Source organism: Pseudomonas aylmerensis (assembly GCF_001702265.1).
Lineage (GTDB): Bacteria > Pseudomonadota > Gammaproteobacteria > Pseudomonadales > Pseudomonadaceae > Aquipseudomonas > Aquipseudomonas aylmerensis.
In genome coordinates this window covers 1-115343 of sequence record NZ_MAUE01000026.1, presented here as the reverse complement: position 1 = coordinate 115343, position 115343 = coordinate 1, and the positions used below count along the sequence as shown (strand labels likewise).

Annotated in this window: 100 protein-coding genes, 1 tRNA gene and 1 pseudogene (1 of these 102 running past the window's edge); 42 read left to right on the top strand and 60 right to left on the bottom strand. The window is 61.9% G+C overall.

Annotated features, from left to right (window positions below; translation table 11 throughout):
- Together pstC and pstS are read right to left on the bottom strand one after the other, a co-directional pair.
- On the bottom strand, window positions 1-282 hold the 5' portion of the coding sequence (pstC, locus tag BBG20_RS18175) for a phosphate ABC transporter permease subunit PstC (protein ID WP_065905630.1). The gene continues 684 nt to the left of window position 1, outside the view; the window shows 282 of its 966 coding nt (coding positions 1-282); the start codon lies at window positions 280-282; its stop codon lies off the left edge, out of view.
- Window positions 283-356: 74 nt separating this feature from the next.
- Window positions 357-1385 carry a phosphate ABC transporter substrate-binding protein PstS gene (gene pstS / locus BBG20_RS18170; RefSeq protein WP_065905629.1) on the bottom strand — a complete coding sequence of 343 codons (1029 nt, stop codon included), beginning with the start codon at window positions 1383-1385 and terminating at the stop codon, window positions 357-359.
- A 305-nt stretch (window positions 1386-1690) separates the two neighbouring features.
- On the opposite strand from pstS, the gene BBG20_RS18165 reads away from it, so the two are divergent.
- Together BBG20_RS18165 and BBG20_RS18160 are read left to right on the top strand one after the other, a co-directional pair.
- Window positions 1691-3916 (top strand): ATP-binding protein, encoded by a 2226-nt coding sequence (locus tag BBG20_RS18165; protein ID WP_065905628.1) that lies wholly within the window; start codon window positions 1691-1693, stop codon window positions 3914-3916.
- Between the two features lie 198 nt (window positions 3917-4114).
- Window positions 4115-5101 carry a zinc-binding dehydrogenase gene (locus BBG20_RS18160; protein WP_065906100.1) on the top strand — a complete coding sequence of 329 codons (987 nt, stop codon included), beginning with the start codon at window positions 4115-4117 and terminating at the stop codon, window positions 5099-5101.
- On the opposite strand, the gene BBG20_RS18155 is transcribed toward BBG20_RS18160, so the two are convergent.
- From BBG20_RS18155 to BBG20_RS18120, 8 genes are all read right to left on the bottom strand, one after another.
- The gene (locus BBG20_RS18155) at window positions 5098-5772 is read right to left on the bottom strand and encodes a GntR family transcriptional regulator (RefSeq protein ID WP_226940005.1); all 675 of its coding nucleotides are present in this window, start codon (window positions 5770-5772) and stop codon (window positions 5098-5100) included. The two genes, BBG20_RS18160 and BBG20_RS18155, sit on opposite strands and share 4 nt — an antisense overlap.
- 126 nt (window positions 5773-5898) lie before the next feature.
- Window positions 5899-6954 carry an ABC transporter permease gene (locus tag BBG20_RS18150; RefSeq protein WP_065905626.1) on the bottom strand — a complete coding sequence of 352 codons (1056 nt, stop codon included), beginning with the start codon at window positions 6952-6954 and terminating at the stop codon, window positions 5899-5901.
- Window positions 6947-8458, bottom strand: coding sequence for a sugar ABC transporter ATP-binding protein (locus BBG20_RS18145; RefSeq protein ID WP_083221425.1), 1512 nt, complete (start codon window positions 8456-8458; stop codon window positions 6947-6949). The genes BBG20_RS18150 and BBG20_RS18145 overlap by 8 nt, the downstream gene beginning before the upstream one ends.
- A 67-nt stretch (window positions 8459-8525) precedes the next feature.
- Window positions 8526-9761 carry a sugar ABC transporter substrate-binding protein gene (locus BBG20_RS18140; RefSeq protein WP_107339022.1) on the bottom strand — a complete coding sequence of 412 codons (1236 nt, stop codon included), beginning with the start codon at window positions 9759-9761 and terminating at the stop codon, window positions 8526-8528.
- 69 nt (window positions 9762-9830) lie between these two features.
- Window positions 9831-11336, bottom strand: a complete 1506-nt coding sequence (locus BBG20_RS18135; protein WP_065905625.1) for an aldehyde dehydrogenase — start codon at window positions 11334-11336, stop codon at window positions 9831-9833.
- A gap of 30 nt (window positions 11337-11366) precedes the next feature.
- Window positions 11367-12644 carry a carbohydrate porin gene (locus BBG20_RS18130; RefSeq protein ID WP_065905624.1) on the bottom strand — a complete coding sequence of 426 codons (1278 nt, stop codon included), beginning with the start codon at window positions 12642-12644 and terminating at the stop codon, window positions 11367-11369.
- A 124-nt stretch (window positions 12645-12768) separates the two neighbouring features.
- Window positions 12769-13941 carry an iron-containing alcohol dehydrogenase gene (locus BBG20_RS18125; RefSeq protein WP_065906094.1) on the bottom strand — a complete coding sequence of 391 codons (1173 nt, stop codon included), beginning with the start codon at window positions 13939-13941 and terminating at the stop codon, window positions 12769-12771.
- A gap of 43 nt (window positions 13942-13984) precedes the next feature.
- Window positions 13985-15130, bottom strand: a complete 1146-nt coding sequence (locus tag BBG20_RS18120) for a glycerol dehydrogenase (protein WP_065906092.1) — start codon at window positions 15128-15130, stop codon at window positions 13985-13987.
- Between the two features lie 222 nt (window positions 15131-15352).
- Between BBG20_RS18120 and BBG20_RS18115 the strand changes: the two genes are divergently transcribed.
- From BBG20_RS18115 to BBG20_RS18085, 7 genes are all read left to right on the top strand, one after another.
- The gene (locus tag BBG20_RS18115) at window positions 15353-16951 is read left to right on the top strand and encodes a GMC family oxidoreductase (RefSeq protein ID WP_065905623.1); all 1599 of its coding nucleotides are present in this window, start codon (window positions 15353-15355) and stop codon (window positions 16949-16951) included.
- Between the two features lie 17 nt (window positions 16952-16968).
- Window positions 16969-17769 carry a shikimate dehydrogenase family protein gene (locus BBG20_RS18110; protein WP_065905622.1) on the top strand — a complete coding sequence of 267 codons (801 nt, stop codon included), beginning with the start codon at window positions 16969-16971 and terminating at the stop codon, window positions 17767-17769.
- 30 nt (window positions 17770-17799) lie between these two features.
- On the top strand, window positions 17800-18492 hold the full coding sequence (locus BBG20_RS18105) for an SDR family NAD(P)-dependent oxidoreductase (RefSeq protein WP_065905621.1): 693 nt from the start codon (window positions 17800-17802) through the stop codon (window positions 18490-18492).
- A gap of 130 nt (window positions 18493-18622) precedes the next feature.
- Window positions 18623-19714, top strand: coding sequence for a glycerol dehydrogenase (locus tag BBG20_RS18100; RefSeq protein WP_065905620.1), 1092 nt, complete (start codon window positions 18623-18625; stop codon window positions 19712-19714).
- Window positions 19715-19811: 97 nt separating this feature from the next.
- Entirely contained in the window at window positions 19812-20699 is an 888-nt protein-coding gene (locus BBG20_RS18095; RefSeq protein ID WP_065905619.1) for a transketolase, read from the top strand.
- A 2-nt stretch (window positions 20700-20701) separates the two neighbouring features.
- Window positions 20702-21682, top strand: coding sequence for a transketolase family protein (locus BBG20_RS18090; RefSeq protein WP_065905618.1), 981 nt, complete (start codon window positions 20702-20704; stop codon window positions 21680-21682).
- Window positions 21683-21744: 62 nt separating this feature from the next.
- The gene (locus BBG20_RS18085; RefSeq protein WP_065905617.1) at window positions 21745-23052 is read left to right on the top strand and encodes an MFS transporter; all 1308 of its coding nucleotides are present in this window, start codon (window positions 21745-21747) and stop codon (window positions 23050-23052) included.
- A 39-nt stretch (window positions 23053-23091) separates the two neighbouring features.
- On the opposite strand, the gene BBG20_RS18080 is transcribed toward BBG20_RS18085, so the two are convergent.
- The 4 genes from BBG20_RS18080 to BBG20_RS18065 all read right to left on the bottom strand — a co-directional run bounded on the left by BBG20_RS18080 (window position 23092) and on the right by BBG20_RS18065 (window position 30145).
- Window positions 23092-24474, bottom strand: coding sequence for an efflux transporter outer membrane subunit (locus tag BBG20_RS18080; protein ID WP_065905616.1), 1383 nt, complete (start codon window positions 24472-24474; stop codon window positions 23092-23094).
- Window positions 24467-27622 carry an efflux RND transporter permease subunit gene (locus BBG20_RS18075; RefSeq protein ID WP_065905615.1) on the bottom strand — a complete coding sequence of 1052 codons (3156 nt, stop codon included), beginning with the start codon at window positions 27620-27622 and terminating at the stop codon, window positions 24467-24469. The genes BBG20_RS18080 and BBG20_RS18075 overlap by 8 nt, the downstream gene beginning before the upstream one ends.
- Entirely contained in the window at window positions 27619-28764 is a 1146-nt protein-coding gene (locus BBG20_RS18070; RefSeq protein WP_065905614.1) for an efflux RND transporter periplasmic adaptor subunit, read from the bottom strand. Before BBG20_RS18070 ends, BBG20_RS18075 begins: the two co-directional genes overlap by 4 nt.
- Before the next feature lie 256 nt (window positions 28765-29020).
- The gene (locus BBG20_RS18065) at window positions 29021-30145 is read right to left on the bottom strand and encodes a zinc-dependent alcohol dehydrogenase family protein (RefSeq protein WP_065905613.1); all 1125 of its coding nucleotides are present in this window, start codon (window positions 30143-30145) and stop codon (window positions 29021-29023) included.
- Between the two features lie 247 nt (window positions 30146-30392).
- On the opposite strand from BBG20_RS18065, the gene BBG20_RS18060 reads away from it, so the two are divergent.
- The 3 genes from BBG20_RS18060 to BBG20_RS18050 are packed head-to-tail and all read left to right on the top strand — an operon-like array spanning window position 30393 to window position 32307.
- Window positions 30393-30836, top strand: a complete 444-nt coding sequence (locus BBG20_RS18060; RefSeq protein ID WP_226940006.1) for a cupin domain-containing protein — start codon at window positions 30393-30395, stop codon at window positions 30834-30836.
- Window positions 30833-31891 (top strand): L-dopachrome tautomerase-related protein, encoded by a 1059-nt coding sequence (locus BBG20_RS18055; protein ID WP_065905612.1) that lies wholly within the window; start codon window positions 30833-30835, stop codon window positions 31889-31891. Before BBG20_RS18060 ends, BBG20_RS18055 begins: the two co-directional genes overlap by 4 nt.
- Window positions 31888-32307 carry an SRPBCC family protein gene (locus BBG20_RS18050; protein WP_065905611.1) on the top strand — a complete coding sequence of 140 codons (420 nt, stop codon included), beginning with the start codon at window positions 31888-31890 and terminating at the stop codon, window positions 32305-32307. Before BBG20_RS18055 ends, BBG20_RS18050 begins: the two co-directional genes overlap by 4 nt.
- Here the strand turns inward: BBG20_RS18050 and BBG20_RS18045 are convergent.
- Window positions 32304-33206 carry a LysR family transcriptional regulator gene (locus BBG20_RS18045; protein ID WP_065905610.1) on the bottom strand — a complete coding sequence of 301 codons (903 nt, stop codon included), beginning with the start codon at window positions 33204-33206 and terminating at the stop codon, window positions 32304-32306. The genes BBG20_RS18050 and BBG20_RS18045 overlap by 4 nt on opposite strands.
- Before the next feature lie 75 nt (window positions 33207-33281).
- Window positions 33282-34205: a LysR family transcriptional regulator gene (locus BBG20_RS18040; RefSeq protein WP_065905609.1), complete on the bottom strand. Its 924-nt coding sequence runs from the start codon at window positions 34203-34205 to the stop codon at window positions 33282-33284.
- 110 nt (window positions 34206-34315) lie between these two features.
- Between BBG20_RS18040 and BBG20_RS18035 the strand changes: the two genes are divergently transcribed.
- Together BBG20_RS18035 and BBG20_RS18030 are read left to right on the top strand one after the other, a co-directional pair.
- Window positions 34316-35164 carry a type 1 glutamine amidotransferase domain-containing protein gene (locus BBG20_RS18035; RefSeq protein ID WP_065905608.1) on the top strand — a complete coding sequence of 283 codons (849 nt, stop codon included), beginning with the start codon at window positions 34316-34318 and terminating at the stop codon, window positions 35162-35164.
- Window positions 35165-35293: 129 nt separating this feature from the next.
- Window positions 35294-36226 carry a TIGR03571 family LLM class oxidoreductase gene (locus tag BBG20_RS18030; protein WP_065905607.1) on the top strand — a complete coding sequence of 311 codons (933 nt, stop codon included), beginning with the start codon at window positions 35294-35296 and terminating at the stop codon, window positions 36224-36226.
- A gap of 33 nt (window positions 36227-36259) precedes the next feature.
- On the opposite strand, the gene BBG20_RS18025 is transcribed toward BBG20_RS18030, so the two are convergent.
- Together BBG20_RS18025 and BBG20_RS18020 are read right to left on the bottom strand one after the other, a co-directional pair.
- Entirely contained in the window at window positions 36260-37042 is a 783-nt protein-coding gene (locus BBG20_RS18025) for an SDR family NAD(P)-dependent oxidoreductase (RefSeq protein ID WP_065905606.1), read from the bottom strand.
- Between the two features lie 105 nt (window positions 37043-37147).
- Entirely contained in the window at window positions 37148-38077 is a 930-nt protein-coding gene (locus tag BBG20_RS18020; RefSeq protein WP_065905605.1) for a LysR family transcriptional regulator, read from the bottom strand.
- A 143-nt stretch (window positions 38078-38220) separates the two neighbouring features.
- Here BBG20_RS18020 and BBG20_RS18015 point away from each other — a divergent pair, with 143 nt between their 5' ends.
- On the top strand, window positions 38221-39126 hold the full coding sequence (locus tag BBG20_RS18015; RefSeq protein ID WP_065905604.1) for an NAD-dependent epimerase/dehydratase family protein: 906 nt from the start codon (window positions 38221-38223) through the stop codon (window positions 39124-39126).
- Window positions 39127-39301: 175 nt separating this feature from the next.
- Here BBG20_RS18015 and BBG20_RS18010 read toward each other — a convergent pair whose 3' ends face one another.
- The 8 genes from BBG20_RS18010 to BBG20_RS17975 all read right to left on the bottom strand — a co-directional run bounded on the left by BBG20_RS18010 (window position 39302) and on the right by BBG20_RS17975 (window position 47325).
- Window positions 39302-40282, bottom strand: coding sequence for a transketolase family protein (locus tag BBG20_RS18010; protein WP_065905603.1), 981 nt, complete (start codon window positions 40280-40282; stop codon window positions 39302-39304).
- A gap of 3 nt (window positions 40283-40285) precedes the next feature.
- A complete protein-coding gene (locus BBG20_RS18005) occupies window positions 40286-41161 on the bottom strand; it encodes a transketolase (protein ID WP_065905602.1) in 876 nt (291 codons plus the stop codon).
- A complete protein-coding gene (locus tag BBG20_RS18000) occupies window positions 41154-42272 on the bottom strand; it encodes an LLM class flavin-dependent oxidoreductase (protein ID WP_065905601.1) in 1119 nt (372 codons plus the stop codon). The genes BBG20_RS18005 and BBG20_RS18000 overlap by 8 nt, the downstream gene beginning before the upstream one ends.
- Before the next feature lie 166 nt (window positions 42273-42438).
- Complete coding sequence (locus tag BBG20_RS17995) at window positions 42439-43236, bottom strand: SDR family NAD(P)-dependent oxidoreductase (RefSeq protein WP_083221424.1); 798 nt, start codon at window positions 43234-43236, stop codon at window positions 42439-42441.
- Between the two features lie 29 nt (window positions 43237-43265).
- On the bottom strand, window positions 43266-44765 hold the full coding sequence (locus BBG20_RS17990) for a sugar ABC transporter ATP-binding protein (RefSeq protein ID WP_065905600.1): 1500 nt from the start codon (window positions 44763-44765) through the stop codon (window positions 43266-43268).
- A gap of 22 nt (window positions 44766-44787) precedes the next feature.
- Window positions 44788-45735, bottom strand: coding sequence for a sugar ABC transporter substrate-binding protein (locus BBG20_RS17985; RefSeq protein ID WP_065905599.1), 948 nt, complete (start codon window positions 45733-45735; stop codon window positions 44788-44790).
- Between the two features lie 30 nt (window positions 45736-45765).
- Window positions 45766-46752 (bottom strand): ABC transporter permease, encoded by a 987-nt coding sequence (locus BBG20_RS17980; RefSeq protein ID WP_065905598.1) that lies wholly within the window; start codon window positions 46750-46752, stop codon window positions 45766-45768.
- Between the two features lie 57 nt (window positions 46753-46809).
- Window positions 46810-47325, bottom strand: coding sequence for a flavin reductase family protein (locus BBG20_RS17975; RefSeq protein ID WP_065905597.1), 516 nt, complete (start codon window positions 47323-47325; stop codon window positions 46810-46812).
- Between the two features lie 286 nt (window positions 47326-47611).
- Here BBG20_RS17975 and BBG20_RS17970 point away from each other — a divergent pair, with 286 nt between their 5' ends.
- Window positions 47612-48574: a LysR family transcriptional regulator gene (locus BBG20_RS17970; RefSeq protein ID WP_177343950.1), complete on the top strand. Its 963-nt coding sequence runs from the start codon at window positions 47612-47614 to the stop codon at window positions 48572-48574.
- On the opposite strand, the gene BBG20_RS17965 is transcribed toward BBG20_RS17970, so the two are convergent.
- Together BBG20_RS17965 and BBG20_RS17960 are read right to left on the bottom strand one after the other, a co-directional pair.
- The gene (locus tag BBG20_RS17965; RefSeq protein WP_226940007.1) at window positions 48531-50042 is read right to left on the bottom strand and encodes a xylulokinase; all 1512 of its coding nucleotides are present in this window, start codon (window positions 50040-50042) and stop codon (window positions 48531-48533) included. The two genes, BBG20_RS17970 and BBG20_RS17965, sit on opposite strands and share 44 nt — an antisense overlap.
- A gap of 109 nt (window positions 50043-50151) precedes the next feature.
- Window positions 50152-52101, bottom strand: a complete 1950-nt coding sequence (locus BBG20_RS17960) for a hybrid sensor histidine kinase/response regulator (protein WP_065905595.1) — start codon at window positions 52099-52101, stop codon at window positions 50152-50154.
- 219 nt (window positions 52102-52320) lie between these two features.
- Between BBG20_RS17960 and BBG20_RS17955 the strand changes: the two genes are divergently transcribed.
- Window positions 52321-54090, top strand: a complete 1770-nt coding sequence (locus tag BBG20_RS17955; protein WP_065905594.1) for a sensor domain-containing phosphodiesterase — start codon at window positions 52321-52323, stop codon at window positions 54088-54090.
- Between the two features lie 122 nt (window positions 54091-54212).
- Here the strand turns inward: BBG20_RS17955 and BBG20_RS17950 are convergent.
- The 5 genes from BBG20_RS17950 to BBG20_RS17930 all read right to left on the bottom strand — a co-directional run bounded on the left by BBG20_RS17950 (window position 54213) and on the right by BBG20_RS17930 (window position 57928).
- A tRNA-Gly gene (locus tag BBG20_RS17950) sits at window positions 54213-54288 on the bottom strand.
- Window positions 54289-54351: 63 nt separating this feature from the next.
- A complete protein-coding gene (gene pgsA / locus BBG20_RS17945; RefSeq protein ID WP_016968866.1) occupies window positions 54352-54912 on the bottom strand; it encodes a CDP-diacylglycerol--glycerol-3-phosphate 3-phosphatidyltransferase in 561 nt (186 codons plus the stop codon).
- Window positions 54913-54944: 32 nt separating this feature from the next.
- Window positions 54945-56768 (bottom strand): excinuclease ABC subunit UvrC, encoded by a 1824-nt coding sequence (gene uvrC / locus BBG20_RS17940; RefSeq protein ID WP_065905593.1) that lies wholly within the window; start codon window positions 56766-56768, stop codon window positions 54945-54947.
- 1 nt (window position 56769) lies between these two features.
- The gene (gene gacA / locus BBG20_RS17935; protein WP_003190387.1) at window positions 56770-57411 is read right to left on the bottom strand and encodes a response regulator transcription factor GacA; all 642 of its coding nucleotides are present in this window, start codon (window positions 57409-57411) and stop codon (window positions 56770-56772) included.
- A 151-nt stretch (window positions 57412-57562) separates the two neighbouring features.
- Window positions 57563-57928: a helix-turn-helix domain-containing protein gene (locus tag BBG20_RS17930; protein WP_065905592.1), complete on the bottom strand. Its 366-nt coding sequence runs from the start codon at window positions 57926-57928 to the stop codon at window positions 57563-57565.
- An 83-nt stretch (window positions 57929-58011) separates the two neighbouring features.
- Between BBG20_RS17930 and BBG20_RS17925 the strand changes: the two genes are divergently transcribed.
- Window positions 58012-58251, top strand: a complete 240-nt coding sequence (locus BBG20_RS17925; RefSeq protein WP_065905591.1) for a DNA-binding protein — start codon at window positions 58012-58014, stop codon at window positions 58249-58251.
- Between the two features lie 51 nt (window positions 58252-58302).
- Here the strand turns inward: BBG20_RS17925 and BBG20_RS17920 are convergent, their stop codons facing one another.
- Together BBG20_RS17920 and BBG20_RS17915 are read right to left on the bottom strand one after the other, a co-directional pair.
- Window positions 58303-58752 carry a GNAT family N-acetyltransferase gene (locus BBG20_RS17920; protein ID WP_065905590.1) on the bottom strand — a complete coding sequence of 150 codons (450 nt, stop codon included), beginning with the start codon at window positions 58750-58752 and terminating at the stop codon, window positions 58303-58305.
- Window positions 58753-59502: a carbon-nitrogen hydrolase family protein gene (locus BBG20_RS17915; RefSeq protein ID WP_065905589.1), complete on the bottom strand. Its 750-nt coding sequence runs from the start codon at window positions 59500-59502 to the stop codon at window positions 58753-58755.
- Between the two features lie 620 nt (window positions 59503-60122).
- Here BBG20_RS17915 and BBG20_RS17910 point away from each other — a divergent pair.
- Complete coding sequence (locus BBG20_RS17910; protein ID WP_065905588.1) at window positions 60123-61205, top strand: 3-deoxy-7-phosphoheptulonate synthase; 1083 nt, start codon at window positions 60123-60125, stop codon at window positions 61203-61205.
- Between the two features lie 118 nt (window positions 61206-61323).
- Here BBG20_RS17910 and BBG20_RS17905 read toward each other — a convergent pair whose 3' ends face one another.
- From BBG20_RS17905 to BBG20_RS17855, 11 genes are all read right to left on the bottom strand, one after another.
- Complete coding sequence (locus tag BBG20_RS17905) at window positions 61324-62025, bottom strand: NAD(P)H-dependent oxidoreductase (RefSeq protein ID WP_065905587.1); 702 nt, start codon at window positions 62023-62025, stop codon at window positions 61324-61326.
- 9 nt (window positions 62026-62034) lie between these two features.
- On the bottom strand, window positions 62035-63654 hold the full coding sequence (locus BBG20_RS17900; RefSeq protein WP_065905586.1) for an ABC transporter ATP-binding protein: 1620 nt from the start codon (window positions 63652-63654) through the stop codon (window positions 62035-62037).
- A 2-nt stretch (window positions 63655-63656) separates the two neighbouring features.
- Complete coding sequence (locus BBG20_RS17895; protein ID WP_065905585.1) at window positions 63657-64484, bottom strand: ABC transporter permease; 828 nt, start codon at window positions 64482-64484, stop codon at window positions 63657-63659.
- Window positions 64485-64487: 3 nt separating this feature from the next.
- Complete coding sequence (locus tag BBG20_RS17890; protein ID WP_065905584.1) at window positions 64488-65447, bottom strand: ABC transporter permease; 960 nt, start codon at window positions 65445-65447, stop codon at window positions 64488-64490.
- Between the two features lie 165 nt (window positions 65448-65612).
- Complete coding sequence (locus BBG20_RS17885; RefSeq protein ID WP_065905583.1) at window positions 65613-67199, bottom strand: ABC transporter substrate-binding protein; 1587 nt, start codon at window positions 67197-67199, stop codon at window positions 65613-65615.
- A 19-nt stretch (window positions 67200-67218) separates the two neighbouring features.
- Complete coding sequence (locus BBG20_RS17880) at window positions 67219-68826, bottom strand: 5-guanidino-2-oxopentanoate decarboxylase (RefSeq protein WP_065905582.1); 1608 nt, start codon at window positions 68824-68826, stop codon at window positions 67219-67221.
- A complete protein-coding gene (locus BBG20_RS17875; RefSeq protein ID WP_065905581.1) occupies window positions 68816-70924 on the bottom strand; it encodes an acetate--CoA ligase family protein in 2109 nt (702 codons plus the stop codon). Before BBG20_RS17875 ends, BBG20_RS17880 begins: the two co-directional genes overlap by 11 nt.
- An 18-nt stretch (window positions 70925-70942) precedes the next feature.
- A complete protein-coding gene (locus BBG20_RS17870) occupies window positions 70943-72103 on the bottom strand; it encodes an acyl-CoA dehydrogenase family protein (protein WP_065905580.1) in 1161 nt (386 codons plus the stop codon).
- Between the two features lie 30 nt (window positions 72104-72133).
- Window positions 72134-72925 carry an enoyl-CoA hydratase/isomerase family protein gene (locus BBG20_RS17865; protein ID WP_065905579.1) on the bottom strand — a complete coding sequence of 264 codons (792 nt, stop codon included), beginning with the start codon at window positions 72923-72925 and terminating at the stop codon, window positions 72134-72136.
- Window positions 72926-73075: 150 nt separating this feature from the next.
- Complete coding sequence (locus BBG20_RS17860; RefSeq protein WP_065905578.1) at window positions 73076-73714, bottom strand: TetR family transcriptional regulator C-terminal domain-containing protein; 639 nt, start codon at window positions 73712-73714, stop codon at window positions 73076-73078.
- Between the two features lie 41 nt (window positions 73715-73755).
- Window positions 73756-74514, bottom strand: a complete 759-nt coding sequence (locus tag BBG20_RS17855; RefSeq protein ID WP_065905577.1) for a class II aldolase/adducin family protein — start codon at window positions 74512-74514, stop codon at window positions 73756-73758.
- Window positions 74515-74645: 131 nt separating this feature from the next.
- Here BBG20_RS17855 and BBG20_RS17850 point away from each other — a divergent pair, with 131 nt between their 5' ends.
- The 3 genes from BBG20_RS17850 (at window position 74646) to dkgB (ending at window position 78100) form a co-directional block, all read left to right on the top strand.
- Window positions 74646-76601 carry an oxidoreductase gene (locus BBG20_RS17850; protein WP_065905576.1) on the top strand — a complete coding sequence of 652 codons (1956 nt, stop codon included), beginning with the start codon at window positions 74646-74648 and terminating at the stop codon, window positions 76599-76601.
- Window positions 76589-77167: a cupin domain-containing protein gene (locus BBG20_RS17845; RefSeq protein WP_065905575.1), complete on the top strand. Its 579-nt coding sequence runs from the start codon at window positions 76589-76591 to the stop codon at window positions 77165-77167. The genes BBG20_RS17850 and BBG20_RS17845 overlap by 13 nt, the downstream gene beginning before the upstream one ends.
- A gap of 114 nt (window positions 77168-77281) precedes the next feature.
- On the top strand, window positions 77282-78100 hold the full coding sequence (gene dkgB, locus BBG20_RS17840; protein ID WP_065905574.1) for a 2,5-didehydrogluconate reductase DkgB: 819 nt from the start codon (window positions 77282-77284) through the stop codon (window positions 78098-78100).
- On the opposite strand, the gene BBG20_RS17835 is transcribed toward dkgB, so the two are convergent.
- The 7 genes from BBG20_RS17835 to BBG20_RS17810 form a co-directional block, all read right to left on the bottom strand.
- Window positions 78097-78519, bottom strand: a complete 423-nt coding sequence (locus BBG20_RS17835) for an ANTAR domain-containing protein (RefSeq protein ID WP_065905573.1) — start codon at window positions 78517-78519, stop codon at window positions 78097-78099. The two genes, dkgB and BBG20_RS17835, sit on opposite strands and share 4 nt — an antisense overlap.
- Window positions 78520-78653: 134 nt before the next feature.
- Window positions 78654-82265, bottom strand: coding sequence for a transporter substrate-binding domain-containing protein (locus BBG20_RS17830; RefSeq protein WP_065905572.1), 3612 nt, complete (start codon window positions 82263-82265; stop codon window positions 78654-78656).
- Between the two features lies 1 nt (window position 82266).
- Window positions 82267-82896, bottom strand: coding sequence for a response regulator transcription factor (locus tag BBG20_RS17825; RefSeq protein WP_065905571.1), 630 nt, complete (start codon window positions 82894-82896; stop codon window positions 82267-82269).
- Between the two features lie 302 nt (window positions 82897-83198).
- Window positions 83199-83915: an MgtC/SapB family protein gene (locus BBG20_RS17820; protein WP_065905570.1), complete on the bottom strand. Its 717-nt coding sequence runs from the start codon at window positions 83913-83915 to the stop codon at window positions 83199-83201.
- Between the two features lie 57 nt (window positions 83916-83972).
- A complete protein-coding gene (locus BBG20_RS32955) occupies window positions 83973-84128 on the bottom strand; it encodes a hypothetical protein (RefSeq protein ID WP_158267396.1) in 156 nt (51 codons plus the stop codon).
- Window positions 84129-84615: 487 nt separating this feature from the next.
- A complete protein-coding gene (locus tag BBG20_RS17815; protein WP_065905569.1) occupies window positions 84616-85053 on the bottom strand; it encodes a T6SS immunity protein Tdi1 domain-containing protein in 438 nt (145 codons plus the stop codon).
- 24 nt (window positions 85054-85077) lie between these two features.
- The gene (locus BBG20_RS17810; protein WP_065905568.1) at window positions 85078-85422 is read right to left on the bottom strand and encodes an FKBP-type peptidyl-prolyl cis-trans isomerase; all 345 of its coding nucleotides are present in this window, start codon (window positions 85420-85422) and stop codon (window positions 85078-85080) included.
- A 205-nt stretch (window positions 85423-85627) separates the two neighbouring features.
- Here BBG20_RS17810 and BBG20_RS17805 point away from each other — a divergent pair, with 205 nt between their 5' ends.
- Window positions 85628-86515, top strand: coding sequence for a nitrilase family protein (locus BBG20_RS17805; RefSeq protein ID WP_065905567.1), 888 nt, complete (start codon window positions 85628-85630; stop codon window positions 86513-86515).
- Between the two features lie 139 nt (window positions 86516-86654).
- Here the strand turns inward: BBG20_RS17805 and BBG20_RS17800 are convergent, their stop codons facing one another.
- Window positions 86655-87623 carry a hypothetical protein gene (locus BBG20_RS17800; RefSeq protein WP_065905566.1) on the bottom strand — a complete coding sequence of 323 codons (969 nt, stop codon included), beginning with the start codon at window positions 87621-87623 and terminating at the stop codon, window positions 86655-86657.
- A 174-nt stretch (window positions 87624-87797) separates the two neighbouring features.
- On the opposite strand from BBG20_RS17800, the gene BBG20_RS17795 reads away from it, so the two are divergent.
- The gene (locus tag BBG20_RS17795) at window positions 87798-89294 is read left to right on the top strand and encodes a PAS domain S-box protein (RefSeq protein WP_065905565.1); all 1497 of its coding nucleotides are present in this window, start codon (window positions 87798-87800) and stop codon (window positions 89292-89294) included.
- A gap of 131 nt (window positions 89295-89425) precedes the next feature.
- The gene (locus tag BBG20_RS17790; protein WP_065905564.1) at window positions 89426-89698 is read left to right on the top strand and encodes a DUF1652 domain-containing protein; all 273 of its coding nucleotides are present in this window, start codon (window positions 89426-89428) and stop codon (window positions 89696-89698) included.
- Here the strand turns inward: BBG20_RS17790 and BBG20_RS17785 are convergent.
- Both BBG20_RS17785 and BBG20_RS17780 read right to left on the bottom strand, forming a co-directional pair.
- Window positions 89661-90854 carry an MFS transporter gene (locus BBG20_RS17785; RefSeq protein ID WP_065905563.1) on the bottom strand — a complete coding sequence of 398 codons (1194 nt, stop codon included), beginning with the start codon at window positions 90852-90854 and terminating at the stop codon, window positions 89661-89663. The two genes, BBG20_RS17790 and BBG20_RS17785, sit on opposite strands and share 38 nt — an antisense overlap.
- A gap of 77 nt (window positions 90855-90931) precedes the next feature.
- On the bottom strand, window positions 90932-91240 hold the full coding sequence (locus BBG20_RS17780) for an RcnB family protein (protein WP_065905562.1): 309 nt from the start codon (window positions 91238-91240) through the stop codon (window positions 90932-90934).
- A 132-nt stretch (window positions 91241-91372) separates the two neighbouring features.
- Between BBG20_RS17780 and BBG20_RS17775 the strand changes: the two genes are divergently transcribed.
- From BBG20_RS17775 to BBG20_RS17755, 5 genes are read left to right on the top strand one after another with little or no spacing between them, the layout of a single operon-like run.
- A complete protein-coding gene (locus BBG20_RS17775; RefSeq protein WP_065905561.1) occupies window positions 91373-91978 on the top strand; it encodes a LemA family protein in 606 nt (201 codons plus the stop codon).
- A 20-nt stretch (window positions 91979-91998) separates the two neighbouring features.
- Window positions 91999-93816 (top strand): M48 family metalloprotease, encoded by a 1818-nt coding sequence (locus BBG20_RS17770; protein WP_065905560.1) that lies wholly within the window; start codon window positions 91999-92001, stop codon window positions 93814-93816.
- Window positions 93817-93860: 44 nt separating this feature from the next.
- Entirely contained in the window at window positions 93861-94418 is a 558-nt protein-coding gene (locus BBG20_RS17765) for a helix-turn-helix domain-containing protein (RefSeq protein WP_065905559.1), read from the top strand.
- A gap of 11 nt (window positions 94419-94429) precedes the next feature.
- Window positions 94430-95776, top strand: a complete 1347-nt coding sequence (locus BBG20_RS17760) for a glutamine synthetase family protein (protein WP_065905558.1) — start codon at window positions 94430-94432, stop codon at window positions 95774-95776.
- A 15-nt stretch (window positions 95777-95791) separates the two neighbouring features.
- Window positions 95792-96889, top strand: a complete 1098-nt coding sequence (locus tag BBG20_RS17755; protein WP_065905557.1) for a DNA alkylation repair protein — start codon at window positions 95792-95794, stop codon at window positions 96887-96889.
- Between the two features lie 584 nt (window positions 96890-97473).
- On the opposite strand, the gene BBG20_RS17750 is transcribed toward BBG20_RS17755, so the two are convergent.
- A complete protein-coding gene (locus BBG20_RS17750; protein ID WP_065905556.1) occupies window positions 97474-98367 on the bottom strand; it encodes a LysR family transcriptional regulator in 894 nt (297 codons plus the stop codon).
- 196 nt (window positions 98368-98563) lie between these two features.
- Between BBG20_RS17750 and BBG20_RS17745 the strand changes: the two genes are divergently transcribed.
- The 6 genes from BBG20_RS17745 to BBG20_RS17720 all read left to right on the top strand — a co-directional run bounded on the left by BBG20_RS17745 (window position 98564) and on the right by BBG20_RS17720 (window position 106341).
- The gene (locus BBG20_RS17745; RefSeq protein WP_065905555.1) at window positions 98564-100210 is read left to right on the top strand and encodes a GMC family oxidoreductase; all 1647 of its coding nucleotides are present in this window, start codon (window positions 98564-98566) and stop codon (window positions 100208-100210) included.
- A gap of 151 nt (window positions 100211-100361) precedes the next feature.
- A complete protein-coding gene (locus tag BBG20_RS17740) occupies window positions 100362-101984 on the top strand; it encodes an MFS transporter (RefSeq protein ID WP_065905554.1) in 1623 nt (540 codons plus the stop codon).
- Between the two features lie 134 nt (window positions 101985-102118).
- Window positions 102119-104068 (top strand): DNA topoisomerase III, encoded by a 1950-nt coding sequence (locus BBG20_RS17735; RefSeq protein ID WP_065905553.1) that lies wholly within the window; start codon window positions 102119-102121, stop codon window positions 104066-104068.
- Between the two features lie 132 nt (window positions 104069-104200).
- Complete coding sequence (locus BBG20_RS17730) at window positions 104201-104641, top strand: CBS domain-containing protein (protein WP_065905552.1); 441 nt, start codon at window positions 104201-104203, stop codon at window positions 104639-104641.
- 8 nt (window positions 104642-104649) lie between these two features.
- Window positions 104650-105495 carry an NAD-dependent protein deacetylase gene (locus BBG20_RS17725; protein WP_065905551.1) on the top strand — a complete coding sequence of 282 codons (846 nt, stop codon included), beginning with the start codon at window positions 104650-104652 and terminating at the stop codon, window positions 105493-105495.
- A gap of 516 nt (window positions 105496-106011) precedes the next feature.
- The gene (locus BBG20_RS17720; protein WP_065905550.1) at window positions 106012-106341 is read left to right on the top strand and encodes a hypothetical protein; all 330 of its coding nucleotides are present in this window, start codon (window positions 106012-106014) and stop codon (window positions 106339-106341) included.
- Window positions 106342-106483: 142 nt separating this feature from the next.
- Here the strand turns inward: BBG20_RS17720 and BBG20_RS17715 are convergent, their stop codons facing one another.
- Complete coding sequence (locus BBG20_RS17715; RefSeq protein WP_065905549.1) at window positions 106484-107383, bottom strand: LysR family transcriptional regulator; 900 nt, start codon at window positions 107381-107383, stop codon at window positions 106484-106486.
- 189 nt (window positions 107384-107572) lie between these two features.
- On the opposite strand from BBG20_RS17715, the gene BBG20_RS17710 reads away from it, so the two are divergent.
- Genes BBG20_RS17710 through BBG20_RS17700 form a run of 3 tightly spaced genes read left to right on the top strand, consistent with a single transcriptional unit; the run spans window position 107573 to window position 110159 of the window.
- Window positions 107573-108271, top strand: a complete 699-nt coding sequence (locus BBG20_RS17710; RefSeq protein WP_065905548.1) for a CoA transferase subunit A — start codon at window positions 107573-107575, stop codon at window positions 108269-108271.
- 35 nt (window positions 108272-108306) lie between these two features.
- The gene (locus tag BBG20_RS17705) at window positions 108307-108966 is read left to right on the top strand and encodes a CoA transferase subunit B (RefSeq protein ID WP_003211625.1); all 660 of its coding nucleotides are present in this window, start codon (window positions 108307-108309) and stop codon (window positions 108964-108966) included.
- Between the two features lie 11 nt (window positions 108967-108977).
- Window positions 108978-110159, top strand: coding sequence for an acetyl-CoA C-acetyltransferase (locus BBG20_RS17700; protein WP_065905547.1), 1182 nt, complete (start codon window positions 108978-108980; stop codon window positions 110157-110159).
- Between the two features lie 181 nt (window positions 110160-110340).
- Here the strand turns inward: BBG20_RS17700 and BBG20_RS17695 are convergent, their stop codons facing one another.
- Window positions 110341-110757, bottom strand: coding sequence for a PaaI family thioesterase (locus tag BBG20_RS17695; protein ID WP_065905546.1), 417 nt, complete (start codon window positions 110755-110757; stop codon window positions 110341-110343).
- Between the two features lie 156 nt (window positions 110758-110913).
- Here BBG20_RS17695 and BBG20_RS17690 point away from each other — a divergent pair, with 156 nt between their 5' ends.
- On the top strand, window positions 110914-111732 hold the full coding sequence (locus tag BBG20_RS17690) for a DUF4349 domain-containing protein (protein WP_065905545.1): 819 nt from the start codon (window positions 110914-110916) through the stop codon (window positions 111730-111732).
- Between the two features lie 349 nt (window positions 111733-112081).
- On the opposite strand, the gene BBG20_RS17685 is transcribed toward BBG20_RS17690, so the two are convergent.
- The gene (locus tag BBG20_RS17685) at window positions 112082-113167 is read right to left on the bottom strand and encodes a DUF1615 domain-containing protein (RefSeq protein ID WP_065905544.1); all 1086 of its coding nucleotides are present in this window, start codon (window positions 113165-113167) and stop codon (window positions 112082-112084) included.
- 146 nt (window positions 113168-113313) lie between these two features.
- On the opposite strand from BBG20_RS17685, the gene BBG20_RS17680 reads away from it, so the two are divergent.
- Window positions 113314-113928: a LysE family translocator gene (locus tag BBG20_RS17680; RefSeq protein WP_065905543.1), complete on the top strand. Its 615-nt coding sequence runs from the start codon at window positions 113314-113316 to the stop codon at window positions 113926-113928.
- A gap of 222 nt (window positions 113929-114150) precedes the next feature.
- Window positions 114151-115343, top strand: a pseudogene (locus tag BBG20_RS17675) (type IV secretion protein Rhs); the annotation flags it as partial.

The window sequence follows — 115343 nt, the reverse complement described above, 5'->3', positions numbered from 1 at the left end:
AATCAGGGCGCTGTACAGCGTGCCCCAAATGGCCGGCAGAATGCCGTACTTGCCTTGGTTAACGTCCCAGACACTGCCGAAAAGCACATCGAAACCGTGCTTTTCCATGCCCGGAAGGGCCTTGCGTCCCACCTCGAATACCAAGGCGAAGACCAACGCCAGAATCAGCACCACCCCAATTCGCGCAAGGGCACGGAAGGTGCGGTCAACCAGGAAATCCTTCGTGGAAGGCGGCTGGCAGGCAGAATCCGGGTTAACCGGTACGACAAAAGGTGTGTTCATTGGCTAATTCCGGAACAGGGGGGAAACTCCCTCGGCGCGGCTGGACGCACACACCGAGAGAGACCACACGGGTGTTACTGGATGTTGGCGGAAGCCTTGCGAACCTGATCGACAACCGATTGCGGCAGCGGGATGTAGCCCATCGAATCAGCGATCTTCTGCCCTTCGGTCAGGCTGTACTCGACCATTTCACGCATGGCCTTGGCCTTGGCCGGGTTGCCGTTGTCCTTGCGGAAGATCATCCAGGTGTAGGAGGTGATCGGGTAGGACTTGGCGCCATCCGGGTCCGGCAGCCAGGCCACCAGGCTTTCCGGCATTTTCACCGCGGCCAGAGCCTCGGCACCGCTTTCGGCGTTTGGCACGACGTAATGGCCGGCCTTGTTCTGCAACTGGGCGAAGTCAACCTTGGCCAGTTTGGCGAAGCCGTACTCGATGTAGCCGATGGCGCCCGGGGTCTGGCGTACAGTGGCGGTCACACCATCGTTCTTCGGCGACTTGATGAATTTGTCGCTGGCTGGCCAGTTGACGGTGTTGCCTTCACCCAGGTCCTTCTGGAACTGCGGGTTGATCGCCGCCAAGTGCTTGGTGAAGACGGCGGTGGTACCACTGGAATCAGCACGCACGACCACGGTGATTGGCGTGTCGGTGAGTTTCAGGTCCGGGTTGGCGGCGACGATCTGAGGGTCGTTCCACTTGGTGATCTTGCCCAGGAAGATGTTGGAATAAACCTCGCGTGGCAGCTTCAGGCCCTTGGGGTTGCCCGGCAGGTTATAGGCCAGCACGATTTCGCCCGCCGTCATCGGCAGCAACTGCACGCCTTCGGCGACCTTGGCGATGTCTTCGTCTTTCATCGCCGAGTCACTGGCGGCGAAATCGACGGTTTTATTCAGGAAGTCCTGCACACCTGCGCCGCTGCCCTTGGATTGGTAATCCACGGTGACACCCGCGCTTTTCTTGCTGAAATCCTTGAACCAGGTGAGGTAGATCGGTGCAGGGAAGCTGGCGCCTGAACCGGTCAGACGGACGTTCTCGGCAGCAAATACCGAGGTGGCCCCCAGCGAAACCGCAACGGCGAGTGCAGCAGACTTCATCAGACGTTTCATTCAGGAGAATCCTTGTAATTACGGGCTCCCGAACTGTGCAGCAGAGTTGTTACGTTTTTATGAAAGTTGAATGGCAAACCACGCGCTTGTCCCCATTTACCGTCTCAATGTGGCCTTTAGCGGTCATTGGTTCGTAACAAAATGCGACTAGGACGCTTCGCGCACCGCGCTGAAAAAGTAGCCAGCCCCCGAAAAGCCGGCTTTACTTCTCGCAAAGCCCCCTCTCCCCCCTGATTGAACCCTCTGGCGGGCGCGCGGGTCTTAGCGGCTTGGTTGCTCCCTCTCACACATCGATGGAAACAGCAGTGAAAGACCTGACTCGTGAAGAGCTGGAGGCGCAAGTCCTGCGCCTGCGTGCCCTGCTGACAGAGGCGGGCGTCGACCCCATGTCAGGCGCGCGTAGCGAAGATGTACCGCCGAATTCCTTCGAAGACACCCAGGCACGCTATCGCCAGGCGCTGCTCGACATGTCGAACATGCGCTCCGCGCACGTCGCATTGCGCCAGAGCGAAGAGCGTTTTCGCACCATCCTGGAGACGGTCGAGTCGGCGTTTGCCATCGTCAAGGTCAAGTTCGATGCCGATGATCGGCCGATCGACTACCGGTTTGTCGAGGCCAACCCGGCGTTCGAGCGCCAGGCCGGGGTCGACCTGCGCGGCAAGTGGGTCACCGAGTTCGCCCCCGACCTGGAAAGTTTCTGGTTCGAGACCTACGGGCACGTGGCCAAGACCGGCGAGCCAGCCACTTTCGAAAGCTACGCTGAAGCGTTCAAGCGCTGGTTCGACGTGCGCGCGGTGCGTGTCGGCGACCCGGCCGACCGGCAGATCGCGATTATCTTCAGTGATGTCACCGAGCGGCGCAACGCGCAGGAGCGCCTGCGCATCAGCGAAGCAGTGGCGCGGCAAAACGTCGAGCGCGTGCAACTGGCGCTGGCCGCCGGTGCGATCATCGGCACCTGGCATTGGGACCTGCCCAGCGACCGCTTCACCATCGACGACGCGTTCGCCCGCGCCTTTGGCGTGGACCCGGCCCTGGGCCATGAAGGCTTGAGCCTGGCGCAGGTGATCACCTCGGTGCACCCGGAAGACCGCGACGGGCTCACCACCGCCATCAATGCCGCGATTGCCCGCGGCGGCGCCTACGCGCACCAGTACCGCGTGCTTCGCGCCGACGGCAAATACTATTGGATCGAGGCCAACGGCCGGGTCGAACTTGCCGAAGATGGCACGCCCTTGACCTTGCCGGGCGTGGTCATCGACGTCGAGGGCCGGCGCTCCGTGGAAGCCGAGCGCGACCGCGCGACCGCCGCACTGCGCGCCCTCAACGAAACCCTCGAGCAACGCGTGGCCGAGCGCACCGTCGAGCTGATCCAGGCCGAGGAAAAACTGCGCCAGTCGCAGAAAATGGAAGCCGTGGGCCAACTGACCGGCGGCCTCGCCCATGACTTCAACAACTTGCTGGCGGGGATCTCCGGCGCACTCGAACTGACGGTGCTGCGCATCGCACAGGGTCGCTGGGCGGAAGTCGACAAGTACATCACCACCGCCCAGGGTGCGGCCAAGCGCGCGGCGGCGCTGACCCACCGTCTGCTCGCCTTCTCGCGCCGGCAGACCCTGGACCCACGGCCCACCGATGTGAACCTGCTGATGGACGACATGGGCGAGCTGATCCAGCGCACCGTGGGTCCCAGCATCAGCGTGGAAACCCTCGGCGCCAGTGGCGTATGGCCGACGCTGGTGGATGCCAGCCAGCTGGAAAACGCCCTGCTCAACCTGTGCATCAACGCCCGCGACGCCATGCCCGATGGTGGGCGCATCAGCATCGAGACCGCCAATGTGCGGGTGGACGCTGCCACTGCCAGCGCCCAAGACCTGAGCGCAGGGGAATATCTGACGCTGACGGTCACCGACACCGGTACCGGGATGACACCCGATGTCATGGCCAAGGCGTTCGACCCGTTCTTCACCACCAAACCCATCGGCCAGGGCACGGGCCTCGGGCTGTCGATGATCTATGGGTTCGCCAAACAGTCCGGCGGGCAGGCGCGCATTGCCTCCGAGGTCGGGCGCGGCACGGCCATCAGCCTTTACCTGCCACGTTATTATGGACAGACCATTGAGCCCACGCCCGAGCAGGACAGTACCAGTGCCGCACCGGCGGAGTACGGCGAGACCATCCTGATCGTCGACGATGAACCCAGTGTGCGCACGCTGTTGATGGATGTACTCGGCGGCCTCGACTACAGCCTGATCGAAGCGAGTGACAGCATTACCGGGCTCAAGATCCTGCGCTCCGACGTGCACATCGACCTGCTCATCACCGACGTCGGCCTGCCCGGCGGCATGAACGGACGCCAGATGGCCGACGCCGGCCGCGAAGTACGGCCCGCGCTGAAAACCCTGTTCATCACCGGCTACGCCGAAGGCGCCATCATTGGCGACACGCGTTTGGGGCCTGGCATGCAGATACTGACCAAGCCGTTTGCGCTGGACACGTTGACGGCGCGGGTGCGGGAGTTGATCGAGTCGTGAGCGTCACGCGATGTCGCCGGCCCCGCAGGTTACTGTGGCCGACAACCGCACATCCCCCGCCGCACACGCGGGAGGATCAGCACCGAGCCTTGAAGATTGTTGATTCTTTCTCACAACACTCATTCCAGAAGGCACATTTATCGCCAGCGCGTCCCAGGTGATACTGCGCGACTCTCGCCTTAGGGATAAACACTGATGATGAAGACAGATTTCGCTGCCTGGTCCTGGACTGCAGGTGCAGGGATCGACGGTTTGCAGCTGGTCCGCAAAAGCCTGGATCAGCCCGGACCGGGTGAGGTGCTCATCGCCAATCGTGCCATCGCCTTGAACCCGGTGGACTGGAAGATCATCGAGTGGGGTCATGCGGCGTGGAAAACCGGACATGTGCCGGGCGTGGATGGCATGGGCGTGGTGGTTGCAAGCGGTGCCGGAGTGCCGATCAAACCAGGTACGCGCGTGGCCTACCATCAGTCGCTGGATCGCGACGGCAGTTTTGCCGAGTTCTGCATACTCGATGCAGCGACGGTGATGACCGTGCCGGCGGCCCTCGATGATGCCTGGGCGGCCTCACTGCCCTGCCCCGGCTTGACGGCCTGGCAGGCGCTGGAAAAGATTCCGGGCAGTGCTGGCGAGGTGTTGGTGGTCGGCGCGGGCGGTGCGGTGGGCCTGCTGTTGGCGCAGTTGGCGGTACAGCGTGGGTTGCGTGTGTGGGCCACGGCGAGCACGGCTCATCATGCCCAGCTGAAGGCATTGGGCGTGGTCGGTGTATTCGATTACCGCGACGCCGGCTGGCAGCAGGCACTTCAGTCAGCCCTGGGCGAACGGCGCCTTGACGCCGTGTTCGACACCGTGAGCGGTGCGCATGCAGCCACACTCGCGCCCCTGCTCGGCTACAACGGGCACCTGGTGTGCATCCAGGACCGCCAGGAAAGCGCGCCATTGCCGGCTTTCAGCACTGCGATTTCACTGCACGAGGTGGCGCTCAACAGCTTTCACGCCTACGCCAGCCTGAGTGATCGGCAGGCCTTGCGCCAACACGGCGAACGGCTCCTCGACGCGGTCCTGAACGGCATACTGCGGGTACCTGGACAGCAGGTCTTCGACTTCCATGAGCTGCCGCAAGCGCTTCGTGCCCTCAAGCAAGGTTCCATCAGTGGCAAATGGGTAGCGCGCCTCGCCGACTAAACCTCGGCCAGGCTTTCCTTCTTCTCCAACCACTCGATCATCAACTCTCCCCAGGCGATATCGGCCTGCAGCGCGGCCTTGGCTTTGCCCGAGTCGCGCGTGCGCAGGCCTTCAAGCACTTCAAAGTGCTTATGCTGGGCGCTCGCCAGTTCCAATTTCGGCACTTCCGCGTGGAAGCGGCTGAGCAGCGGCCCCATGATGACCCACATGTTCTCCAGGGTCTTGGACACCACAGGCATGCGCGCCGCGCTGATCAGGCCGAAGTGAAACTCGCGGTTGAGCAATGCCGCCTGCCGATGGTCGACCGAAACCGCCTTCTGAAACGCATCCTGAATACCTTCAAGCTTGATCAGTTCCGGCACGGTAATGCGCTGCGCGGCGGCACCGGCGGCCTCACCCTCAAGCAGATGACGGATCAACTGGATTTCCCTGAGCTGGCTGACCGACAACTCCGGCACATAGATGGACGTCGCGGCCTTCATGTCCAGCGCATGGTCGCTGACCAGCCGGAAGATCGCCTCGCGCACCGGCGTGATCGAGACCCCGAACTCTTCGGCCAGGGTGCTGATGCGCAGGCGATCGCCGGGCTGGTATTGGCCGTCCATCAACGCCGTGCGAATAATGGAATACACCCGCTCACTCAAGTTGCCTTTATCAATGGGCTTATGCACGGTCACTGTTACTCGATCTCCATGGTCGATGACGTGCGCCCGGCAGGCCTCGACGCCTGCGGCAGGGGCGCAGATCACGCATCATACATCATCATTTTACCCCTGCCACTCCGGCAGGCGCGTCCTTCAAATCCGTGCGTCGCGCCGTCCTACGCCCTGCAACAGCACGGCAATCACGATAATCGCCCCCTTGATAATCTGCTGTGGGTAGGCCGGCACACTCAGCAGATTCATGATATTGCCGATCAGCCCCAGCACCAGCACGCCGACCACGGTGTAGAAAATCGTGCCTTTGCCGCCGCTCAGCAGCGCGCCGCCGATGACGCACGCCGCAATTGCATCGAGCTCCAGCGCCATGCCCGCGCTGGGCGCCGCAACACCCGAGCGCGACGCAATCACCACCCCGGCCAATGCCGCCAGCCCACCACAGATGCCATAGGCCGCCAACTTGTAGCGTTCCACCGCAATCCCGGCCAGGCGCACCGCGGTTTCGTTGCTGCCGCTGGCAATCGTCAGTCGTCCGTAGGTGTTGTAACGCAGGATCAGCGCAAAGATGACCGTCACCAGGATCGCCAGCCACACGGGCCAGGGAATGCCCAGTACGCCATCGGCCAGGCGCCCGAAATCGCGCAACCACTGGGCACTGGTCAGCTTGTCATCCAGCCGTTGCGGCTGTCCGTTCGACAAAATAAAGGCCAGGCCGCGCCCTACCGTCATCATCGCCAGCGTGGCGATAAAGGGTGCCATGCGGAAGTAGGCGATAAACGTGCCTGTCACCAAGCCCATCAAGACGCCGGATGCGACCGCGACCGTCACCGCCAGCAGCAGCCCAAGTCCCCCTTCGACCGGCATCACGTTCAGGGTCATGGCCACCACGATCCCGCCCACGGCAGCCACCGACGCCACGGACAAATCGATCCCCGCCGTCAGAATCACGATCAACATGCCGATGCTCACCAGCAACAGCGGCGTCAATTGGCGCAACAGGTTGCCGAGGTTCTGATAGGTGAAAAAATCCGCGGACAAGACGCTGGCGACAATCGCCAGCAGTACCAGCATCACCAGCGCGTTGTGCTCAAGAAACAGGCGTTGCAGTGAGCGCCGGTGCGCACGCCCGGCATCGGCGTGGCTGTCGTGTTGCAGCGGTTCGGCCGCGGCCAGTTTGTAATCAGGGTTATTCATGGTGCTCGACTCCCATCGCCAGGCAAATCATCTGTTGTTCTTTGATGCGCTCACCCACCAGCTCACCGGCGATCGCACCTTCGCGCATGACCACGACGCGGTCACACATACCGATCACTTCGATCATTTCCGAAGACACCATGATGATTGCCACCCCTTGCTCCGCAAGGGCGTTGATCACCCGGTAGATTTCGGTTTTCGCACCCACATCCACGCCGCGTGTCGGCTCATCGAGAATCAGCACGCGGCAACCCGCATCGACCCACTTCATCAGCGCGACTTTCTGCTGGTTGCCACCCGACAGGTCACCGACCCGTTGCTCGATGGAACGCGTCTTCACCGACAGTTGCTTGCGCAGGGCCTCGATGCCCTGGGTCTCCCTGCCGCTGGCGATCCAGCCCATGCGTCCGGTATAGGGGCTGGCGGGGCGCAGCGCGCCATTGACGCGGATCGACATTTCCAGCAGCACGCCCTGCTGCTTGCGGTCCTCGGGCAGCAGGCCAATGCCATTGGCGATGGCTTCGCGCGGCGTGCGGTTGTGCAGTTCGCGCCCATTCAAGCGCAGGGTCCCGGAGGTCTTGCGGTCGGCGCCGAAGATCGCGCGCATCGTCTCCGTGCGCCCTGCCCCCACCAGGCCGCAGAAGCCCAGTACTTCACCGGCACGCACGTTGAAGCTCACGTTGCGCACCAGCCGCCCGGCGCATAGCTGATCCACCTCCAACAGCACCTCGCCGATCTGCGCGTTGCGCGGCGGGAACAGGTCGCTGAGTTCACGGCCGATCATCATCTCGATCAGCCCGCGTTCGGTGACATCCGCCAGGGCCAGGGTGCCGACGGTCTTGCCATCCTTGAGCACTGTCGCGCGGTCACAGATGCGGAAAATCTCATCCATGCGGTGCGACACGTACACAATGCACACGCCCTTGCGGCGCAGCTCGTCGAGGATCTTGAAGAGCTTTTCCGCTTCATGCGAGGTCAGCACGGCGGTGGGCTCATCGAACACCAGCACCGAGGAATTGCGCGACAACGCCTTGCAGATTTCCACGGCCTGCTGGTACGCCACCGGCAAGCTGCCGACCGCTTGGCGCACGTCGATATCGCTGAAACCCAGTTCATCCAGAATCGCCCGGGCCTTTTTGCGCATCGCAGCCCACTGCACAACACCACGGCTCTTGCCCAGGTCGTCGATGCAGATGTTTTCCGCCACCGACAGGTGCGGGGCCAGGGCAAACTCCTGGTAGATGATCGAGATACCCAGCTTGAGTGCATCGCCCGGCTTGCGGATATCCACCGGTTCACCATTCAGGCTGACCGTGCCGGTATCCCGTACGTAGGCCCCGGCAAGGATTTTCATCAGGGTCGACTTGCCCGCGCCGTTCTCGCCCATCAACGCATGGATTTCCCCGGCATGTGCCGAAAACCCAGCGTTGCTCAGTGCACTGATGCCACCGAATTTCTTCGAGATATCGCGCATCTCTACGGCTGGTGTGTGCATCGCATTCATGTTCTTCACCCTCTATTGACTGTCGCCGAACAGCCCGCCCCCGTTGGCGCGAGCTGTTTGGCGGGCGTTACTTGAGGGCCGCCTTGATCTGCTCGATGGAGCGGAACGGCGGCACATTGTCGGTGGAGGGCGGCAGGCTGTCAGCCTTGATATAGGTGTCGACGTTGTCCGGTGTAATCAGCGTGACCGGGAAATACGACGCCAGCGGCAGGTTGTTGGCATCCAGGCCTTTGTCGAGGATCTGGTGAATCAGCTCAATCGCGGCCACGCCGGTTTCAGATCCGCTGTTGGTGGCACTCACCAGCAACTTGCCCTGCTTGATCAAGTCCAGCGCCACCCGGAAGTTGCCCGCGCCGGAGGCGACCGTCACCTGGGCTTTCTTGCCGGCGTTTTCCAGGGCGTTGATTGCACCGATGGCAATGAAGTCGTTTTCCGCCAGCACCAGGTTCAGCTTGTCACCCTGCGACGCCAGGATGTCTTCGGTGGCCGCAAGCCCGCCCTCTTCGGTCCAGTCACCCCGGCCCCAGGCCAACACGTTGAAACCACCTTCCGGCCAACTGAAACTGCCTTTGGCTTTGATCTGCTGGAACAACTTGAAGCCCTTGAGCATCGCGTCCTCCTTGGACAGGCCCAGCTTTCGCTCCTCGGAACGCGCGTAGACAATCCCGGAGATCATGCCGTTGAGCCGGCTTTCGGAGGTGGAGTTGCCCATCACACCGATGACCATGGCGGCGTTGATCACCTTGGCCGGGTCGGTCTTGGCGATCACATAGCGGCCCGCCTCGAAACCACTGCCGTAGGGGTTGCCGGTGCTGGTGGTGATTACCGGAGCCCGGGCATCTGGCGCAGTGCCCACGGTAATCACCGGAATCCCGGCCGCCACGGCGCGTTCCACATCCGACACCGAGCCGAGCACGTCGGTGGGATCGATCACGATCAGGTCGACGCCCAGGGTAATGAAGTTGTCGACCTGGGCGCTTTGTTTGGCGACGTCACTGTCCGCCACTTGCAGCTCGATATCGTAGTTGTACTTTTTCGCGATGGTTTTCGCGTCGTCGAGCATCGACACGAACCAGGGGTTGCCCAGGGTGATCTCGGTCCAGCCGATACGCAGGCGCTCGCCTTTCTTTTTCAACGGCAATGCCTTGTTGATCGCCGTGCGATCCGGCATGTCGGGGTCAATCACGCCCGACAGCGCGGTATTGGGCATCAAGCTGTAGATTTCATGCTTGCCGGCGGCCCAGGCCTGGCTGCCGATAAGGGCCGCCAGGGCGAAGGTGGTGATCAAACGCTTCTTCATCATTATTGTTCTCCAGTGCGCTGATGGGATCGGTGATGCCGGCGCCGTCCTCGACAGCGCCGTGGTGTGGGCTCAGGCCTGTAAATCGATCCAGGCCGACTTGAGTTCGGAGTACTTGTCCAAGGCATGCAGCGAACGGTCGCGACCGTTGCCCGACTGCTTGTAGCCGCCAAACGGCATGGTGATGTCGCCGCCGTCGAAGCAGTTGACCCACACACTGCCGGCGCGCAGGGCGCGGATCATCGAGTGGGCGCGACTGAGGTTGCTGGTCCACAGGCTGGCAGCCAGGCCATAGGGCGAGTCATTGGCGATGTGCACCGCGTGCAGGTGATCCGTGGCGGTGATCACCGACAGGACCGGCCCGAAGATCTCTTCGCGGGCAATGGTCATGTCGTTGGTGACGTTGTCGAAGATCGTCGGCGGGATGAAGAACCCGTCGGCCAGGGCGCCACCGGCACGTTCACCGCCGAGGATGATCTGCGCGCCCTCCTCTGCACCGGTGCGGATGTAGCCGAGCACGCGGTCCATTTGCGCCTTGTCGACCATGGCGCCCAGTTGCGTGGCCGGATCGAGAGGGTCACCGACGCTGATACCGCGCGCGACCTTCAGGACCTCGGCGACGAATTCGGAACGGATACCCGCCTCGACGATCAGCCGCGAAGGCGCTACGCAGACTTCACCCTGGTTGAAAAACATCGATTTCGCGGCGGTGGCCGCTGCTTTTTCCAGGTCGTGGCAGTCATTGAGGATGATGTTCGGGGTCTTGCCGCCGCACTCCAGCCAGACCCGCTTCATGTTCGATTGCCCCGCGTACTGCAGGAACAATTTGCCGACTTCGCCGGAGCCGGTGAACACCAGCGTGTCCACATCCATATGCAGGCCCAGCGCGCGGCCAGCGGTAGGGCCGAAACCCGGCAGCACGTTGAACACGCCTGGCGGAATGCCCGCTTCGGCCGCAAGCGCGGCGATGCGCAGCGCGGTCAAGGGCGATTGCTCGGCCGGCTTGAGGATCACCGAATTACCCATCGCCAGGGCCGGCGCTACCTTCCACATGGCCATCAGCATCGGGAAGTTCCAGGGCGTGACCGCCGCCACCACGCCGATGGCTTCGCGGGTGATCATGCCCAGTGCACCCGGCCCGGAGGGCGCGATTTCGTCGTAGACCTTGTCACAGCATTCGGCGTACCACTGCAGGCATTCGAGTACCGCGTGCACGTCAAAACCACTGCTTTCCGCGACCGGCTTGCCCATGTCCAGGGTTTCGAGCAGGGCCAGCTCAGTCATGTGCTGCTCGAACAGCGCGGCGAAGCGCAGCATGACTTTCTTGCGCTCCTTGGGCGGACGCTGCGACCACACGCCACTGTCGAACGCCTGGCGCGCCACCTGGACGGCAACGTCGACGTCTTCGGCCTGGCAGGACGCGACGTGATTGAGCACCTGGCCGTTGCGCGGAGAGATATTGGCGAAGGTCTCGCCGCTCAGTGCATCGACAAAGCGGCCATTGATGAAGGCCTGGCCTGGCAGGTCCAGGGCGGCGACACGCTGCTGGACCGCAGCGATATCCACGAGTGTATTCATGCTGTTGTATCTCCTGTCTGGTTCAAGGGGTTAGAAGCTGACTTCGGTTTTCAGGCCGAACACCACCACGCTCTTGTCCCCGCTCAATCCGCCGGGGTTGACCACGTATTGCACGTTGGGCCGCAGTGTCAGGGCCGGGGTCACGCTGACGCCGTAGTACAGCTCCATCGGGTATTCGGTGTGCGGTGCCGCCACGGTGTAGCCACTGGTCTGGCGGATGCGCCTGGCGGATTTTTCATTCACTTCCAGGCGGCCCAGCGCCAGGCCGATTTCATCCTGCGGACGTGCGGCAAACGGACCGCTGATAAAGGCACCGGCATGCCAGACGTTTTCCACGTAGGACACGTCGCGGTCCGACTGAATGAAGTTGGCAAACAGATTGAGGCCGCGGGCACTGTTGTCCGGGTCCTGGTACACGCGTTGGTCGACCATGGCGTAGAAGCCGCGGGCTGAATCGTGCTGGTCGGGGGCTTTGCCGGTCAGGCCGATCGGCTGGCCATCGAGATCGCGGTACACGTCGTTGAAATCACCGGCGTTGCGCCAGACGCCCACGCGGTACGTGCCAGGCAGGCCGTTGAGCCTCGGCGTCCAGGCCAGTTCGCCCACGGCGAGGTAGCCGGTAGTGCCCGAGGGGCTGCCGAAATTCAGGCCCTGGCCGTTCTCGGTAAAGCGCGGATTGACCTGATACAGCGAGGCGTTGACGGTCAGCTCATCGATCAACTTGCCCGCCACCGCCGCGCCCCACTGGCTGACCGGCCAGGTAAACCAGTTGGGGGTGATGTAGCCCGGTACCGTGCCGCAGAACGTCAGGTTCTGGAACTTGCAGGAAAACGGGAACACATCGCCGCTCATGGGCAAGCGGCCGAGCTTGACCACCAGTCGGTCGTCGAGCAGTTGCTGCTGGTAATAGAACTGCACCAGCCGCGTGACGCTGCCGTAGCCGTAGATTTCCTGGGCGGCCAGCAAGGTATGAGTGCCCGCCTCTGCCGTCAGGCTTTCGCCATTGCGGTTGCTGAAGGTCATGCGAAAACTCGCCCCCTGCCAACCGAGCAGCTTTTGCAGGTCGAAGTTGCTGTCGATCATCAACTGATCGCTGTAGGTGCCTTTGTGCGTGTCGCCGCCCTGGGTGTTGTAGGCCAGCTCGTTGACGTACGTCAGCTGGAAGTCCACTCCCTGCTCATGCAGGCGCGTGCGTTCACCGTTCCAGTCGCCAAGCAGAAAGTTGTCCGGCGAATAACTGGCGGCAAACACGCCAGGGCCTACACACGCACTTAGAAGTCCTGCGGCAACGATGGTTTTATTGGTCATTGTCAGTGTTCCCGAAACTGTTTTTATTGTTGGTTTTAGTGTTTTTCGAGCATGCAGAATCCCGCCAACCCAACTGACGGGTCGGTGAAGCAACAGCGTTAACGCGGTGTGACTGAAAAGTCGGTTAGAAGCACATCCTCACGATGGCGGCGACCTCCTCCTGGTTGTTGATCGGCTTAGGGTGGCAGGCCAGGTCCTGGTTGAAACTGGTCCAGACGGTGTGGGCAAATTCATCGACTTGCTCAGGGCGCAAACCGTAGCTGCAAAACGTGTCGGTGACCCCCAGGGTGGTGAAGAGCTGTTCGAGGATTACGGGCAGGCGCTCGGCGCGCTCGTTGACCGACAAGCCCAGGGTTTCCGGGCACAGGATCCCGGCCACGGTGGCAAACTTTTCGGCGGCGACCGGCAAGGTCCAGCGGATGACATGCGGGGTGCTCGCCGCCACCGTGCCGCCATGGGGCGCGTCGGTCATTGCGCCCAAGGGCTGGCCCAAGGCATGGGACACGGTCACCCCGGCACCGGCGATAGCCATGCCGCCAAGGGTCGAGGCAAATGCCATGTTGGCGCGTGCCTCCAGGTCAGTGCCGTGCTCCACGCAGCGCTGGGCATTCGCCGCAAACAGGCGGATGGCTTGCAAGGCCACCATTTCCACCCAGGGTGTGCAATGGATGCTGATATAGGCTTCGAGCGCATGGCAGAAGGTATCGACCGCCGTCAGTGCGGTGAGTTTGGGCGGTTTCGACACCAGGATCTGCGGGTCGATCAACGCGACGTCAGGGTAGATGAACGGGTTGACGATGGCGCACTTGAGGCCCAGCTCGGGGTTGTTGATCACCGCAAAAGGCGTGGCTTCGGTGCCAGTACCGGAGGTGGTCGGCACCACCAGCAGCGGCAGGCCACGGCGTTGCGGGCGGCGTACCTCTTCGCCGAGGCGCTCGGTGTAATCCCAGCAATTGCCACCGTGCACGGCGACGAACGCCACGGCCTTGGCCGAATCGATCGCACTGCCGCCACCCATGGCCACGACCACGTCGCAGCCTGCGCGAAGCACTTGATCGACCGCGCGATCAATCGTGGTGTGACGGGGGTTGGGCACGATGTCGTAGAACTCGAGATATTCGATACCGCGCTCGATAAAGCTGGCAGTAACCTGCGCGACCCACTCGCTGCCTTCGAGAAACGGGTCGACCATCAGGAACACCTTGGTGCCGAACGGCGCGACTTTGTCGCCCATGCGCCGGATCGCGCCGACCTCGAAGTCCAGGGTGAGAGGCAGACTTGCCTGAAATGCGTTCATCAGTTCACCTTTGTTCTTATTGGAATGTGTGACCGGCCCGGCCTTATCGCAGCGCGCCGCCATATTTGTACAACTCGCCCAGATCGCTGGCGGCAATCAGCGCAGCTCTCATCTCATCGACAGTCACGGCGAAGGGCTCGACGTTGCTGGTCTGGTTCGGGTCGGCCGCGGTGCGGGCCACAGCATCGAGTTCCTGCGCGGTGATATCGGCCAGGCCGAGGTCGCCGAAGGTCACCGGCAAACCAATGCTCAGGCAAAAGCGCAACACGGCATCCAGTTCACCGCTGGTTTTGCCTTCCAGTACCAGCATCACCAGCGTGCCGAACGCCACGTACTCACCGTGGTACATCGTGGCGCGCAGGCCCAACTCACTGAAACCGCAATACACCGCGTGGGCGGTGGCGACGCCATTGCTTTCAAAGCCGATGCCGCTCATCAAGGCGTTGGCTTCCACCACGCGGTTGAAGGCCTTGGTCACGCAGCGCTGCTCGGCGGCGCGCTTGGCTTGCACGCCGTCTTCAAGCAGGACGCGGTAGCACAGCTCGGCAATCGCCATCGAGGTCAGCGTGGCCTTGGCCCCGCCGCCGCCCTCCTTCATGCCGCCGCCGGCATTGCCGAGAAAGTTGTCGCGGTAGCCTTCAACACAGGTGCGGGCTTCGAAATACGTCGACAGCGCATCGCCCATGCCGGCTACCAGCAGGCGCACCGGGGCCTGGGCGATGATCCAGGTGTCAACCACCACCACATCCGGGCTGCGCTGGAAAAACAGCACGTCGTCAAACGCGCCGGCTTCGGTGTACAGCACCGACAGCGAACTGGTGGGCGCGTCGTTGGAAACCACCGTCGGCACGATGCACAACGGCACCCGCGCCTGATTGGCGAGCGCCTTGGCAGCATCGAGCACTTTGCCACCGCCGATACCGATCACACCGTCGCACTCAAGCCCCTGCATCAACACCGCCAAGCGCTGGATTTCCTGGCGGGTCACTTCGCCGGAAAAAATCCCGTAGTGAAGCGCGGTGCGGGTGCTGGCGAAGCTGCTTTCCAGGGTTGGCTTCAGGCTGTCCAGGCGGCCCTGGGTGGTGATCACCATGAGGCGGCGACCGAACCAGGCGACGTGCAGTGCCAGGCGGTCGAGTTCTTTGTAGCCCTGGATATAACGACCAGGTGCGGCAAATATCTGGGTCATCTCAATGTTCATCCTGGCCCCATCAAGGAGGCTTTTTGTTATTGCTTTGAGGACGTGGTCGAGGAGCAATACCGTCGACGGATCGATGATATATCATATTTAATTTTTTACTGCCAACCGCTTTTTCGAATGAAAAACCGCCGTGAAAGACAGGGATTGACGCTTGGGGGGATCGAAGATATATGATGCATGAAAACAAGAACAACGTTATTCGGAGACGACATGCACGATTACATTGTCATTGGCGGCGGGTCTGCGGGTTGTGCGCTGACGGGTCGTTTGATCGAGGCCGGGGCCTCGGTCCTGCTGATTGAAGCGGGCCCCCGGGACACCCATCCGCTGATTCATATTCCTGCCGGTTTTACCCGATTGCTCTCCAGCCCCCTGCTGTCTCGCCATGAGACACAGGCGCAGACGTCCATGGACGGACGCAAACGCATTCTTCCCCAAGGCCGCGTACTGGGCGGCGGCAGTTCGGTGAATGCGTTGATCTACATTCGCGGCCAGCACGAGGACTACGACGACTGGGCTGCCACTGGCTGCAATGGCTGGTCGTTTCGCGAAGTGCTGCCCTACTTCAAGCGCGCTGAAGACAATGAGCGCTTCGATAACGGCTTTCATGCCACAGGCGGTCCGCTAGGGGTTTCGGACCTCAAGCAGGTGTGTGAATTGTCACGCGGCTTCGTGCGTGCCGCGCAGCAGGCGGGCATCCCGTTTACCGCCGACTTCAACGGTGAACGCCAGAATGGCGTCGGCTTCAACCAGATCACCGCACGCAACAATCGCCGTTGCAGTGCCGCCGTGGCGTACCTGCGCACCGCCGAAAAATCCGAGCGCCTGACAGTCATCACCGACGCCACCGTGCAGCGTGTGGTGCTCGAAGGCAATCAAGCGGTCGGTGTCGAGTACCGTCACAAGGGCCAGCTTGTGCAGGCTCGCTGCAGCAAGGAAGTGGTGCTCAGCGCGGGCGCGATCCAGTCGCCCAAGCTGCTGATGCTGTCCGGTATCGGCCCGGCCGCCGAGCTTGAGCGTCATGGTATTGCCGTGCAGCACACGTTGCCCGGCGTCGGCCAGAACCTGCAGGACCATGCCGAAGTCGGCAGCATCGCCTATTGCCATGGCAAATACGGCTACTACGGCCAGGACAACGCTTTCAACACCGTGAAAAACGGCCTGCAGTACCTGATGTTCGGCAGTGGGCCGGTGAGTTCGAACGTGACTGAAGCCTGTGCATTCATCAACACCGACAACCCGCAGGAACGGCCGAACGCGCAGATGCATTTTGTGCCCATCGTGTTTTTCGACCTCGACCAGGAGGCGATCAAGAAACCCGGCGCGACCATCAATACCTGCGTCTTGCGACCGATGAGCCGAGGCGAAATCCGCCTCGCCGACAAGCACGCCGACACCCCACCACTGATCGACCCCCGCTACTTTGCACACCCGGAGGACCGCCGTGTCGCCATCAAGGGGCTGAACCTGTCGCGGGAAATCCTCGCGCAACCGGCGATGCGCGCCTACACCGACGAAGAGGTATTCCCCGGCTTGAGTGTGCGCAGCGATGAGGACCTGCTGAGCTACATCAACCAGCGCGCGAAAACCGTCTACCACCCGGTCGGCACCTGCAAGATGGGCACTGACGCCATGGCCGTGGTCGACCCGGAATTGCGCGTACACGGCCTGCGCAACCTGCGGGTAGTGGACGCCTCGATCATGCCTAACCTGATCTCCGGCAATACCAATGCACCGTCCATCATGATCGGCGAAAAAGCCGCCGACCTGATCCTGGGGCGCAGCGCATTGCCTGCGGCCCACGTCTAGAACACAGGAATCCAGCCATGCCTATCAGCGGTAAAACGCGCGTCGTCGTGCACTTGACCTACCCCGCCAAACACCTGCGGACACCCGAATTCTTCAACCCGTTGCTGGAACGCCTTGGCTACGACGGCGTGCTGGTGCCATGGGAAGTCTCGCCGGCGAACCTGGCCACTGCCTGGCAAGGTTTGCGCGGCATTGAAAACCTCGCGGGGGTGATCGTCACCGTGCCGCACAAGCTGGAGGTGGCAACCTTGTGCGATGAACTCAAAGGCACTGCCCTGCTGCTGAAAGTGTGCAACGTCGCCAAGCGCCTGGCGGACGGACGCTTCACCGGGCGTATGTTCGATGGCGACGGCTTCGTCGCCGGCCTGAAAAAACAGGGCCATGACCTGGGCCGCAAACGCGTGCTGCTGTTGGGCGCCGGCGGCGCGGCCACCGGCATCGCCCACGCGTTGCTGGCCGAAGATATCCAGGAACTGGTGATCAGCAATCGCACACCGGCCAAAGCCGAGGCGCTGGCACTGGAATTGCGCCTGATGTTCCCCGGCAAAAGGGTCAATGCCGGCCCTGCGGATGCCAGCGGCTTTGACGTGGTGATCAATGGCACCGCCTTGGGCCTGAATGCTCGAGATCCGCTGCCGCTGCCCGTCGAGACCCTCGCCGCCGGCACGATTGTCGGTGAGGTGGTGATGAACCCAGACATCACGCCCCTGCTCACCGCAGCGGCCGAGCGTGGCTGCATCATCCATAAAGGTGCGCACATGATCACCGGCCAGGTGGACCTGCTCGCCGAGTTTCTGTTTTCCCAAGCGGGCGTTTGAGCGCCCGTTTTTACTCCCCAAGGAAAGACCATGAAAAAGACAGCAATCGTCACCGGCGGTGGTTCGGGCATCGGCCTGGCTACCGCGCAACGCCTGCACGCGGATGGCTATGAAGTATTCACCGTCGGGCTGGGCGAACCCGAGCAACACATTCCCGGCATCCACTATCAGGAACTGGACGTGACCGACGACGACGCGGTGAACCGTTTCTTCGCCCCGTTCGAACGCGTGGATGCCATCGTCAATGCCGCCGGGATCATCGACCATAACCGCGAGTGGGAGCTGGAAGGCTTCGGTCGGGTCATGGACGTCAACCTCAACGCCGTCCTGCGCATCACCAATGCCGCCCTGCCCGGCTTGAAAGCCGCACGCGGTGCGGTGGTGAATTTCGCCTCGATGTGGGGGATTTTTGGTTCGGCGAAAACCCCCGCCTACGCCTCGAGCAAAGCCGCGATCTCCGAGCTGACCCGCTGCATGGCGGTGGCCTGGGCGACTGACGGCGTGCGCGCGAATGCGGTGGCGCCCGGCTGGATCCTTACCAATCTGTCGCGACGAGCGTTCGAAGACCCGGCCCGTTCGGCCGGAATCATGGCCCGCATCCCGATGAAAAGCTGGGGGGCACCTGAAGACGTGGCGAATGTGATTGCGTTCCTGGTCTCCGACAACGCGCGCTACGTCACCGGGACTACGCTGCCGGTCGATGGCGGGTATTCCGTCGCCTGAGTATACGCTGGCTATTTGAGTGCTTGACCGTCTAAAAACATGATATATCATGCATCACTATAAGATCGAGACTGCGGCGACTGGCCGTCGAGACTCAAATAACAATGAGCAATACAGTGAGAGGTGCTGAATGAATCTGGTTTTCGGCTCGCCCGGACGGTACGTCCAGGGCACTGAAGTACTTGCCCAGGCGGGTACCTACCTGGCGCACTGCGGGCGCACTGCCGTGGTGGTCATCGACAGCTACGTGCTGGGCCTGATTCGCGAGCGGCTCGATACCACTTGCGCTGAAGCCGACGTGGCATTGCACTACCTCACCTTCGACGGCGAAATCACCGCCGACGGGATCGCCGATTTGCGCGCTGCCGCTGCAGGCATTGCGTTCGACCTGATCCTGGCGGTCGGCGGCGGCAAGTGCATCGACGCCGGCAAGGCCCTCGCCCATAGCTCGGGCCGTGCACTGGTGACCATGCCCACCGTGGCCTCCAACGATGCGCCCACGTCAAAAAACTATGTGGTCTATGACGCCCATCACCAACTCAGCGAAGTCGGCCATCTGTTGGTCAGCCCGCGCTACGTGCTGGTGGACACCGGGCTGATCGCCCAGGCACCGCGCGCGTTCCTGCTGGCGGGGATCGCCGATGCGCTGACCAAGAAATTCGAAGCCGAGCAGTGCTTCAACGCTGGCGGCGTCAACATGTTCGGTGCACGCCCGGCGCTGTCCGGGTTGGTACTGGCGCAGGAGTGCTACCGCGTCATCCGTCAATACGCCGAACCGGCGCTGGCCCAGGCTGGCAGCGGTGAAGTGACGGTGGCCTTCGATCATCTGATCGAGGCCGTGCTGCTCATGAGCGGCCTGGGCTTTGAGAGCGGCGGCCTGTCCATCGCCCATGCGATGACGCGCGGCCTGTCGAAAATCCCCGGCGCACAACAGCAGGTGCACGGCTGGCAAGTCGCGTATGGCTTGCTGGTCCAGCTGATACTCGAAGACCGTGACGCTGAACTGCTGGGCGACATGCTGGGCTTCTATCAACGCATCGGCCTGCCCCGCAACTTGTCCGAACTGGGCGTGCCTGTTATCGACCGCGCGGTGCTGATGCAGGTCGCCGAGCCCACGTTGAAAGCGCCTCACGCCCGCAACTTTGCCACGGCCTCGGGCAACCCGCTGACGTGTGAAGACCTGATCGCGGCCATGCTCGCGCTCGAAGGATTGACCCACTGAGCCATCCACAACTGAACCCACACCCCACCCGTTGAAGTTCAAGCCCCGCGCCTGAAAGTCGACTTCAACACATTCATGCCTGTGATTGGAGGTAGAGATGTCTGCACCCCGAAAAACGCTCGAACAGTGGCGCGCCAGCGATTTTGTGCCCGATGCCGTGACCGTTGCACGGCTCAAGGACCGGGCGAAATTCGTTCGCCTGGAAACCATTCGCCTGATCGAAATCGCCAAGACCGGCCACTACACCTCGGTGTTCTCCGCCGCCGAGTTGTTTGCCGCGCTGTACTACGACGTGATGACGATTCGCCCCGAAGAACCGAAGTGGCCCGGCCGCGACCGCTTCCTGATGGGCAAGGGCCACGCTGCCGTGGGCCAGTTCCCGATCCTGGCGGACCTGGGCGTATTCCCCAAGGAGTGGCTCGATGAATACACCCGCCTGGGCAGCCCTCTGGGCGATCACCCTGACATGCGCAAAGTACCCGGTATCGACTTCTCTTCCGGCTCCATCGGCCACGCCCTTTCCGGCGGCCTGGGCATGTGCCTGGCCCAACGTTTCACCGGCGAAACCTATGACGTGTTCGTCATGCTCGGCGACGGCGAAATGCAGGAAGGCCAGGTCTGGGAAGCCGCCATGGGCGCCGCCCATCACAAGGCCAAGCACCTGATCGCGATTGTCGACCGCAACGGCTTCCAGCTCGACGGTTCGGTCGACGACGTCATCGGCATCGAACCGCTGGATGAAAAATGGCGCGCGTTCGGCTGGGAAGTGCACGTGATCGACGGGCACAACATCGCCGAAGTCACCGAGACCCTGCGCCGCGTAAAAGCCGATGAGAGCCGCGACAAACCCGTCTGCATCATCGCCAAGACCGTCAAGGGCAAAGGCGTCTCCTACATGGAGACCGAGCCCGGCTGGCACCTCGGTTACCTCGACCCGGAAGACGCCAAACGCGCTATCGCTGAAATTGAAGCCATGGAGATCTGAACATGAACGCCCCTCTTTCCCCCAATTCCTGGCAGTACCGTGGCCTCAACGCGATGAACCCGGGCCTGTCGTTCCTGTCCGACGCGCTGATCGACCTGGCCCGCGAAGGCTACCCGGTGATGGCTGGTTCCGCTGACCTGCAGTACTCCAACGGGCTCAACAAGTTCGCCAGCGAGTACCCCGAGCGCTACATCCAGTTCGGTATTTCCGAACAGAACATGGTCACCGCCGCAGCCGGCCTGGCCACCTGCGGGGTCATGCCGTTCGTGGCAACCTTCGCCTCGTTCCTCGGCCTGCTGTGCTGCGAGCAAATCCGCATGGACGTGGCCTACTCGGCACAGCCGGTGCGCCTGATCGGCCACCACACCGGGATTTCCCTGGGCTTCTACGGCACCTCGCACCATGCCACCGAAGACATCGCCACCATGCGCTCGATTGCCGACCTCGCGGTGGTCTCGCCGGCCGATGGTGCGCAACTGGCGGCGGCGATCAAGGCGTCTGCCACCTACGACAAGCCGGTGTATTTCCGTATCGGCCGAGGTCGCGATCCGGTGGTCTACGACGCCGATGTGGTCTTCGAGTTCGGCAAGGCCCATGAGCACATCGAAGGCGAAGAACTCACCATTATCGCCTGCGGCATCACTGTGCACGCCGCCCTCGAAGCAGCCCGCAAGATGAATGCCGAAGGTCGTTCGGTGGGTGTGATCGACATGGCCTCGATCAAGCCGATCGACCGTGACGCGATCCTGCGCGCCGCCGCCCGCAGCAAACGCATGATGACCGTCGAGGAACACAACGTGCTCGGTGGCCTGGGCGCCGCCGTGGCGGAAGTGCTGGCCGACGAAGGTGTCGGCGTGAAGCTCAAGCGCCACGGCATCTACGACGAATACAGCCTGATCGCCCCGCCGACGCACCTGTACCAGCACTACAAACTCGATGCCGCCGGAATCGAGGAAGTCGCCCTGGCCCACCTCGACGCCTGACGCCTGCCCACGGGAGCGAGCGTGCTCGCTCCCACGCGGTACCCCATTTCTCGGAGCCAATAATGAATAACATCACCGAGACCCTGTCCGATCACGCGATCGGGCACGGCAAGACACGCACGTCCCTGCGCAAAAAATCATTGGTCGCCACTGGCGTTGGCAACTTGCTGGAGTGGTTCGACTGGACCATCTATACCGTGGCCTCGGTGTATATCGCCGCCGCCCTCTTCGACAAAAGCAATCCCACTTCCGCCCTGCTCAGTACCCTGGCGGTGTTCGCCGCAGGTTTTGTACTGCGCCCGATTGGCGGGATCTTCTTCGGCATCCTCGCCGACCGGTTGGGCCGACGCATGGTGCTGCTCAGCACGATGCTGCTGATGGCCGGCGCCAGCCTGTTGATCGCGTTTATTCCCTCCTATGAGTCAATTGGCAGCTGGGCCTCCGGACTGCTGTTGCTGGCCCGCTTGATCCAAGGCTTCGCCCACGGCGGCGAGACCACCACGTCGTATGCCTATATCGCCGAAATCGCCCCGCCGAAACGGCGTGGGCTGTGGTCCAGCACGGTGTTTCTCGCCGTAGGGTCCGGCTCGTTGCTCGCGACGTTCTACATGGCACTGCTCACCGGCTTGCTGTCCACCAGCGAAATGCAGGAATGGGGCTGGCGCCTGCCCTTCGCCACCGGTGGCCTGCTGGCGGTGTTTGCCTTGTGGTTGCGACGCAACATGATGGAAAGCGAGCACTCGCCAAGCGTCGGTGCCGAGTCGTCGGCAGCGGCGTGGAGCCGTGGCAAGATCCTCCAGCACGGTGTACGCCTGTTCCTGTATGAAGCCGGCGCGACATTGACCTACTACACCTGGGTCACCTCGGCGTCGATCTACGCCATCAGCGTCAAGGGCATGGACCCGCGCAGCGCCTTCACCATGAGCTGTATTGCACAGGTGATCTACCTGGTGTTCCTGCCCATTTCCGGGTGGCTGTCGGACCAGTGGGGCCGCAAGATTTCCGCGTTGATTTCGCTGCTGGGGATTGCCGCCACGCTATTCCCGCTGTGGGGCTTGATCTCCAGCGAGCCGTGGACCTTGATGGTGGCGCAAACCGCCGGCCTGTTGTTGGTCGGGTTTATCACCGGCTGCAAGCCGGCATCGATTTCCGAACAGATTCCCACCCGTTATCGCACACGCATGTTCGGGGTATGCATCTCCCTGGGCGTGGCGGTGTTCGGCGGCACGGCGTCGTACCTGACCACCTGGCTGTACTCGGAGAATATCGGCTGGATGTTCAATATCTATTTGATCGTGGTCGCGGTCATCGCCAGCGCCGTGGTATTGATGTGGAAGAACAACCACGGCGTGCCGATCGACAAAATCTGAAGGCGACGGGAGCAGGCAAGCCCTGCTCCCCCGCTGCCGTCAGCCGCCCAGTGCGCTGACCAGCGCAGCCTGGTTCTGCCATTGCGCGGTCTTGACCTGGGCCAGCGCGTTCTGCGCCGCCAACTGCACCCGCTGCGCCTGCAGCACATCCAGAAACGGCGTTTCGCCGGCCTGCCAGGCGCGCTGAATCTGCTCGGCCGCCGAACTTGCCTGGCTCGCCGCACTGGCCAGGAACTGTTGGCGCTCAGCATTGCGCTGCGCCGCCGCCAGGGCCGACTCCACCTCCGACACCGCCGTGAGCACCGTACGCCGGTACGCCAGCAACGCCTGCCGCGCCTCGGCATCGCGCAAGTCGACGACGTTGCGTCGCCGTCCGCCGTCGAGTACCGGCACGCTGGCATTCACGCCGGCCAGCCAGAATGTCGAGTTGGCCAGGCTCGCCGCACTCACGCCGTCGATCAACGAGCCAAGTGCCGCCGACAGGCTCAGGCGCGGCATCAGGTCCGCCTTGGCCACGCCGACGCGCGCATAAGCGCCAATCAGGCGCGCTTCAGCGGCACGTACATCCGGGCGACGACGCAACACGTCGGCCGGTGTGCCCGCATCAAGCAACGAGACCGTGGCCACCGTTGCCGGGGTCGCCGTGAACTGCTGGTACAGCGTCTCGGCAGGCTCGGCGAGCAACACCGACAGCCGATGCAGCGAGCGCTGCCAGCTGAGTTGCAGCGCCGGCACTTGCGCGGCGGTGGAACCAGACTGCGAACGGGCGCGCAGCAAGTCGGCTTCCGGGCTGCCCCCGGCGGCGTACAACTGCTCGGTCAGTTGCAGCGTCTCGGCCTGGCTCGCCGCACTCTGCTTGACGATAGCCAGCCGTTCCTCCAGGCCACGCGCCTCGGCGTAGGCCTGTACCACGTCGGTGATCAGTGCAATGCGCACCCCTTGTGCCTGCTCCTCGGTGGCGTGGAAATCGGCGTCGGCCGCCCTCACCCCTTCACGAATACGGCCAAACAGATCGATCTCCCAGGCTGCGCCCAGGCCAACCGACCTCGGCTCGGTGATCAGCGGGTCGCTGAACCCCGCCTGGTCGGCCGAGATCCGCTGGCGCGCGGCGCTGGCGTCCAGGTCGACCTGTGGGCTGCCGGATGCGTCAGCGATGTTGCGCAGCGCGCGCCCGGCATCGATGCGGGCCAGGGCCATCTGCAGGTCAAGGTTTTCGGCCAGGGCACGCGCCACCAGGCGGTTGAGCAAGGGATCCTGATACAGCGTCCACCATTGTGCCGGCACACCCAGTGGCTGCGGGGTTTGTGCGTTGACGAATTGCGCGACCGGCGCCTCAATGCTCGGAGGCTGCACCGGTGAGGCGCAGGCGCTCAGCAGTGCGGCGCCGAGCAGCAAGGCCGGCGTACGTAGAAGATCATTCATGGGACAGCCCCTGTTGAAGTTGGATCGAGCGTTCGCCACCGGCCAGGCGGCGGATCAAGACATAAAACACCGGCGTGAACAGCAGCCCGAACAACGTCACGCCGATCATGCCAAAGAACACCGCCGCGCCTACGGCCTGGCGCATTTCCGAACCTGCGCCCTCGGACATCACCAACGGCAGCACACCGAGGACAAACGCCAGCGACGTCATCAGGATCGGCCGCAAACGCAGCCGACACGCTTCGACCACGGCGTCGACGATGCCCTGCCCTTCCTTCTCTTGTTGCCGCGCCACTTCGACGATCAGGATCGCGTTCTTCGCCGCCAGCCCGACCAGCACGATAAAACCGATCTGGGTGAGGATATTGATATCCAGGCCCATCAGGCGCACACCCCCGGCCGCGGCCAGCAGGCACATCGGCACAATCAACAGGATCGCCAGCGGCAGGCTCCAGCTGCCGTACTGCGCGGCGAGCACCAGGTACACGAAAATCACGCACAGCGGGAACACCAGCAGCCCCATGTTGCCGGCAGTGGTCTGCTGGTAGCTCAGGTCAGTCCACTGGTAGCTGATACCGGCCGGCAGCGTTTCCCGGGCCAGGCGCTCCATGGTCTTGATACCAAATTCAGAACCCAGCCCCGGCAACGTATCGCCGTTGATTTCTGCGGTCGGGAACAGGTTGTAGCGCGGGAAGCGCTCCACCCCGAGAGCCTCATGCAGGCGGGTCACACTGGCAATCGGCACCATCTGGCCGGCGTCGTTGCGCACCTTGACCCGCGCCAGGTCCTCGGGCGTGACGCGGTACGGCAAGTCAGCCTGCGCCGTAACGCGATAGGTACGGCCTACCAGGTTGAAGTCGTTGATGTAGGACGAACCAAAGTAGGTCTCGATTGCCTGGTTGATCTGGCTGCTCGGTACGCCGAGCATTTCCGCGCGTTCACGATCCAGTTCGACGAACACCTGCGGGGTGCGGGCGGAGAACGGTGAATACACGCCGGTCATGCCGTGGGTAGCGTTGGCAGCCGCGATCAATGCATCGGTGGCCTTGGCCAAGGCTTCGGTGCCCAGGCCAGCAGTGTCCTGCAAGCGCATCGAGAAACCACCGGTACTGCCCAACCCCTGTACCGGCGGAGGCGTGGCGACAATCACCGTGGCGCCGCTGACGACTTTCAGCCGCTCACGCAGGTCTGCGGCGATCTTGTCCGAGGTCAGCCCGTGCTTCTTGCGCTCGGACCAGGGCTGGAACACCGGGGCCAGGCCGGCGGAGTTGGATGAACTGGTACCAGTCACCATCGAGAATCCGGAGAACGTCGGCACTCGATCCACCCCAGGCACCTGCAGCGCAATGGCTTCGATCTGCTGGGATATCGCGTTGGTACGTTCCAGCGACGCGCCGTCAGGCAATTGCACGATCACCACCAGGTAACCGCGATCCTGAATCGGGATGAACCCTTTGGGCGTCGACACCAGCAAGTACGCGGTGGCGGCGATCAGCACCGCATAGATCGCCAGCATCAATGGCGTCCGCCCCACCAGCCCGCGCACGCTGCCGGCATAGCTCGCCGAGAGTTTCAGGAAGCCACGGTTGAACCCATTCGCCGCACGCTTGAGCAGGCCGATGTTTGCCTGCTCTGCTTCAGGTGCATGGCGGCGTAGAATCATCGCCGCCAACGCCGGCGACAAGGTCACCGAATTGAACAGCGAGATCGCGGTGGCCACGGCAATGGTGATACCGAACTGGCGGAAGAACTCACCGGAGATGCCGGGAATGAACGCCGTCGGAATAAACACCGCACACAGCACCAGCGTGATGGCGATCAGTGCGCCACCGATTTCCTGCATGGTCACCAGCGTGGCGTCCAGCGGGCTCTTGCCATCGGCCAGGTGCCGCTCGACGTTCTCCACCACCACGATCGCGTTATCCACCACGATGCCGACGGCCAGCACCAGGCCGAACAGGGTCAGGTTGTTGATCGAATAACCGAGCATCGCCATCACGGCGAAAGTGCCGACCAGCGACACTGGAATCGCCAGGATCGGAATGATCGACGGCCGCCAGCCCTGCAGAAACACCATGATCACCAGCACCACCAGAATCACGGCTTCGTAGATGGTCTTGCCCAGCTCGCCGATACTGTCGGCGATGAAGGCGGTGGGGTTGTAGCCGATGCTGTATTCGATGCCCTCGGGGAAGTCCTTGCCGATCTTCTGCATGGTCTCCTCGACCACTTTCATCGTCGCCAGGGCATTCGCCCCGGGACGCTGCAGTACTTGCAGACCAATCGCCGGATTGCGCAGGTAGTAGGTGTTGTTGACGTAGGCCAGCCCGGCGATCTCCGTACGCGCCACGTCCTTGAGCCGCACCAGGCGCCCGCTGGCCCCCGACTTGAGCACGATGTTGTCGAAGTCGGCTGGCTCCTTCAGGCGCCCTTCGAAGATCAGGTTCGGCTGGAACGCCTGGGAGGCCACCGGCGGCTGGGCGATCACGCCGCCGGCCACCTGGGTGTTCTGCGCGCGCACTGCGGCGATGATGTCGGCCGGGGTCAGGTTGAAGGCTGCCACACGCTCCGGGTCGAGCCAGATGCGCATCGAATATTCGCGTGCCCCCAACGGGTTGATGTCACCCACGCCATCGATGCGCTTGAGCACGTCGGCGACATTGCGGATCGCGAAGTTCGAGACATACAACTGGTCGTAGGTGCCCTTGGGCGACGAGATGAAAATCGTCGACAGTTGCGTCGGCGACGACTTGCGCACCGTCACCCCGCTGCGCTGCACCGGCTCCGGCAAGCGCGGGGTGGCCAGCGCCACTCGGTTCTGCACCAGCACCTGGGCCTTGTCCACGTCGGTGCCGCCCTTGAACGTGATGGTCAGGTTCAGGCTGCCGTCGGACGTCGCCTGGCTGTACATGTAGAGCATGTCTTCAACGCCGTTGACCTCCTGCTCGATGGGGATTGCCAGGGTTTCGGCCACGGTCTGCGCCGACGCCCCGGGGTAGGTCGCGGTGACTACTACTGTAGGCGGGGCGATGTCCGGGTATTCGGAGGTCGGCAACACCAGGTAGGCCAGGCCGCCGACAATCAGCAAAACAATCGACAGCACAATGGCCAGTACCGGCTGTTCGATAGAGGTACGTCCCAGGTTCATCGCTGTGCCTCCAGCGGCGCGCTGGCGGTTGCGGTATCACCCGCGCGCACGCGCTGCAGGCCGTCGACAATCACGCGATCCTGTTCCTGCAGGCCGGCGGCGATTTCGCGCAGGCCGTCATGCAATTTGCCCAGGGTCACCGGGCGAATCTCGACCTTGTCCTGCGGGTTGAGCACGTACACCACTTTGCGCGTCGCATCGACACTGATCGCAGTGTCCGGCAGCAGCAACGCCGGGTATGCCGCCTGGCTGGAGAATTGCACCCGGCCAAATTGCCCCGGGCTCAGCTGCAGGTCCTTGTTACTCACGCGAGCACGCTGGCGCAGGGTGCCGGTGGAGGGGTCGAGCCGGTTATCGATAAAGTCCATGCGCCCGCTCATGCTCGGCTCGCTTTCGCCGGGCAAGGCGATCCGCACCTGGCTCTGGTTGCCGCCGGTATGCGCCTGGCGCCGGTACTTGAGGTAGCTCTGCTCATCGATATCGAAGTAGATATCGATCGGGTCAATCGACACGATGGTGGTCAACAACGTCGCGCTGCTGTTGCCGCCGTTGACCAGGTTGCCCTCGCTGATCAGCTTGCGGCTGATGCGCCCACTCATGGGCGCAGTAATGCGGGTGAACTCCAGGTCCAGCCTGGCATTGCTCAACGCCCCCTCGGCACTCAACACTTCGGCCTGCGCCGCCTGACGCGCCTGCAAGCGCTGGTCGTACAGGCTGCGCGCGATCGTCCTGGACTCGATCAGCACCTTGGCGCGGGCAAACTCCTGCTCGGCCAAGGCCAGTTGCGAACGCACCTGCGCCAACTTGCCCTGGGCCTGGACCACCGCCGCCTGGAACGAACGGGAGTCGATCACGAACAGCAGATCACCTTTCTTGACGATGGCACCGTCCTGGAACGCGACCTTTTCCAGATAGCCACTGACCCGCGAGCGCACTTCCACCGAGTCGGTGGCTTCGAAGCGCCCGGTGAAACTGTCCCAGTCGGTGATCACCGATTTCACCGGTTTGCTCACCGTTACCGTGGGGGCCACCGATGCCGGTTTCGCGTGGTCTGCGCCACAGCCGCTCAACGTCGCGAACACGGCCAGGCTGATGCCTGAAAGTGCCGCACTTTTAACCCAGTTGGGCTTTTTCAGGGACAAACAGCTCCCCTTCCCCTGTCTAGAAGAATGCACGTCAGTTGCTCCGTAATGGAATGTTTTAAGAGAGGATCAAGAACAACAAGTTAACCCGTGACCCACTTTCATTTATTTGAATAGAAAGGAATTTTCCGTGACTCAAGGACTTAGATAAACCACGTTAAAACGAAAACAATATTGACCCCCAGGCAAATAACCGAGGTAAAAAAAGATGGCCTCTCAGCCACCTTTTTAAATAACCGGGGTTAAAGCCCGCGCGTCAAAACTCAATCACCTGGCGTACCGCACTGCCGTCGTGCAAACGGTCGAAACCTTCATTGATATCGTCCAGTTTCAGCCGCCCACTTAGCAGCCGATCCACCGGTAGCCGACCATCGCGGTACAGCGCAATGAAGCGTGGAATATCACGCAGCGGTACGCAGGTGCCGATATAGCTGCCCTTGAGCGTGCGTTCCTCACCCACCAACTGCACCACGTTGACCGGCAGCGCCGAGCCCGGTGGCGGCAGGCCGGCGGTCACGGTCATGCCGCCGCGCCGAGTCATTTGCATGGCATTGTCCAGCGCACGGATGGAGCCAGCCATTTCAAACACATAGTCGGCCCCGCCGGCGGTCAGCTGGCGGACTTGCTCGACGGCATCCGCATCGCCGCCATTGACCACGGCGGTCGCACCGACGTCCCTGGCCAGCGCGAGTTTTGCCGGCGACAGGTCGACCGCAATGATCTGGCTCGCCCCCGCCGCTCGCGCCCCCAGCACCGCCGCCAGGCCCACCCCGCCCAGGCCGATTACCACGGCCGTGGCGCCCACGCGCAGCTGCGCGGTATTCACCACCGCGCCGACGCCCGTCAGCACCGCACAGCCGAACAGCGCAGCCTCGACGAAAGGCAAGTCGCGGTCGATCTTGACCACCGAGTTGCGTGACACCACCGCGTATTCGGCAAACGCCGACACCCCCAGGTGATGATGCACCTGCCCGGCCGCACTGCTCAGGCGCACCGCGCCATTGATCAAGGTGCCTGCCGCATTCGCCTTGGCGCCTGGCTCGCACAGCGCTGGGCGGCCTTCGGCGCAGGGCAGGCAGTGGCCGCAACTGGGCATGAAGACCATGACCACATGATCACCCGGCTCGAGGTCGCTGACCCCGTCGCCCAAGGCTTCAACCACCCCGGCCGCCTCATGGCCGAGCGCCATGGGCATCGGTCGCGGGCGATCGCCATTGATCACCGACAGGTCGGAATGGCACAGGCCGGCAGCCCGGATGCGCACCAGCACCTCACCCGGCCCCGGCGGCGCCAGCTCAATGGTCTCGATGCTGATCGGCTTGCTCTGGGCGTAGGGCGGGGCAACCTTCATGTGTCTGAGGACAGCAGTTCTGACTTGCATAGGGTGTCTCCAACGCAGCGGGATCGATAATCAATGGACCCCACTATGCCCCATGCGATCCCTGGCAAAAATGCATCGCCGGGCGCAGCAGTTTGGAATTGAATTCGCAACGCGCCAGGGACGCCAGCTGTGCGTTGAGTTCTCAAATCTTGTGCCCGCGCGCAGCGTTCTCCGGCCACGGCTCACTGCTTATGCTGACCCCACACGATGACAGCACTGAACACAGTGCGCCTGAGATGAGGGTTTCATGATGTCCGCAGCAATCCCCCGCAAAAAACTGGTCGAGGCCGCACCCCATGCCTCGTTCGACCTGAATGCAATCGTCAAGACCTTCCCCGAGAACGCCGACACCCTGTTGGTGGACACCCGCCTGACCGACGAAGATGAAGCCAGTGGCCGTGTGTTCCGGGTGTACCACCCGACGCCGGCGCACTATCACGCCACCTGTGACGAGTACCTGATCATCCTGTCCGGCCGCGCGCGCTTTTTCATGGGTGACCGCGAACCGTTCGAAGTGGGTCCGGGCGAGATGCTGTTCTTCAAGAAGTTCACCATCCACGGCATGCCGGAAATCCTCGAGCACCCGCTGTTCATGGTCTCGGTCGACACGCCGCGACGCGACCCCAGCGACATCATCTTCGTCGACCCGGCCGCCGGCACCGCCGCCTCCTTCGTGCAGGCATTGACATGAGCACCCAGGCCCTGGAGATCGTGGCGACGTTCCCGGTCGAGCGGCCGGGCAACCCTACCGTCATGCCGGATGGGCGCGTGTTGGTGTCCGTCTCGGCGATCATCGCGCCGCCGTTCTCGGTGCGTGCCGTGACCACCGACGGCGAGCACCCGCCTTACCCGAATGCGCGCTGGGCGGGCAAGCCCGACGCGCAGGGCCACGGTATGTCGGCGGTGATCGGCCTCCGCACCGACCCACAGGGTATCGTGTGGATTCTGGACATGGGCGGCCCGCAGCAACAGCCACGCCTGATTGCCTGGAACGACCAGGAAAACCGCCTGCAACGCCTGATCGTGTTACCGCAGAATGTGCTGCGCCCCAGCTCCTTCACCCAGGATTTCGTGATCGACTGGCGCCAGCAACGCATCTACATCGCCGACATGACGCTGAACCCGGCGGGCACCAGCGACTACCCGGCGATTATAGTCGTCGACCTGCAAACCGGGTTGTCATGGCGTGCACTGGAGTGCCATCCAGCCTTGATGCCGGGCGATGAACCGCTGCAAATCGCGGGGAAAACCCTGGCCCTGCGTACCCCGGAAGGCGAAGTGATCCCTTACCGCTACGGCCTGAACCCCATCGCCATCGACCCACTGGGCCGCTGGGTGTACGTCGGCTCGATGTCGGCGCGCCAGGTCTACCGGATCGCCGCAACAGTACTCGCGCAACCGGCGGATGCTGCACGACTGGACGCCGCCGTGGAGTACTGGTGCGAAAAACCCTGTTGCGACGGCTTTGACGTGGATGCCGAAGGCAACGTCTACGTGACCGACATCGCCAACAACGCCATCGGCCTGGCCTCCCCTGCGGGCTATCGCATCCTCGCCCAGGACGACCGGTTGCTCGGCTGGCCGGATGGCGTCGAACTGGATGCCCAGGGCCGCTGGCTCTATATCACCGCCAATCAACTGCACCGTCACCCCTTGCTCAATGCGGGCGAGGACGACAGTCGGCCCCCCTTCCATGTATTGCGTCTGCGAGTGGACGCGCCCATGAACCCAGAGGTAAAACCATGAGTGAAGTACGTGTCTCGATTGCCATTGCACGCCCGGTCGACGAAGTCTGGTCGGTACTCGGCGGCTACAATTGGCTGCCGCGCTGGCTGGACGTCATTGCCAGCAGCAACCTGAGTGACGGTGGGCGTGTGCGCCAGCTGAAAACCGCCGACGGCGCACTGATTGTCGAGCGCTTGCTGACGTTTGACGAAGACGCCCGGCAGTACAGCTACGCCTTGCTCGAAGGCCCGTCGCCGGTAATCGATTATGTCGGCACGATGGCGGCCAAGGACGATGGCCAAGGCGGCACACTGGCGAGCTGGTCCAGCACCTTTATCGTCCAGGGCGCGGAAGAGGCTGAGGTTGTCGCGCATTTCGAGGCGCTGTATGCCGCCGGGCTGCAAGGCCTCAAGCGCGTGGTCGAAGCCCAGGCTTAACCACGCGTCATAAACGCCTGCAGACGCGGCACCATGAAGTCGAGGAAGGTGCGGATACGCTGGGGCACGTGCTGGCCGCCCTGGTACAACGCGTGCACTTCCTCGCAATCATGCCCGTTGTGCGCCAGCAGCTCGACGAGTCGGCCCGCGGCGATGTCCTCGTCGATATGAAAATCGGCCAGGCGCGCAATGCCCGCACCGGCGATAGCCATGCGCCGAACCGTCTCGCCGTTGTTGGCTTGCAGGTTGCCCTGCACGATGCGATCGACGATGCGGCCACTCTGGTTCATCGGCCAGACCGGGGTAGCACGACGAAAGTTGAAGCTCAGGCAATTGTGCTCGCTGAGGGCTTCGAGGGTTTCAGGCACGCCGTGCTTTTTCAGGTACAGCGGTGAAGCGACGATCTTGCGCCGCGCCACGCCGATGGTCCTGGCACGCAGGGTCGAGTCACTCAAGACACCAACCCGGAACGCGACGTCCGTGCGGTCCAGGTACATATCGACGATGTCATCGCACAGCGACAGGTTAATCTGGATATTCGGGTGAGCGTCCCAGAACGCCGGCAGGTTGGGCTCAATGGCCAAGGTGCCGAACGCCACCGAGGCATTGATGCGCACGGTCCCACGGGCTTTTTGCGCACCCTGGGCCAACACCCGCTCCACATCATCGAGGTCAGCCAGCAAGGCAATGCTGCGCTCGTAGTAGATGCGTCCTTCGTCGGTCAGCGACAGCTTGCGAGTGGAACGCTCCAGCAGGCGCACGCCGAGGCGCAGCTCAAGGCGAACGATCAGTTTGCTCACGGTCGAGGGCGTCATCAGCATCTGGCGCGCGGCCTGGGAGAAACTGCCAGCGTCCACCACGCGCACAAACACCGACATTTCACCCGCTCTGTTATCCACGTTCGTTGCTCCACTGGCTGATTAGTGAAAAATTATCACAAACGCCGAGGGTGCAAAGGCCGAAAAACCGCTGCCTTATTCACTTGTCTTGTGAAACGGATTCACCTCACGGGTCAGGAAATCGATCAATGCCCGCGCCGCCGCCGACAGTTGGCGATGTGGTGCGAAGATCACCGAGAACGGCCGCGAACGTCCTGCCGCCTGTTCCAGCAAGGGCACCAGCCGTCCGCTCCGGATGCGCTCGCGCACAATAAACTCGTAGGTCTGGCAGATCCCCATGCCGTGCTCGGCCAGCGATACCGTGCCCAGGACATCATCGGCTACCAGCACAGTCGCCTGGGGCAGCCACTCTCGGTCAACTCCCTGCTCGCGAAACAGCCAGGGGCCGACGCGGCCGCTGCTGGGCATCACGAACGGCAGGCAGGCATGCGCAGACAGGTCATCCACGCTCAATGGAGCGGCCACGCGGCGCAGGTAGTCGGGCGCGGCGACCACGCACAACGACGCATCTTCCAGCTTGCGCCCGATCAGGCCGCTGTCGGGCAAGGCCCCGAGGCGGATGGCCAGGTCATAGCCTTCGGCGACGAGGTCGACATTGCGATTGCTGATGCTCAATTCGACGCTGACCTGGGGGTACTGCCGGTGGAATTGGCACAGCAGGGGCGGCAACCTGAAGTGGCCGTAAGTGGTCGGCACGCTGAGGCGCACGCGGCCGGTCAACGCGCCTTCCTGGCCCTGGATCGAGCGTTCGGCATTGTCGATCAACGAGAACGCCGCGCGGGACTGCTCGAGGTAGAGCACACCGGCCTGGGTTAGGCTCAAGCGTCGAGTTGTGCGCCGCAACAGCTGCACGCCCAGACGCGTTTCCAGGCGAGAAATCGCACGGCTGACCACCGACGGCGTCGTCGCCAAACATACCGCACCCGCGCTCAGGGAGCCTTTTTCCACCACGGTGACGAAGACTTCTACATCCGCAAGATAATCGAATCGACGGCTCACTTTTGCCTCCAACGAACAGGTGCTGTTCTCGCCAGCGAGTTTATCGCCACCGCAGGCATGAATATAGTGCGCCCAGCCTTCCGGCCCTTTCTTCTCAATCAGGAACGCCCATGCGCGCACTCAGCCGAATCGCCCTTGCAATGACGGTATTCACCACGGCACTTCACGCCCAGGCCAGCAACGTGCTGGTGGTGCTGTCCGATGCCGACCACCTCGACCTCAAGGACAACAAAGTCTTCTCCACCGGGTTTTATTTGAACGAACTCATGCAGCCAGTGAAATTGCTGCTCGACGCCGGCCACTCGGTGACCTTTGCCACGCCCACCGGCAAGGCTCCGACGCTGGATAAATCCTCCACCGACGCGGCCTATTTCAACAACGATGCGGCGGCCCTGCAGGTGCACAAGGTGCTGCTCGAACGCCTGAAAATCACCTCGCCGGGTGAGTCGCCGGTGATCAGCCTGTCGCGCGTCGAACAGATCGGCTACGAGCAGTTCGATGCCGTGTACGTGCCCGGTGGCCATGCGCCGATGCAAGACCTGCTGCACAGTGCCGAGCTGGGCAAACTGCTGAAGCACTTCCATGCCAACCAGAAAACCACCGCGCTGGTCTGCCATGGTCCGATTGCCCTGCTCTCGACCTTGTCCGACCCGACGTCCTTCACCCAGCAGCTGGAAAACGGCAACCCCGCCACCGCGACCGGCTGGACCTATGCCGGCTATCAATTCACGGTCATCAGCAACCAGGAGGAAGAACTCGCCAAAGGCCTGCTGAACGGCGGCGCCATGAAGTTCTATCCCCAGACGGCACTGCAACACGCCGGTGGCACCTACAGCAGCAACACCTCGCCGTGGACCAGCCATGTGGTCATCGACCGTGAGCTGGTGACGGGGCAGAATCCGGCGTCGGCACTGGATGTGGGCAAGGCGATCCTCAAGCGTCTGCCGGCCAGGCCCTGACTGCCCAGCTGTGCATTGCAGTCAAGAGTATTGTGCGCGCCAGCGCATTTTTCTCCCGACCTGCGGCGGGGATACTACGGCGCATCAACCGTAGTAATGCCCTGCCTTGCACAGGGCGCAGGAGACTGGATGAACACGCACTTTCAACGTTTGCTCGGCCCGACACAATTCTCGATCGGCCTGGAACTGCCACTGGACAATGACTGGTCCACCGCTGGCCAGCGCCTGCGCGTCACCGAGCAACGCCCCTTTGGCGTGCCCGACATCAAACAGCATGCCCAACTGGCGAAGCTCGCGGACACCGTGGGTTTCCGCGCGCTGTGGGTGCGCGACGTACCGGTCTACGACCCGCACTTCGGCGACGCCGCACAGGTGTTCGAGACCTTCTCTTACCTGGGCTACCTTGCCGGCATCACCGACAACATCATGTTGGGCACCGCCGCAGTGGTGCTGCCCTTGCGTCAACCGTGGCTGACCCTCAAGGCCGCCAACAGCATCGACGAGTTGAGTGACGGACGCCTGCTGCTCGGCGTTGCCAGTGGTGACCGGCCGATGGAATACCCCTTGTTCGGCGTCGACTACGAGCAACGCGGCGCGCTCTTTCGCAGTGCCGTCGAACTGCTGCAGACCCAAGGAGCCGGACGCCTGCCCCAGGGTGCCGAGTTGTTGCCGCAACGCAAGGAAGCTTTCCCGCTGCTGGTGGCCGGGCTTGGCCAACAATCGCCAAACTGGATCGGCGAGCATATGGGGGGCTGGCTCGCCTACCCCGGAACCGCCCAGGAACACCGGCGCCGCGTGCGCCTGTGGCGCGAAGTGGGGGGCGACAAACCCTACATCACCTTCCTGCACCTGGACCTTGAAGCCGACCCGCATGCACCGATGAAAACCTTGCGCTTCGGCGGGCGTGGCGGGCGAAACGCATTGATCGAAGAGCTGCAGGCGCTGCGCGAAGCCGGCGTGCAACATGTGGGCTTGCACTTGCGTCACAGTGCCAGGCCCATCGTCGAGGTCATGGAAGAGCTCGCCGAATATGTGTTGCCCCGGTTCCACGGCGCCGCCTGACAGCCGCTCAAGCCCCACGGCGTGGGGCTTGTTTCACACGATGGCGCGAATCGTGCCGCCCTCCACGCGCATTGCCATGCCGTTGAGCGCCGGTGAGGCCGCCAGGTGCAGCACGCTGCTGGCCACTTCCTGCGGCTCGATCATGCGGCGGATCAATGAAGTCGGTTCGGTTTCATCGAAGTAGGCTTGCACCACCTGCTCGGCAGTGATGCCCTTCTGCGCAGCGATTTCCCGGTGATAACACTTGACCGCCTCGGTGCTGGTCGGCCCCGGCAGTATTGAGTTGACCCGCACCGCGGTGCCTTTGGTCAACTCGGCCAACGCCCTGGAGATACCCAGCAGACAGGTTTTCATCGCGCCGTAGTGCACCATCCACGGTTGTGGCTTGATCGCGGACTCACTGCTGATAAACACAATCGAGCCATGCCCGCGATCCAGCATGGCCTTCATCACCAGGCGCGTCATGCGCACCCCGCTCATCACATTCACATTGAAGTAATGAAGCCACTGGGCATCGTCGGTTTCGAAAAAATCGCGGACCTCGAAGATACCCACGTTATTGATCAGAAAATCGATCGGCCCCGCCTCAAGCGCCAGGGCGACCAGGCGCTCCGGGTCACCTTGCGCCGTCAGGTCCGCGACCATCCCCCGACTGTGTTCACCCAGCTCCTGGAGCGCTGAGTCGAGCTCCTCCTGATGCAGGCCGCTGACGACCACGCGGGCGCCTTCAAGGATGAAACGTTGAGCAATGGCGAGGCCAATGCCGGTTGCGCCACCGGTGATCAGCGCGGTTTTTCCGCTCAGTTGGTAATCCATTTGTGCCGCCTTCTTTTGTTGTTTTGCGCACCATCATGCCCCAAGCCAGGAGCGAGGATTTTCAACCATTGGCGAAGACTCAATCCGCAAAGACTGAAGAAACGATCAGCGCCGTTGAGGCGACAACTGCGGCGCGAGCCTATCCAGCAGAAAGTCGATAAAGACGCGGACGCGGTGAGGCAGTTGCTGGCCGGGACCGATAAACACCGCATGAATCGCTTCGGTTTCACCGCTGTCGTAAGCCTGCAGAATCGGCACCAGGCGCCCGGCATCCAGGTCGTCCTGGATATGAAAGCTTGCCAGCCGGGCGATCCCCAGCCCTGCCAGGGCACAACGACGCAGGCTCTCGCCATCACTGACCAGCGTGTTGCCCTTGGGCTCGATCTCGACGCGCTGGCCATCGGCGCCTCGGAACACCCAGGCCTGGGAGTGCCGATGGAAGCCGAAGCTGAGCCGGTTGTGCCGTTGCAGCTCGTCCAGGTTGTCCGGCTGGCCGCAGCGCGCAATGTACTCAGGCGACGCCACGGTGAGCAGGCGGCTCTCCCCAAGACGCCGCTGCACCAGGCTGGACTCCTTCATCGGGCCGGTACGGATGGCAATGTCGGCACGCCGCTCCAGCAGGTCGACGACGGTGTCGGTGAGTTCGATATTCAGGGTGATGTCCGGGTACGCGGCGAAAAAACCGGGCAGCAAGGGCAACAAGCAATGCTGCCCAAACGGCAGGTTGGCGTTGACCTGAATCAGCCCGCTGGGTTTGGCGACATTGGCGATGTCGCGCTCCGCCGAGTCGATCAGCTCCAGGATGCGCAGGCACTCGCTGTTGAATCGCTCACCTTCGGCGGTGAGTTCCAGGCGCCGCGTGGAGCGGTGCAACAGGCGTGCCCCCAGCCGCGTTTCCAGGCGTGCGATCAATTTGCTCACCGCCGACGGCGACATGTCCAATTGCCGCGCTGCCTCAGAGAACGTCCCGGCATTCACGACCCGTGTGAACACTTCCATCTCGCCGGAACGATTGACGTCTTTGATATTTAGCATGAAGTGAATTCACAGATATTTGTCATTCAAGCAGTCTAGCTCATATACAACACCGACCGTATGGTTAAGCGTTCCAGTATCTGGAGCGCCTGTCCTTTGCGCCCGCGAAGGCCAGTCATCAAACAAGAAATGAGGAGAAGACAGTGAAGATTTTCGTGACCGGCGCGACCGGCTACATCGGCGGCTCCGTCGCCAAATACCTGGTGGATGCAGGCCATGAGGTCAGTGGCCTGCTGCGCAATCCACAGCAGCGCGAGGCCCTGCAGGCGCTGGGTATCACCCCGGTGCTCGGGACCCTGGATGACGCCTGCATTCTCAGCGAACAGGCACGCCTGGCCGATGTGGTGGTCAACGCCGCAAACTCCGACCACCTCGCCTCCGTAGAAACCTTCATCAAGGCGTTGAGCGGCAGCGGCAAAGTGCTGCTGCACACCTCCGGCTCCAGTGTGGTCGGTGACGACGCACGAGGTGCTTACGAACGGGCGGATATTTTTACCGACGAGACGCCCTTTACCCCTATGGACATTCGCAAGGACCGGGTCGAGATCAATCAAATCGTGCGCCGCGCCGGCGTCGAACAGGGCATTCGCAGCATCGTGTTCTGCCCCACGATGATCTACGGCGAATCCCTGGGCGTCGCGTCGAAAAGCGATCAATTGCCCAAGCTGTTCGCCCAGTCACGCAAATATGGCGCCGGTGCGTACATGGGCGCCGGCGTGCATCGCTGGTCCAATGTGCACATCGACGACCTTGCAGAACTCTATCGACTGGCCATTGAGAAAGCGCCATCGGCCTCGCTGTTTTTTGCCGAAAACGGCGAAGCCTCATTCCTTGAAATTGCCACGTCCATCAGCAAGGCCCTGGGTTTCAACGGCAATATTCAAAGTTGGCCTGCCACTGAAGCGATCGCCGAGCTGGGCGATTGGGCACGCTTCGCGATCGGTTCCAACAGCCGCGTGCGCGCGGTGAACGCGCGTGTCCTGCTGGGCTGGAATCCTCAGCGCGAGTCGATCCTGCAGTGGATCGAAAACAGTGGTGTGCAGTGGTGACAGCTGCACGCTCATTCGGTTGATCAAGAGCTCACTTCGGTGAGCTTTTTTACGCGCGTATAACCCCGGCAGAAAAATCCCAGGCAAAAAAAAGCGTGCGACCAGCACGCTTGATTCAAGCACCTTGTCGCACGCCAGGCCCAGCCGGGCCTGAAAAGAACACAGCCCGTGTGCCTTAGCCCAGTACTTCCAGGGCTACGCTTTCGATACCGGCGGCATCCAGGCGGTAATGCCGATACAAATGGGTCGGCGGTGCGATCAGGCTGTACTCATCGTACAGGCCATGGCGCCGCACCTTGACGCCGATCCCCTCCTCGGCAATGACTTCGCACACCGCCCCGCCCAGCCCGCCGATGATGTTGTGCTCTTCGACAGTGAGGATCGCGCGGCTATTGCGCGCCGCCGTCAACACCGCTTCACGGTCCAGTGGCTTGATGGTGGTCATGTCGATCACACCGACCGAACGCCCGGCGGCATTCAATGCCCGTGCAGCCTCGATAGCCGGGTGCACGGTCGAGCCGGTAGCGATGATGGTCAGCTCATCGCCGGTCAGGTGCACGGTGGCCTTGCCGAAAACGAAGTCCGGTACGGTGTCGTATACCACCGGATCTCGCCCGCGCTGAATGCGGAAGTAGATCGGCTGCGGGTAGTTGGCCGATGCCAGGATCGCCGCCTTCAGCTGGTTGCCGTCGGCCGGTGCGACGACCGTGATATCGGCGATCGAACGCATGATCGCGAGGTCCTCGGTGGCATGGTGAGAGGTGCCATAGAAGCCCAGTGAGATACCCGCATGGTGACCGATGAGGCGCACCGGCAGCGCCGAGTAGGCCACGTCCATGCGGATCTGCTCGCAGCACAGCAACGGCAGGAACGACGCAAAGGTCGCCACGAACGGCTTCATGCCCACCGCCGCCATACCGGCTGCGGCAGATACCATGTTCTGTTCGGAAATGCCGAACTGCACAAAGCGTTCGGGGTGCAGCGCGGCAAATTTCGACAAGCCGTTGGAGTACTGCAGGTCAGCGGTGCCGGCAACCACCGGCTCACCGCGCTCGACCAGTTCAATCAGGGCATCCGACAGGGCACTCAAACTGGGTGTCTGCTGGTTCAGTTGCCGGTACTGCCAGGAGTTGTTCGACAGCGGAGCGGAATTCATGGCTCAGATCACCTTGCTTTTGATTTCGTCGATAGCACGTTGCGCATCTTCAGGATCCAGATACCCCAAGTGCCAGCCTGGCTCGGTTTCCATGTACGAAACCCCTTTGCCCTTGACGGTATTGGCGATGACGCACACCGGTTGTGTGCGTGCAGTGTCGGCCTTCAGGCGACGCAGCAAGCCGGTGACTGCCGCGAGGTCATGGCCATCCACCACATGGGTCTCCCAGCCGAACGCAATCCACTTGTCAGCCAGCGGCTCGATGCCGATGACGTCATCGACATTGCCGTCGAGCTGGTACCCATTGCGGTCGATGATCGCCACCAGGTTGTGGACCTTGTGGTGAGCTGCACCGAGCGCGGCTTCCCACACCTGCCCTTCCTGCATCTCGCCGTCGCCGAGCATCACGTAGGTGGTGAAGGACTGGCCCAGCATCCGCCCGGCCAGGGCCATGCCCAAGCCGCCGGACAACGCATGGCCGATGGAGCCGGATGAAAAATCCACTCCCGGCACCTTGCGCATGTCCGGGTGGTCCCCCAATGGGTTGCCCAGGCGCGTGTAGTTGTCGAGGATCTCTTTTTCGAAAAAGCCCCATTCAACCAACACCGGGAACAGCCCGACTGCTGCATGCCCCTTGCCCATCATGAAACGGTCACGGTCGGGCCACTTCGGCTCGCCGAACCGCAGGTCCATCACGTCGTAGTACAGCGCGGCGAACAACTCGGCGGCGGAGAACACCGAGGTGTAGTGACCGACCTTGGCGATCTCGATCAGGCGAATGGTTTCCAGGCGAATGAACTGGGCCTTCTCGCGCAGTCGCGCCAGTTCCTGTTCGGTCGGCGTGAAGTCGTGCCCGGCAGTGGCGTGCAAATCAGTCATGTGCGCGCTCCTGAGCCTTCAGACGTGGCGTCATGTAGTCGTTGAGGCGCGGCATCACCTGTTGCGCGGTAAGTGCCATCGAACGGCGCCACAGCGCTTCATCGTCCCACTCGTGGAAGGTGGTCATCAGGGTGCCGAACGGGCCGGTCTGCTCACTGAAGGCCACCAGTTGCTCGGTGACCGAATTCACATCACCGTAAATCACCATCTCGTTGATGCAATGATCGACGGTGACTTCCTCGTCGGTCATGTCCGGGCGCGTCTTGAAGATCTTGGTGTAGTGGTTGGTCGCGAGGTTATCGATCATGTAATCGAAGTAGCGTCGCAAGGTGCAGGTTTCCTGGGCCAGGTAGTCCTCGGCCTGGGCCTGGGAATCGGCCACGAATACCGAGCGGGCGACGCGCCAGTTGTTGGCATCGGGCTTGATCCCAGCGCCTTTAGCACCCTCGCAGTACGCCTGCCAATGCGATGCCACGGTGGCAGTGGGGTTGAAGTTGGCGGACATCAAGTCCCAATCCTTGGCCCCCGCCAGTTTTGCGGTGCCGGAGAACGGGCTCATCGCCGTGGTTGCCACCCGTGGGAAAGGTTTCTGGAACGGCTTGGGCATGTAACCGATTTCCAGCGCGTGGTGCACCGCGTCCTTGAGAATAACCTGATAGTGCTCGGAGGTGAACGCGTAGGGGGCATCCGCGCCCCAGATCGCGCGGATCATCTCGTAGCAGTCGACCATCATCTGCCCGCGATCCTTGCCGTTGCTGCCATACACTTCGAAGTCGGAAGCCAGCCCGCCCGGGCCGATCCCCATGATGAACCGCCCCTTGGACATGTGATCGAACATCGCGGCATCGGCGGCAATCCGCGCCGGGAAATGATGGGGCAGGTTCAGCACTCCGGTGCACAGTTTCATGCGCTGGGTCAGCGGGATCAGCGTGGATAGGAATTGCAGCGCGTTGGTGATGGGCTCGGTACGCTGCGACGTGTGCTCACCGACCCAAAGCTCATCGAAACCGACGCTATCGGCGTGGACGGCGCAGGCAATATCCTGGTCGTACATCTCGTGATAGTCCCAGCCCTTGTGATGAAGTGGCTGCATAAACATAGCGAGTTTCATGACGTTCTCCTGCTGTTTTCAGTGGCCGGAGTGCTGCAGACACCATGGACGCAACACACCGTTTTCGTAACGTGCACTCGTTTCGCAGGCGTGCCAGTGCCGGCGCTGCAAGTGGCAACGTTCAAACGTGGGTTCAAATCGGCGCGATGCTCGACGCGCCAGTCGTTCAACTTCCGTGCAAGAGCCAGCCTCCGTCCACGAGCAGGTCGATACCGGTCACGTAGGACGACAGTGGCGAAACCAGGAACAGGGCGGCATCGGCGATTTCCCAGGGCTCGGCGGCGCGGCCCAACGGGATGTTGCCCAGCACATTGTTCTGTCGGTGTTGTTCAAGCAGCTGTGGTGCCAGGTTGCCCGGCGTCGCCGTCAACCCCGGCGAGATCGAGTTGACCCGGATCTTGAACGCGCTCAAGTCCTTGGCCAGGCTTCGCGTCATGGCCAGCACGGCGCCTTTGGACGCATCATAGGTGCAGTGATTGGCCATTGGCCGGTGGCCGCACACCGATGACAGATTGACGATCGCGCCGCCGTCGCCCTGCCGGCGCATGTAGTGCTGCGCCGCCTGGGCACCGAGGAACACCGCACGCGTATTGATTGCATGCAGCCCATCCCAGAACCCTGCATCGATGGCATCAATCGCCTTCAGCGGGTAGACGCCGGCATTGTTGATCCAGATATCCAGCCGGCCAAAACGCTCGACTGCGACATCCGCCAGTTGACGGATCGCTTGCGGGCAACTGACATCGGTCGAGTGAAACGCCACGCTGAAACCGGCCTCGACCAACTCAGCGCTGCGCTCCGGCGCCAGGCTGCCGATCAGCACATTGGCCCCGGCTTCGGCCAGGCGCCGGCTGATGGCAAAGCCAATGCCACTGCTGCCGCCCGTCACCACCGCGGTTTTCCCGGACAGGTCCAGCAGCCCGGCGAAGGGCTGGTAAGGCAAGGCTTGATAGGGTCCGGACATGTTCTCACCTGCTCTTTGTTTATCGTTGATCATGCGGTAGCCAGGGCCATGATGCGGTCCGGCGCAATCTGCGACCGCTCGAGGATGCCTTGGCAGCAACCGCGAGCCATGACCATGACGCGATGGGATAGGCCGATGACTTCCTCCAGGTCGGAACTCACGACGATCACCGACATGCCGGCCTTCGACAGCTCAATGATCAATTCGTAAATTGCCGCACGCGCGCCCATGTCGATACCGCGGGTCGGCTCATCGAGAATGATCACCTTGGGATTGCGCGCGATCCATTTCGCAATCACGACCTTCTGCTGGTTACCGCCCGAGAGCTTGTCGAGCCGTTGCCCCGCCACGCCCTTGATCCCCAGCGCGGCAATACGCTCGTGGGCGAAGGCCGTCACGCGATGGTTGGCGACGATGCCGCAGGCGCTGAGCCGGTCGAGGTTGCAGTACGCCAGGTTCTCGGCAATGGTCTGCGTCAGCACCACGCCTTCGGATTTGCGGTCTTCGGGAATCAGCACCACACCGGCGCCGATCGCGGCCAGCACGTCATTGGCCGGCAGCGGTCGACCGTTCAACAGCACGTCGCCGCGGCTGACGGCGCTCAGCCCGGCAATCGCCTGCACCAGCTCGGTACGGCCAGCCCCGACGATGCCGGCGATGCCGAACACCTCCCCGGCCTTGACCTCGAACGAGATGTCGCGAAAGCGCCCGGCCTTGTCCGACAGCTGCTCCACGCGCAGGACCACGGCGTCCTGCGGCGCCGGCAACTCGGGGAACAACCGTTCGATGGGCCGTCCGACCATCTGCGACACCAGCACACTGACCTCGGCCGCCCCGCTCTCGTGGCGAGCGATCAGGTGCCCGTCCCGCAGGACCACGACCTTGTCGGCGATCCGCGCAATCTCGTCCATGCGATGGCTGATGTAGATAAACGAGACGCCCTGCTGCTTCAGGGTTTCGATCTGCTGGAACAACCGCTCGGTTTCTTCCTTGCCGAGGGCCGCCGTGGGTTCGTCGAGAATCAACAAGCGTGAATTGAGTGTCAGCGCACGCGCGATTTCGACCAGTTGCTGGGCGGCAATCTTCAACTCCCGCACCGGCGTCTGCGGCGAGATATCCAGCCCCAGGCGCTGCAATTGCTTGGCGGTCTCGCGGTGCAGGGTCTTGCGGTCGATGATTGCGCCACGCGTCGGCAGATGGCCGAGAAACACGTTCTCCGCCACGCTCAAGTCCGCCAGCAAATGAATTTCCTGATGGATCATATTGACCCCCAGCGCCATGGCGGCCGCCGGACCGTTCGGCGCGTAGGGCTCGCCCGCCAGGAACATGCCGCCTTTGGACGGCGCCAGGGCGCCGGCAATAATCGAGGAAAAGGTCGACTTGCCCGCGCCATTTTCCCCAAGCAAAGCCACCACTTCGCCGTAGCCGATATCGAGGCTGATGTCCTCCAGCACGCGCACCGAGTTGAACGATTTGCCGATCTGCGTAGCCCTGAACAGAGGTGCCGGGACCGTTGGGTGAGTACTCATGACGTGCCCTCCTGGATCCGGTTCACGGGTGCTGCTCAAGGAACGTCGCCACGTTGTCGCGGGTGGTGACAAAGGCCGGTAGCAACTGCGTCTTGGCCACCGGCTTGCCCTGTTGCAGGTCGAGCGCGGTACGCAGCGCCGTGCGGCCCATTTCCACCGCCTGCTGGGTGATGGTCATGTCCATCTTGCCGTCGCGAATCGCCTCCAGGGCCGAGGGCAAACCGTCGTACCCGAACACCCAGACCTTGTGATCGATATTGGCGACCTTGACGGCTTGTGCCGCCCCCAGCGCCGGTGCATCCGAACGGCCGATGAACACATTGATCCCGGGATTTTTCTGCAACATGTCTTGGGCGACTTTGAAGCCGTTGTCCTGCAGCCAGTCGGTGGGCTTGCGGTCGACGATCTTCATCCCCGGCGCGTCTTTCAACACCGCGTCCAGGCCCTGGGCCCGGGCCACTTCAGTGGAGTCGCCCAAGGTGCCCTGCAGCAGGCCGATTTCAGCCGTCCCACCGGTCAGCTTGATCATTTGCCGAGCCAACTCCCCCGCCGCCGCGAGGTTATCGGTCGCGATGTACGCGTCGCATTCGACATTTTTCGGGAAGTTGTCGATGCAAATCACGGGCACACCCTGCTGCCGCGCCAGGCGTACCGGCACCGCCGAGGCCGCACTGCCGGTGGCGGTATAGAGCAGCACATCGATGCCTTTGCTGAGCATGTCCTGGATCTGGCTGACCTGCCGCGCCGGATCAGCCTGAGCGTCTGCCACCAGCACATTCTTGATCCCGAGTGCGTTGGCTTGCTGTGTCACGCCGTCACGTACCATCAGGTAGAACACCCATTGCAGGCTCGGGATCGACATGCCGACGGTGATTTCACCCACGGGCTTGGACTGGGCGTGCGCACTGATCCACATCAGGCAGCCAAGCAGAAGCGCGAGAGCACGCACTGGAAACGCTGAAAGCTTCATGGTTTTTATCCTTATTATTTGGGCTTGGGATCAGTCAGGGTTGCGCTTGAGCAGGTCAAGCATCACGGCAAACGCGATAACGGCGCCGATGACCACTTGCTGGACGAAGGGTGAAATGCCGGCCAGGTTCAAGCCATTGCGTAAAACGCCGATGATCAGTACACCGATGAGAGTGCCGACCACGCTGCCGGCACCGCCCTTGAGGCTGCCGCCACCGATGACGACGGCAGCGATCACGTCCAGCTCATAGCCCACGCCCGCGCCGGCCCCGGCGGTGTCCAGCCGGGAAGTCATGATGATGCCGCCCAGGGCTGCACAGACTCCGGAGATGATGTACACCGCGCTGGTGTAGGCCTTGACCCGGATTCCGGCGAGCTTGGCGACTTTGCTGCTGCCGCCGATGGCGTACAGGCTGCGCCCCGCAACGGTGAACCTGAGGACAAACCAGAACAGCAGTGCGAGTACCACGAAGCACCCGACCGTCAGTGACAGCACGCCAGCGTAGCGAATCACCGAAAGGTTGCTGAACCACTCCGGGAAGCCGCTGATTTGCGCGCCATCGGTGACCATGTAAGCGAGGCCTCGCGCCACCGACATCATTGCCAGCGTGGCAATGAACGACGGCAAGCCGGCCTTGACCACCAGCAACGCAGTGGTCGAACCACACGCCGCCCCGACGAGAATGGCACCGAGCATGGCGACCCACATGGGCAGCCCGACTACCTGACCGAGCCAACTCATGGCCATGATTGCCACGGCCAGTACGGCGCCTACCGACAGGTCGATGCCGCCAATCAGGATGACCAGGGTCATGCCCAATGCCATGATGCCGAGGACCGTGACCTGATCGAGTACATTGAGCAAGTTGCTCACGGTCAGGAAACTATGCGTCGATACCGTCAATACAACACACAACAGCAATAGACCGATCAACGGGCCGGCGACACTGGTGTCCAGGCCGACCCACTTTGGAAGCGATCCGGCCAGTCTGAACTTGCCCAACAACTGATTGTTCATACCCATATCCACTTATTATTTAATTGTTATAAGAACGAGCACTGCGCAACTAACGAATCAGTCTTGCAACTGACGGTACCGCCCACCCATGTACAACAGTGGGTCGTCGAGTGGCTGGGTGATAACCTCCAGGACATTGCCGATAAACACGGTGTGCGTCCCGTGCTCCAGGGTTTGCACCACTTCGCAGAAAATCGCCGCCTGGGCGTCGGCCAGGTACCGGATACCCTGTGCTCCCGTGCGCCATTGACCCTCTACAAAACGTCGTTCGCGCAGGTCGGGCTGGCTGAAGATCCTGCAGATCGGCTCATGCTGGCTTTGCAGCATGTTCACGCAGAACAGCCCGGATCGCTTGATCACCGGTGAAGCGCTGGCAGTGCGGTTGATGCAGATCAGGGCCGAAGCCGGGTCCATCGACACCGAGGAAAACGCGGTGGCGGCCAGGCCGTGGGGCCGGCCCTCATCGTCGAGTGTGGTGATCAGGGTCAAGGACGAGGCAAAGCGTCCCATCGCGGTTTTGAATGGGCCGGCCAGGTCGATCGAAGGGGCAGCCTCCTGATAATTAACACGCATCTTGAAACCCTCTTATTGTGTAGTGACTCACACGCTCGGTATTCATTATTCGCAATCTTCCCTATTTTTCTATTCACTTTTAAAAAATTGACTTTTCACCGACCGCGTAAGATGAAGCCAACAACAAAGACATTTGAATCACGTTCACATATCCCCTGAAATGCCCATGGCAAAGCCTTCGCGCCGGCGCAACTGCGCTCACGACTTACTTAACTAATGGAATTAGCTGAAGAATCGTTTAATACTTTGCGAACAATTAGAAAACAGCCTCGTGAGATGAATCATCATGGTGGATCGACTACAGGACATGCGATTGTTTCGGCTGGTCGTGCAGACAGGCTCACTGTCTACCGCCGGGCGGCAGATGGGCCTGTCGCCCGCGGCCATGAGCGGACGGCTGAAGGCAATGGAAGAGTTTTATGGCCTGCGCCTGCTCAAGCGCAATACACGCAGCTTGAGCCCGACCGCTGAGGGTCAGTTGCTTTTTGAGAACGCGCTGAAGATTCTCGAAGACGTCGATGCCCTGGACAACATCATCAAGAACGGTCACAGCGACCTGCTGGGTACCATCGGCCTGACCTGCCCCACGGACCTGGGTCGCCAATGGGTCAGCCAACTGGTGGATGCCTTCCTGCGCGACAATCCGCATGTCAGCGTTCGCCTGTTTTTCACCGACCGGATCCTGGACTTTGTCGAGTCCGGTTCAGACATTGCGATCCGCTTCGGCGACCTCCCGGACAGCTCATTGATCGCGCGTTCGCTGGGTGTCGATCGGCCGATGATTTGCTGCGCGCCCGAGTACCTCCACCGCTACGGCGCCCCGCTGACGCCGGAGGACTTGCACCAGCACAATTGCCTGGTGCAACTGCGCGCGGACTTTGCACTGGATCGCTGGAAATTCATCAAGGACGGGGTCTCGACCACCATCCAGGTCAAGGGCAACCGCCTCGCCAACGACGGTTTTACCCTGCGCCAGTGGGCGATCCAGGGCCTGGGGATTATCTGGAAGTCAGTCTGGGAAGTCGCCGACGATATCCAGGCGAAACGCCTGATCCCGTTGCTGGAAGACTATCAATGCCCAACGGCCGGCTTTCACCTGCTCACCGAAGGCGGGAAGAAATTGCCGCAGCGGGTCAAGTCGTTCGTGGAGTTCGCCGTGCAGTACTTCAAGCATCTCGACATGCCGGCCCGGCACGTCCTGGCACTCAACCAAGCGGCACAGCCTGCAGGTCGTCCAGAACCGGCTTGAGCGCACCCGCCAGTCTTTCGTAGGCGCGGTGCATGCCCTCATAAAAGGCGCTGCGCGACGGGTCGGGCAGCGCGACGCTTTGCACCGGCGCACGCCAATCCGTGGCGGTCTGCTGCAAGTCGGCAAAGACCCCGGCACCATGACCCGCGAGCATCGCCGCGCCCAACACGCCGTATTCGGCGCTGGGCAGCTTGTGATAAGGCAAACCCAATACGTCGGCCTTGATCTGGCGGAACACCGGGCTGTTGGCACCGCCTCCCAGGCTGATCACCCCACCCAACCCTGCGACGTTGTCGATGTCCCGCATGCAGCGCAGAAACTGCGCATATTCATAAGCGATCGACTCGAGCATCGCCCGGTATTGGTCGGTGCGGTCATGCGACCAGTCAAGGCCGACAAACGCCCCCGACAGCGACGCATCGAAGGGGGCATGCCGCCCGCCACAATGAGGCAGGTACAACAGCTTGTTGCGGGCACACAGTGCCGCCGCCCTGGCCTCCAGTTGCAGGCATTCGTCCGGCGTGAGGCCAAACCCCTTGAGCGTCAGGCCAGCGCCACCCACATACGCCATCGAGTAGTACATGCCGGGAACGCAATGCCGGAACGTCGACAGGGTCTTGTGTTGCGCGTCCACGGCAAAGGTGTCGAGCAAGGTCGCGAGCACGGCTCCCGTACCGGCTATATCGAAGAGTTGCCCACTGGCGAACGCGCCGGTCCCGAGCAGGGAGGCCGCGATGTCGGCGCACCCGGCGAAAATCGGCGTGCCGACCGGCAATCCGCAGTCACGCGCCGCGCGTGCGCACACCGCGCCAATCCGGTCCCAGGGCCTCACCAGTTGGGGCAACCGTTCGGCGTCAAGGTGAAACTCATCGATCAACGAGGTAATCCATTGCAGCGTGCGGCTGTCGGCAAAGCTGTTGAAACCCAGGTAAGTGTCATCCATGAAGGCCGCGTCGGCCTCCAGCGCGGCCATGCGTCCAGCCACATAGGCCGCGGGCATGATGAGCTTGCTGACCCGTCGATACACCTGGGGCTGCTCATCGCGCCAATACAGCCACTTCGCCGCATGAGTGGCACTCACCGGGCCGCCCGAGCGCTCGATGATCTGTTGCTCGTAGGGCTTGAGTCGCTGCACCTGGCTGGCACACCGCATGTCCAGCCATGAGTCATACGGCGTGGTCGCTTCCCAGTGACGGCCGATCGTCGAGATGCCAGCCATTTGTCCGCATATCGCAATACCACACACATCACGCGCATTGATGGAGGGCTGGGCCAGTACGTCGGCGATGGCGAGCATGACCGAGGCGTACATTTCGTCCGGGCACTGCCCGTAGACCCGAGGCGCGGGGTTGGACAAACGCGCCGGACGGCTGGCAGCGCCCCGTCTTCGACCGCTTTCGTCAATGACGCCGACACGGGTGCTGGAGGTGCCCATGTCCACCCCGATAAACAAGGCTTTACGCTTCAAGAGTAACTGCTCGCAGAATCAAACGCCGAGGGTTGAGCACACAGAATACTGCGATCACGGCCGCTGCGGCAGAGGCTCCTCAGGGTCCCCCGGGACGCGGCGGTGAGGCTCAACAAGGCGGCTCATTCCGGGCCCGCAGCATGTCAGCGATAACCCTGGCCAATGCGGACTGATCAAACGGCTTGGGCAAACGCGTCAACGCGCTTTTGAGGTCCACTGCCACCTCTGCGAAGCCGGACGAAAGGATGATCGGCAGCGCCGGAAACAGCTGCTCGAGGGTGTTGGCGAGCTCGACCCCGTTCATCTCCGGCATCGCCATGTCGGTGATGACCAGGTCGAAGCGCTCTCCCTGCGTCAGGCACGCCAACGCAGCCTGCCCTCCCGCCGCCGGCGTGACGCGATGCCCGAGGTCTTCAAGCATCGCGCCGGTGCTGATCAGCACCAGCGGGTCGTCATCCACCAGCAGGATATCGAGGGGTTGCACGTGGAATGTGTCAGGCGGGCTTTGGGTTGATACCGGTTCAGTGGCCTGCGGCGAGCTGTGCACCTCGGCAACCGGCAACCAAAGTTCGGCACGCGTGCCCTCGCCCACCACACTCTTGAGCACAAAGCGGCCCTTGGATTGCGCCGCCAGGCCATGCACCATCGACAGCCCCAGCCCTGTGCCTTTGCCCGCGCCTTTGGTGGTGAAGAATGGCTCCATCGCACGCTGCAGGGTCGCCTCACTCATCCCCGGCCCGGTGTCGATGACAGCGATGCAAATCAGCCGGTCGGAACCGGGCGGGCTGCCGGGAAACGAATCCTCCCTTGCCGAGATCAGAATCCGCCCCTCGCCGCCCATGGCATCCCGGGCGTTGATGACCAGGTTCATCACGGCCATTTCCAGTTGGCTCATGTCGACCAGCACAGGGCGAAGGACCAGCGGGAACTGAGTGTCGACGCGAATGCCGGCGCCGAGCATGCGGCACAGGAGATCGGACATGTTTCTGATCAGGCCGCCCACATCCACAGGCTGCGGATCAAGCTCCTGACGACGGGCAAACGCGAGCATACGCTGGGTAAGCGTCGCGCCGCGTTGAGCGCCCGAGATGGCGTTATTGAGCAATGACTGGACTTTTGAATCCTGTGGCACGCGCTTCCTGGCCAGCTCCAGGCTGCCGAGGATAACCATCAGCAGATTGTTGAAGTCATGCGCGATCCCGCCGGTCAGTTGACCCAGGGACTCCATTTTCTGCGCCTGGAACAACGCTTCCCTGGTCTCCTTGATCTCCTGTTGCGCCTGCACGCTTTCGGTCACGTCGCGGGTGATTTTCGCGTAGCCGATCAGCTCCCCCTGCTCGTTTCTGATCGGGTCGATCACCACATGGACCAGGAACCGCGTACCGTCCTTGCGCACGCGCCAGCCCTGCCCTTCGTATCGCCCCTCACTGACGACCGTGGCCAGGGCACGCTGAGGCACATGATTGGCGACATCATCCGCCTGGAAAAACATTGAATAATGCCTGCCGATCACTTCGGCAGGCTCATACCCTTTGATGCGCTGGGCGCCAGCGTTCCAGGTGGTGATGATGCCGTTGGGGTCCAGCATATAGAGGGCGTAGTCGGTGACGCCTTGCACGAGCAGACTGAACTGCTGCTCGCTCTGGCGCAGTGCCTGCTCTGCCGCCCGGCGTTCAGTCAGGTCGCGCGTGACTTTTGCGAAGCCGATCAGCGAGCCATCCTCTGCGCGTATCGGGTCGATGATCACCAGGGCCCACAGGCGCGTGCCGTCTTTCCTGACTCGCCACCCTTCGCCTTCAAAGCGGCCTGACTCATCCGCGCTCTTCAGCGCCCGGCCGGGCAGGTCGGATGCCAGGTCCTCCGGCGTGTAGAACAACGAGAAGTGCTTACCCAGCACTTCGCTCTGGTCGTACTGCTTGATCCGCTTGGCGCCCGAGTTCCAGCTACGAATCAGCCCATTCGTATCAAGCATGTAGATGGCGTAGTCCACCACGGCTTCCACGAGCAACCGATAACGGTCTTCCGGGTGGTTGGGCTGATTGGCAGGCGCGGATGGCATCAGGGTAGCCTCGAAGAAAAATGAGGGTTTCGACCTGATCAGTATGTCGAATAATCGGCTGCGCGAACCAGCTTAATCTGGGTCCTGCAGAAAAACCTCGAGGGCTGTGCCCACCGCATTGGCGCAACGGGCTGAGCACGCCGATGGTCAACTCGAGTCGAAACCCACCGTCCGAATTTGATATCGTCCCTGAAGATGATGGTTAAACGGAGCTTTATCATGGACGACGGCGCCCCCCTTCCCCAGACAGAGTCAAAGCGCTTGGAACGCGTGGCGCAGCTGTGCGCCCGGGACACTCAAGAAGATCCCGTTTTCAATAAAATCGTGGCAATGACCAGTGAGTACTTCAACGCGCCGATCGCGCTGATCTCCATCGTCGATAAGCACGAACAATGGTTCAAGGCACGCATCGGTATCGAGGAGTGTTCCACACCGAGAAGTGCCTCGTTCTGTGCCTACTCGCTGCTGGACAATCAGCCCCTGGAAATCCTGGATGCACGCAGCGACCCGCGCTTCAAAGCCAATATCCTGGTGACGGGCGCACCGTTTATCCGCTATTACGCCAGCGCCCCGCTGTTGACCGACGATGGCTTATCGCTGGGCAGCCTGTGCTTTATCGATACCGTTGCGCGTGCGCCGATGAGTGCGCAAGACGCGGCGATGCTCAACCACCTGGCCGAACTCGTGATGATGCGGATCATGGGTGTACGCTCCAGGAATTACATTGACCAGCCGACCGGCCTGTTCAACCGCTTGCGGTTCGAAGAGGATATCCGTGAGACGCTCACCCGCGAGGGCGCGATCAGGATTTACGCGGTGGATGTCACCTCCCCCAAGTTTCTCAACGATGTGGTCAAGGCCTTGGGCTACAGCTTTGCGCAGGACCTTATCCTTGCGATAAAACAGCGCTTGCACGCCCTCCTGCCGCCGGAGTGCCTGCTGTATAAAATCAGCCCGACGCGTTTTGGCTTCCTGATCGCGGGCAGGGTTGATCGAGAGGTCATCAGCCCGCGGATTATCGAGAGCTTCAAAACGGCCGTCGATTGCCACGGTATTCCTATACTGATGCACGTCGGCATTGGCATCCTGCCGATTAACGGCAACGACGAGCAGGACTGGCTGCGCTTGGTCATCAGCGCTGCAGATGCCGCGAGAGACCGTGGCCTGGGCTATTTACTCTATGACCCCACGTTCGATGCCACGCAACAACGGGCCTTCACCCTCTTGAGTTCGCTGTCGCAGGCCATCCGCGCCGAGGATCAGCTCAGGCTGGTATTTCAACCGAAAATCAACTTGCCCAGCGGCAGATGCGAGGCGGTAGAAGCCCTTATCCGCTGGGATCATCCACTGCTGGGGACCATCAGCCCCGCAGAATTCATACCGCTGGCTGAAAAGACCGCATTGATGCCGTCCTTGACCTCATGGGTCCTGAACGCGGTGATCAATCAAGCCACTCTCTGGCGCAAACGGGGACTGGTCCTGAAAATCGCGATGAACGTCACGGTAGGCGACCTGGAAAGCCCCGCCTTCGTTGACACACTCATCGGTCGTCTTGAGGCTGAGCAACTCCCCGCAGACCGGCTGGAGTTGGAATTCACTGAAAGCACCCTCATGACCAACCCGACTGAAGTGGTTCAGCAACTCACACGCCTGCGCAATCTGGGAGTCGAGGTTGCCATCGACGACTTCGGTACCGGCTACAGCAACTGGATCTACCTGAGTACCTTGCCGACCAGCACGGTCAAGCTGGATCAGTCCCTGATCAGCAACCTGACAACCAATGAAAAAGATAAACGCCTGGTGAAAAACCTGATTGAACTGGCCAGCGGCCTGGGCTATCGCGTGGTGGCCGAGGGCGTCGAAAACCAGGACATTTTCGACCTCGTGAAAGCGTGGGGCTGCCACGAAGCGCAGGGGTATTTGATAGGCAAGCCAATGGCTGCAAAGGATTTGGAGGCGTGGGTGAACAGTCACGCGTTTACCGCGTAAACACCGGTGGCAGGGCTGGAACCCCAGGGAACCGGGAGGAAATGAACAGAGAGACCGAGGTCTCTCTTCATAAATCGCAGGCAAAAAAAAGCCACTCTATTGAGTGGCTTTTTCTTTGTGTTTGGAGCGGGAAACGAGACTCGAACTCGCGACCCCGACCTTGGCAAGGTCGTGCTCTACCAACTGAGCTATTCCCGCGTCTTGGTGGTGTGCATTCTATAGAATCCAGAACCCCCGTCAACCCCTTGATTCAAAAAAGTTTTATTTCTTTTCAACGGTGGTGCGCAGGTGAGGCCAGGCGGCGCGCAAATACTGGAGCATCGACCACAGCGTCAGGCCGGCGGCGATCAGCAGCAAGGCGTAGCCGAGCAGGACCCAGAACGAGAAGTCCGACGGGTTGGCCAGCAGGATCACCAGCGCAAGCATCTGCGCGGCGGTTTTCCATTTGCCCATGTTGGACACGGCCACGTGGGCGCGGGCGCCGATTTCGGCCATCCATTCGCGCAGGGCCGAGACGACGATCTCACGGCCGATGATCACGGCAGCCGGCAGGGTCAGCCACAGGTTGCCGTGTTCTTGTACCAGCAGCACCAGAGCGACAGCCACCATCAGTTTGTCGGCCACCGGGTCGAGGAACGCGCCAAACGGCGTGCTCTGTTCCAGGCGGCGCGCCAGGTAGCCGTCAAGCCAGTCGGTGGCCGCCGCAAAGGCGAATACCGAACTTGAGGCCGCGTAGCTCCATTCGTAGGGCAAATAGAACAACAGAATAAAAATCGGAATGAGCAGGACGCGTAGAACGGTGATCAGATTAGGGATATTCATCGGCACAACTGGCTACAAGGTGGAAAGGCATTCTATTCGCTGTGCAGGTTTGCATAAATCAACTCAGCGAGCTTTTTACTGATACCGGGTGCTTTGGCTATTTCGTCAATGCTGGCACGGGATAGCTCCTGCAAGCCACCAAAATGTTTGAGCAAGTCGCGGCGTCGTGTCGGGCCTACCCCTGCAACCCCTTCCAGGGTTGAGGTTCGCCGGGTTTTGCCACGGCGGGCGCGGTGCCCCGTAATGGCGAAACGGTGCGCTTCGTCGCGAATCTGCTGGATCAGGTGCAGCGCAGGTGAGTCCCCCTTCAAAGTGAACTCATGGGCGGCATCATTCAAGTACAACGTCTCGAAACCGGCCTTGCGCGTGGCGCCCTTGGCCACGCCGAGCAGAATCAGGTCGGGCACCGCCAGCTCGTTGAGCACGTCACGGGCCATGGACAGCTGGCCCTTGCCGCCGTCCACCAGCAGGATATCGGGCAGCTTGCCCTCGCCGTCCTTGAGCTTGCTGAAACGCCGCGTAAGGGCCTGGTGCATGGCGGCATAGTCATCGCCGGCGGTCACGCCTTCGATGTTGTAGCGCCGGTAGTCGGACTTGATCGGCCCTTCCGGCCCGAATACCACGCAGGAGGCTACCGTCGCCTCGCCGCTGGAGTGGCTGATGTCGTAGCACTCCAGGCGCTGGGGCGGCTCGTCCAGGTTGAGGACTTCGGCCAATGCGTCGAAACGCGCGGCGACGTGCTGTCGATTGGCCAGGCGTGCGCCCAGCGCCTGTTCGGCGTTGGTCACGGCCAATTGCTGCCAGCGTGCGCGGGTGCCGCGTACACGATGGCTGATGTCCAGCTCGCGGCCGCGCAGCTCGTGGATCGCCTCGATCAAGGTCGGGAAGTCTTCATGCACCACGTTGACGATCAGCTCGGACGGCAAATCGCGCTCGGGGCTGCTGACGTAGTACTGGCCCAGGAAGGCGGCCATGACTTCGGCGACCTCCTCGTCGATACCGGTCTGCGGGAAAAAGTTCTTGCTGCCCAGCACCCGCCCGCCCCGTACGCTGATCAGGTGCACACAGGCGCCGCCCGGGTTGACGAAGGCTGCGATCACATCGACATCGCCGGTGCCGCCTTCCATGCTTTGCTGATCCTGGACGCGGCGCAGCAGGGAAATCTGGTCACGCAGCTCAGCAGCACGCTCGAAATCCAGGGTACTGGCGGCCTGCTCCATGGCGCCGGAGAGTTCATCGGTCAGTGCATTGCTGCGCCCTTCGAGGAACATCACCGAATGGCGCACATCCTCGGCGTACTCCGCAGGCTCGACCAGCCCCACACACGGGGCCTTGCAACGCTTGATCTGGTACTGCAGGCAAGGCCGGGTGCGGTTCTTGTAGAAGCTGTCTTCGCACTGGCGCACAAAGAAGGTCTTTTGCAGCAGGCTCAAACTCTCGCGGATCGCACCCGCGCTGGGGTACGGACCGAAATACTTGCCCTTCTGCTTCTTCGCGCCCCGGTGAATGCTCAGGCGCGGAAAGTTGCCGTCGGATAAAAATACGTACGGGTAGGATTTATCGTCGCGCAGCAGGATGTTGTAGGGCGGCCGCCATTCCTTGATCAGCGTCTGCTCAAGCAGCAGCGCCTCGGTCTCGTTGGCGGTGATGGTGGTTTCGACCTGGGCGATACGCCCCACCAGCGCGGCGGTCTTGGGCGCCAGGCCGGTCTTGCGAAAGTAGCTCGCCAGGCGGTTTTTCAGGTTCTTGGCTTTGCCGACATACAGCAGCCGTGCCTCGCTGTCGAACATGCGGTACACGCCAGGGCGGCCACTGCAGGTTGAGAGAAAGGCACTTGGATCAAACGGTGTGCTCATGTCAGGCGCTGGCGTCCACCATGCCGTGGCGCACCGCGAGCAGGGTCAATTCAACATCACTGCTGATGGCGAGCTTCTCGAAAATGCGATAGCGGTAGGTGTTGACGGTCTTGGGTGACAGGCACAGCTTGTCGGAGATGGTCTGCACCTTCTGGCACCCGACAATCATCAAGGCAATCTGGATTTCCCGCTCCGACAGTGCGTCGAAGGGCGAGTCGCTGGTGGGCTGGAAGGATTTGATGGCCAATTGCTGGGCAATCTGCGGGCTGATGTACCGCTGGCCGGCAAATACCAGGCGAATGGCCTGGACCATCTCGGCCAGGCCCGCGCCCTTGGTCAGGTAGCCCGCCGCCCCTGCCTGCAACAGGCGGGTGGGAAACGGGTCTTCCTCGCACACGGTGACCACCACGACCTTGATGTCGGGGTGGCTGCGCAACAACTTGGTCGTGGCGCCAAGACCGCCGATCCCGGGCATCTTGACGTCCATCAACACCACATCGGGTTTCAACTCCCGGGCCTTGATCAGGGACTCCTCACCCGATTCGGCCTGGCCGACTACTTGCAGGCCATCGATGTCAGCCAGCATTCGTGTAATGCCTGTACGAACGAGATCATGGTCATCGACTACTAGCACCCTAATCAAGCAGACACCTCGCGATATGGTCTTATAGGTTGCTGAACACCTTAGCAAAAAACCAAGGCGCAGACCTAGTTGCAAGTGTCATATATATAGAGTTTCCACGCGCTGCGCCTGCCCGTCGAACCATGAACCGCGCTGTTTATCGGGTTAAAGGTCAGGAATCCTGGGGTTGCGGCTTGGGTTTTCCGTTGCGTATGGATGAATGCTCGGCCAGCGTGGTGGTCAAGCGGCGGATTGCATCCTGGTCTTCCTTGAACATCGCTCGATAATTGCCCAGTACTTTTTCTTCGATCTGGCTCAGGTTATCCAGTTGGATCGGCGTGGGGCTGCCGGTCAACACGTACAGGATATCCACACCTCTTTGCGCCACGCGGGAAAGGTAGTCAGCCTTGGGCGCCCGACCGCCGTTTTCATATTTGCCTTGCGCGTTGGCTTCAACGCCTCCTATTTCACCAAACACTTTTTGCGACAGCCCTAGCCGCTCTCTTTCTTGCCTTAAACGCGAACCGATTCCACTCATTTGGATGTATGATCCTAAATTGGCACACCCCAAGAGGTGACACACTCATCTCTTCGTTAAACAAACTTGAACGGTTTTGAACTATGCCCGCAATCCGCACTGCTGCACAAGCCAAGGCTTGGCTTGAACACCAAGGAAAGTCAGTTCAAGCGTTCGCCCGGGAACACGGCGTGGACCCGGCAACCACTTATCAAGTGCTCGCTGGGCGCAAAAAGGGACGGCGTGGAGAGGCCCATAAGGTAGCGGTCCTTCTGGGCATGAAAGAGGGCATCATCCTGGCCGAGAATGAGCCCCTGAGACAGGAGCTGGACGTACTGTCCTGACCCAGTATGCGCTTATTGAAACGTTGTGCCTGTTTTGCCCGAATGAGTGTGCTATTCGCCCGCCAGCGTTGACCGACAGTCGAGTTCCATACGCCAGAAGCAGTCCTCTTCCCCCACGATGCTCAGGCCTCGGCGCTGATACAACCTTCTCGCCGGATTGGTCTTGAACACCGTCAAGCGTAGTAGCCCCAGGCCTTGCGTGCGCGCTTTCAGCGCCATCTGCTCCAGCACCCAACTGCCCGCGCCCTGCTTGCGACAACACTCGAGCATGTGCAACTCGCGGATATACAGGGCCTTGCTATCCCGACTGAGGCTGACAAACCCCATCACCGCGTCATCGCGGCAGATCAGCCAGTTCTCACGCCCGGCCCAGGCGACGTCGAAGCCATCGTTGGACCACAGCAAGCCGTACTGCAGGTAGTAGCGGCTCATGGCTTCGTGGGTCAGGGTGCGGGCAAAGGGCAAGTCGTTGGCCGTCGCGGCCCGTAGATGAAAGCTCATTTACACTGCTACCACTCGGCCAACCCAACGCCCACCTTCGCCCTGGGCGATCACCAATGCGTCGCCCACCCCTGGGGCGGCGGCAATCAAGCGGCCATCCGGCGCCCAGATCGCGCTGCGACCCGCGCAGGCCCAGCCACCCGATGGGCCACCATGGTTGGCCATCAGTACCAGCAGACCATGCTCGGCGGCATAGCCTTGGAGCAAAGCGCTGTCCGCCGCATAGCCGCCTTCGCTGATCAGCACACCCACCGCATACACGGTGGCACCCGCTTCAGCCGCGCGACGAGGATGGCTGGCGTGGGAAAAGTCCGCACACACCGCCAACGCAATACGCTCATCTCCCCGCTCGAGGGCCGCGCCCCCCTGCCCGGCGACAAACGCCAACGCTTCGCCGGGGTGCAAATGCTGCTTGGTGTAGACGCCGAGGGAACCGTCCGCGCCCAGCACCAGCGCACCGATCAATACGCCCTCTTGCGACGCCAGCCGGACCGGCATGCCCACCACCGCGGTCAAGCGCAGCTCGCGTGCCATCTCGCGCAGTGGCGCCAACACGGCAGCCTCGGGCTCTATGGCCAACTCAGCCGCCAGAAACGGCTCGTACCCGGTCAGCGACAGCTCCGGAAAGACCAGCACTTGCACGCCGTTGGCCGCCGCCGCGCGCATGAACGCCAGGTGCCGGTGGATGTTGGCCGGCACGTCGCCCGCGATGGAAACAGTTTGAGCAGCAGCAAGGGTCAAGGCGGTCATGGTCGCGTCCAAGCAATCATTAACAAGGTGTGTCCAGCATATCGGCAGTCCCTCATAGCCGTAAGTACCCCGCGGCAATAGAAATTACTGATTGAATCCACCGGTGTGCCTCTAGTAAGCTCGCTCCATCATTTGGAGACATACCATGTTGCAACTCACCCACCCTCAGGTTTGCCCTGCTGCCAGCGCCCAGCGCTCGGTGTCGGCTACCCGTGTGAACGGTTCGAGCGCACTGGTCAGCTTTTATTTTGGGTATTGGTTTAGCCACTGGCGCGCCTGATACCTGAAATCGGCGCCCACTACTCAAGGGGTCGCCTACCAGAGAAATCTAACCCCCGGTCGGCTCCCCGACCGGGGGTTTTGTTTTTTCAGGCCCTGAAAATTTCGTTGCACACCGGACACTAAAAAGGAATCAAGACATGAACTACGCCACCTATTACCGCTACGACACCTCCACCGCCTGGCGATTTAGCAAGCTCCGCTCGGGACAGCCTGCCGCCTCCGATCGGTCACCTATCGGTGGCAAGCCAACACACGTAGCCGATACGGCCAATTGTCGAACACCCCAGTAGGGCCAAGCGCGCGGGAACAGCCCGCCGCTTGCCCAGGAAGCCTTGAATATGAACTCTGCCACCGCCGCTCTGCCCGTTTCGAACCTGACCAGCGCCAACGAAGCCCTGACCCAGCGCCTGCCCAGCTCGCTTGAGCTCAAGCACCAGTTGCCCCTCAGCCCGTTCCTCAATGAACAGATTCACGCCCATCGCCAAGCCGTGCGCGCCATCCTCGATGGTCAGGATTCGCGCTTGCTGGTGATTGTCGGCCCGTGCTCGATCCACGACCCGGAATCGGCCATGGAGTACGCACGCAATCTGAAGAAGCTGGCCCTTGAAGTCAGCGACCAGATGCTGCTGGTGATCCGCGCCTACGTCGAAAAACCGCGCACCACCATCGGCTGGAAAGGCCTGGCCTACGACCCGCACCTGGATGGCAGCGATGACATGGCCGCCGGCCTCACGCTGTCGCGCGAGCTGATGCGCGAAATGCTGCGCCTGGGCCTGCCGGTCGCCACCGAGCTGCTGCAACCGATGGCCGCCGGCTACTTCGATGACCTGCTCAGCTGGGTTGCGATTGGTGCGCGTACCACCGAATCGCAGATCCACCGCGAAATGGCCAGCGGCCTGGGCATGCCCGTGGGCTTCAAGAACGGCACCGACGGCGGCGTTGCGATTGCCTGCGACGCGATGCGCTCGGCCGCCCACCCGCACCGCCACTTCGGCGTCGACAGCCAGGGCCATCCGGCGATCATCCAGACCCCAGGCAACCCCGACACCCACCTGGTGCTGCGCGGCGGCCACCGCGGACCGAACTACGATGCGCAGAGCGTGGCGCAGGTCAAGCTCGACCTGGCCAAGTCCAAGGTGGCGGCGCGGATCATGGTCGATTGCAGCCATGCCAACAGCGGCAAGGACCCGTTGCGCCAACCGACGGTGTTCAACGACGTGCTGGAGCAGCGCTTGCAGGGCGACACGTCGCTGGTCGGCATGATGATCGAAAGCCACCTGTTCGAAGGCTGCCAACCGCTGAGTGCATCGATGAAATACGGCGTGTCGGTGACCGATGGCTGCCTGGGCTGGGATGGTACCGAGCAACTGCTGCGCAGCGCGGCGCAGCGTCTGCGCGAACAACGCAATAGCACTGACTGATGCAGCTCAAAATGTAGGAGCGGGCTTGCCTGCGATAGCGGTGTGTCAGGCTACAGATCTGTAGCGGATGTACCGCACTCGCAGGCAAGCCCGCTGCCACATTTGGCCGGTGACAAGTTCAAGAAAGGGGATACAGCGCCTCATCGAACTGCGCCATTTTCGGGAACACCAACGGCTGCTCATCCGCCAGCCCTTGCAACCGCTGCTCGTACGCGATCAGAAATGCCTGCCGCGCCTCATCGCTGATATACGGCACATGCCACGCCACGAACGGCGCCAGCACTTCATACCCGACATACGCCAAGGTCCCGCGCAGGATCGGCCGCAACATGTCCTCCAACGGCCCGTGAATCGCGCCCTCGCCGAACATGTGTTCACGCCCGCCCAAGGTCACCGTGACCAACGCCCGCTTGCCCGCCAGCCCGCCCTGATCGTAAAACCGCTTGCCGCCGTAACACACGCCCGACACCAGTACCCGGTCGATCCAGCCCTTGAGCATCGCCGGCACCGAGAACCAGAAGATCGGAAAATTGAGGATCAGCAAGTCAGCCCAGAGCAGCTTGTCCAACTCGCCCTGGATATCCGCCGCGATCGACTGCTTCTTCACCCCCAGGCGCTGCTCCAGGGCATACACCAGGTAGTCAGGGTTTTCCCGCGCGCAAAAGTCCGCGGCCGACGCCACCGGGTTCCACTGCATCGCATACAGATCACTGACCTGCACCTCATGCCCCTGCGCGCTCAACGTGGCGACGGCCTGATCACGCAAGGCGGCGGTAAACGACTGCGGTTCAGGGTGCGCGTGAACAATCAAAACCTTCATGTGAATTCCTCAAACAGTGGGCGCCGCCCGTTGGGCCAGCAAGTGATCGAGCCAGTCCGGGTCCATCGCAGGTTCGGATGAAAACAACAGGCCGGTGTAGTCCTGGTACGGCGGGGTGAAAATCGCGCTGCGGCTGCCCTGGTCCACCACCCTGCCCCGCTGCATCACCACCACTTCATCGGCAATCGCGCGGACGGTGGCAACGTCATGAGTGATGAACAGGTAGGCCACGCCGAGTTGCTGCTGGAGGCAATTGAGCAGTTTCAACACGCCCTCGGCCACCAGTTGATCGAGGGCCGAGGTGACCTCATCGCAGATGATCAATTGCGGGTCGGCCGCCAGGGCGCGGGCGATGCAGATGCGCTGCTTCTGCCCGCCGGACAGTTCTCGCGGCTGGCGCTCCATGTAGGTGGCCGGGTCCAGCTCGATCATTTCCAGCAGCTCGGCGACCCGCGCGCGCAGGGCCTTGCCCTTCAGGCCCAGGTAAAACGTCAGCGGCCGGCCGATGATGTCGACGATGCGCTGGCGTGGGTTCAGCGCGGTATCGGGAATCTGGTAGATCATCTGGATGCGCCGCAACTGCTCCTTGCTGCGCTGGCGAAAGTCCACCGGCAACGCCTCGCCGTCATACAGCACCTGCCCGCTCGTGGCCGGGAGCAAGCCGGTGATCAGGCGCGCGGTGGAGCTCTTGCCGCTGCCGGACTCGCCGATCACCGCCAGGGTCTGGCCGCGATACAGCTTCATCGACACCTCCTGCAGCACCGGTTGATGGCCATAGCTGGCGCACACCTGACGCACATCCAGCAGCGGTTGCTCCTGCACCGGGCACGGCTTGGGCTCGGTGCGAAAGCTGCGCACTGCCCACAGCGACTTGGTGTAGTCCTGCTGCGGCTGGCTGAGCATGCTGCGGGTGTCGGCCTCTTCCACCAGCTTGCCGTGGCGCAGCACCATAATGCGGTCGGCCATCTGCGCGACCACCGCCAGGTCGTGGCTGATATACAGCGCGGCGCTGCCGAAGGTTTTCACCGCATCGCGGATCGCCGCGAGGACTTCGATCTGCGTGGTGACGTCGAGGGCGGTGGTGGGTTCGTCAAAGATGATCAGGTCGGGGTGGCACGCCATCGCCATCGCGGTCATCACCCGTTGCAGCTGGCCGCCGGAAACCTGATGGGGATAACGTTGGCCGATGGTCTGCGGGTTGGGCAAGCGCAGAACGCGGTACAACTCCACCGCTTCGCGCTCGGCCTGGGCACGGTTGATGCCGCCGTTGATCACCGCCGTTTCGACGTGCTGGTCGATCAGCCGATGCGCCGGGTTGAACGACGCGGCCGCACTTTGCGCGACATAGGCAATGCGCAAGCCGCGTAACTTGCGCAGCGCTTCAGGCTTGGCCTGCAGCAGTTGAATGCCGTCAAAACACACCGAGCCGCCCGTGATGCGGCAACCTTCGCGCGCATAGCCCATGGCGGCCAGCCCGAGGGTCGATTTGCCCGCCCCCGACTCGCCAATCAGCCCCAGCACTTCGCCGCGCTGCAAGGTCAGGTCGATGCCCTTGATCAGCGGGTGCCAGGCGTCCTCGTAATGTCCCTCGATCTGCAGGTTGCGGATTTCCAACAAGGGCTTGTCCATCCTCAACACTCCTTCAGGCCGCTGGATTTATGCAGCATCCAGTCGACGACAAAATTCACGCTGACGGTGATCAACGCCACTGCCAGGGCCGGCAGCAACGGGCTGATATCGCCGAAGGTGATCAACACCGCGTTGTCGCGGACCATGCTGCCCCAGTCGGCGGTGGGCGGTTGGATGCCCAGGCCGAGGAACGACAGCGCGCTGATAAACAGGAATACAAAGCAGAAGCGCAGGCCGAATTCGGCAATCAACGGTGCGGCGGCGTTGGGCAGCACTTCGCGGGTGACCAGCCACCACAGGCCTTCGCCGCGCAGGCGGGCAGCCTCGACGAAGTCCTGCACCACCACGGTCATCGCCACGGCGCGGGACAGGCGAAACACCCGCGTCGAATCCAGCAGCGCAATCACCAGCACCAGCGAGGTGGCGTTGGTGCCCACCACGCTGAGAATCAGCAAGGCAAAGATCAGCTGCGGGATCGCCATGAGAATGTCCACCACCCGCGACAAGCCCTGGTCGATCCAGCCGCCCTTGATCGCGGCGACCAAGCCACACAGGCCGCCGAGCAGAAACGCCAGGGTCGTGGTCAGGAACGCGATGCCCAGGGTATTGCGCGCGCCGTACACCAGGCGGCTGAACATGTCGCGCCCCAGGTTATCGGTGCCCAGCAGGAACTGGCCGCTCCAAGGCGCAAAGCCCTCGCCCACCACCTGGGTTTCGCCGTAGGGCGCCAGCAGCGGCGCAAACACCGCCACCACGATGTACAACACAATGATCAGCAGGCCGAACTTGGCGCTCAACGGCGCCCGGGCCACTTGGCTCAACAGGCTCATGGTCTACCCCTTCGGATGCATCAGGCGTGGGTTGCTGGCGATTGACAACACGTCCGCCCCGGTATTGAGCAGGATATAAGTGGCGGCGAAGATCAGGCTGCAGGCCTGCACCACCGGAATGTCGCGCTTGGACACCGAGTCCACCAGCAACTGGCCGAGGCCCGGGTACACGAACACCACTTCGACCACCACCACGCCCACCACCAGGTACGCCAGGTTCAGCGCGACCACATTGACGATGGGCGCCAGCGCATTGGGCAGCGCGTGCCGCCAGATAATCCGCGACTGACGGATGCCCTTCAGGCGCGCCATCTCGATATACGGGCTGGCCAGCAGGTTAATCAGCGAGGCGCGGGTCATGCGCATCATCTGCGCGATCACCACCAGGCTGAGGGTGGCCACCGGCAACACCGAGCGTTCGAGAATGGTGCCGAAACTGGCATCCGGGGCCAGGTTGGACAGGCTGGGAAACCACCCCAGCTTCACCGAGAACACCAGGATTAACAGGTACGCGACGAAGAACTCCGGGAACGACACCGCGCTCAACGCCGAGGTGTTGAGCAGGCGATCGAACCAGCTGTTGCGGTACAACGCCGCCAGCATCCCCAGCACCAGCGCCGTCGGCACCGAGACCAACGCCGCCAACGCGGCCAGGCTCAAGGTGTTGCCCAGGCGCGCGCCGATCAACTCGGCAATGGGTCGCTGGTTGGCCAGCGAAGCGCCGAGATCACCGTGCAGCAGACGCAGCAGCCAGTGCGCGAAGCGCGTCAGCGGCGGCAGATCCAGGCCCAGTTGCGCGCGAAACGCCGCTACGGTCTCCGGCGTGGCGGACTGGCCGAGCATGGCCTGGGCGATATCCCCCGGGAGCATGCCCACGGCGAGAAAGATGATCACCGACACGGCGAACAAAGACAGCAGGCCGAGGGCCAGGCGTTGGAGCACCAGTTTGAATAAGCTATTCATGTTCGGTTCTCATGAGTTGGGCATGTTCTCGAAGGCGAAAAATGTCCAATGTGGGAGCGGGCTTGCTCGCGAAAGCGGTGTGTCAGCCAATACAGATAGAGACTGACCCAGCGCATTCGCGAGCAAGCCCGCTCCCACATGTGGTTTGTGGCGTTTCTGAAGTATTCACGCCTGCCACCACCGCTCGATCAGCCTCAGCCCATCCAACTCGCCATAGGGTGCGGTCTGCGCACCGTGCGCCACGCGGTTCGAACGCGCCGCCACCGAACTGGCAAACAGCGGCACGATGGCCCCGCCATCATCCCGGCACAGGGCCTGCATTTCGTTGTACATCTCCTGGCGCAACGGGGCGTTCATCTCGCCACGGGCGGCGGTCAGCAGTTGATTGAAACGCGGGTTGTCCCAGTGGGTCTCGTTCCACGCCGCACCCTTGGCGTAGCCGATGCTGAACATGCGGTCGGCGGTCAGGCTGCTGTACCAGAACGAAGTGGTGAACGGCTGCTTCATCCACACGTTGGAGAAGAACCCGTCGGCCGGTTCGCGCACCACGTCGATGTCGATACCGGCCTGGCGCGCCTGCTCCTTGAACAACACCGAGGCGTCCACTGCGCCGGTGTAGGCGGCGTCCGACGCCTGCAGGCGGACCTTGAGCGACTCCACCCCGGCCTTGCGCAGGTAGAAGCGCGACTTGTCCGGATCGTAGGTGCGTTGCTCCAGGGCGGCGTTGATAAAGCGGCTGCCGGGCTGGATCGGGTGGTCGTTGCCCACCAGGCCGTAGCCGTACAGCACCGAGGCGAGCAAGGTTTCGCGATTGATCGCGTGCTTCATCGCCATGCGAATGTCGTTGTTCTTGAATTCGTTGCTGTCGCACAGCATCGGGAAGGTGTAGTGCTGCGCGCCCTTGGTTTCTTCGATCACCAGGTTGGCGTTGCGCTTGAGCAGGGCCACGGTTTTTAGGTCGACCTTGTTGATCACATCGACCTGCCCGGTGACCAGCGCATTGACCCGCGCGGCACCGTCGGCGATGGCCAGCAACTCGGCGCTGGCGAAATGCGCGCGACCGGGTTTCCAGTAGTCGGGGTTGCGCTCCAGGTCCATGCGCACACCCGGCTCGAAGCTTTTCAGGCGGTAGCCGCTGGTGCCGACGCCGGCCTTCCAGTCGGCGGCGCCATCCTTGGCGGGCATGATCACCAGGTGATAATCGGCAACCACGTAGGCAAAGTCGGCGTTGCCAGAATGCAGCTCGAACACCACCGCATCATTGCCCTGGGCGCTGACGCTGGCGACGTCGCCGAGTACAGTCTTGGCGGCCGACGTGGAGTCCTTGCTCAGGTGATGATTGATCGACACCACCACGTCTTCGGCGCTCAGGCTTTTGCCGTTATGGAAGGTCACGCCGGGGCGCAAGTGGAAGGTCCACACGCGCGCATCCGGGGTCGATTCAAAGCGCTCGGCGAGCTCGGGAATCGCGCTGCCGTCGACGGCGATTTCGGTCAGCGTGTTGTACACCGCCGAGAAGCCGACAAAGGTGAAGGTGTCGACCCAGGAACCGGGGTCGCGCGAGTCAGTGGTGCTGCCTCCGGCCAACCCCAGGCGCAGCACGCCGCCGGGCTTGGGCGTCGCGTCCTGGGCCAATGCGTGCAGCGGCAGGCCCAGGGAAAACGCCGCTGCCACCGCACCGGCCACGGCGCTGTGTTTGAGGAAGTCCCGTCGGTGCATCGCTTGAGTCATGTTGTTGTTGTTTTCGCTCATGGTCTTGCTCCTCTAAAGATCAACAGGCACAGGCATGTTTCAGCTCGATCAAGGTCACGCCGTTGCGTTTGAAGGCGTTGCGCAAGCCCGTCTGCAATGCATCCAGGTTCTGGGGCTGGTTCACCGTGCAGCCGAACGCCTGGGCGAACAAGGCAAAATCCGGATTGCGCGGTAGCACGCCGATCGGTTCGATCTCCAGGTCGAGCATGTCGTCACGGATCTGGCCGAGGGCATCGTTGTTCCACAACAACACCACCAGCGGGCTGTCCAGTTCTTCCACCGCCGTCGCCAGTTCCTGCGCGGTGTAGAGAAAGCCGCCATCACCCACCAGCACCAGGCCGGGCCGCTGCGGCGCGCCGAACTTGGCGCCGATGCCGGCCGGCAAGCCGTAGCCCAAGGTGCCGTAGCCCGTGGGGTGCAGCCAACTGCGCGGGGCCCGGCTGCGGTAGGCGTAGTTGCCGGTGTAGGCCAGTTGGGTCATGTCGCTGCTGATCACCGCATTCGCCGGCAATTCGGCCTCGATGCGGTCGAGAATCGCCTGGTGGATCGATTGCAACGGACCATGTCCGGACTCGATGGCCTGCAGCACTGCCGCCACTGATCTGGCCGCCGCTGCAGCGTCCCGCGGTGCCGGCGGTAGCCGTTGCAGCAGGGCTTGCACCGTCTGTTGGGCATCGCCTTTCAGCGCGACGGCGCACGGGTAGAAATCATTGAATTTGCGCGGGTCGATGTCCACGCGCACTAGCTCGCCGTTCAGCGGCAAACGCTCGCGCCAATAGTCGGTGTCGGCCATTTCCGTGCCGACCGCAAGCACCACGTCGGCCTCGCTGATCAATTGCCAACCGGGTTCGACGCACAAGGTCGAGCCGGCATTCAGCGGATGCTCGATCGGCAACAGGCCTTTACCCGCGACACTGCTGAAAAACGGCGCCGCCAGTTGTGTGCTCAAGCGCTGCAACGCCTCGCCGGCTGCCAGCGCGCCGCCGCCGGCGATGATCATCGGGCGCTTGGCCGCCGACAGTTTTGCCGCCGCTTGGTCCAGGTCTTCCGCCGAGGGCAAACCGCGCCCTGGGCGGCGTACGACCTCATTGCTCCAATCTCTCTGGATCGGCGCAGCCAACACGTCGAGCGGCACCGAAATGTGCACCGGCCGTGGCCGCTCACTGTCGAACACCGCATAAGCACGCGCCACCAGTTCGGGCAAATCCTCGGTGCTCAAGGCCACGGCGGAAAACGCCGTGATCGGCGCCGTGATCGCGCGCTGGTCCTGGGTCTCATGCAAGATGCCCCAGCCCTTGCCGAGGCTGGCAGTGTGGTTGACGCTGGAAATCATCAGCAGCGGGATCGAGTCGGCGTAGGCCTGGCCGATGGCGGTTGCGGCGTTGGTCACGCCGGGCCCGGTGATCACAAAGCACACGCCCGGCTTGCCGCTGACACGCGCATAACCATCGGCCATAAAGCCCGCGCCCTGTTCATGGCGGGTGAGTACATGGCGAATGCCGCTGCCGGGCAAGCCGCGGTACAACTCCAGGGTGTGCACTCCGGGAATCCCGAAGACGGTATCGACGCCATAGTTGGCCAGCAACCGCACCAGGGCCTGGCCGCCGGTCAGGGTTTTATCGTGCATGTTGATCTCCTAGACGAATCAACGCGTCGACCGCCGTGGCGCCGTGGGCGTTGACCAGCAATGGGTTCACATCCAACTCCAGCAATTGCGCGGCGTTGGCGCAGGCGTAGTCGGCCACCGCACGGATGGCCGCGACCAGCGCGTCGAGATCCGCCATTTCGCGCCCGCGAAAGCCCTGCAGCAACGCGGCGCTGCGCAAGCTGAGCACGGCGTGGCGGATCGCATCGTCAGTGGTCGGCAGCAGCAGGCTGCGACTGTCCTTGAGCAGTTCCACGAAGATGCCACCAGCGCCGATCACCAGGGCCAGGCCGAAGTCATTCTCGCGCTTGATACCCACGATCAGCTCGGCCAGCGGCGGGGTCGCCATGGACTCCAGCAGCAGTTGGTCAAACGCTACACCGGGTGCGTACGCGGCGATCTGCCCGCGCATCAGCGCCAACGCAGACGTCAGCGCCACACCATCTTGCAGGTTCAAGGCGACGGCACCGGCCTCGGTTTTATGCGGCAACTGCGTGCTGACCGCCTTGAGCACCAACGGGTAGCCCAGCACATCGGCATCGGCAATCGCGCGTCCCGGCGTACTCAATACCGCCGCCGGCGTGTTCAGGCCGAACACGCGCAAGGCTTGCTTGGACGCCCACTCATCCAGGGCCAGGCCCTGGCCTTGCAGGGGTTGCGGGCACAGCGGCACGAGGCTCGACTCGCCGCGCGCCAGCAAGGTCCGTCGATTATGCTGATACTCGGCGATCCGCCCCCAGGCCGCGAGTGCATCCTCCACGCCTTGCAGCGCGGCAATGCCGTGGGCATGCAAGCGCTCGCGGGCATGGGCCGGCAGCAATTCGGGAAACGCCGAGGTGACAAACCCGGTCTTGCCATGCCGGTCGAGCGCGTCGCAAAACAGCCCGAGCAGCAGGTCGCATTCCTTGCGTTCGCCGGTGAATTCGGCCGGGTAGTCCAGCACCAGCATGGCGGCATCGGCCTCCGTGCGCAGGGCGGTATCGAGCATCGTGTCGAGGGCTTCGCGCTCACCCCAGATGGCGGTGGTAAAGTCCAGCGGGTTGACCAGGTTGGCGTAGCTGGGCAGCACCTGCGCCAGCTCTGCGCGCTGGTCTTCGTCGAGTGTCGGCAAGGCCAGTTGGTTGCGCTCGGCGTAGTCGGCGATCAGCCCGGCGTCGCCACCGGAACAGGCCAGCGCGATCAGACGGTTGCCAGCCGGCAGATTACCGCACGCTGCGGCTTTCAAGGTCTCGACAAAACTCACCGGCCCACTCACGCGGATCACCCCGAGCCGGGCGAACAGGCTGTCGTACAGTGTGTCGGAGCCGGACAGCGAACTGGTATGACTCAGCGCCAGCTCGGCCCCGATCTGCGACACGCCGGTTTTCAACGCGATGATCGGGATGCCCTTTTCCAGCGCCTTGTGCGCGGCGCGGGCGAACCCCGGGACATTCTTCAAACCTTCCAGGTGCAGACCGATGGCGGTCACGCGCGGCTCATCGAGCAGTACGTCCATCAATTCGGCCACGCCCAATTGCGCCTGGTTGCCGACCGAGGCCATGTAGGCCACCGGCAACGAGCGGTCGCTCATCGACAGGTTGTAGGCGAAGTTGCCGCTCTGGGTCAGCACCGCCACGCCCTTCTCCACCGCTTTGCCGCCGTGGGCCACCGGCCACAGGGCGGCGCTGTGCAGGTAGTCGAGCAGGCCGTAGCAGTTGGGACCGAGCAAGGCCATCTCGCCAGCGGCGTGCAACAACTGCTGCTGCAGCGCGGCACCACTGGCGCCGGTTTCGGCAAAGCCGGAGGCGTAGCAGATCGCGCCGCCGGTGCCGATGGCGGCCAGTTCAGCAACGCAGGTCAATGTCAGTTCACGGTTGGTGGCAATGAATACCGCATCCGGGCCGCACGGCAGGTCGGCGACGCGGCGCACACAGGGGATGCCGTCGAGGCTGTCATGCTGCGGGTTGACCAGCCACATCGGCCCGGTAAACCCGCCGTCGGCACAGCGCTTGAGGGCGCGGGCCATGCTGCGCCCGCCGACAAAAGCCAAGTGCCGGGGCGCCAGCAGGCGCTTGAGATTGTCGCGAATAGCCTGGGACATAAGCGTTCTCCGCGCCGATCAGCGCAACAGCGGCCGCAACAGTTCACGGGCGATGATATGGCGCTGGATTTCCGAAGTGCCTTCCCAGATCCGTTCGATCCGCGCGTTGCGCCAGATGCGCTCCACCGGCCCTTCGTCCATCAAGCCCATGCCACCGAAAATCTGCACGGCCTCGTCGGCGACCTTGCCCAGGGTTTCGCTGGCAAACAGCTTGGCCATGCCGGCCTCGCCGTCGGTCATGCTGCCCTGGTCCATTTTCCAGGCGGTGTGCAGGGTCAGCAGTTCAGCCGCGCGTATCTGCGTGGCCATGTCGGCCAGTTTGAAACTCACGCCCTGATAGGTGCCGATGGGCTGGCCAAACTGCTTGCGATCCGCCGCCCATTGCAGCGACACCTCCAGCGCACGCTGGGCCTGGCCGACGCAGTTGGCGGCGACCATCACGCGCCCGGCGGTGAGCCAGGCGTTGGCCACGTCCCAGCCTTTGCCCACTTCACCGAGTACCTTGGAGGCTGGCACGCGGCAGTCGTCGAAGAACATTTCGTAGGTGTGGTAACCGCGGTTGCTCACACACTTGGGGCCCCGGCGAATGGTCATGCCCGGCGTGCCACGGTCGACCAGGAATGAAGTCACCGCATTGCGCTGGCGGCCGTTGTGCTCGTAGGTGTCGGTGACGGCAAACACGATGGCGAAATCGGCGTGCCCGGCATGGCTGATGAAGTGCTTGCTGCCGTTGATCACGAAGTCGTCGCCGTGGCGCACGGCGCGGGTCTTGATCGCGTTGGCGTCCGAACCGGCACCGGGTTCGGTCAGCGCGAAGCAGTCGATTTTCTTGCCCTGCACGCACGGCAGCAGATAGTCGCCGATCTGCGCGCCGGTGCAGGCCATGAGGATTTTCGACGGGCGCGCGACAAACACATGCAGGGCCCACGACACCTTGGACAATTCCCGTTCGATCAACGCCTGCGACAAGTAGTCGAGGCCACCACCACCGACCTCTTCCGGCATGTTGAAGGCATAGAAGCCGGCAGCGATGGCCTTGTCGCGGATCTGCGCGGCCAGCTCTGGTGAAACCTCGTCGGCGCGGTCCACCGCCTCCTCGTGGGGCAACAATTCCTTGGCAACAAAACTGCGTACCGCGTCCACCAACATGTCTTGTTCTTGGCTGAGTTGGAAATTCATGGCGCTACCTGCTCGAGGGTGTCGTTGTTGTTATTTGCCGCAGAATGTCGGGAGGCGTTTTTCCATGGCCGCGCGCAGGGCTTCGGCGCCATCTGCACTGCGTCCGCATAACAGGCCGGCGGCCAGTTCGGCTTGCAGTTGCTCGGGCAGGCTGCGGTCGGCGCCATCGCGGATCAGGGTTTTGGTCTGGGCGAAGGCGAAGGTCGGGCCGTTGGCCAGGCGGGTCGCCAGTTCGAGGGTGTGGGCATGCAGTTGCTCATCGGCGACCACTTCACCGACCAGGCCGGCTGCCAGGGCGCGGTCGGCGCTCCACAGCTCATCAAGGAACAGCAGGCGCTTGGCCTGCTCGCTGCCGATCAGGCGCGGCAAATGCCAGCTGGCACCGGCGTCCGGGGCATACGCCATGCTGGTGTAGCCGGCCTTGAAGCGCGCCGACTGGGCCGCTACGCGCAGGTCGCAGCACAGGGTCAGGTCCATGCCGGCGCCGACGGCCGTGCCGTTGATCGCGGCAATCGTGGGTTTGTCGAGGCTGTGCAGGCGGGTCATGAGGGCGTGGGCGGTTTCGGTCCAGCCGTAGGTTTCCAGGGCGCCGCGTGCTTCGGCGTCGGCCCACTCGGCGAGGTCCGCGCCAGCGCAGAAGCTGCGGCCGCTGCCGGTCAACACCACCACACGCACGGCCGGGTCGCGGTTGAACGCGTCGAGCAGGCTGTGCAGGTGCTTGAGGGTCGGGATGTCCAGCGCATTGCGCTGCGGCCCTCGGTTGAGGGTGATCCAGGCAACGCCTGCCTGCACGTGGGTGAGCACGGACGAATCGGTAGTCATGGCTTCCTCGAATTATTTTATTTGGCGTGAGGGGTGCGACATGGGGCGATACTAAACGAGTGTTCAGTAAGGAGGCAATCGGCAAATCTTAAATTTTTTCAGTGCCGGAAAAACCGCCCCGGACCTTGCGTCCAGGGCGGCGAGGAAGGCTCAGGGTTTGAGCTGGTAACGCTTGCGACCGCCGGACTGCAGGCCGTCGACCCAGGCTTCGCAGATCTGGATCCCCTGCTCCGGGGTGAACGTGCCGGGGTTGAGGCCCGACTCCAGCCACAACCCGTCGAGCAAGGCGCTCAGGCCGATGGCCGCGAGGTCGGCGTCGAACTGCTCCCACCCTTCTTCGCGGGCCATGTCGGTCAGGGCCGAACGCATGATGGTGCGGTATTCGCCGTAGGAGTGTTCGTGGGCCAGGTTGATCGCCGGCGCCGTCTTCACCGCGCCCCAGAACACCAGCCACGCATCCAGCAACTGCGGGTCGAGCAACTCGGCGGAAAACGAGCCCCGAAACAGCGCCGACAAACGCTCCCGAGGGTTGGGCGGCGCCTTGGCCATGGTCTCGCGCAGCAGGCTCATGACCTGGCCGGTGATGGTGCGATAGGCCTCGGCCACCAACTCATCCTTGCCCGAGTAGTGGTGGCTGATCAGCCCTACGGAGACCCCGGCCTCGGCGCTGATCTTGCGGATCGAGGCGCCCTGGAACCCGTCACGCTTGAGGCAAGTCAGGGTCGCCTGGACCAGATTGGCCTTGCGCAATTCCGGCTCCATCCGGGAGAAACGGGTTTCCTGGGTCATGGCGCGGTGTCCTTCGGTTGAGTCGGCTGCACGACTCTACATCAGTCGCGGTACCCCGGCGACACCCGATCCAGCATGCGCAGCAACGCCGCCCACGCCAGTTGCATCGCATCCAGGTCAACCAACTCGCCCTCCTCCAGCGGCCGGCCGGGGTTGTTGAATTGCTGTTCGGTGTACTGGCAGACCTCGGCGGATGGCAGCACCAGTGGACCACAGGCCTGGGCGGCGATCTGGATGTCGCAGGCTTTTTCCAGGTAGTACATGCGCAGGAATGCCTGGCTGACGGTTGCGCCTACCGTCAGCAAACCGTGGTTGCGCAGCATCAGCACCGGCTTGTCGCCGAGGTCGCGCACCAGGCGTTGCTGCTCGTCCAGGTCCAGGGCCACGCCTTCGTAGTCGTGGTAGGCAACCTTGCCGTAGAACTCCATGGAAATCTGGTTCACCGGCAACAACCCGCACTCCAGCGCCGCCACCGCGCAGCCGGCGCGAGTGTGGGTGTGCAGCACGCAGTGGGCATCTTCGCGGGCGCCATGGATCGCGCTGTGAATCACAAAGCCGGCCGGGTTGACCGCATGCGGCGACGGCTCGACCGCGCGCCCGTCGAGGCCGATCTTCACCAGGCTGGAGGCGGTGATTTCATCGAACATCAGCCCGTAGGGATTGATCAGGAAGTGATGCTCGGGCCCGGGAATGCGCACCGAGATATGCGTGAAAATCAGGTCGCTCATGCGGTAGTGCGCGATCAATCGATAACACGCCGCAAGCTCTTCGCGCAGGTGCTGTTCGGTGGAGTGAGGCATTTTTATTCTCCGGGCACGGGGTGGGTGAAGGCGACGCTAATCCAGACGCCAGTAAAAAAACAAGTTGATTTTTTACTGGCGGCAGCCTCCTATAGAAAAATAACAATAACAGCGCCTGGAGTACCCGCACCATGTCGCCCTCTGCTTTCCCGCACCTGTTCGAGCCCCTGGCACTGCGGGGCAAACGCTTGAAAAACCGCATCATGTCCAGCGGTCATGACACCTCGATGCCCACCGATAACCGGGTCAACCCGCCATTGATCGCCTACCACCGTGCGCGTGCCGAAGGCGGTGTCGGCCTGATTGTGCTGCAGGTGGCCGGGGTGCATGACAGCGCGCGGTACACCTCCCATGTGTTGATGGCCACCGACGATGCGTGCATCGAGGGCTACCGCGAGCTGGCCGAAACCTGCCATGCCCATGGCACCGTGGTGCTGTCGCAGATCTTTCATCCCGGGCGGGAAATCATGGAGTCGGCGGATGGCCTGCTGGCGGTGGCCTACTCGGCCTCGGGGGTACCCAATGAACGCTTCCGGGTGATGCCGCGTGCGCTGGACCAAGCGATGATCGATGAGATTGTCGCGGGTTACGCCGCCGCTGCCAGGCGTCTGCACCAGGCCGGGATCGACGGCGTCGAAGTGGTCGCCAGCCATGGATACCTGCCGGCGCAGTTTCTCAACCCACGGGTCAATCGGCGCAGCGATGGCTACAACGGGGCGCTTGAGCAACGGCTGCGGTTCCTGACGGAAATCCTCGCCGCCGTGCGCGCGGCTACCGACGCGGACTTCATCATCGGCCTGCGCATTTCTGCCGATGAACGCGATGCCGAAGGGCTCACCGAAAGCGAATCCCTCGAAGCCGTGCAGAGCCTGCAGTCCCAGCTCGACTACGTGCATATCGTCGCAGGCACGTCGGCCTCGCTGGGCGGTGCAATCCATATCGTGCCGCCCATGGCGATTGCCGCCGCGTACCTCGCCGATGAGGCCGCGACGTTCAAGGCCAGCCTGTCGATTCCGCTGTTCGTCACCGGGCGCATCAACCAGCCCCAGGAAGCCGAATTGATCCTCGCGCGCGGCCAGGCCGATGTGTGCGGCATGACCCGCGCATTGATCTGCGACCCGCTGATGCCCGCCAAGACTCTCGACGGGCGCGTCGAAGATGTGCGCGCGTGCATCGCCTGCAACCAGGCCTGCATCGGTCACTTTCACAAGGGCTTGCCGATCTCGTGTATCCAGCATCCCGAGACCGGCCGCGAGCTGCTATTCGGCGAGGTGCAAGCGACGCTCAAGCGCAAGCGCATCATAGTCGTGGGCGGTGGTCCGGCGGGTATGAAAGCCGCAGCGGTCGCGGCGCAACGCGGGCATGCCGTGACGCTCTACGAGGCTAGCGCCCAGTTGGGCGGGCAAGTGCTGCTGGCGCAATTGCTGCCACGGCGCAGTGAGTTCGGCGGCGCCAGCACCAACCTGCAACGCGAGATGCAACTGGCCGGTGTGCAGGTGCTGCGCAACACCCGCGTCGACCGCGCGCTGGTGGAGCGCGAGCAACCCGACCATGTGATCATTGCCACCGGCGCCGAACCCTATTGGCCGGCCTTCGAGCAAGGCGGCGAACTGCAGGTGGTGGATGCCTGGCAGGTGCTGCGCGACGCAGTGCCCCTGGGGCGTTCGGTGGTGGTGGTCGACTGGCGTTGCGACTGGATCGGCCCCGGTATTGCCGAGCGCCTGGTGCGCGCCGGGCATCAGGTGCAACTGGCGGTGAATGGCACGCACTGTGGCGAGAATCTCCCGCTGTATGTGCGTGATCAACTGGCCGGCGAGCTGCACCGGCTGGGCATTCCGATCATCCCGTATGCGCGCTTGTACGGCTGCGACGACACCACGGTGTACCTGCAACACACCGCCAGCGGCGAGCCCATGCTGCTGGAGAATATCGACACGCTGGTGTTGTGCCAGGGCCACCAGCCGGTGGACACTCTCGGCGCGCAGCTGCAGGGCCTGGTGCCGTTTGACCGGATCGGCGACTGCCTGGCGCCGCGCACCGCCGAAGAGGCGATCTACGAAGGACTCAAGGTGGCATGGAACCTGTGAACGACCAACCCCAGCAACTGTTTCTCGGCACCCGCATCCGTGGTTTGCGCAAGGCCAGCGGCATGACCTTGACCGCCCTGGCAGAGGCCAGCGAGCTGACCGCCGGCTACCTCAGCCAGCTGGAGCGAAACCTTGCGTATCCTTCGATTCCGGCACTGTTCAACATCGCTCGCAGCCTGGGGGTGACGATCCAATGGTTCTTCGCCAGCGAGACCACGCCCGCACCGGCAGACGCAGGCTACGTGGTGCGCAAGGACAATCGCCAGAGCATCCACTATGAAGACGGCATCGTCGACCAGTTGCTGACGCCCCTGCCCAACCATCAACTGGAAATGCTGCAATCGAGTTTCCCACCGGGCACCTACAGCCAGCAGAGCTACAGCCATGAAGGCGAAGAAGCCGGCTATGTGTTGCGCGGACAGTTCGAGCTGTGGGTGGGAGAGCGGCACTTCCTGCTGGCGGCCGGTGACAGCTTCAGCTTTGCCAGCAGCGAACCGCATCGGTATGGCAACCCCGGCAAAGTGGAGACGGTGGTGATCTGGGTGATCACGCCGCCGACATTTTAGGCCAGGCCCATTCGTGACCTGCGGTAAAGAGTCCTTTTCGGATTCGACGGTTTTTCCGAAGGAACGACGGGCGGATACTCGACTCCATTGTTCACACCTCTTCAGGAGTTACTGATGTCTATCCCCACGTCCAACGTACCCGCCTTCGGCCTCGGCACTTTCCGCCTGCAGGGCCAGGTGGTGATTGACTCCGTCAGCACCGGCCTGGAACTGGGCTACCGCGTCATCGACACGGCGCAGATCTACGAGAACGAAGCTGACGTCGGCCAGGCCATCGCCGACAGCGGTGTGCCCCGTGATGAGCTGTTCATCACCAGCAAGATCTGGATCGCCAACTTCGCCGAAGGCCATTTGATCCCGAGCCTCAAGGAGAGCCTGCGCAAGCTCCAGACCGACTACCTGGACCTGACCCTGATCCACTGGCCGTCGCCGGAAGACCAGGTTCCCGTCGCCGAATTCATGAGCCAGTTGCTGGAAGCCAAGCGCCAGGGCCTGACGCGCCAGATCGGTATTTCCAACTTCACCATTGACCTGATGAAACAGGCCATCGCAGCGGTCGGCGCCGAGCACATCGCGACCAACCAGATCGAACTGCACCCCTACCTGCAAAACCGCAAGGTGGCGGAGTTCGCCAGTGCCCACGGTATCCAGATCACCTCCTACATGACCCTGGCCTACGGCGAAGTGCTCAAGGACCCGGTGATCCAGCAGATCGCCGAGCGCCATCAAGCCACCCCGGCCCAAGTGACCCTGGCCTGGGCCATGCAACTCGGGTACGCCGTGATCCCCTCCTCGACCAAACGCGCCAACCTGGAAAGCAACCTCAAGGCCCTGCAACTGACCTTGAGTGCTGCCGACATGGAACAGATTGCCGGCCTGGAGCGCGGCCATCGCTTGACCAGCCCCAAGGGCATCGCGCCGAAATGGGACTAGGCGCCGGCCACCCGTGCGCGGGATAACTCGCGCAACCAGGGCAATACCCGCAGGCCCGCCGTGGCTGCGGGTGGGTCGATGATGTCCATGAAGTGTTCGAGGTTGACGTTGTCCGGTACGCCGGGCAGCCGTACCAGCACCGCCGGTGTTGCGCCGGCAGGTGCGCCCAGGTCGAGGTGGTCGTAGACCAGCACGTGGCGTACCTGGGGCTGGGGCCCGCAGCTGTGCAGCGTCAGCCCCGCATTGATGATCAGCACGTCAAAGGGTTCGGCCGGAATGGCGGTGAGTATCTGTACTTCTTCGAAGGTCTGTACCGGCACGATCCGGTGGTACCCCAACTGATTGAGCATTTTTTCGATGTACAACCGTTGCAGGTGCTGTTCATCGGCAATCAGGATGGTCAGTGCTTTGTTCGGCATGGCAAACCCCTGGGCTGGCAGCGCTCGTCAGTGAGCGTCGCCCATTTTCCAGACATATCCCGAAGACAAAATCAGGCATGTTCCCCCTTCATGTAGGAGTTGTCCCAAATGCACCGAATGGCTGTCTACTTCGGTCACGCCTGATTGCAGTACTGCCCGAGGCTGTGTTGCAAGCCAGCGATAGCCCGTTCCACCGCCTGCACTGCTGCGTCCAATGCCTCGCCTTCGCGCCGCTCGCACAGGTCTTCCAAGGTCTCGCAGGTGGCGATCAACGCCTGAGACTTGACCAAGCGTGCGCCCCCTTTGACCCGGTGGGCCAGGTCATGCAGCCTGGCGAAGTCCGCGCGATTTTGCTCAACACCCAACCAGGCGCGATCTTCCTCCAGGCTGTCGAGTAACGGCGTCAGCAACTCGTTCAGTGCGACCTTATCGCTACCGGTCAGCGCGATCAGCGTGCTCAAATCAAACGTCGGCTCAAACGCCTGTGTCACCTCGCCGACCGCGCGCGATGCCAACGCCGCGCGCAAGTCTTCAAGCCCGGTGGGCTTGAACAGGCAGCCATCCATGCCGGCTTGTCGGCAGCGTTCGGTTTCTTGTGGCTGCGCATTGGCGGTGAAGCCCAGCAACAGGCATGGCGTGAGCCCGCGCTGACGCTCCTGGGCACGAATATCCCGCGCCAACGTATACCCATCCTTGAAGGGCATATTGCAATCGGTGATCACCCCATCGAACTGCCCGGCCTGCCACAAGGCAAAGCCTTGGGCACCGTCATCGGCGGTGGTGATGCGGTGCCCCAGGAAGCTCAACTGGCGAGCCAGCAGCAGGCGGTTGGCCGGGTAGTCATCCACCACCAGGATGCTCAACGCCCGGGCCGTCGGAACGGGCAAGACGGGCAATGCATCCGGCACGCGGGTGGTCATTTCCAGCGACAGCGTCACATCCACCCGCGTGCCCTTGCCCAGCACGCTGCTCAAGTGCAATTGCCCGCCCATCATCTCGCACAGGTTGCGGCTGATGACCAGTCCAAGGCCAGAACCACTGCGTGCCGATTGTTCGTTATTGCTGCCCTGGATAAAGGGGTTGAACAAGCGCTGCTGATCGACAGCGCTGATGCCAATGCCGGTGTCCTCCACCCATAGCCGCAGGTCCAGTTGATCGCCGACCAATGCCCCCTGGGCCCCCACGCGTACCTGACCGTTGGTGGTGAACTTGATCGCATTCCCCAACAGATTGGACACCACCTGCTTGAAGCGCAGCGGGTCGATCAACACCGCATGGTCGATCAGCGGGTCGAGCTCCACTTGCAACACCAGGCCCTTGTCGCGCGCCAGCCCTTCAAATACCCGCGCCACCGAGGCCAGCAGCTCGTGCGGATTGGCGGGCTCCAGGGCCAGTGACAGGTGGCCGGATTCAATCCGCGCAATGTCGAGAATATCGCCGATCAACTCCAGCATGCTGTGCGACGCCACCGAGGCCACCTCCAGCGCGGCGCGGTCAGCACGCCCCTGCTGGGCGTTTTCCAGGGCCAGCTCGATCATGCCGATCACAGCGTTCATGGGCGTGCGTATCTCATGGCTCATGGTGGCCAGGAAGGTGGTCTTCGCGCGGTTGGCTGCGTCGGCCTCCTCCTTGGCTTCCTGCAATTGGCCCAGCAAGCGCTGGCGCTCGCTGACATCGACCCAGCCGGCAATCATGCCCACGACGCCGCCGTTGCTATCCCGGTAGGGCAGCATCCACTGGTAGATGGTCAACACCCCGCCACCGGGAATCTTCAACACGCGGTCATGGATCTGCGGTTCGCCCTGCTCCATCAAGCGCAGGTAATCGGCATGGAACGACTGGGCCTGGGGAGGGTTGCCGGTGTCGGTCTCCACCACGGTCTTGCCAATGACGTCTTCGAGCTTGAAGCCGAAGACATCGAGGTAGGCGTTGTTGCACGCCATCAAGCGGCCTTGGCGATCGCGCACGTAAATCGGGTGCGGAGTGCCGTCGATCAGCACGCTCATAAAGCGCATCTGGTCGCTCAAGGCCCGCTCCGCCTGGGCACGCTTGCGAATCAGGTTACGCAGGTAGAACACCCAGCCCAGGGCGACCAACAGCAGCAGCGCGGCAAGGGCGAAGCCTTGGATAATCACGTTGCGGTGCCGCAGCCAGTAGCTGTCTTCGAGGATGATTTCACTGCGCCAATGGTTAGTCAGCTCGTCCATCTCTTCGGGGGTAATGCTCAGCAATGCCTTGTCGAGGATCGAATACAACTCCAGTTCGCTGCGGTTGACCCCCAGGGTAAAACGCGCCGGCTCCCGGCCGACGGTGCTGGTGATGCGCAGGCGTTCACGGTAATTGCGCGCGATCATGTAGCGCGCGCTGATCAACGACACCGCGGTCGCCTCCACGGTGCCCTTGGCCACCAACGCCATGGCCTGCTCGGTGTTCTCGACCTCGACAAACACCACGCCTGGGTAGTCCTCGGCAATCTGCATCGCGAGGCTGTTGCCGCTGACCACCGCCAGGCGTTTGCCGGGCATGTCCTCCAGGGTAATCACGCGCTCATTGTCCGCGGACACTACCAGTGCATAGGGGTTTGACAGGTAGGGCCGGGTAAAGCGGATCTTCTCCGACCGCTCGATGCTGGGCGTCACGGCCGCCAGCATATCGACGCGCCCGGTGCTGACCGCGTCAACCAGGCGCGGCAGTGAAGTGCCCTGCTCGATGTCGAACTTAAGGCCCGTACGCAGGCTGATCCGCGACAACACCTCGGCGCTCAGGCCTTCGAACTCGCCCTTCTCGTTGAAAAACGACAGCGGCACGAACTTGTCGACCACCGCCACTTTTACCCGCGGATGCTTCTCCAGCCAGCGCTGCTCATTGATGCTCAAGCGCAGCCGGTCGGCCTCGGGAAAACCAATGCCACCGGCACTCCAACGGCGCAGGATTTCCATCTGCTGGTTGGCGGGAACAGCGGCAAGCGCGGCGTTGATGATCCTCAGCAGGCGTGTGTTTTCCTTGCGCAGGGCGAACCCGAACGGGTTGGCTTCCATGGCCGAAAAATCCGCCATGCGCACATTATTGAGATGGTTCTTGTTGATCAGGTAGCGGGTGCTGATGGCATCCCCGAGGTACACATCCGCCTGGCCGAACGCGACGGCGCCGATGGCCTCGAAGGTCGAGCCAAACAACTGCAACTGTGCTTGGGGGTAGAACGCCTGGACGGCGTCGGGTGGCATGTAGTGGTAGAGCATCGCCACGCGCCTGCCCGCCAGATCGGCATTCAATGCAAGGTTGTCACCCGCGCGCGTCACCAGCACGGGTTGATCATTGGCGTAGGAGCGCGATAGCACCAACTGCGGGTCGGCGAACTCATAACCGTTGGCCGAGCCGAGAAAATCCACCGCGCCGCTCTTGAGGGCGTCGATAACTTCATCGCGCGTGTCGTAGCGCCGAACCGTGACCGCGATATTCAGCGCCTGGCCGATCAGCGCCGCATAATCGGCGGTGATGCCTTCCAGTTCTTGCTTGTTGTTACTCAGGTCAAAGGGCGCGTAATCCGGCGCCGAGACCCCGATGATCAATGTGCGCTGCTCGCGCAGCCAGCGCCAGTCGGCTTCATCGAGCATCACGCTGGTGGGTTCAAGGGTTGAGTGGCCGAGTAGCCGCAGGCTTTGCGGTGCATCCACGGCCATCACCGCCGCAGGCAACATCCCCGCGAGCAGGATGACCATGAGCTTGATCAACCGTGAGGGGTTCATTTCAGATCAGGTGATTGCGCTGCGCGAACTTGGACAGATGCACCACCGAGGACATACGTAGTTTCTCCTTGAGCCGCGTCTTGTAGGTACTGATGGTTTTGTGACTCAACAGCATGTCCTCGGCAATCTCCTTGTTACCCAGGCCCAGGGCCAGTTTTTGCAATACCGTCAGCTCGCGATCGGACAGCGCCTCCACCAACTCCTGCTCGGTGGATTGCAGGTCGTCGCGACGCACCGAACTGGTAGGCAGGCTCGGAAAGCAACTGTAGCCGGACCTGATGGCCCTGATGGCCTTCTGCAGCTCGTCGAGTTCGCCGGTCTTGGCGACAAACCCCATGGCACCGGCGCGCATGCAACGGGTAGAAAAGAACACGGCCAGGTACGAAGTCAGTACCAGTATCTTGCAAGGCAGGTCCAAGGCTTTAATCCGACTGATCACCTCCAACCCACCGAGCTTGGGCATTGCCAGGTCGAGAATGACAAGGTCCGGACGCTCCTCACGGGCAACCTGCATGGCATCCGCGCCGTTACCTGCTTCGAAGATGGTGTCGAAGCCCTCCTGCTTCAGCAGGTGCTTGACGGTGGCGCGTATAAACGGGTGATCATCCACAATTAAAGCTTTGTTGCTCATAAGACTCCCCTGGGAGGATCAGTACGCTTACATATCACGTGAGTCCTATCTACCTGTGAAAAGTAACAGTTCCGACAAACGGTGCTGAGTACTCTGCGTGACACTTCAGGCAGTACGGGCCTCTCCTTTTGAAAAACACGATGAAAACGTAAAGCTGCGCCTGGGTTCCTAAATAGGCGCAAGCGCGCAACCTTAACAATGGCGTGTGGTTTCAAATGAAGGGATAGTCTCGAATGCTTGTAGGACTTTTCCTCTCAGTAGCATAGTCCGTGTTGAACAAGGCAAAGCCTGACGTCCGCTTACTACTCCGTGGTGCTTGGGCTCCAGAAAGCCTGGACCACCAGGGTCGACAGAGAAATCCGCGCCACCAGGGCATCCAGCTCGTCACCGTCCACCGAGGTCACCGCCAGGGTGGCTTCGATTTCGACTTCGTCAGTGCCGAAAGGCCGCACATCGACATCACTGGCCGGGTAGTTGCAACGCGCCAATTCGGCTTCCAGCAGTGCGAGCACGGCTTTCTGCTGGGTACGCCGGGCAATGACATAGAGGATATTGGTGACCTCCGCAGAGACCACATCCAGCGGCTGGCGGTTGATGTTGTTGACGATCGGCCGCAGCAAGGTATTGGCCGCCAGCACAAACAGCGTGCCGAGCAACGCTTCGAGGATCAGGTCGGCGCCGGCACAGGCCCCCACCGCCGCCGATGCCCAGAGCGTGGCGGCGGTGTTGAGCCCGCGCACATTGCCTTCTTCGCGCATGATCACGCCCGCGCCGAGAAAACCGATGCCCGAGACCACGTACGCCACCACCCGTACCGCGCCTTCTGCGCCGCCCAGGCGGTTGGCCATGTCGACGAAAATCGCCGCGCCCACCGCCACCAGCACGTTGGTGCGCAGGCCCGCCGTGCGCTGGCGGTACTGACGCTCGAAACCGATCAGGCCGCCGAGGATGAACGCGGCGGTGAGGCTGACCAAAGTGTCGATCAGCGAATTGAGGTTGATGTTGTTGATTGCTTGCATAAAAAATCTCCTTGAACGCCAGCGCCTGCAGGAGCTGGCTTGCCAGCGATAGCACCGTTACTGCCAGCCAAATTTACGGATATAGAAGCCTTTCACCGCCTGGGTCTGCGCCATATACGCCAGCAGGATCAGCGGCAGGCGACGGAAATACCGGGCGATGTGCCGATTCCGCAGGAAACCGGCAAACAACGCTTTGAGCAGAATGAGGCTCATGGTGTAACTCCTGCGCGAGGAAACCTGCAGGCAGGTACGACCGGCTGCACCCTGCCCGTTCTACAGGCACGGTCAGCTCGGCCCGCCCGCCGCAAAAAAAGGCAGGCGCGTCCGTAGCATCCCGAGGTCAGTCAGGTGCTGGTCAGCGTCGATGAGAGGGATCGGACAGGCGCCAGGACTGGCTGCTGTCGGGATGCCGCTTCTCGCTTTGTTGGCGAGACAACGGCATCAGGAAAATGCGCGTTACCTTGCCAAGTATGTGCCGGTTACTGAAACCGGCCGACTACTGTCACTCGAACAAGTACCCACTGAGGGTCTCCGCTATTGATGAAAACGCGCGAAGCTTACGCCCCGTTTACGCGGGAGTAAACCGTAGGAAAGCTTCCGTAAGGTGGATAAGAGGATTCTTCAGGGAGGGTTCAGGAGCCGCCGAGGGGCCATTCAGCTACACCCTGGACGTCGATGGAACGCTGCCTTTTTTCAATGACTAGTCGACAAGCCTGAGCTTCACCTGGGCACCGTCGGGCAAATCCTTTATCTCCCGTGCCAGATCACCGCAGAACCGAAGCTGCTCAACATGATCCAGGCATCGCACATTGCCGATGACGTACTCGCCGCCCAATACCGGCGAAATAACCCAATGATAAACCTGGCCAGGCGCCAACGGCCCCAGGGCCTCCTCGGCCTGCTCCACCATGGGTTGCAGATACCAGTCGCGCAAAAATGCCTGATCCCTGGAAACCTCGTCCAGCACGGCACGCGTCTGCGCAATGACCTCGCAATAAAGCGCTTCAGGGCACAGCCGCCAATAGCGTCCCTGCGAATCCTTGATCATCACATTGCCAAAGGCGGTGGTCCCGACGACCTCGACGGGATCAATGCCGACCCACCCCCAGCTGTCGCGAATAGCTTGAATCAACGGCATGCAGCCTCCCGGTTCAAAAGCACTTCAATCATCGCGCGTCAGCACTTCCAACAACTCAATCTCGAAGCACAGATTGCTGTTGGGTTTGATATGCGCGCCCATCGACCGCTCGCCATACGCCAGGTGCGCCGGGACAAACAGCCTGCGCACGCCGCCGACCTGCATGCCCATCAGGCCCTGGTCCCAGCCCTTGATCACGCGGCCGGTGCCGATCACACACTGGAACGGCTTACCCCGCTCCCAGGACGAATCGAACACCGTGCCGTCTTCCAGGGTGCCGGTGTATTGAGTGGTGATCAGCGCCCCCTTGACCACGGCTTTGCCGGTGCCTGGGCGGATGTCGGTGATCTGGAGTTCGTCGTTGCTCATGGCGGGGCTCGTTGAAGGCGTGAGGGGTGGGGTTTTCCCAGAATTGGCGGGGATTTGCAACCGCAAGAGCGGTGCAGGCTCTTCCAACCGATTTGCAGAGCTAACTGACAAGTGTCGCAGAAGCGCCTGGCTTATCACCTTTCGCTCAATCACCTCTTATGCAAGGCCAACCACTTCGGTTGTATTTTCCAAGAGGTCACCTGTCATGCCCCAAGCCATCAGCCCCGTTCGCGTTTCTGTTGTGCAATTCGATCCCCAGGTGGGTACGGACCATCGGTCTGCCAACCTGCGGCGTAGCCTGGAATTGGCCACTGAGGCCGTGAACGGCGGCGCCAATCTGATCGTGCTGCCGGAGCTATCAAGCTGCGGCTATTTCTTTGCTAACCGCCAGGACGCCTTTGATCACGCCGAAGTCATTCCAAACGGCCCAAGCGTGCGAGCCTGGATCGACTTTGCTTGCCGGCACCGGGTGTACCTGGCAGCGGGCTTGAACGAAATCGACGGCAGGCAACTGTTCAATACCGCTTTGCTGCTGGGCCCGGACAGTTTGATCGGCAAGTACCGCAAAGCCCATCTATGGAACCTCGAGAAGTTATGGTTCACCCCGGGAAACACTGGCTTCCCAGTCTTCGATACACCCATCGGGCGGATTGGCCTGCTGATCTGCTGGGACATCTGGTTTCCCGAAGTGCCGCGCATTCTCAGCCAACAAGGTGCCGATATCATTTGCAGCCTGAACAACTGGGCCTGGACACCTGCGCCGTTATTTGACGAAGCGGGCAAATGCATGGCGTCTTACCTGACGATGACGGCGGCGCACGTCAACAATGTGTTTATCGCCGCCGCCAGCAGAATCGGCGAAGAACGCGACGCGCGCTACCTGGGGTGCTCGTTGATCGCCGGGACCAATGGATGGCCAATTGGCAAAGTGGCCTCGGCTAATCGTGAGGAAATACTGTACGCCGACATTGATCTCAGCAGTGCGCGCAGTGCACCGATCTGGAATAGCCTCAACGACCTGCAGAGGGATCGGCGCGTCGACCTTTACGATCAGACGCTGGGGTATGTCCAGCACCGCGCGTTGCCGCGCTAACCAAAATGGCCTGGCGTACTCGCTCCTGTGGCGAGCGGGCTTGCCCCGCGTTGGGCTGCGCAGCAGCCCCCGCATGCACCACTTGCTGGGGAGCGCTACGCGCCCCAACGGGAGCAAGCTCGCTCGCCACACCCAGCTTTTACGCCAACGGCACCCGACGCGTCGTCAGCGCCACACGCCCCACAAAGAAACTCAACGCCGCACCCAGCAGCAACATCGCCAAGGTGCTCCAGGCTGCGCGGGACAGTTGCTTGGCCGCGACTTCGCCTGCTTCACGGGCTTTCTGCTCGGCCTGTTGCTTGAGCTCATCGACCTTCTGCATGGCCTGCTGATAGGCCTGGGCGTAGTTGTCGACGATCTGCGTGGCTTCCTCTTTGCTCTTGCCGGTACGGGCGGCAACGATGTTGACCAGCGCGTCTTTATCGGCCGCGTTCAGCGCAGGCTCACCGGAGGCTTTGACGCGGTCGAACCACTGCTTGAGCGCATCACCGGCCAGGGCTGGATTGGTCGCGGCAGCCGTCGCCGATTGCTTGCCATCCGCTGCGGCCTGATCGGTTTTCTGCTCGACATTGGCCGGGTCCAATTCAGGCTTGCCGCTTTGCTTGAGCAGGGTATCGAGCTGAGCTTGCAGGCTGTTCCAGTCCAGGTGGATGCCCTGCTCGTCCAGTTGCTGCTTGACGCTGTCACTGATGCCCGGCGCCGCGGCAGCGATGCCACTACCGGCAGCCGACAGACCTTTGCCCACCACATTGCCGGCGGTACCGACCACGCTCGCGGCCAGGCCTGCCAGCAGCCAGGTGGTGAATAACGTGGTCAGGGTCCAGGTCAGCACGCCATGCAGGCCGCCGCGATCCGGTGCCGTACGCCCGGCCACAAAGGCACCCACGGCGATGGCGATCAGCGTCGAGACAAATAGCCAGATGCCGGCGCCCGTGCCGAAACCGCTCAACGGATTGCCCGCCTGCATCGGGTTGACGGCGCTGGCGCCAATGGCAGTGCCGAGGACACTGAGCACCAGGTAGGTCACCAGGGCAATTGCACTACCCGCGAGTACGGAACTCCAGGACACGCGAAACGGCGAACGGTTGGTTTCATAGACAGTGGTCATGATTGATCCTTTTGCAGTAATTGACCGTCTCAGTCTGGCCAGCCACGTGCCCGCTCGTCCCCGCGCAAATGCACCAGGCCATCTGGTGCATTCGCACCCCGGTGCAGGCAATTGCTCTGCACTATCCTGAACCCTGGGTGTCGTACTTTCATGCGTCCAGAACCCGGAGAAACCATGACCCAGGATGTCCTCGCCAAAGAAACCAACCGTCGCCAACTGCAGCAGATCATCTCCGGGCTGTCCGACGGGATAATCCTCGCCGAGGTCGACCAGACCATCCTCTGGGCCAACGATGCCGCCCTGGCCATGCATGGGGTGGATGAGGTCGCGGCATTGGGCGCCGATACCCGCGAATACGCCGAACGCTTCAGCCTGCGCTATCGCAACAACCATCCCGTGCCGCTGGAAAACTACCCCCTCGCCCGTGCGGCGGCGGGTGATGAATTCAGCGATGTGGTGGTGGAAGTCACCCCCACCACCGACGAACACAAGACCTGGGTCCACCGCCTGCGCAGCCTGGTGATCAGCGATTCCCACGGCGAGCCCGAGTTGCTGGTACTGATCCTCAGCGACGCCACCGAGTGGGCCAGCGCCGAGCAGCGCTTCGAGAAAACCTTCAACGCCAACCCGGCGCCTGCGGTGATCTGCCGCCTGAGCGACCTGCGCTATATCAAGGTGAACCAGGGTTTCCTGGAGATGACCGGCTACAACCGCGACCAGGTCATCGGCCGTTCGGTGTATGAGCTGGACGTTCTGGAGCAGGCCGATCGCAAGGACCTGGCCATCCAGCGCCTGGGCGAAGGCGCGACCATCCCGCAGATGCAAGCCGAGCTGAAGCTGCCCGAAGGTGGCAGCAAACTGGTGATCGTCGCCGGCCAGCCGTTGGACATGAACGAAGAGGAATGCATGCTGTTTTCCTTCACCGACCTGGAGCCACGCCGCAAGGCCGAGATTGCGCTGCGCCAGAGCGAAGAGCGCTTCGCCAAGTCGTTCCGCCTGACGCCTGTGCCGACCCTGGTGTGCAGCGCCGCCAACCGGCAGGTGGTGGACATCAACGAAGCCTTCATGACGATTACCGGGTACACCAGTGAGGAGCTGATCGGCAAGGCTATCGAAGAGATCCACTTCATCGACAGCGCCCCGGCGGCCGCCCAGGTGTTCGCCACCCTGGAGAAAGCCGGCAACCTCGATGGCCAGGACCTCAAGGTGCGCAAGAAAGGCAACGAAGTGATCGACTGCGTGCTTTCCGCCGACACCGTGGTCATCCAGGACGTGCCGTGCTACCTGCTGGTGATGATGAACATCACCGAGCGCAAGCGCTCGGAGCTGGAGCTGGTGGCTGCCATCGAGGAAGTGATGCAGGACGCCTCGTGGTTCAGCCAGACCCTCATCGAAAAACTGGCCAACGCCAAGAGCGTCAACAGCCCCAACCTGCCTAATGTGGCCTTCACCGACCTGACCGCGCGTGAGCGCGATGTGCTGGGCCTGATTTGCGAAGGCCTGGCCGACAAGGAAATCGCCTCGCGGCTGAAACTGGCACCCAATACGGTGCGTAACCATGTGGCCACGGTGTACTCAAAACTGGGGGTGCACAGCCGCAGTGCGGCGATTGTCTGGGCCCGTGAACGCGGGCTGTTTGCCGGTGAATTAAGGGTTAAAAGCAAGCGCTGAACATACAAATGCACTAGTCCAGCTAGTATGAATTCGCCTTATCGGATGGCGTCCCGATCCCTAACCTTCAAGGGGTGAGCACAGGGCTTTGAACCTGTGCCGTCGTGAAACGACACCTTGAAGGAACCCTCATGTTTACGCTCTCTCAACTGCGAAATTGCATCGAAGAAGGCCTGGCGCCGCTGACATGCGAGTTCACCCTGTGCCGGGACGCCTCATTGACCCTCAAGGTCTATGACGCCGAGACCGGCCGGGTGGACCTGGTGGTGACGGGGATCAGCACCAACCGGCTGCAGACCCCGCAAGAAGTGGAAAAAATGGTGGAAGAACTGCGCTACGAACTGCAAAGCAACAACATGGGCAAGCTCACGCTGGATGACTTGCCTTCAACGACGAACCAATGAAGTAGAACACCCCACCCGCGACGATGAACGCCCCGAGCATGTAGAACATGTAGTGGGCCGGCAGGCTGGCCAGCACCAGCCCGCACAACACCGGCCCCAATGCTGCCCCCAGGTTGGACAGGTTCTGCGCCCCGTAGTACATGCCCCGCAGGTGATCCGGGGCAATCCGGTCGATAAACATGTACTCGGCCGGGAACACGATAATTTCCCCCACGGTGAACACCGCCATCGCCAGCACCCACCACAGCACGCTGGTGGACAGCGCGAACCCGATCAACCCCAGCATGAACATGCCCAGGCCGAAGATCAGCCATTGGCTGAGGTAACGGTGCGAGATGCGCCGGCCAATCACGTACTGCAAGGCAATCACCAGCACCGCGTTGGTGGTCAGCACCGCACTGATCACGGTGTAGGTGTATTCCGCGCTGGTGGTGGTCACCAGGTATTGCGACAGGTAGGCCGTGAACTGGCCGAACACCACGGCGCTGAGCAGGCCGCCGAGGGTAAAGCACACCAATCGATGGTCACGTAGCAACACACGGCCGACGGCCAGGAACGACACCGGCTTTTGCGCGACCTCGGCGGTGGCCAGGGTGCGATCGCCCCAGCGCCAGTACAGCAGGAAAAACCCCAACCCCAGCAACGCCGAAAGGATGAACGGCAGGCTGATATCCAGCTTGGCCACCATCGCGCCAAAGAACGGCCCCACGGCGTAACCGATGTTGGTCAGCGTGTACTTGATCGAAAACACTTCGCTGCGCGCCTCTTCCGGCAAGAGGCTGGCAAAGCCGGCCTTGACCGCAATGTCGATCACCGCGTAAGCCAGGTTGATCAGGATCAGGCAGCTGTAGAACGCCCAGATATTCTGCGCGAGTACCGTGCCGATAAAACCCAGCACAAACACCACGCTCAAGCCGAGCAGCAGCCGATAGCTGTTGATGCGGTCGACCAGGAAGCCGCCGTACACGCTGAGCAGCGAACCGACGATCAGCGAGCTGCCGATCACCAGGCCGACCTGACTGATGTCGAGGGCAAAGTGGCTGGTGAGGTAAATGACCAGGTAGGGGAAGGTGATGGCCTTGGCCAACGTCAGCATCAACGTGGCGGACAGCAACAGGTTCACGGTGCGAGGGTAGTTTCTTATTGTGGCAAGCATCCTGCTCTCTTTCGGTCAAAGGTAACGCGACGTTTTATGGCCGGTTACCTTAACGCGGAGGAAGCAAAAAAGCCGGGCTATTTTTTGACTGGGGTGATCTCGAGGATGGTGCCGTTGGTGGTTTTCAGCAGCACGAACTTGTCGCCGACCCGCGCCCATTGGCTGTCGGCTTCAGGTTGCTTGAGGCCGCGCTTTTTCCAGTCGCTGACCGCCGACTCCTTGCGCATCAGGATGTCCGGGGCACGGTCGCCCTCTTTGAGATCGCGGGCGTTGATGTTGGAAGGCTGCACGGTTTCCTGGGGGGTATCACCCGCCTGTGCGACAAAACTGGCGGTGGACAGGCTGGCAGCGACCAGCAGGCAGGCGGCGAGGGTTTTGGACTTCATAGGTGCTCCTTCAATGAATGACGCGTACCCAGGTTCGGACCACGGGCGCACGGAATCATTCATGCAAGAAAAGCCTGACCGGTATTTATCAGCTAAGATCGCCGGCTTTCTTGTAGCGATAAGGACATCACAATGATCCTCACTGTTTTCCTGGTCATTTTCATCTGCGTCTCGAGTGTGATTACGCTCTATTTGATCAGCCTCTACAACCAACTGGTGAGTTTGCGCAACCGTTTCAAAAATGCGTTCAGCCAGATAGAAGTACAACTCAAGCGGCGCCATGACTTGATTCCCAACCTGGTCGAGACCGCCAAGGCTTATATGAGCCATGAGCGCGACACGCTGATGGCCGTCACCGAGGCGCGCAATGCTTCCGCAGCCTGCCTCAATGTCGCAGCGGCAGAACCTGGCAGCGCGCAGTCAATAGTGCACTTGGGCCAGACCGAGGGCCGACTCAACAGGGCCATGGATAAACTGAACATCTCGCTAGAAGCGTATCCGGACCTGCGTGCATCGGAAACCATGATGCAGTTGAACTACGAAATGACCAATACCGAAAACCGTATCGCCTTCGCCCGTCAGTTCTTCAATGACTCAGTGATGAACTACAACACCTTCCGGCAGAAATTCCCCACGGTGCTGATGGCGGAAGCGTTTGGCCATGGGGGAGACGCCACCTTGCTGGAGTTTGCCGACAGCGAGCAGATTCAAAATACTCCGGTCGTCTCCTTTATCTGATAGCCGCCACGGATGGCCGTATGAATTTTTTCGAAACCCAGGACCGCGCCAGGCGCGGCGCCAGGTATGGCATGCTGCTGATGGCCGCCATTGTGCTAAGCCCGGCGGTGTTTTGGACGTATTCAGTGCCATCGCTCGGTAAGGTCTACTGGTATGACCCCCTGCTTTTTTGCTTGGTGATAATTTTCGTCATGGCGGCAGCCTGTTGGTACCAGAGCCACAGGTTCTGTGATAGCAGCGACTCCATTTCCATGGATTTTGGCGGGCACCTTATCAGCCTGCAGCCAGAAGAAGGTGATCGCTGGGTGCTGGATATTGTCGAGGAAATGGCCATTGCCTCCGGCAGCCAGGTACCCATGGTTTACGTGCTTCTAGATCAAGAAGGCATCAATGCCTTTTCCCCCGGGTTCACACCGCAGGATTCAGCCATTGCGGTGACCTACGGCGCGACGGTTTTGCTTAACCGTGAAGAAATGCAAGCGCTGGTTGCCCATTTGTTCTGCCAGATTCATAACAACGACATGCGCATGGATATACGCATGGTGGGGCTGGATACGGGCGCATTGGTCTTGGCTTTCCTGATGGCGCTATCAACCGCCGGTAGTTTTTTACTGTTCGGATTCGGCTGGTGTGCACTCGTTCTTTTCGCCACATCCCGTATTGCTCGCCAGCGCAAATACCTGGCCGACGCCACGGCAGCACAGCTCACTCGCAACCCCCAGAGCGTGGCGAGTGTGCTGAAGAAAATTGAAGGATATGAATACGGGTCACTGCTCAGAGGCGAAGAGACATCTCTTTTCCTTTCGACGTTCTTTGCAGCCCCCTTCGAAACGTTCAGAGATCATTTTGCCTCGCCCCATCCTTCACTTGAAAAACGCATCAAACGCCTCGATCCGGGCTGGGACGGCGAGTACCCGTATGTCCCATCGCTGGCCTCGCTGGTAGGCAGCGATGAGGCTACCGCCGAGAATCGTCGCCGGTGGCAGGAGCTCGGGGCAATCTCTACGGCTGTCCGTCGAAAGGGCGAGGAAGCCACCGCAGCGCACCTGTACCAAACCCAGGTAAGCCTGAGCAAGATTCCTGCAGAGGTGAGAGCTGCTGCACGCCACACCAGCGGTGCACAGGCGTTGATCTATCGGTTGCTGCTCTGCGCGAATGAGGACGCTCGAGCGCAGCAACTGAACTTTTTGCAAGGGGTTCCCGACCCGGAAGTCGTTCAGTTCTTGCAGGGTTTGAGCGAACCCATGAACGGCCTGGATGGCTACCTGCGCTTGCCACTGTTCGACTTGTGCATTCCCGCACTCAAGCATCTCGAAACCGACTCGTTCCAGCAGTTTACTCACAATATTTCGCTACTGATCCGAACCGATTACCGAACCTATCTGATGGGTCTGGCCCTGCTTCATATCCTCAATACCCAGGTTCTAGGTGCACCGAAAACCAAAGGCCGCTATCTGCTGCGCCAGTTGGAAAGGGATGTCACGCTATTGCTCAAGGTACTCGCGATCATCGGCCATAGAGGCGGTGCGCAGGCGCAGCTGGCTTATTCCCGGGCCTGTGAGGTATTGCCCTTCCATGTGCCCCCAACGAATAGGGTTGATGGCAGCGAAGATCTGGACGCGGTAGAGATTGCCTTGAAAAGGCTGCCCGAACTCAAGCAACAGGATAAGGACATCCTGATGGACGCAATCGCTGTCTGTATTGAGCACGACGGTCGTATAACCCATGAAGAAATAGAGCTGATGCGAGCGATTGCCAACATTCTGGACTGCCCGATGCCGGCAAGGTTTCAGACGCCATCACTCAAAGACACTTGCGCGACGCCATTGCCTCCATGAAATTAATCCTGTAATTTTTCATGAAATTATTTGATATAAATTTCATGAACCAACAAGAAGAACTCGACGCCCTGGCGATCCTGATTCACGACCTGCGCAAACACAAGAAGCTCACCCTCGCCCAATTGGCGCAGAAGATCGAGCGTTCCGTAGGTTTCCTGTCCCAAGTGGAACGCGGCTTGTCGCGGCCTACCGTGGCCGACCTGACCGCGATCAGCCACGCCCTCGACGTGCCCACCACGTATTTCTACAGCCTGTCCAAACCCAAGGCCGTGAGCTGGGTGACCCGCCCCAATGAGCGGCGGACGGTGTATTACGCCAACGGCATCACCGACATCCTCGTCTCGCCGAGCATGAATGGCGCGTTCTCGATGCTCGACAGCCTGTTGGCCCCCGGCGCCAACAGCGGCGAGCAAACCATGAGCGACCGTGCCGAACAGGCCGGTTTTGTGCTCGAAGGCGAGTTGACCTTGTGGGTCGAGGGTGAGGCCGACTCGGTCACCCTCGGCCCTGGTGACAGCTTCCACCTGGCCAGCTTTGCCCATTGCCGCTACGCCAACCTGACCGATCTGCCCGCCCGCGTGCTGTGGGTCTACAACTAGGAGCAACACCCGTGAAAAGCCAATCTTCCACGTTGCTGGCCGAAGTACGGACCTTTCGCCAGAACCACCCCGACGTGCGGTATGTGGACCTGATCGCCCTGGATATCCCAGGGCATTTCTACGGTAAGCGCTACCCAATAGAGATGCTCGAAAAGGTCGCCGCCGGCAGCCCCCTGAAGCTGCCACAGAACGCCGTGCTGCTGGGGACTCAAGGCGGGCTGTTCAAGATTGGTGACTATTGCTTCCATGACGGCGATCCGGACGCCAATCGCCGCCTGGTGCCGGGCACGCTCAAGCCGGTGAGTTGGGAATCGCAGCCGTTGGGCCAGATGCTGATCACCTCCGACGGCACCGACGCCCCGATCGAATTCGAGCCCCGCGAAGTCCTGGCCAAGGTGCTGGAACGCCTGCAGCACAAAGGCATTCACCCAGTGGTGGCGTTCGAACTGGAGTTTTACCTGTTCGACAAAAAGCTCGACAACGGCCTGCCGCAATTCGCCCGCGACCCGCTGAGCGAGGATGCCGACGACCAGCCCAACCTGCATATCGACCGGCTCTCGCGTTTCAGTGAAGTGCTCGACGATATGGCGCAGACCGCCAAGGACCAGGGTATCGACATCACGGTGATCACGGCCGAGATCGGCCCCGGCCAGTTCGAGATCAATTTCGGCCACCTCGACGATGGCCTGCGCGCCGCCGACTGGGCCGCCCTGTTCTGCCGCAGCACCCGCGGCGTGGCGTTGAAGCATGGCCACCGCGCCAGCTTCATGGCCAAGCCTTACCTGCAATACCCCGGCAGCGGCATGCATGTGCATGTGAGCCTGTATGACGGCGCCGGCAATAACCTGCTGGCGGCCCATCAGCAGCAACCGCTGCGCCATGCGGTCGCCGGCTGCCTGGAACTGCTGCCGCACTGCATGCCGATCTTCTCGCCCAACCACAACGCCTTCCGCCGCCTGGGTGGCACGGTCAACGCGGCGACCCGCGCCAGCTGGGGCTTTGAGGACCGCGATGCGTGCGTGCGCATTCCCGAATCCGACCCGCGCAACCTGCGCATCGAGCACCGCCTGGCCAGCGCCGACGCCAATCCGTACCTGGTGCTGGCGGCCATCCTGGCCGGGCTGGAACATGGCCTTGAGGCCAAGCGCGAACCCATCGCGCCGTTGAACGAGGACCGCAACAGCGGCACCGACTTCCCCCTGGAAATGCTCGACGCCGTGCGCGCCATGCAGCATCAACCGGTCGTGCGCGATAAGCTGGGCGCCGAATTTGTCGACGTATACTGCGAAAACAAACGCCAGGATCACCTGGCCTTCCAACAAGAGATCAATGCGCGCGAATACCGCTGGTTTCTCTGACCCCATGGATAACCGATGACCGACCAAAGCGCCCCGGCCCTGAAGGAAATTTTCAACGTCGAACGCCTGCAGCACATCGCCCGCGAGATGAGCGCGGTGTACCCGGCGTTCGACGCCAAGGGTTTTCTCAAGCACGCCAAGGCCGGGCTGGCGCAGTTGTCGGTTATGCAGCGCATGGCGCGGGTCAGCGAGAGCCTGCACGCGGTGATCCCGCTGGAGTATGCGCAGACCCTCAAGCTGCTCTACGCGCTGGCCCCGCGGCTGAACAGCGCATTTGTCAGCCTGTTCCTGCCGCATTACGTGGCGAGTTACGGCCAGGCTGACTTCAAGCGTTCCATGGCCGCGCTCAAATACTTCACCACGTTTGGTTCGGCGGAATTCGCGATCCGCCACTTTCTGCTGAATGATTTCGCGCGCACGCTGGCGGTGATGCAAGCCTGGTCGCTGGACGACAACGAACACGTGCGCCGCCTCACCAGCGAAGGCTCGCGCCCGCGCCTGCCCTGGTCGTTTCGCCTGGCCGAGGTACAGGCCAACCCCGAGCTGTGCGCGTCGATCCTCAATAATCTCAAGGCCGACAGCAGCCTGTATGTGCGCAAATCCGTCGCCAACCATCTCAACGACATCACCAAGGACCACCCGGACTGGGTACTCGACCTGATCGAGGGCTGGAACCTCGACAATCCCCACACCGCCTGGATCGCCCGCCACGCGCTGCGCAGCCTGATCAAGCAAGGCAACACCCGCGCGCTGACCATCATGGGCGCCGGCGCCAAGGCCGACGTGAAGATTCAGCACCTGAGCGTCACGCCGGCAGTGATCACGCTGGGCGAACGCATCACCCTGTCATTCAGCCTGGAATCTACCGCCGCCACCGCGCAGAAACTGGTGGTGGACTACGCCATCGACTACGTCAAAAGCGCCGGGCACAGCGCGGCCAAAGTCTTCAAGCTCAAGGCATTCACGCTGGGCGCGGGTGAACAGCAACGTATCAGCCGCGAGCAACACATCCGCGAATTGACCACCCGCAAGCACTATCCGGGCAAGCATACCGTGCACGTGATGGTGAATGGTGAACGCCTGGGCAGTGCTGACTTCGTATTGCGCGACTGACGCAGGTTGCGCAACACCCCAGGTCCACTGGGGGATTGGAGTAGGCCTAGGCCCCCGGGTGTACGCAGATCAAATGTGGGAGCTGGCTTGCCTGCGAAAGCGGTAGATCAGGCACCGAATGCATCAACTGACAGCCCGCCTTCGCGAGCAAGCCCGCTCCCACAGGGGGATCCGGGTATGCCTCGGGCTACCGGGTGTAAGCAGATCAAATGTGGGAGCTGGCTTGCCTGCGAAAGCGGTGGGTCAGTTGCCGAATGCATCAACTGACACACCGCCTTCGCGAGCAAGCCCGCTCCCACAGGGGGATCCGGGTATGCCTCGGGCTCCCGGGTGTAAGCAGATCAAATGTGGGAGCTGGCTTGCCTGCGAAGGCGGTGGGTCAGTTGCCGAATGCATCAACTGACACACCGCCTTCGCGAGCAAGCCCGCTCCCACAGGGGGATCTGGGCATGGCTTGGACTCCCGGGTGTACACAGATCAAATGTGGGAGCTGGCTTGCCTGCGAAGGCGGTAGATCAGGCACCCACCGCGTCAACTGACACTCCGCCATAGCGAGCAAGCCCGCCGTTTTCGAGCCGGTTTCTTCAGGCAGATTCGCCAAGCAACAACCCCTGCTCCCGCGCGCACAACTCCACCACGTAATCCCACAACACCCGCAGTCGCACCGATTTGTGCAGTTCACGCCGCGAACTGATCCAGTAGCTGCGCTGGATGCTCTCTGCCGGCAGCAACGGCACCAGGTCCGGGTCGCCAGAGGCCATGAAGCACGGCAGCACGGCAATCCCCAAGCCTGACCGTGCAGCCTGGTGTTGGGCGATGACGCTGGTGCTGTGGAATACCACCTTGGGGTTACGACAGAAGCTGCTGAGGAATTTCAGTTCCTGGCTGAACAACAGATCGTCGACGTAATCGATCCATGAATGGGCGGCGAGGTCTTCGCGCTTTTCGATCGGCGGATTGCGCGCAAGGTAGGCGCGGCTGGCGTAGAGCGCGAGGCGATAGTCGGTGAGTTTGCGCGTGACCAGTTGATCGACGCTGGGGCGTTCGAGGTGGATGCTGATTTCCGCTTCGCGGTTGAGAATGCTGACGAAACGCGGCACCGCGAGCAGTTCCACCTCCAATCCGGGATAGCGTTCGAACAGCCCGCCCATGCGACCGGCAAGGAACATTACGCCCAAGCCCTCGGCCACACCGAGGCGGATCTTGCCCAAAGGCGCGGCGGAATGGGTGAGTTCGTCTTCGGCCAGCAGCGCGACGTTTTCCATGGCCTCGGCATGCTTGAGCAAGGCTTCGCCGGCCGGGGTCAGTTCGTAGCCCTGGGCGTGCTGCACGAACAGCGCGGTGCCGAGGCTCTTTTCGATCGCCTCGATATGCCGGGCCACCGTGGCATGCGTCGTCTTCAAGCGTTGCGCGGCGGTGAGCAGGCGGCCGCTGCGCTGCAACTCGAGAAAATACCGCAGGTCATTCCAGTCGAACATTCAGCCTCCCTCCCTTGGGCATAACTCACTACACGACCGCGAAGACTGGCCCCGTGCCTGTGGCGAGCAAGCTTGCCCGCTCGCCACAGCGGTCGCACTGTTTAAAAACGCACAGCAGCTGGGTAAAAACTAACATTTTTAAGACGAAAACTAACAACTAGGATGGAACCAATAAGAAAAACAAGCGAGACCTCAGATGTCCATTGCAACTGCTGAATACGATTACGTGGTAGTAGGCGCCGGCCCCGCAGGCTGCCTGCTGGCCAATCGTCTCTCCGCCAATCCGGCCCACCGCGTACTGCTGCTCGAAGCGGGTGGCCGCGACAACTATCCCTGGATCCATATTCCCGTCGGCTACCTCTTCTGCATCGGCAACCCGCGCACCGACTGGTGCTTCAAGACCGAGGCCCAGGAAGGCCTGCAAGGCCGTGCGTTGAGTTATCCACGCGGCAAAGTGCTCGGCGGTTGCTCGTCGATCAACGGCATGATCTACATGCGTGGCCAGGCCCAGGACTACGACGGTTGGGCAGCCGCGGGCAATGCAGGCTGGGGTTGGAAAGACGTGCTGCCGCTGTTCAAGCAGAGCGAAAACCACTTTGCCGGCAGCTCGGAGTTCCACAGCGATGGCGGCGAATGGCGAGTCGAGCAACAGCGCCTGCACTGGCCGATTCTGGATGCCTTTCGGGATGCGGCGGCGCAAAGCGGCATCGCCTCCATCAGCGACTTCAACCAGGGCGATAACGAAGGCTGCGGCTACTTCCAGGTCAACCAGAAGGCCGGCGTTCGCTGGAATGCGGCCAAGGCGTTTCTCAAGCCCATCCGTCAACGCCCCAATCTCACCGTGCTGACCGACGTTGAAGTCGACCGCGTACTCCTGGAAAACGGCCGCGCCTCCCAAGTCGTCGGGCGTCAACACGGCCAGCAGTCGAGCTGGAGGGCGCGCAAGGAAATCGTGCTGTGCGCCGGCTCCGTGGGCTCGCCGGGCATCCTGCAACGCTCGGGCATCGGCCCCTCCAACGTCCTCAAGCCGCTGGGCATCGAGGTGCTGCACGAGCTGCCGGGCGTCGGTGGCAACCTGCAGGACCACCTGCAACTGCGGCTGATCTACAAGCTGGAAAAAGCCCGAACCCTCAACCAGATCGCCGGCAGCGTGTGGGGCAAGATGGGCATGGGCCTGCGCTACCTGTACGACCGCAGCGGCCCGCTGTCGATGGCGCCGAGCCAGTTGGGTGCGTTTGCCCGCTCGGGCCCGGAACAGACTTCGGCCAACCTTGAATACCATGTGCAGCCGCTGTCGCTGGAGCGTTTTGGCGAACCGCTGCACGCGTTCCCCGCCTTTACTGCGTCAGTCTGCGACCTGCGCCCGCAGAGCCGTGGCCGCATTGATATCCGCTCGGCCAACCCGGCGGATGCGCCGCTGATCCGGCCCAACTACCTCAGCCATCCGGAAGATCTGCGCGTGGCCGCAGATGCCATTCGCCTGACCCGACGCATCGTCGCCGCGCCGGCCTTGAGCCAATTCAAGCCGGTTGAATACCTGCCCGGTGATTCGCTGCAGACCGAAGAGGAGCTGCACGAAGCCGCCGCGCGAATCGGGACTACAATCTTCCATCCAGTGGGCACCTGCCGCATGGGCACTGACCAGGACGCCGTGGTCGACGCCCAACTGCGCGTGCATGGCGTGCCGGGCCTGCGGATTGCCGACGCCTCGATCATGCCGCGCATTACCTCCGGCAATACCTGTTCACCGACGCTGATGATCGCGGAGAAAGCCGCGCAGCTAATCCTTTCGCCGAACACAAGGAACCTTGTCCCCGAGAGAGAAATGACCGCACCCGCATGACCAGCAGGCGTCCGGCCTGGCGATAGCGCATCCAGGGTTTGCATCTGGCTTTACGCCATCGCCCGGCCGGACACCGGCAGGAAGGACAACCGGCGCCAAGGTTGGCGCCGACAGTGGAACAACAATAAATAATCACTGTGAGGGCTACCCGATGTCAGAACATGCTCAACCCCTGGGCTCGGCGATTACCGCGAGTGCCGGCAACGATTCAAGAAAGGTCATCTTCGCTTCGTCCCTCGGGACGGTGTTCGAGTGGTATGACTTTTTCCTCTATGGCGCCCTGGCGGCGGTGATCAGCAAGCAGTTCTTTGCCGGGGTCAACGACACCACCGCGTTTATCTTTGCCTTGATGGCCTTTGCCGCCGGCTTCGTGGTTCGCCCGTTCGGCGCGCTGGTGTTCGGCCGCCTGGGCGACATGATCGGACGCAAATACACCTTTCTCGTCACCATCATCCTGATGGGCGTGGCGACCTTCTGCGTCGGCCTGTTGCCGACGTATGCGAGCATCGGCATCGCGGCGCCGGTCATCCTGATCGTGTTGCGCATGCTGCAAGGCCTGGCCCTGGGCGGCGAGTACGGCGGCGCAGCCACCTATGTGGCCGAGCACGCGCCCGCCGGCAAACGCGGCCTGCACACCAGCTGGATCCAGTCCACCGCCACCCTCGGCCTGCTGTTGTCGCTGCTGGTGGTGCTGGCGTGCCGTTACTTCACCGGCGATCAGTTTGAAGTCTGGAGCTGGCGGATTCCGTTCCTGTTCTCCATCGTGCTGCTGGGCATTTCGACCTGGATCCGTATGAGCCTGCACGAATCGCCGGCATTCCTGAAGATGAAAGAGGAAGGCAAGGCCAGCAAGTCACCGATCCGCGAGTCCTTCGGCAAGTGGGAAAACCTCAAGGTGGTGCTGATTGCGCTGTTCAGCATCAACGGCGGCCAAGCCGTGACCTTCTACGCCGCGCAGTTCTACGTACTGTTCTTCCTCACGCAGTTCCTGAAAATGGACCCGGCCCTGGCCAACATGCTGCTGATCATCAGCGTGGTGATTGGCGCGCCGTTCTTTATCCTGTTTGGCTGGCTGTCGGACAAGGTCGGGCGCAAGCCGGTGCTGATGCTCGGCCTGCTGCTGGCCACCGCGCTGTATTTCCCGATCTTCAAAGGCCTGGCGCATTACACCAACCCGGCGATGGACCAGGCCAGCCATCAGGCACCGATCACCGTATTGGCCGACCCGGCCACCTGCACCTTCCAGTTCGACCCGGTGGGCAAGGCGCGTTTTGACAGCCCGTGCGACAAGGTCAAGACCTTCCTGGTCAAGCAGGGCCTGCCCTACAGCAGCGCCGCCGCCCCGGCGGGCAGCCCGGTGCAGGTGAGCGTGGGTGAAGTGCGCATCGACGGTTACGACGAAGCGGCCCTGCGTGGCGCCGTGACCCTGGCCGGTTACCCGACTTCGGCGGATGTTGCCCAGGTCAACAAAGTGATGGTGGTGGTGCTGATCGTGGCGCTGATCCTGATTGCCGCCATGTGCTACGGCCCGCTGGCGGCGCTGATGGTGGAGCTGTTCCCGACGCGTATCCGCTACACCTCGATGTCGCTGCCCTACCACATCGGTAACGGCTGGTTTGGCGGGTTCCTGCCAACCGTGTCGTTTGCGCTGGTGGTGTACACCGGCGATATCTTCTACGGGCTGTGGTACCCGGTGGTAGTGACCGGCGTGAGCTTGATTGTCGGGTTGTTCTGCCTCAAGGAAACCCGGCATGTGGACATCAATAACAACTGACTGACCCGTGCCCCCCGTCCTTGACGGGCGGGGGCGCACACAAATTGCTGTATATCCATCCAGATAACAGTTGATCAAATCCCTTCTTTTGCCCATCCTGCTCCCCATTCAACTGTGTAACGAATGGGCTGAGCATGCGGCTTTACCTCTGTGAAAAACCTTCCCAGGCCAAGGACATCGCGGCCGTGCTCGGCGCCAGCCGGCGCGGCGACGGGTGCTGGCTGGGCAACGGGGTCACAGTCACCTGGTGCATCGGCCACCTGCTGGAAACCGCCCCGCCCGACGCCTACGACGCCAAATACAAACGCTGGGTGCTGGCTGACCTGCCGATCGTCCCGGAAAAATGGAAGATGCAGGTCAAGCCCAAGACCGCCAGCCAGTTCAAGGCGGTCAAGCGCCTGCTGGGGGAAGCCCAGGAACTGGTGATCGCTACCGACGCCGACCGCGAGGGCGAAATGATCGCCCGCGAACTGGTGGAGCATTGCCGCTATCGCGGGCCGATCCAGCGGTTGTGGCTGTCGGCGCTCGACGATGCCTCGATTCGCAAGGCGTTGGCGGCGCTCAAGCCTGGGGCCGAAACCTTCAGCCTGTACCACTCGGCCCTGGGCCGTTCGCGCGCCGACCGGCTGATAGGCATGAACATGAGTCGCCTGTTTACCCTGCTGGGGCGCCAGTCCGGTTATCAAGGTGTGTTGCCGGTAGGCCGTGTGCAAACGCCGACCTTGCGCCTGGTGGTCGACCGCGACCGCAGCATCGCCGACTTCATACCGGTGGCGTACTGGGCCATCGATGTCGACCTGCGCCATGAGCGCATGACCTTCACCGCCCAATGGCGCGCTGCCGAAGATGCCTGTGACGACCAGGGCCGTTGCCTCAACCCGCAATTGGCTCGCGAAGCCGCCGACGCCATGACCGACGCCGCCAGTGCGCGGCTGGTGAAGCTGCGCACCGAGCGCATGCGCGAGGTCGCGCCCCTGCCCTTCGACCTCGGTACCCTGCAGGAGATCTGCTCGAAGAAGCTCGGCCTCGGCGCCCAGGAAACCCTGGATATCGCGCAATCGCTCTACGAAACCCACAAGGCCATCACCTACCCGCGCAGCGACTGCGGCTATCTGCCACTCAGCCAGCACAGCGAGGTACCGAAGATTCTCGCCGCGCTGGGCCGTGCCGATGCGGCGGTGGATGCGTTGATGCCGCATATCGACCCGCAGCGCCGTTCGCGGGCGTGGAACGATGCCAAGGTCAGCGCGCACCACGGCATCATTCCCACTGGTGCGGGCAAGGATGCCGGCCAATTGACCGGCAAGCACCGTGCGGTCTACACCCTGATACGCGCGCGCTACCTGGCGCAGTTCCTGCCCAACCATGAGTACGATCGCACCCAGGCCGATTTTGACTGTGCCGGCCAGGCTCTACGCGCGGTGGGCAAAGTGGTGATCGAGCCAGGCTGGAAACGCGCCCTGCCCGAAGCCCTGGCCCCGGCAAAGGGCCGCGAGGCACCGGCACCGCAGGCGTTGCCGACGCTGGTGCAGGGGCAGGACTACGCGGTGGCCAAGGTCAACCTCAAGGACCTGTGGACCCAGCCGCCCAAGCCCTTTACCGAAGGCGACCTGATCAAGGCGATGAAAAACGTCGCCAAGCTGGTGGAAGACCCGCTGCTCAAGCAAAAGCTCAAGGACACCACCGGTATCGGCACCGAGGCCACCCGCGCCGGGATCATTCAGGGATTGCTGGACCGGGGTTATCTGCTGAAAAACGGCAAGGCACTATCTGCCACCCCGGCTGCGTTCAGCCTGATCGATGCGGTGCCACGGGCGATTGCCGACCCTGGTACCACCGCGATCTGGGAACAGGCGCTGGACATGGTGCAAAGCGGTGAAATGAGCCTGGAGGAATTCGTTGCCAAGCAAGCGGCCTGGATGAGCAAGCAAGTGGCACGCTGCAACGGCATGCGCATGACCATAACCGGGCCAGCCAGCCCGGCAGGCCGGGGTGCCACCCCGTGGAAAAAGAAGCGAAAAAGCGCGCCTCGCAAGACTACGGCCGCCCGCAAGCGCAGTAAAAAGTCGACTAATACCGGGTAAACACCGAAAAAATCCGGCGAATGACGTTTTTCGACGGGTTTAACGCCGCTTTGGACCTTGCTCCGGCGTAGGCGGTCTAGGATTCTGTAGGGGACCCGCTGACTTCCTAACAACAACACCGGAGTGGCCGCCATGAAAACCGTCGCACAAGTGCTCAAAGCCAAGGATCAGAAAAACCAGGACGTGCACACTATCCAATGGGACCACACCGTGTTTGAAGCGCTGGTGCGGATGTCGGAGAAAAACGTCGGCGCCTTGCCGGTCGTCAAGGAAGGCGCGGTGGTCGGGATCATCAGCGAACGCGATTACGCACGCAAACTCATCCTCAAGGGCCTGTCGTCGGTCACCACACGGGTCGATGAAGTCATGAGTTCCCCGGTGATAACGGTCGACACCCACAAAAGTGTCGAGGAATGCATGAATATCATGACCGACAGTCACCTGCGTCACCTGCCCGTGGTCGAAGGCGGCAAACTGCTGGGCCTGCTGTCCATCGGCGACCTGGTCAAGGAAGCCATCGCCGAACAGGCCGACCTGATCAAGCAGCTGGAGCAGTACATTCGCGGCGAATAGGGGAACCCATGCTCGATACGCTGGAACATCAAGAAGACCACCTCGACACCTTGTACCGGGCCATGGCCGAACGGCGTTTCCTGGTACTGACCGGGGCGGGGATCAGCACCTCATCGGGGATCCCCGACTACCGCGACAGTGAAGGTGTACGTCGGGGCAAGGCCCCAATGATGTATCAGGAATTCCTCGCCACCCCACAGGCACGACGCCGTTATTGGGCACGGGCGATGCTGGGCTGGCCGAGGGTGCGCATTGCGCAGCCGAACAAGGCTCATCTGGCACTGGCGACCCTGCAGCAACGCCAGCGCATCAGCGGGCTGATCACGCAAAACGTCGACACCCTGCATGACCAGGCCGGCAGCCATGACGTGATCGAGCTGCACGGCAGCCTGCACCGGGTGCTGTGCCTGGATTGCCAACTGCGCAGCACGCGCGATGTGATCCAGCGGCAGATGGAAATCGATAACCCCTACCTTGCGCAGGTGCATGCGGTACAAGCGCCAGACGGTGACACCCTCCTCGACCCGACGTTTGAAGAACACTTCCAGGTGCCCCACTGCCCTCACTGCAACGGTGAACGGCTGAAGCCGGACGTGGTGTTCTTTGGCGAAAACGTCGCCCCGGCAACTGCAGCCAGGGCGATGGCGGCGGTCGAGCAAGCAGAAGGCTTGCTGGTAGTGGGCTCGTCACTGATGGCCTATTCGGCATTTCGCCTCTGCAAGGCGATGGTTGAACACGGCAAGCCCGTGATTGCCATCAACCTGGGCAAGACCCGTGGGGATGAGCTGTTGCAGGTGAAGATCGAGGCGTCGTGCGAGCAGTTGTTGCCTCTGTTGGCTGATCGTTTGAGATAACCCCTATGCCAGCTCCTACATGGCTGCGCACCCATTTCATCCCCTCGGATCGACGACCCACCCCTCCAAAAAATGACGCCCAAGTCACGTTTTCCGGGATTCTCCCGTCCTCACAGGGATTTATGTAGTGCTTTAAAAAAATCACTACATAACCGTTGACGTAACGTTTTTGTCCTTGCATGATCTAGACGTCTCCCGGATCGGGAGCGTTGGTAACACGTGTTTTGAACAAGCTCGTCTGACCGCCGAGCTGTTTTTTCCGGATGTGCACTGCCCACAAGGCAGATTGATGAAGCTGACCGGCCCGGAAGGATCGGTACAAGGAGCTCAAACGCTGCTTGTCTTCGTTATGAAACCATTGCGTAGCAGTTCATCAGCAAGACTACATGCATCAGGTTCAAGACCCTGCCCGTATTCGGCAGACCGTCACTGACGCCCGGTTTTTGAAGCCGGAGACAACTAAGCAGTTTTAACGGAATCAACTGATAGATCGCCAACTGGTCAAGGGGCTTACACATGAATCTGAACAACCAACCAACTATCGATGAATTGGCTGAGATGTTCGCAGCGCAGAAAGACACACTCGACGACCATATCCTGTGGATTGGCAAATCGGGCGAAGTGCAAATTGACTGCCTGGCGCCCCACACCGAAGAAGCCGAGTTCGACCGTAATAACCGTGAACTGGCGGCGCGCCTGAAGATGTACCGCCGCGGCCAGGGTTATGTCGGCAAGAAAGCCGCGGCCGATCGCAACTTTATCGAGCAAGTGTTCCATACACTTAATACCGAATGGCAGAACCTCAAAGGCCAATCGCAGGTTAAAGTGATTGATAAATACTGCTGATAAAACTAATTAACACATTAAGTCCGCCCGGTTCGCCGAGCGAACTTTTTTATTGCCATCGTTATCTTGTTAACTGTGGGAACCGGCGTGCCGGCGTTGCTTTGTTGATCACACCGCCGCCGGCAAGCCGGCTGCTAAAGGGCTATAGCGGAAATCGCCCTTTCGCCGCTTCATCGCAGAAAATATCAAACAGCACCTGCGCCGCCGCCGACAGTTCATGCCCCGGTTTGGTCAGCACCCCAATCGGCCGCTCGATCACCGGGCCGTGCAAGGTGATGCAATGGGCGCCCGCCTCCTCCATCTGCCCCGCGCATAACGCAGGCACGGCGCTGACCCCCAGGCCATTGGCAACCATCTTGCCTACGGTCGCCAGTTGATGGCTTTCCAACGCCACGGGCAGTTTCATCTGCAGGGCGCCCAAGTGTTCTTCCAGCATCACGCGCACTGTGGACGGGCGCTGCAAGGTAATGAACGGGTGTTGCAAAAGGGTTTTCCAGTCGACATCAGCCACATGCGCCAAGGGTGAATCGGCGGGCACCACGGCGATGAAGCGATCCAGGTACAACGGCGTGAACGCCAGCGATGTTTCTTCGGCAGGCTCGAACGCCACCCCCAACTCCACCTGCCGATCTCGCACCATCTCCAGGACCTGCTCGTTGATCAGGTCATGCACCGTGACGTTCACCTGCGGGTAACGCGCGCGGAATATCTTCAGGATCGGCGGCAACAGGTTGCCGGCGAACGACGGCATCGCCGCCACCGTCACGCGCCCGCGCTGCAAGGTGAAGCGTTGACGCAATTCATCTTCGGTATTGTCCCAATCGGCAATCAACCGGCGGGCCAAGGGCAGCAGGGATTCACCTTCCGGGGTCAGCGCGACGTTACGGGTATTGCGGCTGAACAATCGCCCGCCCAGCCCTTCTTCCAACCCCTTGATGGTCAGGCTCAGCGCCGACTGGGAGAGGTGCAACCGCTCGCAGGCGGCGGCAAAACTCAGGGTCTGGGCCACGGCGAGAAACGCGCGCATCTGTTTGACGGTCATAGGAACGTTCCAGGTGACGAGATGAAAGCTGCAAGTGAAAGCGGCCGCTGACTATGCTTGAAGCTTACGGACTGAAGCTTATTGTGCTGTTTTCTAAATCAATCAACCTAAAAAAACAACTTAACAAATCAATCCGTCGGCGCAACACTCGATTCATTGGCTGGCCCACAAACAATAATAGAGGTGCATATGGCAGGTTTCGATAAACGCGTGGCGTCCTACGAGGAAGCACTGGCAGGCCTGGAAGACGGCATGACCGTGCTCTCCGGTGGTTTTGGCCTGTGCGGCATTCCGGAAAACCTCATCGCCGAGATCAAGCGCAAAGGCACCCGCGACCTCACCGTGGTTTCCAACAACTGCGGCGTCGATGGTTTCGGCCTCGGCGTACTGCTGGAAGAAAAGCAGATCAGCAAGGTCATCGCCTCCTACGTCGGTGAAAACGCGCTGTTCGAGAAGCAATTGCTCAGCGGCGAAATCGAAGTGGTGCTGACCCCCCAAGGCACTCTCGCCGAAAAAATGCGCGCAGGCGGCGCCGGCATCCCGGCCTTCTTCACCGCCACCGGTGTCGGCACCCCGGTTGCCGAAGGCAAGGAAACCCGCGAATTCAACGGCCGCCCGTATCTGATGGAAGAATCCATCACCGGCGACTTCGCCATTGTCAAAGGCTGGAAAGCCGACCACTTCGGCAACGTCATCTATCGCCACACCGCCCAGAACTTCAACCCGCTGGCCGCCACCGCCGGCAAGATCACCGTGGTCGAAGTGGAAGAAATCGTCGAACCGGGCGAGCTGGAACCGGCGCAGATCCACACTCCTGGCATCTACGTCGACCGGATCATCTGCGGCACTTTCGAGAAGCGCATCGAACAGCGCACCGTCCGCAAATAATCTGCCCCCAGCCCGAACAATAAGGACTCATGAAAATGGCACTTACCCGCGAACAAATGGCTCAACGTGTCGCCCGCGAAATGCAGGACGGTTTCTACGTCAACCTGGGCATCGGCATTCCGACCCTGGTGGCTAACTACATTCCTGAAGGCATGGAAGTGATGCTGCAATCGGAAAACGGCCTGCTGGGCATGGGACCGTTTCCTACTGAAGAAACAATCGATGCCGACATGATCAACGCCGGCAAACAAACCGTGACCGCGCGTATCGGCGCGTCGATCTTCTCCTCCGCCGAATCGTTCGCCATGATCCGCGGCGGCCACGTCGACCTCACCGTGCTTGGCGCGTTTGAAGTCGACGTACAAGGCAACATCGCCTCGTGGATGATCCCCGGCAAGCTGGTCAAGGGCATGGGCGGCGCCATGGACCTGGTGGCCGGTGCGGAAAACATCATCGTGATCATGACCCACGCGTCCAAGGACGGTGAGTCCAAGTTGCTCAGCCAGTGCAGCCTGCCGCTGACCGGCGCCAACTGCATCAAGCGTGTGCTGACTGACCTTGCGTACCTGGAAATCGAAAATGGCGCTTTTGTCCTCAAGGAACGCGCACCTGGCGTCAGCGTTGAAGAGATTGTGAGCAAGACCGCCGGTAAACTGATCGTCCCGGACCACGTTCCAGAAATGCACTTCCAGTGAGGACAGATTCCATGCAAGACGTCGTGATTGTTGCTGCCACCCGCACCGCCGTGGGCAGCTTTCAAGGTTCGCTTGCGAACATCCCGGCTCCGGAACTGGGCGCCGCCGTGATCCGTCGCCTGCTGGAGCAGACCGGCCTGGATCCTGCAGAAGTGGATGAAGTGATTCTCGGCCAGGTGCTCACCGCAGGCAGCGGCCAGAACCCGGCGCGCCAGGCCTCGATCCTCGCCGGCCTGCCACACGCTGTACCCAGCCTGACCCTGAACAAAGTCTGCGGTTCGGGCCTCAAGGCCCTGCACTTGGGCGCCCAGGCTATCCGCTGTGGCGATGCCGAGGTGATCATCGCCGGCGGCATGGAGAACATGAGCCTGGCCCCGTACGTATTGCCTGCCGCGCGCACCGGTTTGCGCATGGGCCACGCCAAGATGATCGACAGCATGATCACCGACGGCCTGTGGGATGCGTTCAACGACTACCACATGGGCATCACCGCCGAGAACCTGGTGGACAAGTACGGCATCAGCCGTGAAGCCCAGGATGCCTTTGCCGCCGCGTCCCAGCAAAAAGCTGCGGCAGCCATCGAGGCCGGGCGTTTTGTCGATGAGATCACGCCGATCCTGATTCCCCAGCGCAAAGGCGACCCGATTGCCTTCGCCGTGGACGAGCAACCGCGCGCCGGTACCACCGCCGAGTCCCTGGCCAAACTCAAGCCGGCGTTCAAGAAAGACGGCAGCGTCACTGCCGGCAACGCCTCCAGCCTCAACGACGGCGCCGCTGCGGTGCTGCTGATGAGTGCCGACAAAGCCAAGGCCCTCGGCCTGCCCGTGCTGGCGCGCATTGCCAGCTATGCGAATGCCGGCGTCGATCCGGCGATCATGGGCATCGGCCCGGTATCGGCCACGCGCCGCTGCCTGGACAAAGCCGGCTGGAGCCTGGGCGACCTGGACCTGATCGAAGCCAACGAAGCCTTCGCCGCGCAATCGCTGGCAGTGGGCAAAGAGCTGGAGTGGGACGCGGACAAGGTCAACGTCAACGGCGGCGCCATTGCCATCGGCCACCCGATCGGCGCCTCAGGCTGCCGCGTGCTGGTGACCCTGCTGCATGAAATGATCAAGCGCGATGCCAAGAAAGGCCTGGCGACGCTGTGCATCGGTGGTGGCCAAGGCGTAGCCCTCGCCCTCGAACGCAGCTGATTCAAACAGCAACGGGGGAAACCGCCCGCGGTGGCGAGGGAGCTTGCTCCCATTGAGCTGCACGGCAGCCCCCGCTGATAAGAGCAACACGGAAACGGCCGGGCTCCACGAAAAGCCCGGCCTTTTCTTTAATGCAAAGGATAGGCGCTGACGTGCCCGCGCTCCCCATCATCGCCGGTTGTCAGTCCGTACGGGGCACCGCAAACACCGCGTTCGCCCGTGCCACCACCTTCTCCCCAACCTGCAGACTCACCGTGGCAAACGCCATCTGCCGTCCACGCTTGTGATGTTCCAAGCGCACCACAATCCACTCCCCTACCTGCACCGCGCCCAGGTAGTCCAGGGTCATGCTCGCGGTAATCAGCGGCAGCGGCGGCTCACTGGAGAATGCCATCGCGTAGCCCATGCCGATATCCGCCAGGGTCGCCAACACCCCGCCGTGCACGGTGCCACGTCCATTGGCGTGACGATTGTCGGCCCGCAGGCCGATTTCCAGCTGCAGGCCTTCACCTCGGCAGTATGCCGGGCCGAGCAAATCCAGCAGCGGGCTGCTGCGGGGCAACGAGACGAAACCTTCGGGGACGGCGTGGCTGATCATGGCGGATTCTTCCTTGGAATAAGACCTGAGGTGTACGCCAGCGCCCGCGCAGCAGCCATCACCATCAGCTACGCAAATCCTTCGCGATGCTTTGCGTTAATCCGCCAGACCGGCTTTAATCGCGGTCAATTTCCCCGCACATCCCAAGGAATTGCAATGCGCCATCTGGACGGCAAACCTCCCGCGCTTTTATGGCTCTTGCTGGCCGGCCTGGCCCTGGTCGGCTGCTCGCCCAAGGATCACTCCCGCGCCAACGTGATCAACGGCGAGCAAGGCCGGGCCGGCGCACAATTGGCCTATGAACATGAGTTGACCCTGGCACTGCCCGGCGCCCTGCTCGCACCGCGCATGCAGGCCACCCGCGAAGCCTGTGAGTCGGCTCGCTTTGGCGCCTGCAATATTCTGGGAATCACCGAAGACGGCAACGGCGGCGAAATCATCCTGCGCATCGCGCCGACCGGCGTGGAACCGATGGTGGCCCTGGCCGCGGAAGGCGGAAAGCTCGGCCAACGCATCACCACTGCCGAAGACCTGGCCGACGCTGTCGCCGATGTGCAACGCCGCCAGGACCGCCTCCAAGCCCAACAGCAACGCCTCGACGAATTGGCCAAGCGCAAGGACATCACCGTCAGCGACTTGATTGCCTTGAGCAAGGAGCAGGCCGGCATCGAAAACGAACTGCAGGCACTGGCCCAAGTCGCCGCGGGCCAGCAACGCCGCCTCGATACCAACCGCGTCACCTTGAACTTCCGCTCCTCCGACGGCGCGAACCAGGCGTCACGCTTCAGCCGGATGTTCAGCAACCTGGGCGACAACCTGGTCGACGGCACTGCCGATGCACTGGAACGCGCCAGTTATGTGCTGCCCTTCGTAGTCCTGGCGTTCCCCGTGCTGTGGTTGTGGGTATGGCTGTGGCGACGGTTGGTCGTGGCGAAAAGATCCAAGGTGGTAGATGGGCCTTCTGTGAACAGCTGACCGCTTGTGGTAGAAGGACCTCGTGGCAGGCCTGGTTCTTGTTGCTAGTCAGGCTCTTGTGGCAGGTCAGGCTCTTGTGGCAAGTCAGGTTCTTGTGGCTGGTCAGCCTCTTGTTGAAACTCAGCCTCCTGTGTCTGGTCAGGCTCTTGTGGCGAGCGGGCTTGCCCCGCGTTGGGCTGCGCAGCAGCCCCATCAAGCAAAATGCGGTTTTTCAGTTATCACGCGGTGCCTGTTTTGGGGCTGCTGCGCAGCCCAACGCGGGGCAAGCCCGCTCACCACAGGGCCGCTCGCCACAGTGCCTATTACTGCAGGGTCGATCACAACAGGTCCACTTGCCACTGGGTCGCTATCAGCGTTTCATGCAGCGCTGATAGCGCTCATCGACCCGGTTGGCAAACCACGCCGTCGTCAGGTTGCGGGTGATCTTCGGGCTCTTGAGCACAATGCCCGGCAGGATCGCCCGCGGCAGCGGTTTGCCGGCAGCCTGATCAGCCAGGGCAAACACGCGCTTGTAAAGGGTGGTGTCTTCAAAATCCAACTGCTCGCCTTGCTCAAGTTGGCTGCGGATGCTGGGGTTGCGCATATCCAGCTTCGCGCCGAGAGAGCGCACCGCCAGCTCGGTGCTGCCGGGTAGCAACGAGCCGTAACGAATCAAATCCCCATCCAAGGTCAATTCGGTGCCGGTGACACGGCTGACCGCCGCTTGAAACGCGGCGTTGCGACTGGCGTACCAGCCGGCATTGAAGTCGGCAAAACGGTACAGCGGCTGATCGTAATTCACCGGATAACCGAGCAAATGGGCGATGCCGAAGTACATGCCGCCGCGCCGGGTGAACACTTCGCGACGAATCGTGCCATCCACCGTGTAGGGATAACCTCGCGCCTGTTTCTGCGCAAAATCGATGCTCACCTGCATGGGGCCTGCGGTGTGCACTGGATTGAAGCCACCAAACAGCGTGTTGCCCAGGGGCACCACGCTGATGAAATCATCAAAGATGCCGCTGAGGTCTTTCTCGGTGCGCGCGCCACTCAGGCGTTCTGCGTAGGTCTTGCCGGTGGGCGAAGTCAGTTGCAAGGCGCTGCGCACCACAAAGGCCGGCACGTGCACCTTGCCGGCACGGCGCAGGATTTCATCCTGGGCGATCTTGCCCATGTTCGGCACCGGCGGGTCGACCTGATAAGTGGACTCCTGCTCGGTCACCGCCAGCACGGCGCAAATGTTCTCCGTGCTGGGGTAGATCTTCTGGGTATCAAAGGCCGTGTAGATATCTTGGGCCCAGCCGTTACGGTCCTTCACGGTTGCCGGCAGCAGGCGCACGATCTGCGCCTTCACCTCGGCCTCGCTGCGCTGCGGCTGTTGCGGGGCGCGCGTTGTAGAGCAACCGGCCAGCACCAGGAGCGTGGTGAGGCACAGGATCAGTCGGGATGCGGACATGGGACTTCCTTGAACGACAATGGGCCAGCTAGCGCTGATATCGACAGGTAAGTCTATCCGGCGTTCGCCGCCCTGCTGCACTCGCCAGCAAAAGACAAACGTGACAGGATCTGTCATCGACCATTCGTACAAGGAGTTTGAATGCCATGCTGAGCTTGAATTTCCTCGTCACCTGCCTGATCGTCGTGCTGATTCCCGGCACCGGCGTGATCTTCACCGTCTCCACCGGCCTCACCGCCGGCAAACGCGCCAGCGTCTTCGCTGCGCTGGGCTGCACGGCGGGAATCCTCCCGCACTTGCTGGCTTCCATACTCGGGCTTTCCGCGCTGCTGCACACCAGCGCACTGGCGTTCGAAGTACTCAAATACGCCGGCGTGGCCTACCTGCTGTATCTGGCCTACGCCACCTGGCGTGACCGCTCGGCCTTCGCCATGAATGACACGCCCATCGTTGCCACCCTGCGCAGCCTGATCATTCGCGGTTTCCTGCTGAACATTCTCAACCCCAAACTGACGATTTTCTTCCTGGCCTTCCTGCCACAGTTCGTCACCCCCGGCAGCACCGCGCCGGCCTTGCAAATACTGGTGCTGAGCGGCGTATTCATGGCGATGACGTTTGCGGTGTTTGTGCTCTACGGACTGCTGGCCAATGGATTTCGCCGCGCAGTCATCGAATCGCCACGCGTGCAGAATTGGCTGCGCCGCAGTTTTGCAGCAGCCTTTGCAGGGTTGGGGTTGAATTTGGCGTTCGCACAGCGCTGAACACTGGGCACTTGGGCGCAAGCAGACAATGTTTGCTGAAACGCCCCACCCCAATGCCGGATAAGCACTACAGATATCACTTAAAAACCGCTGCAAAGTCCCTCGCCTGATCACACAGTGCGAGGGATTGCAGATGTTTTTTTTCGATAGCCCCGCCGTTTTGGTGGGTGCGCCTTGATCAACGCCACCAGCCAAACCATCGGCCTCCTGCTGCTGACGGCCATGGATGCCAAGACGCGTGACGTCGAAGCCGTGCTCAGCGACTTCAGGCGCTGCCTCAATTCCTACGAAACCTTGGCGCAAAGCGTCCTCAGCTCTTCGGCGCTGGATGTCGAGCAGGTATTCAAGGTCGGCCGTGAGGTGGCGCTTGTCACGCCGATCAACCGCTCGATCCTTCCCAGCAGTACCGTCGCCGCGTGCCAGGCCAACGGCACATTGACCCTGGTGCACATGTTCCAGAGTTCGAGGTTCGTGCCCATCGGCAATACGCCCGTGATGTTGCAGCGTATCGACCCACACGGCGGCCCGCTGGGGGCGCCCATCCATAAAACCATCGGGCCCAGCGGCATTCTGGAAGTTACCGAGTGCGATCGTAACCAGCAGTACCGCATCAGTTTCTACCCCAACGTCTCCCAAGAGCATTTCAAGGCGCTGTATGCCTCCTATCAGTCGGTCATCGGGCCGCTGGAGGGCTGGCTGCGCAGCGAGTGGGACGCCACGTTTGCACCGCTGTGGGCGGACTACTCCGAGGCCAATTTCCTCAAGCGCTACCTGATGCTGCACCGAGCCTACGCCCGGGGATTTGGCAATGCGCTGTATGAACTCTGGGATTCCCTCAAGCAGCTGCTTCAGTGGCTTATGGACCCGCTTGCCAATGCCGAGAAGCTGCTGCATTACCTGTCCCGCGCCGAACTCGAAAAGCTCCTGAACCTCAGCGCCGAAATCCTCGCAAAAGGCATTTTGGTGCTCAGCGATGAGCCGCTGCTGTTCATTTACTTGTCGGTATTGGTCAGTTGGATGCGGATGATGCCGCCGCCGTACATGAATGAATTGCTCGGGGAAATCAGCGCCGAAGTGCTGATCAACCTGCTGCTGGCCCTCGCCACCGGTGCGATGGGCGTGGCGATCGGCATGAGCGCCAAGGTCCTGGACGGCATCAAGTCTCGTCGTGCGCGCCAGTGGTTCAAACAGGTGGCCAGGCAATTTGGGAAATCTCGTGTGCAGGGCCATGTCGAGGCGGCCAAACCGTTGTTGCTGAGGAGCGCAGCGACGCCGATCACGGTGATTCCGGATGTGCCATTGAAGGCCGGGGATCAGCTGATTTCCAACCCGGTGCCGGCGGTTCGCGGCAAGACGCAGCGGACGACGTTGGTTCGGCAGGAGCATGTCGACGATGTGCCTGCTGCTGGCAAGAA

Excerpts from the sequence above, each read along its gene's own strand:
- BBG20_RS18075 (WP_065905615.1), bottom strand. The coding sequence starts at position 27,622 with ATGAACCTGGGACGTACCTCTATCGAACAGCCGGTACTGGCCATTGTG.
- BBG20_RS18020 (WP_065905605.1), bottom strand. The coding sequence starts at position 38,077 with ATGCTAAATATCAAAGACGTCAATCGTTCCGGCGAGATGGAAGTGTTC.
- BBG20_RS17835 (WP_065905573.1), bottom strand. The coding sequence starts at position 78,519 with ATGCCGAACAAAGCACTGACCATCCTGATTGCCGATGAACAGCACCTG.
- pstS (WP_065905629.1), bottom strand. The coding sequence starts at position 1,385 with ATGAAACGTCTGATGAAGTCTGCTGCACTCGCCGTTGCGGTTTCGCTG.
- pgsA (WP_016968866.1), bottom strand. The coding sequence starts at position 54,912 with ATGAATATCCCTAATCTGATCACCGTTCTACGCGTCCTGCTCATTCCG.
- BBG20_RS17960 (WP_065905595.1), bottom strand. The coding sequence starts at position 52,101 with ATGCCATCCGCGCCTGCCAATCAGCCCAACCACCCGGAAGACCGTTAT.
- BBG20_RS18160 (WP_065906100.1), top strand. The coding sequence starts at position 4,115 with ATGAAGACAGATTTCGCTGCCTGGTCCTGGACTGCAGGTGCAGGGATC.
- BBG20_RS17925 (WP_065905591.1), top strand. The coding sequence starts at position 58,012 with ATGCCCGCAATCCGCACTGCTGCACAAGCCAAGGCTTGGCTTGAACAC.
- BBG20_RS17725 (WP_065905551.1), top strand. The coding sequence starts at position 104,650 with ATGCTCGATACGCTGGAACATCAAGAAGACCACCTCGACACCTTGTAC.
- BBG20_RS17845 (WP_065905575.1), top strand. The coding sequence starts at position 76,589 with ATGGAACCTGTGAACGACCAACCCCAGCAACTGTTTCTCGGCACCCGC.
- BBG20_RS18150 (WP_065905626.1), bottom strand. The coding sequence starts at position 6,954 with ATGAATAACCCTGATTACAAACTGGCCGCGGCCGAACCGCTGCAACAC.
- BBG20_RS17700 (WP_065905547.1), top strand. The coding sequence starts at position 108,978 with ATGCAAGACGTCGTGATTGTTGCTGCCACCCGCACCGCCGTGGGCAGC.
- BBG20_RS17995 (WP_083221424.1), bottom strand. The coding sequence starts at position 43,236 with ATGTCCGGACCCTATCAAGCCTTGCCTTACCAGCCCTTCGCCGGGCTG.
- BBG20_RS18110 (WP_065905622.1), top strand. The coding sequence starts at position 16,969 with ATGCCTATCAGCGGTAAAACGCGCGTCGTCGTGCACTTGACCTACCCC.
- BBG20_RS17915 (WP_065905589.1), bottom strand. The coding sequence starts at position 59,502 with ATGACCGCCTTGACCCTTGCTGCTGCTCAAACTGTTTCCATCGCGGGC.
- BBG20_RS17790 (WP_065905564.1), top strand. The coding sequence starts at position 89,426 with ATGTTTACGCTCTCTCAACTGCGAAATTGCATCGAAGAAGGCCTGGCG.
- BBG20_RS17985 (WP_065905599.1), bottom strand. The coding sequence starts at position 45,735 with ATGAAGCTTTCAGCGTTTCCAGTGCGTGCTCTCGCGCTTCTGCTTGGC.
- BBG20_RS17680 (WP_065905543.1), top strand. The coding sequence starts at position 113,314 with ATGCTGAGCTTGAATTTCCTCGTCACCTGCCTGATCGTCGTGCTGATT.
- BBG20_RS17730 (WP_065905552.1), top strand. The coding sequence starts at position 104,201 with ATGAAAACCGTCGCACAAGTGCTCAAAGCCAAGGATCAGAAAAACCAG.
- BBG20_RS17990 (WP_065905600.1), bottom strand. The coding sequence starts at position 44,765 with ATGAGTACTCACCCAACGGTCCCGGCACCTCTGTTCAGGGCTACGCAG.
- BBG20_RS17830 (WP_065905572.1), bottom strand. The coding sequence starts at position 82,265 with ATGAACCCCTCACGGTTGATCAAGCTCATGGTCATCCTGCTCGCGGGG.
- BBG20_RS17865 (WP_065905579.1), bottom strand. The coding sequence starts at position 72,925 with ATGACTACCGATTCGTCCGTGCTCACCCACGTGCAGGCAGGCGTTGCC.
- BBG20_RS17735 (WP_065905553.1), top strand. The coding sequence starts at position 102,119 with ATGCGGCTTTACCTCTGTGAAAAACCTTCCCAGGCCAAGGACATCGCG.
- BBG20_RS17820 (WP_065905570.1), bottom strand. The coding sequence starts at position 83,915 with ATGCAAGCAATCAACAACATCAACCTCAATTCGCTGATCGACACTTTG.
- BBG20_RS17920 (WP_065905590.1), bottom strand. The coding sequence starts at position 58,752 with ATGAGCTTTCATCTACGGGCCGCGACGGCCAACGACTTGCCCTTTGCC.
- BBG20_RS17775 (WP_065905561.1), top strand. The coding sequence starts at position 91,373 with ATGATCCTCACTGTTTTCCTGGTCATTTTCATCTGCGTCTCGAGTGTG.
- BBG20_RS18095 (WP_065905619.1), top strand. The coding sequence starts at position 19,812 with ATGTCTGCACCCCGAAAAACGCTCGAACAGTGGCGCGCCAGCGATTTT.
- uvrC (WP_065905593.1), bottom strand. The coding sequence starts at position 56,768 with ATGAGCACACCGTTTGATCCAAGTGCCTTTCTCTCAACCTGCAGTGGC.
- BBG20_RS17810 (WP_065905568.1), bottom strand. The coding sequence starts at position 85,422 with ATGAGCAACGACGAACTCCAGATCACCGACATCCGCCCAGGCACCGGC.
- BBG20_RS18030 (WP_065905607.1), top strand. The coding sequence starts at position 35,294 with ATGAACACGCACTTTCAACGTTTGCTCGGCCCGACACAATTCTCGATC.
- BBG20_RS18145 (WP_083221425.1), bottom strand. The coding sequence starts at position 8,458 with ATGAATGCGATGCACACACCAGCCGTAGAGATGCGCGATATCTCGAAG.
- BBG20_RS18005 (WP_065905602.1), bottom strand. The coding sequence starts at position 41,161 with ATGACTGATTTGCACGCCACTGCCGGGCACGACTTCACGCCGACCGAA.
- BBG20_RS17980 (WP_065905598.1), bottom strand. The coding sequence starts at position 46,752 with ATGAACAATCAGTTGTTGGGCAAGTTCAGACTGGCCGGATCGCTTCCA.
- BBG20_RS17860 (WP_065905578.1), bottom strand. The coding sequence starts at position 73,714 with ATGACCCAGGAAACCCGTTTCTCCCGGATGGAGCCGGAATTGCGCAAG.
- BBG20_RS17875 (WP_065905581.1), bottom strand. The coding sequence starts at position 70,924 with ATGTCCCAGGCTATTCGCGACAATCTCAAGCGCCTGCTGGCGCCCCGG.
- BBG20_RS17720 (WP_065905550.1), top strand. The coding sequence starts at position 106,012 with ATGAATCTGAACAACCAACCAACTATCGATGAATTGGCTGAGATGTTC.
- BBG20_RS18035 (WP_065905608.1), top strand. The coding sequence starts at position 34,316 with ATGCGCGCACTCAGCCGAATCGCCCTTGCAATGACGGTATTCACCACG.
- BBG20_RS17755 (WP_065905557.1), top strand. The coding sequence starts at position 95,792 with ATGACCGACCAAAGCGCCCCGGCCCTGAAGGAAATTTTCAACGTCGAA.
- BBG20_RS18105 (WP_065905621.1), top strand. The coding sequence starts at position 17,800 with ATGAAAAAGACAGCAATCGTCACCGGCGGTGGTTCGGGCATCGGCCTG.
- BBG20_RS17690 (WP_065905545.1), top strand. The coding sequence starts at position 110,914 with ATGCGCCATCTGGACGGCAAACCTCCCGCGCTTTTATGGCTCTTGCTG.
- BBG20_RS17815 (WP_065905569.1), bottom strand. The coding sequence starts at position 85,053 with ATGCCGTTGATTCAAGCTATTCGCGACAGCTGGGGGTGGGTCGGCATT.
- BBG20_RS17890 (WP_065905584.1), bottom strand. The coding sequence starts at position 65,447 with ATGAATAGCTTATTCAAACTGGTGCTCCAACGCCTGGCCCTCGGCCTG.
- dkgB (WP_065905574.1), top strand. The coding sequence starts at position 77,282 with ATGTCTATCCCCACGTCCAACGTACCCGCCTTCGGCCTCGGCACTTTC.
- BBG20_RS17825 (WP_065905571.1), bottom strand. The coding sequence starts at position 82,896 with ATGAGCAACAAAGCTTTAATTGTGGATGATCACCCGTTTATACGCGCC.
- BBG20_RS17905 (WP_065905587.1), bottom strand. The coding sequence starts at position 62,025 with ATGAAGGTTTTGATTGTTCACGCGCACCCTGAACCGCAGTCGTTTACC.
- BBG20_RS18125 (WP_065906094.1), bottom strand. The coding sequence starts at position 13,941 with ATGAACGCATTTCAGGCAAGTCTGCCTCTCACCCTGGACTTCGAGGTC.
- BBG20_RS17750 (WP_065905556.1), bottom strand. The coding sequence starts at position 98,367 with ATGTTCGACTGGAATGACCTGCGGTATTTTCTCGAGTTGCAGCGCAGC.
- BBG20_RS17705 (WP_003211625.1), top strand. The coding sequence starts at position 108,307 with ATGGCACTTACCCGCGAACAAATGGCTCAACGTGTCGCCCGCGAAATG.
- BBG20_RS18000 (WP_065905601.1), bottom strand. The coding sequence starts at position 42,272 with ATGAAACTCGCTATGTTTATGCAGCCACTTCATCACAAGGGCTGGGAC.
- BBG20_RS18100 (WP_065905620.1), top strand. The coding sequence starts at position 18,623 with ATGAATCTGGTTTTCGGCTCGCCCGGACGGTACGTCCAGGGCACTGAA.
- BBG20_RS18140 (WP_107339022.1), bottom strand. The coding sequence starts at position 9,761 with ATGATGAAGAAGCGTTTGATCACCACCTTCGCCCTGGCGGCCCTTATC.
- BBG20_RS17955 (WP_065905594.1), top strand. The coding sequence starts at position 52,321 with ATGGACGACGGCGCCCCCCTTCCCCAGACAGAGTCAAAGCGCTTGGAA.
- BBG20_RS17895 (WP_065905585.1), bottom strand. The coding sequence starts at position 64,484 with ATGAGCCTGTTGAGCCAAGTGGCCCGGGCGCCGTTGAGCGCCAAGTTC.
- BBG20_RS17900 (WP_065905586.1), bottom strand. The coding sequence starts at position 63,654 with ATGGACAAGCCCTTGTTGGAAATCCGCAACCTGCAGATCGAGGGACAT.
- BBG20_RS17795 (WP_065905565.1), top strand. The coding sequence starts at position 87,798 with ATGACCCAGGATGTCCTCGCCAAAGAAACCAACCGTCGCCAACTGCAG.
- BBG20_RS17910 (WP_065905588.1), top strand. The coding sequence starts at position 60,123 with ATGAACTCTGCCACCGCCGCTCTGCCCGTTTCGAACCTGACCAGCGCC.
- BBG20_RS17970 (WP_177343950.1), top strand. The coding sequence starts at position 47,612 with ATGGTGGATCGACTACAGGACATGCGATTGTTTCGGCTGGTCGTGCAG.
- BBG20_RS17805 (WP_065905567.1), top strand. The coding sequence starts at position 85,628 with ATGCCCCAAGCCATCAGCCCCGTTCGCGTTTCTGTTGTGCAATTCGAT.
- BBG20_RS17765 (WP_065905559.1), top strand. The coding sequence starts at position 93,861 with ATGAACCAACAAGAAGAACTCGACGCCCTGGCGATCCTGATTCACGAC.
- BBG20_RS17975 (WP_065905597.1), bottom strand. The coding sequence starts at position 47,325 with ATGCGTGTTAATTATCAGGAGGCTGCCCCTTCGATCGACCTGGCCGGC.
- BBG20_RS17855 (WP_065905577.1), bottom strand. The coding sequence starts at position 74,514 with ATGCCTCACTCCACCGAACAGCACCTGCGCGAAGAGCTTGCGGCGTGT.
- BBG20_RS17770 (WP_065905560.1), top strand. The coding sequence starts at position 91,999 with ATGAATTTTTTCGAAACCCAGGACCGCGCCAGGCGCGGCGCCAGGTAT.
- BBG20_RS18050 (WP_065905611.1), top strand. The coding sequence starts at position 31,888 with ATGAGTGAAGTACGTGTCTCGATTGCCATTGCACGCCCGGTCGACGAA.
- BBG20_RS18080 (WP_065905616.1), bottom strand. The coding sequence starts at position 24,474 with ATGAATGATCTTCTACGTACGCCGGCCTTGCTGCTCGGCGCCGCACTG.
- BBG20_RS18010 (WP_065905603.1), bottom strand. The coding sequence starts at position 40,282 with ATGAATTCCGCTCCGCTGTCGAACAACTCCTGGCAGTACCGGCAACTG.
- BBG20_RS17870 (WP_065905580.1), bottom strand. The coding sequence starts at position 72,103 with ATGAATTTCCAACTCAGCCAAGAACAAGACATGTTGGTGGACGCGGTA.
- BBG20_RS18060 (WP_226940006.1), top strand. The coding sequence starts at position 30,393 with ATGATGTCCGCAGCAATCCCCCGCAAAAAACTGGTCGAGGCCGCACCC.
- BBG20_RS17745 (WP_065905555.1), top strand. The coding sequence starts at position 98,564 with ATGTCCATTGCAACTGCTGAATACGATTACGTGGTAGTAGGCGCCGGC.
- BBG20_RS17850 (WP_065905576.1), top strand. The coding sequence starts at position 74,646 with ATGTCGCCCTCTGCTTTCCCGCACCTGTTCGAGCCCCTGGCACTGCGG.
- BBG20_RS18025 (WP_065905606.1), bottom strand. The coding sequence starts at position 37,042 with ATGGATTACCAACTGAGCGGAAAAACCGCGCTGATCACCGGTGGCGCA.
- BBG20_RS17800 (WP_065905566.1), bottom strand. The coding sequence starts at position 87,623 with ATGACCACTGTCTATGAAACCAACCGTTCGCCGTTTCGCGTGTCCTGG.
- BBG20_RS17710 (WP_065905548.1), top strand. The coding sequence starts at position 107,573 with ATGGCAGGTTTCGATAAACGCGTGGCGTCCTACGAGGAAGCACTGGCA.
- BBG20_RS17695 (WP_065905546.1), bottom strand. The coding sequence starts at position 110,757 with ATGATCAGCCACGCCGTCCCCGAAGGTTTCGTCTCGTTGCCCCGCAGC.
- BBG20_RS18085 (WP_065905617.1), top strand. The coding sequence starts at position 21,745 with ATGAATAACATCACCGAGACCCTGTCCGATCACGCGATCGGGCACGGC.
- BBG20_RS17685 (WP_065905544.1), bottom strand. The coding sequence starts at position 113,167 with ATGTCCGCATCCCGACTGATCCTGTGCCTCACCACGCTCCTGGTGCTG.
- BBG20_RS18065 (WP_065905613.1), bottom strand. The coding sequence starts at position 30,145 with ATGCAAGTCAGAACTGCTGTCCTCAGACACATGAAGGTTGCCCCGCCC.
- BBG20_RS17885 (WP_065905583.1), bottom strand. The coding sequence starts at position 67,199 with ATGAGCGAAAACAACAACAACATGACTCAAGCGATGCACCGACGGGAC.
- BBG20_RS17715 (WP_065905549.1), bottom strand. The coding sequence starts at position 107,383 with ATGACCGTCAAACAGATGCGCGCGTTTCTCGCCGTGGCCCAGACCCTG.
- BBG20_RS17780 (WP_065905562.1), bottom strand. The coding sequence starts at position 91,240 with ATGAAGTCCAAAACCCTCGCCGCCTGCCTGCTGGTCGCTGCCAGCCTG.
- BBG20_RS18055 (WP_065905612.1), top strand. The coding sequence starts at position 30,833 with ATGAGCACCCAGGCCCTGGAGATCGTGGCGACGTTCCCGGTCGAGCGG.
- BBG20_RS17930 (WP_065905592.1), bottom strand. The coding sequence starts at position 57,928 with ATGAGTGGAATCGGTTCGCGTTTAAGGCAAGAAAGAGAGCGGCTAGGG.
- BBG20_RS18090 (WP_065905618.1), top strand. The coding sequence starts at position 20,702 with ATGAACGCCCCTCTTTCCCCCAATTCCTGGCAGTACCGTGGCCTCAAC.
- BBG20_RS17740 (WP_065905554.1), top strand. The coding sequence starts at position 100,362 with ATGTCAGAACATGCTCAACCCCTGGGCTCGGCGATTACCGCGAGTGCC.
- BBG20_RS18115 (WP_065905623.1), top strand. The coding sequence starts at position 15,353 with ATGCACGATTACATTGTCATTGGCGGCGGGTCTGCGGGTTGTGCGCTG.
- BBG20_RS18130 (WP_065905624.1), bottom strand. The coding sequence starts at position 12,644 with ATGACCAATAAAACCATCGTTGCCGCAGGACTTCTAAGTGCGTGTGTA.
- BBG20_RS17785 (WP_065905563.1), bottom strand. The coding sequence starts at position 90,854 with ATGCTTGCCACAATAAGAAACTACCCTCGCACCGTGAACCTGTTGCTG.
- BBG20_RS18135 (WP_065905625.1), bottom strand. The coding sequence starts at position 11,336 with ATGAATACACTCGTGGATATCGCTGCGGTCCAGCAGCGTGTCGCCGCC.
- BBG20_RS18120 (WP_065906092.1), bottom strand. The coding sequence starts at position 15,130 with ATGACCCAGATATTTGCCGCACCTGGTCGTTATATCCAGGGCTACAAA.
- BBG20_RS17880 (WP_065905582.1), bottom strand. The coding sequence starts at position 68,826 with ATGCACGATAAAACCCTGACCGGCGGCCAGGCCCTGGTGCGGTTGCTG.
- BBG20_RS32955 (WP_158267396.1), bottom strand. The coding sequence starts at position 84,128 with ATGAGCCTCATTCTGCTCAAAGCGTTGTTTGCCGGTTTCCTGCGGAAT.